Below are 82,490 nucleotides of genomic sequence, written 5' to 3'. Positions count from 1 at the left end.
GCGATCGCCTCGACCTGCCGCTGCTCGCCCGTGCGCGGTGTCCCGCCGGCGGCCACGACGGGGTCCGGGCCGAAGTCGGTCAGGCAGGTCCCGTCGGGCCCGTAGACCGGCAGCACGACGGCGGCGACCGGGTCGCCGTCCGGGTGTTCCTGCAGGTCAGATGCCATGGAACGACACTACCGACGCCCACCGACGCGAACCCCGGCGACCGCCCTCGCCCTGGGGACGGAGCACGATCACGGCACCTGTGGACGACTCGGCGCCCCGACGAACGGCTCGCCGGGACCGAGGGTCAGTAGCCCTCGTCGACCGGCTCGTCGATGACCGTCGCGCCGAGCGCCTGGGCGAGGAGCGGGATGCCGGACAGGCTGCTGGAGCCGATGTCGGGATCGTCCATGGACGGCTCGTCGTCGGCCCAGGCCACCCGGGGCGCGGTCGCGACGGCACCGCCGCCGGCAGCGGCGGCCCGGGCAGCGGCGCGGACCCGGTCCGCGCCGCTCGGGGACGGCGACGACGGCGCGGCGGACGCGGCCGTGCGCGCGGAGGACCCCGCCGCGTACGGGTCCGGGCCCGGGTCGGGGGGCAGCGGGACGTCGCGCGCCCAGTCGTCGTCCGGCGGCTCCGGAGCGCCGGGGTCGTCGGGGTGCGGGTCCCACGGCGGCGGCGCGCCCGGGTCCGTGGCCGCGGGGCGGGCGGCGGGGCGGCCGCTCCCCTCGCCGCGCGGGGTGGGGCGCTCCTCCGGGGCCGCACCCGCGCTCGTGGCGGCCCGGCCGTCGACGCCCGCACGCGCAGACGCACCGGGACGGGCCGCGGCACCGGCCTCGTCCGCCGCGTCAGCACGGTCCTCGACCCCGTCGCCGTCGCGTCCCCCCGCGTCGGGCGCGGTGCCCCGGGCGGCGCCACGGCCTGCGGTCGAGCCACCGTCCCGACCCGGTCGCTCGTCGCCGGCGGCCCGCGGTCCGGCGATGCTCTCGCGACCGCCGTCGTCCCCGGGTCGCGCGCCCTCGCCCTCGCCCCCGGGTCGCGCGTCCTCGCGGGCGGTCGTGGTGCCGGACGCGGCGCGGGCGCCGCCGAGCGGTGCCACCACGGGCCAGCCGTCGTCGGACACCGCGGCGGCCGGCGCCTGCGCGCGCGCCACCCCGGCGGGGGCGGCGGCCGCCGGGCGCCCGGGCGCCACGGGCGCGTCGAGGTCCGGTGCCTGCGGCTCCCGCTGGTCGCGGGGGAGGTCCGCCTGCGCCGCGCCGACGCCGGGACGGTCGGCCTGCCTCGGACCGGCGCCGGGCACGCCGACCTGCTCCGCGCCGACGCCGGGGCCGACGCCGGAGCCGGCACCGGACACCTCGTCGTCCGAGCCCTCCGACCGAGGGGCGGCCGCGGGCGTCACGGTGGCGGAGGACCAGGGATCCGCCGCGTCGGGGTCGTCGTCCGCGGGCGCGTCGACGCCGGACGGCCCCGGCGCAGCGGCGTCGTGCGGCGCGCGCGCCGCCTCCACCGGGCTCGGGACGGGTGCGGGTACGGGAGCCGGTCGAGCGGCGGGCGCGTCCCAGGACGCCGCGGCCTCGGCGGCCGACGGCGTGCCCCCTCCCCGGCCCGCGGGCGAGGGGGTCGCGGGACCGGGCCGTGCCGCAGCCGGGCCGCCGTCGCCGGACAGCACCGGCTCGACCTTGACCGTGAACCCGAGCGTCTCGCGCACCGCCTGCTGGACGAGGTCGGCGTGCGGGCCGGAGCGGAACGCCGACGCGAGCCCGGGCGCCCCGAAGCCGAGCTTGAGCGTCGTGGCGTCGAGCTCGACGACCTGCGCGTTCTGGCTGATCAGCACCCAGGTGGTCTTCTTGAGCCGGGCCAGGGTGTCGAGGACCTCGGGCCAGCGGCGGCGGAGCATCTCGGTGTCGCCGCCCCCCGCGGCGCCGGCCGGGCGCTCCGGGGGGGCCACCGGCTCGGCCGTCGGGACGTCGTGCGCGACCGGCGCGTGCTCGGCGGCGGGCGCGACGGCCACCGGGGCTGCCTCGGCGGGCCGGTCCGACCCGTCGGCCGACGCGGGACCGGCAGCCGGACGTCGCTCGTCGGTCGGTGCGGGACCCTCCTCCGGACCCCGCTCGCCCGCCGGCACGGGACCGACCGGTCGCCGCTCGTCCGCCGGGGTGGCACCGTCCGCGGTCGGGTCGTCGCCCCCTCCGGCGGCGGGGGCTGCCGGGGTCGGGTCCGCCGCGTCGTCGACCGTGCCGGCTCCGCGCACGGCCACCTCGGTCGCCGAGGCGCCGGCCTCGTCCACGTCGGCCGCGGCGCCCCGCGGCGCGTCCGCGGCGGCGGACGCCTCGGGCAGCGGCGCCGGCGGCGGCGTCACGACGGCCACCCGCTCGACGGGCGCGGCGGGGGCGAACGCGGGGGCGGCAGCCGCGGACGGCGCGGCGGCGGCGGTCGACGCGCCGGCCGGACCGGACGCGACGCGGACGCCCTCGCGCTCCAGCCGGTCGACCCGGGCGCCGAGCCCCGAGGCGGAGTCGTCGAGCGCGGGCAGCAGCAGCCGCGCCATGAGCAGCTCGAGGTGCAGCCGGGGCGACGTGGCGCCGGTCATCTCGGACAGCGCGGCGTTCACGAGGTCGGCGGACCGGGACAGCTCGGCCGCACCCAGGTGCGCGGCCTGCTGCTGCATGCGCGCCATCTGGTCGCCGGGCACGTCGCGCAGCACGGCGGCGGCGGCGTCGCCGGAGGCGGCCAGCACGATGAGGTCGCGCAGCCGCTCGAGCAGGTCCTCCACGAACCGCCGCGGCTCGTGGCCCGTCGAGATCACGCGCTCGACGACGCGGAACGCGCTCGCGCCGTCCCGCGCGGCGACCGCCGCCACCAGGTCGTCCAGCAGCGACGCGTGGGTGTAGCCGAGCAGGGCGACGGCGTCCTCGTAGACCAGCCCCTCCGGGCCGGAGCCGGCGATGAGCTGGTCGAGCACGGAGAGCGAGTCGCGGACCGAGCCGCCGCCGGCGCGCACCACGAGCGGCAGCACGCCGGAGCCGACCGTCACGCCCTCGGTGGTGCACAGCTGGTCCAGGTAGCCGACCATGACGTCCGGCGGCACGAGCCGGAACGGGTAGTGGTGCGTGCGCGACCGGATGGTGCCGATGACCTTGTCAGGCTCCGTCGTCGCGAAGATGAACTTCACGTGCTCCGGCGGCTCCTCGACGATCTTGAGCAGCGCGTTGAAGCCCTGCGGCGACACCATGTGCGCCTCGTCGAGGATGAACACCTTGTACCGGTCGCGGGCGGGCGCGAACGTGGCGCGCTCGCGCAGGTCGCGGGCGTCGTCGACGCCGCCGTGGCTGGCCGCGTCGATCTCCACCACGTCGAGGCTGCCGGGACCGCCGCGCGCGAGCTCGACGCACGACTCGCACACGCCGCACGGGGTGTCGGTCGGGCCCTGCGCGCAGTTGAGGCAGCGGGCGAGGATGCGGGCGGACGTCGTCTTGCCGCAGCCGCGCGGGCCGGAGAACAGGTACGCGTGGTTGGTCTGCCCCGAGCGCAGCGCCTGCCGGAGCGGCGCGGTGACGTGGTCCTGGCCGACGACCTCCGCGAAGGTCTCGGGCCGGTAGCGGCGGTACAGGGCTGTCGTCACCCCAGAACTCTAGAGGGGACTCCCGACATCCCGGGACCCCGCCGGTGCCACCTGGGGACGGACCACGGCGGGGCGTCGGGGTCGGCCGGTTCCCGGGCGGACCGCGGTGGCCGCGGGCGCCTGACGCGTCACCCACGCGATACCGCATCCCACATATCGGACGCCGTGTTCCATCCCGCGAGACGCCGGGCTAGGTTCGCCGCCATCGCGGACCGCTCCCGGTCCGCGCCCGACGCCCGAGGAGGAGGCAGCCCGATGCGCCAGCACGCCACGACCACCTGCCGCCTCTCGATGTGCGCCGGCGCGCAGGCCGTCGCCTGTCGCTGTACCGCCACGGCCTGACCGCGGGCGGCACCGGCGGCCGACGACGCGCCACCCGGGTCCGTCCCGGCCGCGCCGCGCGTCCCGCCGGTCCCGCGCCCCGCGCCCCGCGCCCCGCAGCCGACCGGCGGAACCCCGCCCCGGCGGCGGCCCGCCGCGCGCACCCCGCACCACCCCCGACCCCCGCAGCACCCCCGACCCGGCACGTCCCCCGCCGGGCCCACCCGAGAGGCACATCCCCATGAAGCGCAGACTGACCGCCTGGATCGCCGCGATCGCCGCCACCGCGTCGCTCGCCGCCTGCGCGTCCGGCGGCGGCGAGAGCTCGGCCGGGGCCACCGCGACCGCCGACGCGGACAACCGCGTCACGGTCCGCGTCGGCGTCACCGACAAGGCCCAGGAGTACTGGACGACGTTCACCGACCTGGCGGCGGACGAGGGCATCGACGTCGAGCTGGTGAACTTCACCGACTACACGCAGCCGAACCCGATCCTCAGCTCGGGCGACCTGGAGCTCAACCAGTTCCAGCACCTGCTGTACCTGGCGAACTACAACGTGAACTCCGACGACGACCTGCAGCCGATCGGCTCGACGGCGATCTACCAGCTCGGCCTCTACACGACCAAGGGCTACGCCTCGCCGGAGGACGTCCCGGAGGGTGCCGAGATCGCGATCCCGAACGACGTGGTGAACCAGGCCCGCGCGCTGCTGGTCCTCCAGTCGGCCGGCCTGATCTCGCTGGTCGACGGCGGCAACGCGTTCTCGACGCCGGCCGAGGTCGACGAGGCCGCGTCGAAGGTCAAGGTCGTCCCGGTCGACGCCAACCAGACCGCGGTGCAGCTGCAGAGCCTGGACGGCGCGATCATCAACAACAACTTCGCGACGGACGCGGGCATCGACCCGACCACCGCGATCTACTCCGACCTCGAGGACACCGACACCGCGCGGCCGTACCTCAACCTCTGGGTCGCCCGGGCCGAGGACGCCGACAACCCGGTGTTCCAGCAGCTCATCGAGATCTACCACTCCCCCGAGGTCACCGACCAGCTGGTGGAGGAGAACGGCGGCACCGCCGTGGTCGAGGACGTGCCGGCCGAGGAGCTGCAGTCCGACCTGGCCGACCTCGAGGACCTGGTCCGCGAGAACGCCTGAGCACCGCGCCCCACGGACGGCGCCGGCCCCGCGACGGGGTCGGCGCCGTCCGCGCGCGGGGAGCGGCGGACCTCGGGGACCCGTTCGGTGGCGGGACCGCGGCGCCGGTGGCACCGTGATCGCGCGGCACCCGGGTGCCGTGAGACCCGCGGACGCGGCGCTCCCGGCGGGTGCTAGGGTCGCCCGCGTCCGCCCCCACCCAGGGACAGGAGTCGAGCACGTGAGCACCCACGCCGCTTCCGAGCGCCGCGCGCAGCCGATGCGCGTCCAGGCCGGGGCGTCCTGCGGGCTCATGTGCTGTCGTCAGCGAATGTGCTGACGCTGCACCCTCGCAGCACGGCCCTCCCGCGGCGGACGTCCCGCCCGGCCCGACGCTCCTGAGCGAGCCGACCGGCCCGACCGGACACCTCCGCACGGCCCCAGGCCCGGCAGCACCGCCGCCGGCACCCCGGGGCCCCGCCGGTCGGCCCGCCACCGGCGCCGCGGCCTCCCCGCACGCCACGGCCCCGCGGGCCCGGCGACCGGCCCGCACGGGGCTCGCCCCGAGCCGAGCCCCACGCTCAGATCCACCGGAAGGCAGCACCACCATGAAGCGCAGACTGACCGCCGTCCTCGCCGCCCTCGCCGTGGGCGCGCTCGCCGCCTGCTCCGGCGGCGAGCCCGCGGCCGCCCCGACGACCGCGGACCCGGACAACCCGGTGACCGTGCGCGTCGGCGTCACGGACAAGTCGAAGGCGTACTGGACCACCTTCACGGACCTCGCGGCCGAGGAGGGCATCGACGTCGAGCTGGTGAACTTCACCGACTACCAGCAGCCGAACACGGTGCTCAGCGAGGGCCAGCTGGAGCTCAACCAGTTCCAGCACCTGCTGTTCCTCGCCAACTACAACGTCAGCGCGGACGACGACCTCGCGCCCATCGGGGCGACGGTCATCTACCAGCTCGGCCTGTACACGACCAAGGGCTACGCGTCGCCGGACGAGATCCCGGACGGCGGCGAGGTCGCCATCCCGAACGACCCGACCAACCAGGCGCGCGCGCTGCTCGTGCTGCAGTCGGCCGGCCTCATCTCGCTCCAGGACGGCGGCAACGCGCTGTCGACCCCCGCCGAGATCGACCAGGCGGCGTCCCGCGTGAAGGTCGTCCCCGTCGACGCGAACCAGACCGCGATCCAGCTGCAGGACCTGGACGCCGCGGTGGTCAACAACAACTTCGCCGCCGACGCGGGCATCGACCCGACGACGGCGATCTACTCCGACCTGGAGGACACGGACACGGCCCGCCCGTACGTGAACATCTGGGTCGCCCGGGCCGAGGACGTCGACAACCCGGTGTACGCGGACCTGATCGAGATCTACCACCGCGACGAGGTCATCGGCCAGCTCCTGGAGGAGAACCAGGGCACGGCGGTCGAGCAGGACCTGAGCCCCGAGGAGCTGCAGGCCAGCCTCACGGAGCTCGAGGACCAGGTCCGCGCGGCCGGCTGACGCACACGGTGCGCCGGGCGGCCCGCGGGTCGTCCGGCGCACGACCGCCCGCCGGCGCGACGCCGGCACCCGCCACCCGCACCCGCGGGCGACCCCCACCCAGGACGGTGACCCCGATGACCGCGATGGTCTCCCTGCGTGACGTGACGAAGGTGTTCGACGGGTCCTCAGGACCCGTGCGCGCCGTCGACGGCGTCACGCTCGACATCGAGCGCGGCGACGTGTTCGGCGTGATCGGCTACTCCGGCGCCGGCAAGAGCACGCTGGTCCGGCTGATCAACGCGCTCGAGGCCCCGACCTCCGGGCAGGTGGTGGTCGACGGCACCGAGCTCACCGGGCTCTCCGAGCGCGGCCTGCGCCCCGCCCGCGCCGGGATCGGCTTCATCTTCCAGCAGTTCAACCTGCTGAAGTCCCGCACGGTCGCCGCGAACGTGGCGTACCCGCTGCGGGTCGCGAAGTGGCCGAAGGCCAAGCGCGAGGCCCGCGTGGCCGAGCTGCTCGAGTTCGTCGGGCTGTCCGACAAGGCCAAGCAGTACCCCGACCAGCTGTCCGGCGGGCAGAAGCAGCGCGTCGGCATCGCCCGGGCGCTCGCGACGTCGCCGGCCCTGCTGCTGGCCGACGAGGCCACCAGCGCCCTCGACCCCGAGACAACCAAGGACGTGCTCGACCTGCTCCGCCGGGTGAACCGCGAGCTCGGCGTCACGATCGTGGTCATCACGCACGAGATGTCGGTCGTCTCCTACCTGTGCAACAAGGTCGCGGTCATGGAGCACGGCAAGGTGGTCGAGGAGGGCGACGTCTACCGCGTGTTCGCGGAGCCGACCCAGCCGATCACGCGCCGGTTCATCGGCGCCGCGCTGCACGACCGCCCCCGGCCCGACGTCGTCGCCCGGCTGCGCGAGCGGCACGCGGGCCGGATCGTCACGATCGCCATCCGGGAGAGCGAGGCGACCGCCGGCATCATCGTCACCGAGCGCCTGCGCGCCCACGGGATCGACGGCCACGTGGTGTTCGGCGGCATCACCGAGGTGAACTCCCGCCCGCTCGGCTCGCTCACCTTCGCGCTGGAGGGCCCCGACGCCGCGATCGACGCGTTCCTCGCGGACCTCCGCGCGCACACCGAGGTGATCGAGCACGCCCCCGACGGCGACCACGCCGGCCCCGCGAGCAAGGAGGTGGGCGCGTGAACTCCAACGGCGTCTCCCTGTGGCCCGAGCTCTGGCAGGCGCTCGGCGAGACCCTGCAGATGGCGATCGCCGCCCTGGCGATCGGCGGGCTCGCCGGCCTCGTGCTCGGCATCGCGCTCTACGTGACCCGCGCGGGGAACATCCTGGCCAACCGGCCGGTGTTCGTCGTGCTCAACGTGCTGGTCAACATCGTCCGGCCGATCCCGTTCATCATCTTCATCACCGCGGTCCGGCCGCTGACCCAGGCGCTCACCGGGGCGTCCTACGGCGTGGAGGCCGCGATCCCGGCGCTGGCGATCATGGCGACGTTCGCGACCTCGCGGATCGTCGAGCAGAACCTGGTGGCGCTCGACCCGGGCGTCGTCGAGGCGGCGCGCGCGATGGGCGCGGGCCCGCTGCGGATCATCGCGACCGTGATCGTCCCCGAGACGCTCGGCCCGCTCATCCTGGGCTTCACGTTCCTGTTCGTCGGCATCGTCGACATGACGGCGGTCGCGGGCGCGATCGGCGCCGGCGGCCTCGGCGACTTCGCGATCGTCTACGGGTACCAGCGGTTCAACGACGTGGTCACGTGGACCGCCGTCGCGGTGATCGTGGTGATGGTCCAGCTCGCCCAGTTCCTGGGCAACTTCCTGGCCCGCAAGGTCCTGCGCCGCTGACGCGCCTCGCCCGCCGCCGGCGCGCCCGCCGCCTCGCGCCGAGATAGGACCTGCCCGGCGAGATAGGACCGTCCACGGCCCTATCTCGACCGGGCGGTCCTATCTCGGCGACTGTATGGCGGCCGGCGCTAGAGCTTCTTGCCCGGGTTGAGGATGTTCCGGGGGTCCAGGACCGCCTTGATGCCGCGCTGGATCGCCAGCACGCGCTCGCCGAGCTCCCCCGCGAGCGCCCCGCGCTTCTCGGTGCCGATGCCGTGCTCGCCCGTGACGGTCCCGCCGAGCTCGACCGCGAGCCCGAGGATCCGCGCGTGCGCCTCCGCCGCCGCGGCGACCTGCCCCGGGTCAGCGGGGTCGAACGCGATCACCGGGTGCAGGTTGCCGTCGCCGACGTGCCCGCCCGTGCCGATCGGCAGCCCGACCTGCCCGGAGATGTCGCCCAGCCGCTCCAGGAGCTCGGGCAGCCGGGTGCGCGGCACCGCGACGTCCTCGTTGATGCTGCCGCCGCGGACGGCCCGCATCGCCGGGTTGAACGCCCGTCGGGCGCGCAGCAGCGCGTGCAGCCGCTGCTCGTCGTGCGCGACGTCGACCGTCAGGGCGCCGTGCTCCCGCGCGATCGCCTCGTAGGCCGCGACGTCCTCGACGCCGCCGACCGCCTCGTCGGTGATCGCCAGCAGCATCGCCTCGGCGCCCGCCGGCAGCCCGGCGTCCGGGTCGTACGCCACCAGCGAGGCCAGCACGACGCCGTCGAGCAGCTCGAGCGTCGACGGGCGGTGCGGGCTCGCGATGATCGCGTTCGCCGCCTCCAGCGCATCGCCCACCGTCGCGAACGTCGCGCACACGCCGCGGTCGGGGCCCGGGGCGGGCAGCAGACCGAGCGTCGCCTCGGTGACGACGGCGAGCGTGCCCTCCGAGCCGACGACCAGCCCCGTGAGGTCGAGCCCCGCCACCGCCTTCACGGTCTCCGGTGACGTCCGGACGACCTCCCCGTCGGCCAGCACGACCTCGAGCGAGCGCACGAAGTCCCGGGTGACCCCGTACTTCACGCAGCGCATGCCGCCCGCGTTGGTCGCGATGTTCCCGCCGATCGTGCTCTGCGCGTACGACGCCGGGTCCGGCGGGTAGAACAGCCCGCGGGCGGCGACGGCGTCGACCAGGTCCTTGGTGACGACGCCCGGCTGGACGACGGCGACCTGGTCGACCGGGTCGATCCGGCGGATCTCCGTCATCCGGGCCGTCGACAGCAGGATCGCGCCCGGGACGGCGTTGGCGCCGCCGGCGAGCCCGCTGAGCGCGCCCTGCGGGACGACCGGGACGCCGTGCGCGTGCGCGGCGCGGAGCACGGCGGAGACCTCGGCGGTGGTCGACGGCTGCACCAGCACGACCGGGTCGCCGGTGGGCGGGGTCGCGGAGCCGTCCTGGGACCGGCCGCGCAGCGCGTCGGCGTCCGTCACCAGCGCCTCGGCGGGCAGCGCGGCGCGCAGGTCGGCGAGGACGGCCGCGAGCGCGGCGGCGTCCGGCGCCGCGGCGGCCGCGGCCGGGCCCGGGTCGGCGGGGCCGGGGTCGACGGGCGTGCGGGTCCCGGTCACGGCAGCCTCACGTGCTCGGGGGTGAGCTCGGCCAGGGACCGCACGCCGAGCAGGCGGAGGGTCCGGGCGATCTCGGTGGTCAGGATGGTGCCGACACGGTCGACGCCGCGCTCACCACCGGCCATCAGGCCGTACAGGTACGCCCGCCCGAGCATGACGGCGCGCGCGCCGAGGGCGACCGCCGCCACGACGTCGGCGCCGTTCGAGAAGCCGGTGTCGACGTACACCTCGGCGCGGTCGCCGACCGCCTGCACCGTGTCGGGGACGAGCGTCAGGGGCACCGGCGCCCGGTCGAGCTGCCGCCCGCCGTGGTTCGACAGCACCACCGCGTCCGCGCCCGCACCGACCACGCGCTCGGCGTCGGCGACGGTCTGCACGCCCTTGACCACCAGCGGTCCGTCCCAGTGCTCGCGCACCCACGCCAGGTCGGCGAGCTCGACCGTCGGGTCGAACATGTGCGCCGCGAGCTCCTCGATCGTGCCCTGCCAGGAGTCGAGCGTCGCGAACCGCAGCGGCTCCGTGGTGAGGAAGTTCAGCCACCACGACGGGTGCAGCGCGCCGTCGACGACGGTCCTGACCGACAGGGCCGGCGGGATGCTGAACCCGTTCCGGTTGTCCCGCAGCCGGGCACCGCCCACCGGCGTGTCCACGGTGATGACCAGCGCCTCGTAGCCGGCGGCCTTCGCGCGCGCCATCAGCTCGGTCGACGCGCCGCGGTCCTTCCACACGTACAGGCCGAACCAGTTCCGCCCGTCGGGCGCGGCGGCGGCCAGGTCCTCGATCGACGTCGTGCCCATCGTCGACAGCGTGTAGGGGACGCCGGTGCGCGCCGCGGACCGGGCGACGGCCCGCTCGCCCTCGTGCTGCATCATCCGCGTGAAGCCGGTCGGGGCGTACAGGAACGGCGCCGCGGCGGGCCGGCCCAGGACCGTCGTCGACAGGTCGACCTCGCCGACGTCCCGCAGCACCGACGGGCGGAACTCGACGTCCCGGAGCGTCCGGCGGGCCCGGCGCAGCGACACCTCCGCCTCGGCGGCGCCGTCCACGTAGTCGAACACCGACCGCGGGGTGCGCGACCGGGCGATCGTCCGCAGGTCCCGCACCGTGTACGCCCGGGACAGCCGGCGGGCCACCGGGTCCAGCTCGAGCGGACGCATCCGCAGCAGGGGCCTGAGCTCGGACCAGGTCTGCAGCCGTCGCCGCACGTGTCGCCTCCTCGCCGGTGGGCCCGGCGGCTCCGGGCCCCGCCCGGGCACGGTAGCCCCGCGGACGCGCCCGACGGGGGCGCGACTCACCCCGCGACGGGTGGTGACCCGCGACGCCGGGGTCGGAGCGGGCACCCGCGGCAGCGCGTTCAGTCCTCGCGGTCGGCCTTCGTGCGCTCCGCGCGCTCGGCCGCGTTCTGGTGCGCCCGCTCGTTCGCGTTCGCGGCGGGGCCGGGCCCGCCCTCGGTCGCGTCGGCTCCGTCGTCGGCCCCCGGGTCGGCGCCGGTCCCGGGGCCCGCCGGGCCGGGCTTCCCCGCGTCGGCCTTGCCGTCGCCGGGTCCCGCCGCGCCCGCGCCGGTCTCCACCCGGTCGACGACGGCGACCGCCGTCCCGGCGCCGTCGCCGGCCGCCCGGCCGCCCGCGCCGCCGTCGCCGGTGGCCGACGAGCCGCCCGCGCCCGTCGCGACGGTCACGGTGCCCGGCTCCGCCGCGGTCGCGTCCGGGAGGCCGGCGTCGGTCTCCGGCTCCGCGACGGCCGGTGTCGTGGCGTCGTCCGGCTCGGCCGACGCCTCCTGCGACACCACGGCCGGCTCCTGCGTCGTGGCGGCCGGGTCCGCGGCGGGTGCGTGCGGCGCCAGCGCGCTCGCCGCGACCACCAGGGCGGCCGTCACGCCGAGCAGCGCCGTGCCCACCACGACGCCGCGTCGCCGCCGCCCGGGGTCCGTGGCCGCCGCCGCGCCCGCGTCGGTCGCCGGGCCGGCACTGATCACCGGGTCGGCGCCGGTCGCCGCGGGGGCGTCCGCGCGGAGCGCGCCCGGCTCGGCGCGCAGCCCGAGCAGCCGGGGGTCGACGCCCAGCGTGGGGGCGTCGAGGTCGTCGTCGAGGTCAGCCACGAGGTCCGAGGCGAGGGGGCCGTCGGGCAGCGGCCCGCTCGGGTGCTCCTCGAGCGCCCCGGGGTCCACCGGACCCACCGGGACCGCCACCGCGGGCAGCGCCACCGTCCCCAGGGGGACCGCCGCGGCACCGATGTCCCCCGCCACCGGGCCCACGCCGAGCGCGCCGGGGCGGAGCAGCGCCCGGAGCTCCTCGGCGGCGGCCGCCGCCGTGAGCCGGTCCAGCGGGTCCAGCGCGGTCATCGAGCCGATGAGCTCCGCCCACCGCGGCCCGAAGCGCTCGGGCAGCGGGACCGGCCGGTGCAGCCGCGCCACCGCGGAGGTCAGCGCGTCACCGGGGAACGCCCGCTCGGCGGTGAGGCACTCGACCAGCACGAGCCCGAGCGCGTAGACGTCGGACGCCGCCGTGAGGCGTCCGCCGGTCGCCTGCTCCGGGCTGAGGTAGGACGGGGTGCCGAGGAGCTCCTGCGTCGCGGTCGCGGTCTCGTCGGCCCGGACGCGGGCGATGCCGAAGTCCGTCAGCTTGGTCCACGAGCCGCCCGCGCCGCCCCGGCCTGCCGGGGGCAGCAGGATGTTGCCGGGCTTCACGTCGCGGTGCACGACGCCCTCGTCGTGGATGTACGCCAGCGCCTCGGCCACGTGCACGCCGACCAGGGCCGCGTCCTCCGCGGACAGCGGGCCCTCCGCGAGCCGGGCGGCCAGCGACGGGCCGCGCACCAGCTCCATGACCAGGAAGTCCTGCATCTCGCCGCCGGGCAGCTCGGTGGTGCCCGCGTCGAGCATCATCACGAGGCCGGGGTGGCCGAGCCGGGCGAGCAGCCGCATCTCGGCGCCGTGCCGCTCCTCGTCGTCGTGCCCGGTCGCCGACGGGTGGAACACCTTCACGGCCACGTCCCGGGCCAGGACCCGGTCGTGCGCGAGGTAGACCTCCGCCATGCCGCCGCGACCCAGGCGCTCCCCGAGCGTGTAGCGACCGCCGAGCACCGTCCCCGCGGACAGCGCGTGCTCCCGGGGGCGCAGCCCGGCTCCGGGCGCGACGTCGGGGGCAGGCGCGGTCGCCTGCTCGAGATGGTCACCCATCGACGAACCTCCTCGACGTGGAGTACCAGGATCACCGGGGACCCTCGCACGCGCGCGTCGAGACGGGCGGTGTCACCTGCACGGGGGACGGGGCCCGGTGGCCCGCGTCCCGCCCGCCGGCCGGCTCAGTCGGGCCTGACCTGCGGTTCCGCCAGGACGGAGCGCAGCAGCGGCCGGCTCGTCTCGGTCGCCCCGAGCACCAGCAGGCACCCGGCCGTGAGGCACGTCACGAGCAGCAGCAGCCCGCTGGGGTCCGTCACGCCGGCCACCCCGAACACCGGCGACATCATCAGCACCGCGGTCGCCGCCGACCCCACCGCGACCAGCAGCATCGGCACGAGCACCTCGCGGCGCCGCACGGAGTCGAGCAGCGCCACCGGGGTGCCCGCGAGCACCTGGAGCGCGTACTCCCGGCGCCGGTCCAGCACCGTCGCCGCCTGGGTGATCCCCGCCGAGGCGGCCGCGACCAGGAACGTGATCGCCAGCGTGAGCAGCGCGCCCCGCATGAGGTCGCCGGTGAAGGTCCGCATCTCCGCGACCTCGGCGACGGACGCGCCGTCGCCGGCCGACCCCGACGCCAGCAGCGGCACCACGGCCAGCGCCCCCGCGACGAACCCGGCCAGGCCGAGCCCGCCGACCACCCGCCACGTCGCGCGCGGGTCGTCGACCAGGCGGCGCGCCGCGAGCAGCTGCGCGGGCGTCCGCGCCCGGCGCACCCGCAGCCGGCCGACCAGCCCCAGCGCCCACGGGCCGACGAGGTTCAGCGCCGCGAACCCGAGCGCCAGCGACCCGATGGCGAACGCGATCGCGAACGCCCCGAGCTGCCCGAGCACCAGGGTGACGACCATGAACAGGCCCATCGCGGCCAGCGCCAGCACCGCCCGCACGGCCCGCATCCTCGGGGGCGTCTGCCGCCGGGCGACCCCGAGCGGCGACACCACGACCCGGCGGAGCGAGACGACGCCGCTCACCACCGCCAGCAGGGGCACCACCACGCACGCGGCGGCGAGGACCGGCCACCCGACCCAGAGCTCCCCCGCGGAGAACGTCGACCCCTGGAACGGCACCCGCGTCCACACCGGCAGCAGCGCGACGTACCCCAGCGCGCCCGCCACCGCCCCCGCCAGCCCCTGCCACGCGGTCTCGACGACGGTGAGCGCGACCACCTCGCGGGGCGTGACGCCGAGCAGCCGCAGCGTCGCCAGCCGGGCGTCCCGCCGTGCGACCCCGAGCCGGGCCGCCGACCCGCCGAGCGTGAGCAGCGGCACCACCAGCAGCACGACGGCCGTCCACGCGAACACCACGTAGGTGTCGCCGTTCGCGCGCTGGTAGGCGTCCGCGGGGTCCGCGGCGCGGCCGGCGAAGCCCAGGAGCCCGCCGATCACGGACAGCGTCAATGCCGTCATCACCGCGAACGCCGCCACCGCGAGCGCGGTCGTCAGCCGGCTGTCCCGGCCGCCGGCGCGGCGCAGCCGCGGCGCCAGGGCGAGCACGGCGCTCACCGCAGACCGCCCTGCGGGACGCGGCGCTCGTCCGCCACCACGCGGCCGTCGCGCACCTCGACGCGCCGCCCGCACCACGCCGCCACGCCGGCGTCGTGCGTCACCACGACCAGCGACGCGCCCGCGAGCCGGGTGGTCTCCGTGAGTACCCGCATCACCTCGTGGCCGGTGGCCTGGTCGAGCGCGCCGGTCGGCTCGTCGGCGAACACCACCTCGGGTCCCGTGATCAGGGCGCGGGCGACCGCCACCCGCTGCGCCTGGCCGCCGGACAGCTCCCCGGGGCGCCGACCCTCCATCCCCGCGAGGCCCAGCGACGCGAGCCACCGGCCCGCGAGCTCCGTGGCCTCCCTGCGGGACGTGCCGAGCAGCATCGGCGCCAGCGCCACGTTCTCGATCGCCGGCAGCTCCGCGAGCAGCTGGCCGAACTGGAACACGAAGCCGTACTGCCGCCGGCGCACGAGCGAGCGCTCGCGCTCGTCGAGGTCGTGCAGCCCGCGCCCCGACAGCGCCACCGTGCCGGCGTCGGGGACGAGGATGCCGGCGAGGCAGTGCAGCAGGGTGGACTTGCCCGACCCGGAGGGCCCCATCACGGCGACCGACTCGCCGGGGGCCACGTCCAGGTCGACTCCGGCGAGCGCGGTCGTCGCGCCGAACTGCTTCACGAGGCCGCGGGCGGACAGCCGGGGGCCGGGGGTCGTCGTGCTCATGCCGCCAGCGTCCCGCCGCGCGCGGGGCCGGCGCGTCGTGCCGCGGTCGCGTCCTCGGGGGGCGCCGGCTGCGACCGGGGGCGGAGGCCGGGCGCCGGGTCCGACCGGGGACGGACGACCTCCGGGCGACCCGCGGGGCCTGCGCGGGGCCTGCGCGGGGCCTGCGCGGGTCCTGCACGGGTCCTGCGCGGTCGGGCCCGGGCATGCGAGGACCCCCCGCACACCCGCCAGAGCTCACCTGCCCTTGCTGCCTTCCGGCCCTGGGGGGGTTCAGCGAGATGACGCCGCACGAGGGGTCTGCCCCCAGCCTAACGCAGCCGGGACGTCCGTTTCGCCGCGTCACGGCCCCGCCGACTCCCGGTCGACGCCCGATCGGGGCACCGGATCACCCGCGCCCGGGGTGCAGCACCGCCGCTGACCTGTCGATACGGCACAGTGCGGCCAGACGTCCCACGACTCGCGTCGCGCCCCCTCGACCCCCCGGCGGCCCCGACCGCCCCTGCGAAAGGCACCCGCGTGGCCACCGTCGACCAGACCCTCACCGCCGCCATGTCCATCGAGGGTGCGACCGCCGTCGCGCTCGTCGACTTCGACTCCGGAATGCTCCTCGGCTCCGCCGGCGGCGGCATCGACCTGGACCTCGCCGCGGCCGGCAACACCGACGTGGTGCGCGCCAAGTTCCGCACCCTCGCGTCCCTCGGTCTGTCCGACGGCATCGAGGACATCCTCATCACCCTGACCAGCCAGCTGCACCTGATCCGCCTGCTGCAGAGCGCGCACGGCCAGGGCCTGTTCCTCTACCTGGTCCTGGACCGCAGCCGCGCGAACCTCGCGATGGCCCGCCGGCAGCTGCTCAACCTCGAGCGCGACCTGGACCTCTGAGCACCACCGACCGACCGCACGAGGAGGACGCCGCGGCATGATCATCCGCCAGAACGGCCTGCAGGTCGCCGCCACGCTGCGGCACGCCGTCGACGGGATCCGTCGCGTCCTCCTCGTCCAGCGGGACGGGACGCCGTTCAGCGACGACGGGCCGGAGGAGGACCGCGACCGGCTCGCCGCCCTCGTCGTCGCCTGCGTCGAGATGGCCCACCACACCGCCGCGGGCGCCTCGCTCACCGGCCTGGCGACGTGCACCGTCCGGACCGACGACGGGGCCGTGGTCGCGACGCCCGTGGGCGACCGGTTCGCGCTGGCCGTCGTCACCGAGCCGACGGTCAATCTCGTGCTGCTGCAGCGGGTGCTGGCGCCGCAGGTGGAGCACCTGCTGGCGCTCGACGGGGGTGCCTGACCCCCGCCGAGCGCGGTCGTCCGCGCCGAGCGCGGCGGCAGGGGGTACCGCGCTCGGCGGGAGCCACCGCGCTCGGCGTCGGGCGGGCCGGCGACGGGCCGTCTGTCAGTCGTCCAGGCGGCGCAGGTAGCGCTCCGGAGCCGCCAGGAACCCGCCCCAGGTCCCAGCCGTCCCGCAGCACCTGCGCCACCGCGGGGACCCGGGTGAACCACGCGCCCGCGTCGACGGGCTCGCGGTCGTCGGCGCGCACGCGGCGCACGGGCGGGGCGGGACCGGTCAGGGCACGCGGGGCAGCCCACCACACGGGTCCGCCAGCCGCGTCGGGGGACGCCTCGGCCGGGCGCGGTCGGCCCGGTTACCGAGCACGGCTCCGGCTCGGGTACCCTCTTACGGCCGGGAGGATTCGCCTAGTGGCCTATGGCGCACGCTTGGAAAGCGTGTTGGGTTCACGCCCTCGGGGGTTCGAATCCCCCATCCTCCGCAGGTCGACGGGCCCGCCACCGCGTTCGCGCAGGTGGCGGGCCCTTCGTCATGTCCGGTGCGGGCGTCACTCCGTCCCGTCGGTGTCCGTCGTCCCCTCGTAGAGCCCGATCTCGTTGCCCTCGGTGTCGACGAAGACCGCCCACCAGCTCGTCTCGCTGATCTCCGCCTTCGGCCGGACGACGCGCCCGCCGAGCTCGGTGACCCGGCGCAGCGTGTCGTCGATGGAGTCGACCTCGACGTAGGACCGCGGCCGGTCGAAGTTCTCGTCCCGGGGGGCCAGCCCGCCGCCGCTGATCTTGTTCGGGGCCTGCCACATCGGGTAGCCCTCGTAGCCCGGGTACTCCTGGATCTGCCAGCCGAACAGCGTGCCGTAGAAGCCCTTCGCCCGGTCGACGTCGTCGACCGGGATGTCGATGTGCGTGATGTCGCCGTGTGCCATGCCCACACCCCCGTGACCGGCGACCCCGCGCCGCTGCGGGATCGGCTGCGCCCAGGGTACGACCGGCCCCCGACACGCGGTCCGGGGCCGGGCGGGTGGGGCGTCAGCCCTTCTTGCGCGGCGCCGCCCCGATGGAGCGCAGCCGGCGCGCCGCCACCGCGAGCTGCACGTCGCGGTACTGCGCCGCGCGGTGCATCTGGCCGCGCAGGTCGGTGCCCGAGGCGCGGTGCCGCAGGTCGCACGGGACCTCGACGGCGACGAACCCCTTGCGCAGCAGGTCGATCGTCATGCCGGTCTCGACGCCCCAGCCGCGGGCGAGCGGCGTCGCGGCCTCGAAGGCCTCACGGGTGAGGCAGCGCATGCCGGACAGCGGCTGCGTCGGGGTCCACCCGGTCAGCGACTGGATGGCGCGCCGGGCGGCGCCCACGACGATGCCACGCCCGCCGGCACCGGGCTGGGGCGGCAGCAGCGCGATCGACACGTCGGCGGTGCCCTCGAGCACCGGCGGGACGAGCGGGGCGGTGTTGACGGCGGTGTCGCCGAGGTCGCCGTCGATGAACAGGAGCAGCCGCGGCGGGCGGTCCGGCGCGTCCCGCATGGCGACGACGGCGGCGCCGGTCTCCATCGCGGCGGCCTTGCCCCGGTTGTGCGAGTGCCGCACGACGACGGCGCCGGCCTCGCGGGCGACGTGCTGGGTGTTGTCCTCCGAGCCGTCGTCGACGACGAGGACCAGGTCGACGTGCGGGATCGCCCGCGCGGACCGGACGGTGGCGGCGATCCGGCGGGACTCGTCCTTGGCGGGGATGACGACGGCGACGCGCTGCCGGGACCGGCCGGTGCGGGCGGTGGTCGTGGGCGCCTCGAGCGGCGCGGGCTGCTGGGGCGGGGACCGTCGGGGCTTGCGCGGGGCCGGCTCCTCCGCCCGGGCAGGGCGGTCGTCGACCGATCGATCCTCGGTCCTGTCCTCCGCCTCGCCCGTCACGCGGGTCAGCCTATCGAGCCGGCCGGGCCGCGCGCGCCGTCCAGGGCCGGACACGCGGACGCTGCACACGACGGTCACACGGGCGGCGCGGCGCCGTCACCAGCGGCTCCGCGCGGGCGTCCCGGGCCGGGACGCCGCAGGCCGCCCCGGCGTGCACCGGGGCGGTGCGGCGGGGCGGCCTGCGGAGGGGCTCAGCGGAGCGTGACCTGCCGGGCGACGATGCCGGCGCGGGCGCGGCGGGCGTTCGCGTCGAGGGGCTCGGTGTCGGCGAGCGCGGCCGCGAAGCGCGGCGCGAACTCCGTCACGGCCTGCTCGATGTCCTCGGCCTCGCTGCCGCGCGCCAGCTCCCACACCGGGACGACCAGGCCGTTGGACCGGAAGTAGCCGATGAACTTGGCGCCCTCGAAGCCGGACTCGCGGCGGCCGTGCAGCCGGGCGAGGCCGTCGATGACCTGCTGCTCGTCGTGCGGCTGCGCCCAGCGCAGGTACTCGCGGGCGCCCATGCGGACCCAGTAGGCCGCGTCGACGGCCGCGAGCTTCTTGGTGTCGACGACGCCCGCGTCGGCCTCCTCGATGGCGGCCTTGAGGTCCGGGGTCATCTCGGTGTCGGCGGCGACCCAGTAGGCGAAGCTCTCCTCCACCGTCACCTCGAACGGCACGGTGGTGTCGAGCACGTCCTGCAGCCGCGGGCCGGGGCCCGCCAGGCCGGAGCCCTGCACGGCGGTGCCGGGCTCGGAGTCGAGCGCCTCGAGCAGCGCCGCGGCGAGGTCGCGGCTCGCGTCGCCGGAGCCGCCGACGACCTGCAGCGCGAGCAGCACGACGCCGTCGGCGCGGTGCAGCGCGGCCCAGCCGTCGGGGAGCACGGTGGTGATCGTGACGTCGCGCGCGCCGTGCTCGGCGTTCGTGCGGGCGGTCGCGGTGGCGGCGGGCACGAGCTCGCGCAGGGCGACCCAGTCGGGCTCGCCGGGGAGGCCCTCGAAGGGGCGCAGCACGAAGTCGACGGAGGAAGAGGCCATGCACCCAGGCTACCGGGCCGCGACGCGCCCCCGCCGTGGTCCGCAGGTCGCCCGCTCGACCAGCCGCGCGACCGTCTTCGGTGGCAGGATCGGGCCATGGACCCGCGCGCCGGAACCCCTGCCCAGCCCTCCGACCTCGTGGACGTCGAGGCGATGCTCGCCGCGTACCACGACCGCCGCCCCGACCTGGAGGATCCCGCGCAGCGCGTGGTGTTCGGCACCAGCGGCCACCGCGGCTCGAGCCTCGACGGCGCCTTCAACGAGGCGCACATCGTCGCGATCACCGCCGCGATCGTCGAGTACCGCCGCAGCCAGGGCACCGACGGCCCCCTGTTCATCGGCCGGGACACCCACGGCCTGTCGGAGCCGGCGTGGCGGACCGCGCTGGAGGTGCTGGCGGCCGCCGGCGTCGAGGTGCGCGTCGACGCCCGCGACTCCTGGACCCCGACGCCCGCCGTGTCGCACGCGATCCTGCTGCACAACGGCGCCGCGACCTCCGAGGGGGTGCGCGCGACCGGCCCCGGCCTGGCGGACGGCATCGTCGTCACCCCGTCGCACAACCCGCCCCGGGACGGCGGCTTCAAGTACAACCCGCCGCACGGCGGGCCGGCGGGCTCCGAGGCCACGACATGGATCGCGGACCGGGCCAACGAGCTGCTCGCGAGCGGCGTGGACCGGGTGCCGCGCGTCAGCGTGGACGCCGCGCTCGCCGCGGACACCACCCGCAAGCACGACTTCCTCGGGGCGTACGTCGACGACCTGACGCACGTGCTCGACCTGGACGCGATCCGGTCGGCCGGCGTGCGGATCGGCGCGGACCCGCTCGGCGGCGCGTCCGTCGAGTACTGGGGCGCGATCGCCGAGCGGTACGGGCTGGACCTCACGGTCGTGAACCCGCGGGTCGACCCGCAGTGGTCGTTCATGACCCTGGACTGGGACGGCAAGATCCGGATGGACTGCTCGTCGCCGTCGGCCATGGCGTCGCTCGTCACGGCGATGCAGGGCGACTCGCCGTTCGACATCGCGACCGGCAACGACGCGGACTCCGACCGGCACGGCATCGTCACGCCGGACGCCGGGCTGATGAACCCGAACCACTACCTCGCGGTGGCGATCCGGTACCTGTACTCCGGCGCGCGCCCGGGCTGGCCGGCGGACGCCGCGATCGGCAAGACCCTGGTGTCGTCGTCGCTGATCGACCGGGTCGCGGCCGACCTCGGCCGCCGGCTGCTGGAGGTCCCGGTCGGCTTCAAGTGGTTCGTCCCCGGCCTGCTCGACGGGTCGGTCGGCTTCGGCGGCGAGGAGTCGGCCGGGGCGTCGTTCCTGCGCAAGGACGGCTCGGTGTGGACCACCGACAAGGACGGCATCATCCTGGCGCTCCTGGCCTCGGAGATCCTGGCGACGACCGGGAAGTCCCCGTCGCAGCACCACGCGGAGCTCGTCGGCCGGTTCGGCGAGTCCTGGTACGCCCGCGTGGACGCGCCGGCGACCCTCGAGCAGAAGGCCACGCTCGGGAAGCTGTCGCCGGAGCAGGTGACGGCCACGACGCTCGCCGGCGAGGACATCACCGCGAAGCTCACGTCGGCGCCGGGCAACGACGCGGCGATCGGCGGCCTCAAGGTGACGACCGAGAACGCCTGGTTCGCCGCGCGGCCGTCCGGCACGGAGAACGTCTACAAGATCTACGCCGAGTCGTTCGTGGGCCCCGAGCACCTGACGCAGGTGCAGGAGGCCGCGAAGGACGTCGTCTCGGACGCGCTCGGCGGCTGAGGGCGACGCGCCGGCCCGGCTCCCACGAGCCGGGCCGGCGCGGGTCTCACGCCTCGGCGACCGGCAGGCAGACCCGGGTCACCCAGGCCGCCGGGTCGGGCTCGGTGACCGGTCCCACCACGTACACGTTGCGCATGGGCCCGGCGACCCGCAGGCCGTGGGTGGCGATCCACTCGCCGAGGTCGGCCATCACCCCGGAGACCCCGTCGTACGGGCCCCGGAGCTCGGCGACCACGGCGTCGACGGGCGGCTCCTCGACGTGGCGCACGCCGTCCCGGCCGGTGAACTCCCCGGTCACGTCGAGCTGGACCTCGACGTCCGGGTCGTGGTCGACGAAGCCCTCGTCGTGGAACACGGCGACCGCGGACGCGTCCGGCGCCGGGACCGCCCCGGACGCCTCGAGCGCGGCCCCGAGGCGCTGCCACAGCAGCCCCTCGTCGCCGTACGCCGGGATCACGGCCCGCAGGGACGCGACGCGTCGGGCGGGCAGGGTGGTGCGGACAGGGTGGGTGGACATGACGGGTCCTTCCAGATCGGTGAGGAATCGGTCGATGTCCGACAGCCGGCCCTCGGCGAGGGCGATCTCCTCCTCCGCCGCGCGACGCCGCTCGAGCAGCACCGCCCGCAACCGCGCCACGTCGTCGAACGGGGCGCAGGCCGCCAGGTCGGCGATCCCCACCCCGGCGTCGCGCAGCGCCCGGATGCGTCCGGCCGTGCGCAGCAGCGCGGGGTGGTAGCTCCGGTACCCGCTGAACGGGTCGACCCGGGTGGGCGGCAGGACGCCGTGCTCGTCGTAGTGGCGCAGCATGCGGACGCTGAGCATCAACAGGCGGGAGTACTCGCCGATCGTGAGGAGCCGGGTGTCGGACATGTCCACGACTGCACACCCTGCCACCGTGTGAGGGTCCAGCCCCGGCCCGCCCGCGTTCGACGCGCGGGCCGGCCGCGACGCGCCTAGCGTGGGCGGCTCACCCGCAGCGAAGGAGCAGTGATGAGCGAGGACGTCACGCCGTTCCCCGAGGACTCCCCCGACGCCCTGACCGAGCCGGACGTGGACGAGATCCGCGACGAGGAGGTCTCGGACGAGGAGGTCGCCCGGTCGATGCCGGACGCCAGCCCGTCCGACCAGGACCCGGGCTCGTACCTCAACCCCTGAGACCGCCCGCCGCGCCGGGCCTCAGCGACGACCCGGCGCGGCGGCGCGACACCCGCAGCGCGAGCACCAGCGCCAGGGGCGCCAGCGACTCCGCGCCCGCCACGGCGCGCTCGGCCAGGCCCTCGAGGGCCCCGCCCCGGGCCTGCTCGGCGACGAACCAGCCCAGCAGCCCGAGCAGCACGGCCGTCGCGGGGACGGCGACCACGGGCCGCAGCGGCCCCGCACCGGACCGGCGCGCCGAGGCCGCGGGCCACAGCGCCAGCGCCCCGAACGCCACGGCCGCGGCGACCCCGTGCGCGTGCGGGTCCCGGTCGAGCGGCAGCAGCCCGACGGCGGCCGTCGCGGCACCGCCGAGCGCGAGAACCAGACGGCCCGTCAGCGGCACGCCGCGCAGCCCTGCGGCGGTCACCATGTGCGCGAGCCCGGTGACCAGGAGGCCGGCCGTCATCACGCCCGGGTGCGGCACGTCGGCGGTGGCGAGCTCGCTGATCGTGCGGACCACCGGGTCGAACCCGGGCGCCAGGGCCTCGGCGAGCAGCCAGCCGCCGATCATCGCGACCGGCGCGGCGACGGCCGGGACGAGGACCCACGGACGCGGGCCGGGGACGGTCGGGGACGGGCGGCTCGGGCGGGGCACCGCCGCACGCTAGCCCGCGCCGCGGGCGCCCGCGCGCCAGGGATCCCGGGTCGCGGCCGGGCGCTCCCGGTCGCGGGCCGGGCGGGCAGCGGCTAGACCGGTGGGCATGACCGGCACCGACGCACCGACCGCCGTCCTGCTCGACATCGACGGGACGCTAGTCGACTCCAACTTCCTGCACGTGCACGCCTGGGTCCGCGCGTTCGGGGAGGTCGGGCACCCCGTCGACGCCTGGCGCGTGCACCGCCGAATCGGCATGGGCTCCGGCCGGCTGATCGGCGAGCTGCTGGGGGACGACGCCGACCGGCTCGGCGACGAGGCCAAGGAGCGGCACACCGCGCGGTACGCCGAGCTCGGGGACCTGCTGCGGCCGTTCGACGGCGCGCGGGACCTGATCCGGTCGCTGGCCGACCGCGGGGTGCGCGTGGTGCTGTCGACGTCCGCCGCGCCGGAGGAGCTCGAGAGGCTCCGGGCGACGCTCGACGTCGACGACCTGGTGCAGGTCACCGGCGCGGAGGACGTGGACGAGGCGAAGCCCGAGCCCGACCTGGTGCACGCCGCGCTCGACCTGGCCGGGGTGCCGGCCGGGCGCGCGGTGTTCGTCGGCGACTCCGTGTGGGACGTCGAGGCCGCGGTGCGGGCGGGCGTGCCGTGCGTCGGCGTGCTGTCCGGCGGCACCTCGGAGGCCGAGCTCCGGGACGCCGGGGCGGCCGACGTGGTCGAGGACGTCGCGGCGCTGCTGCGGGACCTCGACGCGACGCCGGTGGGGGCGCTGCTGCGGGGCTGACCCCGCGGGGCCCGGGGCGGGCTCAGCCGACCGGGTCGACCACCAGGTCGCGGTACTCGGGGTGCTCCTCGACGTAGGCCCGCACGAACGGGCAGCGCGGCTCGATCCGGTCGCCCGCGGCGCGCACGGCGTCCAGCGCCTCGCGGACCAGCGTCGACCCGATGCCGTGGCCCTCCTGGCGCGGGTCGACCTCGGTGTGCGTGAACACGACGACGCCGGGGCGCCGCTGGTACTCCGCGACGCCGAGGACGGTGCCCTCGGCGTCGGTGATCTCGAACCGCTGCTGGTCGGTCACGTCCGTCACGCGCGTCGTCATGCCCCGAGTATCCGCACGGGGCGCCGGAATGCGCGAGCGGCGTGTCGGCGCGGGGTGCGACACTGACCGCGTGCTGGGGCCCTACCGCGACGTGCTCTCCCGTCCGGGGGCGCTGGCGTTCTCCTCCGCCGGCGTGATCGCCCGGCTCCCGATGTCCATGGTCGGCATCGGCATCGTGCTGATGATCGAGGCGCTCTACGACTCGTACGGCCTCGCCGGCAGCGTGTCCGCGGCCTACGTGCTGGCGCAGGCGATCTGCTCGCCGCAGCTCGCGCGCCTCGTCGACCTGCACGGGCAGGCGCGGGTCATGCGGCCCGCGGTCGCGGTGTCCGCGACCGCGCTCGTCGGTCTGGTGGCGTGCGCGCTCGCCGACGCCCCGGTGTGGTCGCTGTACGCGACCGCCGTGGTCGTCGGGGCGACCGTCGGGTCGTTCGGCGCGCTGGTCCGCGCCCGCTGGTCGCACGTCGTCCACGACCCCCGGGCCCTGCACACCGCCTACTCGCTCGAGTCCGCGCTCGACGAGCTGGTGTTCGTCGTCGGGCCGATCCTCGCCACGACGCTCGCCACCGCCGTCACGCCGTCGGCCGGGCTGGTCGTGCCGGTCGTCGGGATGGTGCTGGGCGGGTTCTGGTTCCTCGGGCAGCGCGCGACCCAGCCGCCGCCGCACCCGCGCGAGGTCGTCACCGCCCCCGACGGCACCCCGGTGCGCCGCCGCTCCGTCATGCGGTCCGGCGGGATGGTCGTGCTGGCGGTGGTGTTCGTCGCGATGGGCGCGATCTTCGGCGGCACCGACGTCAGCACCGTGGCGTTCGCCGAGGAGTCCGGCCGGCCCGGGCTCGCCGGCGTGATCCTCGCGGTGTTCGCCTGCGGGTCGATGATCTCCGGCCTGCTCTACGGCGCCCGGCACTGGACGACGCCCCTGTGGCGCCGGTTCGCGATCGGGATGGTCGCGCTCGCGATCGGGGCGTCGCTGTTCGTGCTGGTCGACTCGATGGCGATGCTCGCGGTCGTCATGTTCGTCGCCGGGTTCGCGATCGCGCCGACGCTGATCAACGGCAACGGGCTCGTGCAGGACCTGGTGCCGCGGGAGCGGCTCACCGAGGGGCTGACCTGGGTCGGCACGTCGCTCGGCGTCGGGGTGTCGGTCGGGTCCTGGATCGCGGGGCTGCTGATCGACCGGCAGGGGTCGCACGGCGGGTACCTGGTGGTCGTGGGCGCGGCCGTGCTGGCGGTCGTGGCCGTGCTCGGGTCGCTGCGGGTGCTGCGCGCGGGGGCGGCGGGCGGCGACGGGCGCGGCGCTGGGGGCGGGGGCGGTGTCGAGGCGGGTGTCGAGGCGGGAGCCGCGCCCGACGGCGCCGGGCCCGAGGCGGGCGCGGCGACGACCCGCCTCGGCGACGCGGACGCCGGTGCTGACGTGACGGCGGCGCCGGGCGCCCGCGCGGACGAGCCGTCGGCGCTGGACGCCGACCCCGCGGCGCGCGGCGACGCCCGGCGCTGAGGGGCGCGCCGCCCTCGGCGGCCACCGCGCCACCGCGCCCCGGCACTCCCCGCACCACCGCGCCCCAGCGCGCCCGCGCCACCGGCCGAGTGCGTGATGCCTCACCGCGAGAGTGCATGAAACACGTCGAGTGCCTATCCGGCGGATAGGCACTCGACGTGTTCGTTACCCCCTCGCCGCCGCGCAGGCGCCACCGCGCCCCGGTCAGCGCAGCACGCCGCCCGCGGTCGCCCGTCCCTCCGCCACCGCCGTCCGGCGGCGCTCCGCGAACACGCCGAGCACCAGCAGCAGCCCGCCCGCCGCGAGCAGGGTGAGCAGCCACGGCCCGGCGGAGATCGTCCGCCCGAGCTGCGCCGCGAACACGCTCAGCACCGCGACCGGGAGCGCACCGGCCCCGAGCACGAGCGGCGCGCGGAGCATCTCCCGCGCCCCCTCCAGCATGAACCCGAGCGCGAGGACGACCACGAGGATCGCGCGCCAGGTCATCGGGTCGGTCCAGATCGCGAGCACGGACGGCCCGAGCGTCGCCAGGATCCCGGGGGCCAGCGTCGCGACCGAGGTCGCCCGGCCGACGGGCCACGCGGGACGGGGTCCGGGGACGGCGGCGGGGACCCACCCGGCGGGCGCCCCCGGCGCACCGAGCGGCCCGCGCCCCGCCGGGTCCTGGGCGGCGAGCGCCGCGCGCAGCGCGACCCAGCCCATCGCCGTCAGCGCCAGGCCGAGCGGCAGGGCGAACACCTCGACGCGCAGCTCGCGCGGGCTCCACGCGCCGATCGCCCAGGCCAGCGCCGCCAGCCAGAGCACCCAGCCGGGCGGGACGTCGGTGGCGAGCGGGCCGCGGTCCCGCGACGCCTCGGACCGCACCGCCGCCACGGCGAGCGCGAGCAGGCCGAGCTCGACGACCCAGCCGGTCCAGGTCAGCGCCCAGGACGGCCGCACGGCCGCGAGCGCGCCCACCGTGAACGCGGCCAGCGCGGGGGCGAGCGCCCACCGGCGCAGCGCCGCGGCCCGGGTGGCGGCCAGGAGGACCGGCCGCGCGGACGGGGTCCCGGGACGGAGCCCCGCGCCGGGTGCGCCGGACACCGCCGCCGGGCCGGGCCGTGCGGCCGCAGGCCCCGGACCGGGACCGGCGACCGCCGGCACCGCGGCGAGGCGCTCGACGAGCAGCCGCCCCAGCGCGCCGAGCAGCACCGCCCCGACGAGCGACCAGAGCAGGGCCGCGCCGAACAGCCGCGCGTTCGCGACGCCGCCGCCCACCGGCGTGCTCCACGCGAGGTGCGCCGCCCGGACCGCTCCCGCGAGCGCCGCCGCCGCGCCGCCGACGAGCAGCGGCTCCGTGAGCGCCGCCCAGGCCCGCGGGCCCGCGGCGCCCGCCCGCCTGCCGAGCACGCCCACCACCACCGCGAGCGCCGCGACACCGAGCAGCACCGCCGCGCGCACCCCGACGTCCCGCCCGGCGACGGCGAGCAGCAGCGTCGGCGCGACGAGCAGCGCGACGCCGGCGGCGACGAGCGGGCGCCAGCGATCGCCCCGGCGGGCGAGCAGCGTGCCGACCACGATCGCGGCGAGCGCCGGCGGCGCGGTGTACGCCTCGACGAGCCCGACGCCCCACCAGACCAGCGCGGACCAGACGACGCCGCACCACAGCACGGCGGCCGCCCACCAGGCGGGCCGGCGCTCCGGGCGCAGCGCGACGGCCGTCGCGCCGGCCCCGAGCAGCGCGCACAGCACGAGCACGGTGTCCGCGCCGGTGGGGGTGCGCACGATGCCGAGCAGCAGCGCGACGGTGCCGGTGCCGGCGGCGGCGAGCTCGACCGCGAGCCGCGCGTGGTCGCCCGGGGTCCCGGGCGCGCGCCGGCGCAGGCGGTCCCCGATCGCGGGGGCGGCCACCGCGGCCGCCGAGGCCAGCACCGCGACGACGGGCAGCAGGACGGGCGACCCGGAGCCGGGCAGCAGCACGGCGCCGGCGCAGATGACCACCACCGAGACCGTCGGCAGCGCGAGGGCGGCGGCGGTGACGCGTGCCCACGCCGGGACGGGTCGCGCGCGGGTGTCGAGCAGCAGCAGCTCGACGAGCAGCAGCGCGGCCGCGGCGCCGGCGCCCCACCAGGTGCGGTCGACGGCGACGCCCGCGACCGCGAGCACGGCGGGGACCAGCGCGACGACCAGCACCCCGAGCCAGGTGTCGTCGGCCACCCGCGGCAGGACCGTGAGCACCGCGGCCACGACCAGCAGCGCGACGGCGACCGCGCCGAACACGCCGGGCCCCTCCCAGCCCGACCACGCGAGCACGGCCGCGAGCACGGCGCCGGCGTAGGCCGCCGCGATCCCCACGAGCACCGCACGCACGTCCCGCGGCAGCAGCGCACGGGCCCGCAGCAGCAGGACGACCACGGCGACCGCACCGAGCGCCGTCGTCGGGCGGGACACCCAGGTCAGCAGGGCGAGGAACGCGATCTGGACGACGGCGGCGGTGGCGAGGGTGCCGCGCCACGGCGGCCGCGGGGCGGGGCGCACGAACGCCGCGCCCGCCGCGTCCGGGGCGGTCCCCGGGAGGGCACCCGGGGCGACGGAACCCGGGACCGCACCCGGCGCGGCACCCGGGGCGACGGCACCCGGCAGCCGATCCACCCGCGCCGTCGCGGGCGCCCGCCGCGCCACCTCGACGAGCGCCGCCGCGAGCGCCAGCTCGCCGAGCAGCAGCGGGACCGACCAGGCGCGCAGCAGCGCGACCGCGACCCAGGCCGCGAGCACGACGCCGGCGGGCAGGCACGCCCGGCCGACGACGACCGCGGCGTGCTGCCGCAGCACGGTGACGCGGGTCGGGGCGGCGGGGTGCTGCGGGTGGACGGGCGGCAGAGGTCGGGTCGCCGGCGCGGCCACGCCGGAGGCCGGCACGGGCCCGGGCGCGACCACGCCAGGCGCCGGCGCGACCGCTCCCGGCGCCGACCCGGGCCCGCGCAGCACCGCGACCGGGACCGACTCGGCGACGGGCGCGAGCGGCACCCGCCCGACGGCCGCCAGCGCCCCCGCGAGCACGACCGCGGCGAGCACCGGACCGGCCCCCACCCCGAACGACGTCGTGGCGAACGCGCCGGGGTCCAGCGCCCAGGCCGCGCCCCCGGGGCGCCGCGTGGACCCGTCGGACCCCACCGCGCCGAGCAGCCCCAGCACCTCGAGCGCGCCCACCGCGGTGCCGGGGCCGGTGGCCAGCACGAGCGCCGTCCAGCCGCCCGCCACCTGCGCGCGGTACGACCGGTCGGCGGCGCGGTCGCCCGGCAGCAGCCGCGGGACCAGCACGAGCGCCGCCCACGCCGCCGCGGCGGCCAGCGGGACCGTGCCCAGCGGCGCGGGCAGCACGGACGCGACGGCGACGCCGGCGGAGAGCACGGCCAGGCCCCCGGCGACCCACTCCCACGCGGCGGCCGCGCCCCACGCGGGCCGCTCCGCGACCGCCTGCAGGCGGGTCACGACGGCGGAGAGCAGCAGCGCCAGCGCCAAGCCGCCCGTCTCCCAGCCGGGCGCCGGCTCCGGCAGCGCGACCGCGGCCAGCAGCGCCGCGCCGACGAGCAGCAGCGCCCCGAGCGCGAGCAGCGCGTCGACCACGGCGCCGTCCGTGCCGAACCGCGCGGCGACGGCCCGGCGGTACCCCGACCGCACCAGCGTCACGAGGGCGGCGGCGAGCAGCGCGAGGTGCCAGCCCCAGGCGCTCCCCACCGCCGCGCCGACGCACAGCGGCACGGCGGGGAGCACGAGCACGGCGACGGTCCACGCGCGGACCCGCACGGCGAGCCCCGCCGCGGGCTGCCCGAGGCCGACGGCGAGCAGCAGCGACGCGAGCGCGAGCCACCGGACCGGCCCGTCGACCAGGAGCGCGACCATCCAGGCGTCGACGACCGCGAGCGCCGCGACCAGCCCGCCGACCGCCTCCGCGGACGCCCCGAGGCCGCTCCGGCGCAGGGCGAGCGTGCCCGCGACGGCGGCCGCCGTGGCGACCAGCATCACCGCGACCCGCGGGCCCGGGGCGTCGGCGAGGAAGAAGAACGCGAACACGAGCGCCGCCGCGGCGACGAGGCCGGCGCCCGCGAGCACGAACAGCCGGGCGACGTCGAAGGTCCGCTCGGCCGGCACCGGGGCCCCGGGCGCGGGCGGGAACGGCGCACCCGCACCGGGCGGCACCGCACCGCCGGGCCGACCCGGGCCGACCGCCGGGGCCGACCCCGGCCGGGGCGACCCGGGCGTGCGCGGCCCGGGCGTGCGCGGCCCGCTCGGCGCGACGGGGCCGCCCTGGGCGACCCCCCACGTCGGCGGTGCCACCGGACCGGGGGCGACCGGACGGTCGTGCGCGGGTCGCCAGGTCGTCGGCCGGGCGAACCCGGGGTCGACCGGAGCGGCCGCCGGCACGCCCGCCGCCGCCGGCGGCGCCCCGGCCCCCGCGCCCTGCCGCGCCCGCGCCGCGTCGATGACGTCGCGCCGCGCGTCGAGCGCCCGGGCCGCCGCGCGCGACGCGTCCGCGATCCGCACGCCGTCGTCGCCGGCCATCTCCAGCCCGCACCGCGCGCAGCGGGTCGCCGCGAGCGGTGCGCCGCAGGCGGCGCACCGCGTGAAGTCGAGCAGCTGGCGCCGCAGCGCGTCCACGGGGGTCGGTTCCACGAGCCAGAGCGTGCCAGGTCACCGGGTCGCCGCGCGGCTCGTCCACAGTTCCTACCCAGGGTTTCACCACGTCGAACGCCCGCGGCGCGCCGGGGGACCGGGTCCCCTCGACGTGCCGACGTGCCGACGCGCCCCGTCCGCGACAGGGTGGAGGCGTCCCCCGTGACCGACGAGACACCCGCCCCGGGTGGCGGGCGCGCAAGTCATGGGATGAATATGGCTCCACACGACAACGACGCAAGGAGCGAGCCCGTGGCACGCAGCAGCACGGTGGCCGACCAGCTCGTCGCCCAGGTGGTGGCGGCCGGGGCCAAGCACATCTACGGCATCGTCGGCGACAGCCTGAACCCGGTGGTGGACGCGGTCCGCCGCGCGCGGGCCGCGGGCGAGGACATCCAGTGGGTGCACGTCCGGCACGAGGAGGCCGCCGCGTTCGCCGCGGCCGCCGAGGCGGAGATCACCGGCGACCTCGCGGTGTGCGCCGGCTCCTGCGGCCCGGGCAACCTGCACCTGATCAACGGCCTGTACGACGCGAACCGCAGCCGCGTCCCCGTCCTCGCGATCGCCTCGCACATCCCGAGCGCGCAGATCGGCACCCAGTACTTCCAGGAGACCCACCCGGACCGGCTGTTCGTCGAGTGCTCGGTGTTCTCCGAGATGATCTCGTCCGCCGCGCAGGCGCCGCGGGTCATCCGCAGCGCGATCCACCACGCCTACGGCGCCCCGGGGGTCGCGGTGCTGACGCTCCCCGGCGACGTCGCCGACCTGGAGGCACCGCCCGCCGGGACCGACACCCTGGCCCGGCCGCGCAGGCCGCGCGTGGTCCCCGCCGAGGCCGACGTCGCCGCCCTGGCCGCCGCGATCGACGGCGCCAAGAAGGTCACGATCCTGGCCGGCGCGGGCGTCCGCGGCGCGCACGACGACGTCCTCGCCCTGGCCGACAAGATCGCCGCGCCCGTCGGGCACAGCCTGCGCGGCAAGGAGCACATCCAGTACGACAACCCGTTCGACGTCGGGATGACCGGCCTGCTCGGCTACGGCGCGCTCCAGGCGTCGATGGACGAGGCCGACCTGCTGATCCTGCTCGGCACCGACTTCCCGTACGACCAGTTCCTGCCGTCCGACGTGCGCACCGCGCAGGTCGACATCGAGCCCACCCGCCTCGGCCGCCGCACCCGGAACGACCTCGCGGTGGTCGGCGACGTGGGCGAGACCGTCCGCGCGCTGCTGCCGCTGGTGGAGCGGAAGAAGTCCCGCCGGTTCCTGGACCAGATGGTGAAGAAGCACGAGAAGGCGATGGGCGGCGTCGTCGGCGCGTACACCAAGGACGTCGAGCACCACCGCCCGATCCACCCCGAGTACGCCGCCGTCGTCCTCGACGAGGAGGCCGCCGACGACGCCGTGTTCACGGTGGACACCGGCATGGGCAACGTCTGGGCGGCGCGGTACCTCACGCCGAACGGCCGCCGCCGGGTCATCGGGTCGTTCCTGCACGGGTCGATGGCCAACGCGGTGCCGCACGCGATCGGCGCGGCGCTGGCCGCCCGGGACTCCGGCGCCGAGCAGAAGCACGTCGTGGCGATCGCGGGCGACGGCGGCCTGTCGATGCTGCTGGGCGAGCTCATCACGCTCGTGCACTACGACCTGCCGGTGAAGGTGATCCTGTTCGACAACGCGACGCTGGGCATGGTCCGGCTGGAGATGCTGGTCGACGGCCTGCCGAGCTACGGCACGGACTCCCCCGCGATCGACTACGCCGCGCTCGGGACCGCGCTCGGCATCCCGTCGGTGCGCGTCGAGGACCCGACCCAGATCCGGTCGGCGCTGCGCCAGGCGTTCGCGCACGACGGCCCGGCGCTCGTCGACCTGGTCACCGACCCGCGCGCGCTGTCCCTCCCGCCGAAGATCACGCGCCAGCAGGTCAGCGGGTTCACGGCGGCGATGAGCAAGGAGATCCTCGGCGGCGGCATGGGCGAGGTCATGGCGATGGCCCGCTCGAACCTCCGCAACGTCCCGCGCCCCTGACCCCCGCGCCGCCCTCAGTGCAGGTCGCCGAGGGCGGCGCGGATCTCGCTCGTGATCACCGTCATCGCGCGCTCCGCGGCCTCGGGGTCGCGGCGGCGCACCGCCTCGGCGACCGCGTCGTGCGCGTCGAGCGCCTCCGCCCGCGGGCGGGACGGCATGAGGCCGTGCCGGGTGCGGCCCGCGAGCACCTCGGCCACCACGCCGGTGAGCGCGGCGAACATCTCGTTGCGGCCCGCGCGGAGCAGCAGCGCGTGGAACTGCTGGTCGACCTCGAGGAACTCGTCCAGCCGGCCGGCCTCCCCGAGCTCGCGGAGCCGCGCCATGAGGGCGAGCAGCTCGTCCACCTCGTCCGGCGAGGCGTGCCGCGCGGCGGCCGCGGCGGCGACCGGCTCGACCGCGGCGCGCAGCTCGGTGAGCGAGCGCAGCTGACCCAGCCGCCCGGGGCCGGCGAGCCGCCACCGGATCACGCGCGGGTCGAACACCATCCAGTCGGACGCCGGCCGGACCACGAGCCCGACGCGCCGGCGGGACGTCAGCAGGCCGAGCTGCTCGAGGGAGCGCATGGTCTCGCGGGCCACGGTGCGGGACACCCCGAACCGCTGCTGCAGCTGCTCCAGCGTCAGCACCGTGCCGGCGGGCAGCAGCCCCCCGGTGATCTCCGCACCGATGGCTTCCAGCACCGTGCTGTGCAGCACCTCGACCGCCAACGTGCTCTCCTCCTGCCACCCGCGGCGGCGTCCCGTCGACGCGCGACCCCCGGACGGCCGTGCCAGGGTCGCACACGGGTGGGAGCGGCCGCGCCGCTCGCCCCCAGGTCCGCACTGGTGTGATCTTTGGGTTTCAAAGGTCGCATCTTTGTGGCACAGTGTCTCCACCCTCGGGGCGGCCCCGGGGGATGCCGGACGCAGCACCGCCGCCCGGACGACGACGTCAAGGAGGACAGGTATGCCGGAGGTCCAGCACCTCGTGGTCATGGGGGTCTCGGGGTCGGGCAAGACCACGACGGCCCAGATCCTCGCGGAGCGGCTCGCCTGGCCGTACGCCGAGGCCGACGAGTTCCACCCCCAGGCCAACATCGACAAGATGTCCGCGGGCACCCCGCTGACCGACGAGGACCGCTGGCCGTGGCTGCGCGCCATGCGCGACTGGCTCACCGAGCAGTCCCGCGCGGGCCGGTCGACCATCGTCACCTGCTCCGCGCTGCGCGTCGCCTACCGCGACGTGCTCCGCGAGGCCGAGGGCCGCGTCCGGTTCGTGCACCTGCAGGGCACCATCGAGGCGATCGGCGAGCGGATGTCCGGCCGTGCCGGGCACTTCATGCCGACCTCCCTGCTGCCGTCGCAGTTCCAGACCCTCGAGCCGCTCACCGACGCCGAGGACGGCGTCCACGTGCCGGTCGAGATCTCCCCCCAGTCCGTCGCCGACGCCGCCCTGCGCGAGCTCGGCATCGACCCCGCCACCGCGCGCGCCGACGCGGCGCCGGCGACCTCCCCCCAGGAGTCCTGATGCTCTCCCTCCCGACCGCAGCACCGCTGCTGCTGGCCGCCGCGGCCGAGGACGCGGCACCCGCCGTCTCCGACACCCGGCTGATCGTCGCCGCCGTCGTCGGCATCGCGGTGATCGTCGCGCTGATCGTCTGGGTGAAGCTGCACCCGTTCCTCGCGCTCATGCTCGGCGCCGGCGTGCTCGCCGTCGCCGCCGGCCTGCCCTACGTCGACGCGTTCACCTCGTTCACGGCGGGCCTCGGCACCACCGTCGCCGGCGTCGGCATCCTCATCGCCCTCGGCGCGATCATCGGCAAGATGCTGATCGACTCCGGCGGCGCGGACCAGATCGTCGACTCGATCCTGGCGAGGACGCCGGTCCAGCGGCTCCCGTGGGCCATGGCGTTCGCCGCGTTCATCATCGGCATCCCGCTGTTCTTCGAGGTCGGCGTCGTCCTGCTGATCCCGGTCGTCATGCTCGTCGCGCGCCGGTCCAAGGTGTCGATGATCGTCGTCGGCATCCCGGCCCTCGCCGGCCTGTCCGCGCTGCACGGCCTGGTGCCCCCGCACCCCGGCCCGCTGATCGCGATCGACGCCCTCGGCGCCGACCTCGGCCTGACGCTCGGCCTCGGCCTGCTGGTCTCCATCCCGACGGTCGCGATCGCCGGCCCGCTGCTCGCGAAGCCGATGGCCCGGTGGGTCCCGCTCGACCCGCCGACCGAGATCCTCGGCGCCTCGGACCGTGCCGACGACGCGCGCCGCCCGTCGTTCGCCACCGCGCTGACCGTCGTGCTGCTGCCGGTCGTCCTCATGCTGGCCCGCACCCTCGCCGAGACCGTCGGGTTCGAGGACTCCGCGGTCGGCCAGGTGCTCGACTTCGTGGGCACCCCGCTGGTCGCGCTGCTCATCACCGCGCTGGTGTCGCTCGTCCTGCTCGGGACCCGCCAGGGCCGCGACCGCAGCATGGTCAGCAAGCTCGTCGACTCCTCGTTCGCCCCGATCGCGAGCATCCTGCTCATCGTCGGCGCGGGCGGCGGCTTCAAGCAGACCCTGGTCGACTCCGGCGTCGGCGACGTCATCGCCAAGGGCCTCGCGAACGCGCCGATCTCCCCGCTGCTCGCCGCGTGGCTGGTCGCCGTGCTGATCCGCGTGGCCACCGGCTCCGCGACCGTCGCCACGGTGACCGCGGCCGGCATCGTCGCGCCGCTGGCCGAGGGCCTGTCCCCGACGCACGTCGCGCTCATGGTGCTGGCGATCGGCGCCGGCTCGGTGTTCCTCAGCCACGTGAACGACGCCGGGTTCTGGCTGGTCAAGGAGTACTTCAAGATGACCGTCGGCCAGACGTTCAAGACGTGGTCCCTCATGGAGTGCGTCCTGTCCGTCACGGCGCTGGTGGTGGTCCTGCTCCTGAGCCTGGTCATCTAGCGACCGCGCACCGGCACGCACCCGACGGCCCCGCCCGGCAGCACGCCGCGGCGGGGCCGTCGTGCGTCAGCCCAGCGGCTCGAGCGGCGTGGTCGCCGGGCCCTCCAGGGGGGTGCCGTCCGGGGCGAACCGGCTGCCGTGCAGCGGGCAGTCCCACGACCGCTCGACCTCGTTCCACGTCACCACGCCGCCGAGGTGCGTGCACACCCCGGACACCCGCCGGGTGACTCCGCCCACCGTGCACACCGCCTCGGGCCGCACGCCCGCGCGCTCGACGCCGCCCTGCCCCTCCGGCGGGGCGGCCCGCTCCCCGGCGGTCGGGCGCGGGGCGGTCCAGCCGCCCGCGAGCCACCGCGCCACCGAGGCGTTCAGCCGCGCGGCGTCGCCGAGGCCGGCGAGCTCGTGCCGGCCCCAGGGGCGCCAGGACTCCGCCCAGCGCGGGGCGCGGTCGTTCAGGATGTCCGCCGCGAGCACGAGGGCGGCGGCCACGGCGGTGGTCATGCCCCACTTCGCGTAGCCCGTGGCGACGTACAGCCGGGGGTCGAGCGGCAGCAGCCGGCCGACCAGCGGGAGCCCGTCGGTCGTCGCGTAGTCCTGCGCCGACCACACGTGGGTCAGCTCGGCGCCGGGGACGTGCGCCCGCGTCCAGTCGACCAGCGCGCGCACCGACTCCCCGGTCCGCGGCCGCCGGCCCACGGCGTGCCCCGCGCCGCCGACGAGCAGGAGGTCCGGCACCGCCGCGCCCACGGGGGTCGCGGGCTCGCCCGGGACGACCGGACCCCGCACCAGCCCCGTGCCCGCCAGGGCCGGCACGGACCGCACCGACCGGGTATGGACGTCGACGGAGAGGGCCATGCTCGCCGGCGGCGGCTCGGGGACCCGGAAGGCGCACAGGTACGACCGCAGCGCGTGCAGCCGCGCGAACGCCCCGCCGCGGTCGAGGACCGGGGTGCCCGTCGCGAGCACCACCGCGTCGGCGGCGACGTCGCCCGCCGTCGTCCGCAGCACCGTGCGCCGGCTCAGGCCGCCCAGCTCGGCGCCGTGGTGCATCCCCAGCACCCGCACGCCCTCGGCGATCCGCGCGCCACGCCCGACGACGTCGGCGGCGAGGGCGCCCAGCACGTCCAGGGGGTCGACCTGGGCCTGGTCCGCCAGGCCGATCGCGCCGGTCACGGGCAGCGGCAGGTCGGTGCGCCGCCGCCAGCCGACCGGGACCCCGGCGCGGCGGGCGGCGTCGAGCTCCGCCTCGACCCGGGCGCGCCCCTCGGCGGTGGTCGCGAACGTGAGCGCCTCGCGCCGCTGGTACGGCACCCCGTGGTCGTCGAGGTAGCGCAGCAGCCAGTCCATGCCCTCGGCGCTGCCCTCCGCGTACGCGGCGACCACGCGGTCGTCGTGCCGCTCCGCGAGCGAGGCGAGCCGGTCGCCCTGAAGCAGGCTGATCTTCGCCGTGCTGCGCCCGGTGGTGCCCGCGCCGACCGCACGGGCCTCGAGGACGAGGACCCGGCAGCCGGCGCGGGTCAGCAGCAGCGCCGTGGTCAGCCCCGTGAGCCCGGCGCCGACCACGACCACGTCGGCGGGCTCGTCGCCGGGGTGCGGGACCTCCCCCGGCGCGCGGTGGTGCGGGTGGGACGCCGGCTCGCGCCGGTCCCACCACAGCGACGTCCGGGCGACCACGACGCCCTCCCGCCCGGGGCCCGCTCAGGCCGCGCTCAGGCCCCGGGCGGGGTGACCGGCGTGGTCGGGGTCGTGCCGGCGGGCGGGGTGGTCCGCGTCGCGCCGGTGGCGTCGGTCGCGCCCGTCGCGCCGGTCGCGTCGTCGTCCGGCGTGCGCGACACGGCGCTCGTCACCGCGTCGACCGCCTTGTCCTTGAGCGCGGCGCCCTGGTCCTTCGCGAACCCGGCGGCCTTCGACTCCAGGTCGTCGACCGTCGACTGGACCCGCGGGTCGTGCCAGGCGTCGGACGCCCAGCCCTTGATCTTCTCGAACTGCGCGCGACCCGCACGGGTCCCGAGCACGTAGCCCACGCCCGCGCCGAGGACGAATGCCAGCTTGCCCTTCATGCCTGACCTCCTGAGATGTCCTGGTGGTCCGATCGAGCGTAGGCGCGGGGGTCGTCGCGCGCCCGGCGAGCCGCTCGCCGCGCGCGAGCGCCCGGGCGGGAGCACAGTGTGCCGCGGAGGGGGTGGTGCGGCATGGCGGAGTCCACGCAGGTGAGCCGGGACCACGAGCCCGCGCTCAAGCGGTCGATCGGCCGGACCGTGCTGCTGCTGTTCGTCGTCGGGGACATCCTCGGCGCCGGGATCTACGCGTTGACCGGCACGGTCGCGGCCGAGGTCGGCGGGGCCATCTGGCTGCCGTTCCTGCTCGCGTTCGTGCTGGCCGCGCTCACCGCGACCGCGTACGCGGAGCTGGTGGCGCGGTACCCCCGGGCCGCCGGCGCGGCGCTGTACGCGAACCGGGCCTTCCGCCGGCCGTTCCTCACGTTCCTGGTGGCGTTCGCCGTGATGATGTCCGGCATCACCAGCGCGTCCGCCGCGGCCCGCGCGTTCGGCGGCGACTACCTCGCCGAGCTGCTGCCGTTCGGGGTCCCGACCGTCGTCGCCGCGTGGGTGTTCCTCGGGCTGATCACGCTGGTGAACGTCCTGGGCGTCTCGGAGTCGGTCCGGGTCAACGTCGTGCTCACGCTGATCGAGGCGACCGGGCTGCTGGTCATCATCGGCATCGGCGTCGTCGCGCTGGTCCGCGGCGAGGGCGACCCCGGCCGCGCGCTGGAGCTGAACACGGAGGGCGCCGCGTGGATGGGCGTCCTGGGCGGCGCGGCGCTGGCGTTCTACGCGCTGCTCGGGTTCGAGGACTCCGTGAACCTCGCCGAGGAGGCGAAGCACCCGCGGCGCGACTACCCGCGGGCGCTGTTCGGCGGGCTCGCGATCGCCGGCGCCATCTACCTGGCCGTGGCGTTCACCGCGTCGATGCTGGTCGAGACGGACGTGCTCGTCGGGTCGACGGGGCCGCTGCTCGAGGTGGTGAAGGTCGCCGGGCTGGTCTTCCCCGCCTGGCTGTTCGCGCTCATCGCGCTGCTCGCCGTGATGAACACGGCCCTGATCAACATGATGATGGCGTCCCGCCTGGTCTACGGGATGGCGCGGGAGCGGATCATCCCGGCGCTGTTCGGGCGGGTGCAGGCGCGGCGCCGGACCCCGGTGGTGGCGATCGCGTTCACCGTGGTGCTGGCGCTCACGCTGACCGCGACCGGCGACCTCGGGGACCTCGCGGACACCACGGTGCTGCTCCTGCTGCTGGTGTTCGCGGTGGTGAACGTGGCGGTGCTCGTGCTGCGCCGGCGGCCCGCCTCCGGGCCGGGCGGGGACGACGACGAGCCCGAGCGGGTCGAGGGCGACGCCGAGCGGTCGTTCCGCGCGCCGACCTGGGCGCCGGTGGTCGGCGCGGTGGTCTCGCTGGTGCTGGCGTCGCCGCTCACCGGGCGCGAGGGGTCGGTGTACCTGCGGGCGGCGGTCCTGCTGGCGATCGGCGTCGTGCTGTACGTGGTGAACCGGCTGGTGGTGGGGAGGGTCGACGCGGACGACGCCGCGCTGGCAGGCTGACGAGGCATGTCCGACGAGTCCTTCCTGGCCCGCGTCGCCGGCACCCTCGCCGGGCTCCCCGGGGTCGAGGCGGTGTCCCTCGGCGGCTCGCGCGCGCACGGCACCCACCGGCCGGACAGCGACTGGGACCTCGCGCTCTACTACCGCGGCGCGTTCGACCCGCAGCGCCTGCGCGACGTCGGGTGGGCGGGCCACGTCTTCGAGGTCGGCGGCTGGGGCGGGGGCGTGTTCAACGGCGGCGCGTGGCTCACCGTCGAGGGCCGGCGGGTGGACGTGCACTACCGGGACCTCGACGTGGTGGAGCGCGAGGTCGGGCGGGCCGAGCGCGGCGAGTTCGACATCGAGCCGCTGCTGTTCCACCTCGCCGGGTTCCCGACGTACGTCGTGGTCGCCGAGCTCGCCGGCCACCGGGTGCTGCACGGCGCGCTCCCCCGCCCGGGCTTCCCTGCCGCGCTGCGCCGGACCGCCCCGCAGGTGTGGGGCGCGCGGGCCGACTTCACGCTCGACGGCGCCGAGCAGCACGCGCGCGCCGGCCGGGTCGCGCAGTGCGCGGGGCTGGTCGCGGTCGCCGTGACCCAGCGGGCGCACGCGGTGCTCGCCGGGCGCAGCGAGTGGGCGACCAACGAGAAGCGGCTGCTGGACCGGGCCGGGCTGCGCGGGGTCGACGACCTGGTGCTGGGGCTCGCCCCGGAGCCCGAGGCGCTGCTCGCCGCGGTGGCGGCGGCGCGAGGGCTGGGCGGGGGCTGACCCGGCGCGGGTATCCCCGGTACGATCGGCAGTATGAGTCTGAGTGAGCGGGTCACGGTGACGGTACCGGTGCCGGACCTCGACTTCCTGAAGGAGTACGAGCGCGCCCACGGCCTCCGGTCCCGTTCGGCCGCCTTCCACGCGGCCATCGCCGCGCTCCGAGAGAAGGAGCTCGAGAGCCAGTACCTCGAGGCGGACGAGCAGTGGTACGGGTCCGAGGACGCGGCCGCCTGGGACCTGACCTCCGGTGACGGGCTCGGGCGCGACGCATGAGGCGGGGCGAGATCTGGACGATCGACTTCAACCCGGTGGTCGGCGCGGAGGCGGACAAGCGCACCAGGCCGGCGGTGATCGTCTCGGGAGACGGCCGCAACAAGGCGTCCGAGCGCACCGGGCGCGGCGTGGTCACCGTCGTGCCGCTGACGTCGAACACCGCCCGGGTCCTGGCGTTCCAGGTGCTCGTCCCGGCCGAGCGGCGCAACGGCCTCGCCACCGACTCCAAGGCGCAGGCCGAGCAGATCCGCGCGGTCGACGTGTCGCGGTTCGGCGACCGGCTCGGGACCCTGTCCCCGGAGCAGGTCGCCGCCCTCGACGAGGCCCTGCTGATCCACCTCGCCCTGTAGGCCCCTCCCGCTCGGCCTGGTCAGAGGCGTACCGTCCGGGGATGACGACGCCGAAGGTGCCCAAGGACGTGTACGAGGCCGAGCTGTTCCGCCTGCAGTCCGAGCTCGTCACCCTCCAGGAGTGGGTGCGCTCGACCGGGACCCGGGTCGCCGTGGTCTTCGAGGGCCGGGACGCGGCCGGCAAGGGCGGCACGATCAAGCGGATCTCCGAGTACCTCAGCCCGCGCGTCGCGCGCATCGCCGCGCTGCCGGCGCCCACGGAGCGCGAGCGCACCGAGTGGTACTTCCAGCGGTACGCCGCGCACCTGCCCGCGGGCGGGGAGATCGTGCTGTTCGACCGGTCCTGGTACAACCGCGCGGGCGTCGAGAAGGTGATGGGCTTCTGCACCCCCGAGGAGCACGCCCGGTTCCTCCAGCAGGCGCCGGTCTTCGAGCGGATGCTCATCGACGACGGCATCCTGCTGCGCAAGTACTGGTTCTCCGTCTCGGACAAGGAGCAGCTCCGGCGGTTCCGCTCGCGGCTGGACGACCCGGTGCGGCGGTGGAAGCTGAGCCCCATGGACCTCGAGTCGATCGCCCGCTGGGAGGACTACTCGCGGGCGAAGGACGAGATGTTCGCGCACACCGACACCCCGGACAGCCCCTGGTACGTGGTCGAGTCCGACATCAAGCGGAACGCGCGGCTGAACATGATCGCCCACCTGCTGTCGACCATCCCGTACCGCGAGGTGAAGCACGAGAAGGTGAAGCTGCCGAAGCGGCCGCCCGCCGACGACTACCAGCGCCCCCCGCGCGAGCTGTTCACCTCGGTGCCGGACCACGCCGCGCGGCTGACCGGCGACCCGGAGGCGGACGCCTGAGGCGCGTCGCCCTGCGCCGGGGGTACCGTCCCGCCCGATGACCACGACCCCGGCGACCCCGCCCGCCATCGCCCCCGACGACCCGCGCGCGCCCGACGTGCACGCCCTGCTGACCCGGCACCTGGAGCTCATGCACGCGCAGAGCGACCCGGAGGACGTGCACGCCCTCGACGTGGCCGCGCTCACGGCGCCGCACATCACGTTCCTGAGCGCGCGCGACGCGGACGACGGCACCCTGCTGGGCGTCGGGGCGCTCGCCGAGATCGCCGAGGGGCACGGCGAGATCAAGTCGATGCACACCGCGGAGGCGGCCCGGCGCCGCGGCGTCGCGGGCGCGCTGCTCGCGCACCTGGTCGGCCTCGCGGTCGACCGCGGTTACGCGCGGATCAGCCTGGAGACCGGGAGCGACGACCACTTCGCCGCGGCCCGCGCCCTGTACTCCCGGGCGGGCTTCACGGAGTGCGAGCCGTTCGCCGACTACGCCCCGAGCGCCGCCTCGACGTTCCTCACCCTGGACCTGGCGCGCGCCGGGCGCTGAGCGCGCCCGCCGAGGTCGTCGGTTCCGCGCACGGGCGCGGCGTGACGTGCCGCGTGTCGCGGCGCAACCGGCGACCTCGGCCGGGCGGTGCGCTCAGGCCAGGTCGCGCGGGGGGCGGTAGCGGAAGTCCCGGTCCGCGTCGGTGATCTCCCGGAGCACCCGCGCCGGGACGCCCGCGACCACGGTGCGCGGCGGCACGTTCCCCGTGACGACGGCGCCCGCCGCGACGACCGACCCCTCGCCGACCGTCACGCCCGGGAGGATCGTCGCCCCCGCGCCGATCCACACGTCGTCCTCGATCCGCACCGGTGCCGAGAACTGCGTGCCGTCCCGGCGCAGGTCCGGGTGCACCGGGTGGCCCGTCGTGATGACCGTGACGTTCGGGGCGACCATGACCCGGCTGCCGACGTGCACCTCGACGTCGTCCACCAGCGTCAGGCCGACGTTCACGTAGACGTCGTCGCCCAGGTGCACCCGGCTGCCGTACATGACGCGCAGCGGCGGCTCGACCCAGACGCGCTCGCCCACCGAGCCGAACAGCTCCCGCAGCGTCTTGTCCCGGCCCTCCGCGTCCCGGGGGTGCGAGGCGTTGAACTCGTGCACCAGCTCCTTGCCGCGGGTGCGCTCCTCCTCCAGCACCTCGAGGCCGGGCCCGTAGTCGGTGTACGGCTCGTGCGCGGCCATGCGGCGGCGCACCTCGCGCTCGCGGTCGTCCATCGCCACCCCTTCGTCGGCGTCGCCGCCCGCGTGCCGGGCGGCCCGCACCATCCTGCCGTGCGCGCGGCGGGGGTCGGCGCGCTCCGGTGGCGGCACCGGGAAGGGCCACCTAACGTCGGGTCCGATCCCGGCCCGCACCCACCATGGAGGACACCGTGGCGCACTCTGCAGACGACGCGGCCGCGCGGCCCCAGGAGGACGCCGGCATCGTGACGTCGCGTCCCCCCGAGAGGTTCCGCCCCGTGCGGTCGTGGAGCCTGGACTCGGTGACCGACCTGGCGCGGGTGCGCCGCGAGCTGCTCGAGGAGATCACCGCCCCGCACGCGGCCCCGCAGGTCGTGCTCGGCCGGGTGCCGGAGAACATGGTGCTCGTCGCCTCCGAGCTCGCCACCAACGCGCTCCAGCACGGCCGCCCGCCGACGGTGCTCTCGCTGCTGGCGGACGATCTCGACTACCTCCTGGACGTCTGCGACGCGGACCTGGAGACCACGCCGGTCATCGCCGGCGAGCGGCCGTCCGGCGCCGGCGGCTTCGGCCTGCTGATCGCGCACCGGCTGTCGCAGGAGGTCGGCTGGTACACCACCGACGCGACCAAGCACGTCTGGGCGACCTTCCCCGCGCAGCGCTGACCCTGCGCCCCGGAGCGGCCCGACGGTGGCCGCCTCGGGGCGCTTTCGCGGTTCTCGACTGTGCGCGCTCACAGTTCTCGGGCCGCGCGTGACGCAGTCGGTGCCCCACTTGCCGCACAGTGCTGGTCTTCCGCGACTGTGATCGTTTACAGTCGCCGCACCCCGCGAACGACGACGATCACGGAGAGGGACCGCCCGTGCACGCACTCCCCCGAGGCACCGGACGGCTGGCGGCACTCGCCGCCGTGGCCGCGCTGCTGACCACCGCCCCACCCGCCGCCGCGGCCGCGCCCGACGGGGGACCGGTGGACGCCGGCGTCGTCGTGGCGAAGGTCGACGGCCTGGCCGAGGACTTCATCACCGGCGTCGACGTGTCGTCCGTGCTGTCCCAGGAGGCCAGCGGCGTCGTGTACCGCGACGCCGACGGCGTGCCGACCGACCTGTTCGAGGTGCTCGCCGACTCCGGCGTGAACTACGTGCGGGTCCGGGTCTGGAACGACCCGTACGACGCGCAGGGCCGGGGCTACGGCGGCGGCACCGTCGACGTGGCGCGCGCCGTCGAGATCGGTGAGCGCGCCACCGCGCACGGCCTGCGGGTGCTCGTCGACTTCCACTACTCCGACTTCTGGGCCGACCCCGCCAAGCAGCACGTGCCGAAGGCCTGGGAGGGGCTGTCCGTCGCCGACAAGGCAGTGGCCCTGCACGACTGGACCGCGGACGCGCTCACCGAGTTCCGGGACGCGGGCGTGGACGTCGGCATGGTGCAGGTCGGCAACGAGACCAACAACGCGGTCGCCGGCGTGAGCGGGTGGGACAGCATGGCGCAGCTGTTCTCCGCGGGCAGCTCCGCGGTCCGCACCGTGCTGCCGGACGCGCTGGTCGCGGTGCACCTGACCAACCCCGAGACGGCCGGCCGGTACGCGACCGCCGCCGCGGCGCTCGACGCCCGGGGCGTCGACTACGACGTGTTCGCAAGCTCGTACTACCCGTACTGGCACGGCACCCTGGGCAACCTCACGTCGGTGCTGAAGCAGGTCGCCGACGACTACGACAAGCAGGTCATGGTCGCCGAGACCTCGTGGGCCCGGACGCTGGACGACGGCGACGGGCACCCGAACGTCATCACCGCCGACACGACCACCCACCAGTACCCGATCTCGGTGCAGGGCCAGGCCACGGCGGTGCGGGACGTCGTCGCGGCGGTCGCGGCCGTCGGCGACGCGGGCATCGGCGTCTTCTACTGGGAGCCGGCGTGGACGCCGGTCGGCCCGCCGTCCGCGCTCGACGCCAACAAGGCCCTGTGGGAGGCGCACGGCTCGGGCTGGGCGTCGTCGTACGCCGGCGGGTACGACTCCGACGACGCCGGGCAGTACTACGGCGGCTCGGCCTGGGACAACCAGGCGCTGTTCGCCGACGACGGCACCGCGCTCGAGTCGCTGCGGGTGTTCTCCTACGTCCGGACCGGCGCCACGGCACCCCGGGCGGTGGCCTCCGTCGAGCAGGTGCGGGTCACGGTGGCCGACGGCTCCCCGGTGGTCCTGCCGCCGACCGTGCAGGTCACGTACAACGACGGGTCGGTCGAGGCCCAGGCGGTCACCTGGGACGCCGCGGCGCTGGCGGCGGTCGACGGACCGGGGACGTACCCGGTGCCGGGCGTCACCGCGGCGGGCGTCGCCGCGGCCGCGACGGTCGTCGTCGAGGCCGTGAACCACGTGCGGAACCCGGGCTTCGAGGACGCCGACACGTCCATGTGGACGCTCACCGGGTCGGGCGCGCAGATCACGGCGACCGGGGACGCCGCCGCCGGCGCGCGGGCGCTGTCGTTCTGGGACGCCGCCGCCTACGGCTTCACGCTGTCGCAGCAGGTCACCGGGCTCGAGCCCGGTGCGTACACGCTCACGGCGACCGGGCAGGGCGGCGGAACGTCGGCCGGCGACCAGCTGCTGCTCGGCGCCGCGACCCCCGCGGGCTCGGCCTCCGCGCCGTTCGCCCTCACCGGCTGGAAGGCCTGGTCGACGCCCTCGGTGCCGGTCACGGTCGGGGCGGACGGGGTGGCGACGGTGTCGGTCGCCGCGACGCTGTCGGGCGGCGCGTGGGGCACGGTCGACGAGGTGCGGCTGGTGCGGGACGCGCAGCAGCCGACGGACCCGGGGACGGACCCGGGGACCGGCCCGGGCACCCCGGGCACCGACCCCGGCGACCCGGGGACCGGCCCGGGTACCCCCGGCACGGGGCCGGGCACCACGCCCTCGCCGGACGCGGGCACGACGACCCCCGGCACCACCCCGGGCGCCACGACGGGCCCGACCGTCACCGTCAGCGACCGGACCCTCCGCCCGGGTGACCCGGTCACGGTGACCGCGAGCGGTCTGACGGTCGGCGAGGTCGAGATCGGGGTCGCCAGCACCTACCGCGCGCTGGCCCGCGCCGCCGTCACGGACGGCTCCGTCACCGCGACGGTCACCCTGCCGACCGACCTGACCCCGGGCGTGCACCACGTCCAGGTCCGGTCGCTCGACGGCGCGGTGCTCGCGCAGGTGCGGATCGTCGTCCTGGGCGACGGCTCCCTCGCGACCACGGGCGCCGACCCCGCCGGGGCGGTGCTGCTGTCGGCCTTGCTGCTCGCGACCGGCGGGGCCCTGGTGCTGGCGCGCCGGCACCGCGCCCGCGCGACCCGGGCGGCCTGACGGGATCCCCACCCGATTCTCGCGCCGTACCCCGCTCGATCAGGCAACGGCGCGAGCATCGGGTGGGGACCGTGGCCGGAGCCTGTACCAGCCCGGACGGACGAACGCGTCCCCGACGCACCGCTGCAGGATCGACAGCGACCGGGCACGCCGCCGCGCACGCTCAGGGGCCGCACAGCGGGGACCGGAGCGGGGCACGGGATCGGGCGCGAGGGTCGTGCCCATGACCGAGAACCCGGACACCACCCGCCCGCCGGCCGAGGGGCCGCGGCCCGCCGCGCCCCCGGCCCCCGCCGGGGCGACGACCCCGACCGCGCCCACCCCGGCCCCGACCCCGGCCCCGGCCGCCACCGTGCCGGACGGGTACCCCGCCGCGCCGCCCGATCCGGACGCGCCGCCTGCGCCTCCCGGGCGGCCCCGGCGCCGCCTCGGCCGCCGCGCGGTCGCGTCGCTCGTGCTCGCGGGCGTGCTGCTCGTCGGCGGCGGGGGCGGCTTCGCGATCGGCCGGGCCACGGCGCCCGACCCGACGTTCCCCACCTTCGAGGGCGGCGGCCCCGGCGGCCAGGTGCCCGGCGGCGGCAGCGGCGAGATGCCGCAGCCGCCCTCGGACCGCCAGGGCGACGGCTCCGGCAGCGGGTCCGACGAGGGCTCGGGCGGCACCGACTCCGGCACGACCGACGACGGCGCGTCGGCGACCGACTCGTCCGCGACGACCTGACGCCGACCCCCGCGCCGCCCCGGACCGGCGGCGTTCAGTCCGCGGTGACCTCCGTGACGCGGCCGTCCTCGACGTGCCACCGCCGGGTCAGCCGCACGCTGTCGAGCATCCGGCGGTCGTGGGTCACCAGCAGCACGGTGCCGTCGAACGACTCCAGCGCCTGCTCCAGCTGCTCGATCGCGGGCAGGTCGAGGTGGTTGGTCGGCTCGTCGAGGACCAGCAGGTTGACCCCGCGGGCCTGGAGGAGCGCGAGGGCGGCGCGGGTCCGCTCGCCCGGCGACAGCGACGACGCGGGCCGGTGGACGTGGTGGCCGCCGAGGCCGAACTTGGCCAGCAGCGTCCGCACGTCGGCGGTCGTCCAGTCGGGGACCTCGCGGGAGAACGCGTCGGCGAGGGGGGCGTCGCCCTCGAACGCGGCGCGCGCCTGGTCGACCTCCCCCACCAGCACACCGGAGCCGCGGTCGACCCGGCCCTCGTCGGGCGCGAGCCGGCCCAGCAGCAGCGCGAGCAGCGTGGTCTTCCCCGCGCCGTTCGGGCCGGTGACGGCCACGCGGTCCTGCCAGTCGAGCTGCACGTCGACCGGGCCGAGCGTGAACCCGCCCCGGTGGACGACCGCGGCCCGCGCGGCCGCGACCACGGCGCCCGACCGGGGCGCGGCGGCGATGCTCATCTGGAGCTGCCACTCCTTCCGCGGCTCCGCGACCACCTCCAGCCGCTCCATCAGGCGCTCGGTCTGCCGGGCCTTGGCCGCCTGCTTCTCGGAGGCGTCCGCCCGGAACTTGCGGCCGATCTTGTCGTTGTCGGACGCCTTGCGCCGGGCGTTCTTCACGCCCTTGTCCATCCACGCGCGCTGCATCCGGGCCCGGGCGGAGAGCGCGTCGCGGCGGGCGGCGTAGTCCTCGTAGGCCTCGCGGGCCTGGCGCCGGGCGGTCGAGCGCTCCTCCAGGTAGGCGTCGTACGAGCCGCCGTAGACGGCCACCCGCTGCAGGCTGCGGTCGATCTCGACGACCGACGTGACCGTGCGGCTGAGGAACTCCCGGTCGTGGCTGACGACGACCACCGGCGCGGTCGACCGGTCGACGAAGTCCTCCAGCAGCGCCAGCCCCTCCAGGTCGAGGTCGTTGGTCGGCTCGTCCAGCAGGTACAGGTCGTACCGGGACAGCAGCAGGGCCGCCAGGCCGACGCGCGCCGCCTGGCCGCCGGACAGCGCGGTCATGGGCAGCTCGGGGTCGACGTCGAGGCCGAGGTCCGCGAGCACCGAGCCCGTGCGGGCCTCCAGGTCCGCGCCGCCGAGGCCCATCCACCGCTCCAGCGCCTCGGCGAACTCGTCGTCCGCACCGGGCTCGCCCGCGCCCAGCCGCTCGGCCGCCGCGTCCATGGCCGTCTGCGCGGGGCCGACGCCGGTGCGCCGCTCCAGGTGGGCGCGCACCGACTCGTCCGCCCGGCGCTCGATCTCCTGGGCGAGGTAGCCGAGCTGCGCGGTCGGCGGGGACACCGACACCGCCCCGTCGTCCGGGCTGCGGGTCCCCGAGAGGATCCGCAGCAGCGTCGACTTCCCCGCGCCGTTCGGGCCGACGAGGCCGACGACGTCGCCGGGGGCGACCACCAGGTCGACGCCGGAGAACAGCTCGCGGTCGCCGAACGCGGCCCCCACGCCCTTGGCCTGCACGGTCGCGCTCATGGGTCCATTGTCGGGCCTCGGCCGGACGGGCTCACGCGCTCTGCGCCCGGGCGCAGGTCAGCGGTCGGCCGGCTCGGTCTCCGCCGCCGGCCGGGCCCCGCGGTCCGCGGGCGCCTCCAGCCGGCCCGTCCGGTGCAGCCACCGCTCCGCGAGCAGGGTGAACATCGGCGGCACGGACGCCGCGAGCGCCAGCAGCGTCGGCCACCAGCCCCAGCGCAGCCGGATCCCGGCGACGACCGTCAGCGCCGCGTACGCGAGGAACACCAGGCCGTGCGCCTGCCCGAACACCTGCACGCCGACCTCGGTGGTCTTCGTGACGTACTTGAGGAACATGCCGACGAGCAGCCCGGCCCAGGTCGCGGCCTCGAGGAACGCGGCGATCCGGAACGCCTGGGCGTCCGGGTGGGTGACTCGCTTCATGCGGCGGTGCTCCTGCGGCGGATCGTCGACGGGACCGCACGACGGTAACCCGGCGCGCGCCCGGGGACCGCCCCGCGGCTCAGGCCTCGGGCGCCAGCGGGAGCCGGCGCACGCTCGCGAACCGCCGGTCCGCCCCGTCGACGGGGTCGGCGAACCGGATCTCGGCCGCGAGCAGCTGGAGCGGCGTGCCGAAGTCGTCGACCGGGACGTCCCGGACCACCGGGTACAGCGGGTCCCCGACGATCGGGATGCCCAGCCCCAGCAGGTGCAGCCGGAGCTGGTGCGTCTGCCCGGTGCGGGGGCTGAGCCGGTAGACGCCGAGGCCGTCCGGCCCGGTCGACTCCAGCTCCACCCGCGTCTCGGCGTTCACCGGCGCGCCCGGCACCACCTCGGCCTGCCACACCCCGCGCTCCTTGCGGATGTGGTTCCGCACGTCGACCGGCAGGTCCAGGTCCGCCCGCACCGGCGCCAGCGCCCGGTAGGTCTTGCGCACCTCCCGGCGCTCGAACACCGTCTGGTACGCGCCGCGCCAGCGCTGCTCGGTCGCGAGCATCAGCAGCCCCGAGGTCACCCGGTCCAGCCGGTGCAGCGGCGACAGCTCCGGCAGCCCGAGCTCGGCGCGCAGCCGCACGACCACGCTCTGCAGCACGTGCCGGCCCCGCGGGATCGACGACAGGAACGGCGGCTTGTCGACCACGACCAGCCGCTCGTCCCGGTGCACGACGTGGATCGGGCCGGGCACCTCGGGCTCGTCGCGCAGGTCGCGGTGGAACCAGACGAACCGGTGCGGCCCGTACGGGTCGTCGGCGCGCACGGGGCGGCCGTCCTCGTCGACGAACCGGCCGTCGGCGAGCATCGCCGCCACGTCGACCTGCTCCGGCAGCCGGTCGCGGAGCCAGGCGCCCATGGTCGTCCAGTGCACGGGCCGCGCGCGGTCCCGGTCCGGGGTGCGCAGCCACGCGGCGGCGAGGCCGTGGCGCGGCGGCAGCGGGGAGCGAGGGGGCACCGGGCGATGGTACGAGCGCGGCCCCCGGCGACCTCAGTCCAGGCCGTCGAGGAACGTCAGCACCCGCTCCGTCGCGAGCTCCGCGCAGGCCGGGTCGTGGTCCGGGTGCCCGACCTCCGCGAAGAGGTGCCCCGCGCACGGGTAGACGAACAGCTCGCCGCCGAACCCGACCAGCTCGTCCTCCGCCTCGGGCTCGCGCCACGGGTCGCCCTCGGCGACGTGCGCCTGCGCCGGGACCGCGTCGGGCCAGGTCGCGTCCCACCACGAGGGGGCGACGGCGCCGTAGAGGAAGAACGCGCCGCGCGCGCCGGGCCGGGCGAGCGCCTGCTCCCCCGCGCGGGCGGCGCCGAACGACATCCCGCCGTAGACGACCTCGGCGGGCAGCGCGGCGACGGCCTCGGCGGCCCGGCGGGCGAACACGTCCTCGCCGACGGACTCCACGAAGGCGACGCCCTCGGCCACGTCGGAGTACGTCCGCCCCTCGAACAGGTCGGGAGTGTGCACCGTGTGCCCGCGCTCGCGCAGGAGGTCCGCGAACGCGCTGACCCCGGCCGTCAGGCCGCCGGAGTGGTGGAAGAGGACGACGTCGGCCATGCGGCGAGGCTACGCGGGCACCGGTGCCCGACGACAGGGCCCGCGGCGCGTCACGGCGCGACGCGCCGGGCGCGCCAGCCCCCGGCGCCCCGGTCGGCCACCAGGCGGTCGTGCGGGTCGGCCGACAGGTCGAGCCGGTCGACCCGGTCCACGACCACCTCGACCCAGGCGAACCGGCCGAACCACGCCGCCTCGTCGTCGTCCCGCCCCACGGGGCCGTCGACCGCCGCGCCGGGGGCCGTCGTCGTCGCGTACCCGCGCCGCGTGCCCGGGCCGAGGCCCGCCCACCGGCGCCGCCGCGCCGCGGGATCGGCCACGACGGCCGCCCGGCCGGCGAGGCGCACCTGCACCTGGGACTCGTCGTCCCACAGCACGAGCGCGACCCGTGGGTCGGCCCGGAGCTCGCGCACCTTGGCGGACCGCTCGTCGGTCGCGAACCCGAGCACGCCGCGCGCCCCGTCCCAGGAGCGCAGGATCACCGAGCGGACCTGCGGGGCGCCGTCCCCGGACGCGGTCGCCAGGCCGGCGAGCGTGAACGCCGTCCGGCGGCTCGTCGCCGCGGCGAGGGCGTCCCACACCGGGCGCAGCGCGGGCGGCAGGTCGGCGGCGGTGTCCACGGCGCTCCTCCGGGTCGGGGGGTGCCAGCATCGCGCGTCGCGGGCGCGCGCGCAGGTCGCGGCGGTCGCGCCGGTTGCGGCGGTCGCGCCGGTTGCGGCACGCGCGCACCCCCGGTGGGATGGAGGCGGACGACGCCGCCGACCGCCGCCGACCCCGAGAGGCCGTGATGAGCACCGACGCCACCCTGACCGCCGAGGACCTCGACCTGCTGCGCCGGCCGCTGCACGGGTTCCTCACCGTCGCCGCCGGACCCACGCCGCCGCAGCCGCGGCCCGTGTGGTTCGAGGTCACCGACGAGGGCACCGTCCAGCTGTTCAGCGAGGCGGACGCGCTCAAGGTCCGGCGTCTGCGCCGCGACCCGCGCGCCTCCCTCGTCGTCGCCGCGCCGGTCGCCGAGCGCGAGCACTGGGTCGCGATCGCCGGCCGGGTCACGATCGAGCCCGACGGCGCGCACGAGCTCGCCGAGCGGCTGGCGCACCGGTACTGGGACCTGGACGACCCGGCCCGCCGGGAGGACCTGGCGGCCGTGCTGGCCGACGACCAGGTCCGGCTCGTGCTGCACCCGGAGGACGTGCGGCGGCTCGTGTACTGACGGCCGGGGGCGCGGGTCGCGCGCCCGCCCGGCCGCGCGCGCCGTCAGGCGTCGCGGACCAGCGCGTCGTACGCCCCGGCGAACCGCGCCCGCCGGTCGGCGTAGTAGCCGGCGTGCTCGGCCCGCGGCTCCGACGTCGCCCCCGTGGCCCGCGGCGCGCGCGGCACGTCCGGCGCCAGCACGTCGAGCGCGAGCAGCGCCGTCCCGCGCTGCGTCGCCCGCTTCCGCGTCACGTGCGTGACCGGTCGGCCGAGCACGTCCGCGAGGACCTGCAGCCACCCCGGCTGCTCGCCGCTGACCCGCCCGGATGCAGCGACTTCGACCACGTCGGGCGCCGCGGGGTGCAGCTCGTCGGCGACCCGCGCGTACGTGAGCGCGACGCCCTCGACGATCCCGCGGTACAGGACGTCGGGGGTCGTGGCCGCGGAGACGCCCGTGAACGTGGCGCGGGCCCCGCCGGCCCAGCCCGGCGCGCGCTCGCCGGTGAGGTACGGCAGCACGAGCGGCGTCCCGTCCGCGGGCGCGGCGGCGAGCACCGGCGCGAGGTCCTCGCTCAGCCGCAGGGTCGCCTGCGCCCAGCTCACGGCCCGTCCGACGTCGTTGATCGCCCCGCCGAGCAGCGTCCGCCCCGCCTCGACGCGGTAGTTCCACAGCCCGAAGGGCAGCGGGTCGGCAGGCCCGTCGACCAGGACGCGGAGCGCGCCGGAGGTCGCCGTCGACGCGGTCACCACCGTCGCGTCCGTCGCGCCGGAGCCGACGTTGCTGGCGTAGCCGTCGGTGATCACGGGGAACCAGGCGGCGCGGGCGAGCGCGGGCCAGCGGCGCGGGGCGGTGGGCGTCGCGGGGTCGGCCGTGTCCCGGGGCGCGGAGAACCGCCCGGGGTCCGTGTCGACCGCGGCCAGCAGCTCGGCGTCCAGCGCCCCGGTGCGCCGGTCGAGCAGCCCGGTCCACGCCACGGTCGACGTCCCCGCCAGCGGCTCACCCACGAGCCGCGCGTGCACGTACTCGCCGAGCGACCACCACGCGGCCGCCGCGGCGACGACCCGCGGCTCGGCGGCCGCGAGCCAGCGCAGCCGGGGCGCGTGGTAGCTCGTGTGGACCCGGGTCCCGGTGCGCTGCTGCACCGCGCGCTCGTCCAGCTCCGCGCGCAGCTCCGCGACCGCGGCGGCGCTGCGGGAGTCGGCGTAGGTCAGGCACGGCGTCAGCGGCCGTCCCGCGGCGTCCACGCCGACGAGCGTCGCGGCGAACGTGTCGAGCGCGACGCCGGCGATCCGGGTGCCGAGCCGGCGGTCCCCCGTCACCGCGTCGAGGACCTGCTCGACCTCGGCGGTGACCTGGTCGGGGTCGATGACCGAGGTGCCGTCCGGCGCGACGGTGAACGCGTGCGGCACCTTGTGCTGCAGGCCGTGCACCGGGCGGCCGGTCGCGTCGTGCACGCCGCCACGGGTCGCGGTGGAGCCGATGTCCATCGCGACCACGAGCGGGTCGAGCGCGTCCTCGAGGGCGACGTCGTCAGTGGTCCGGGCCATCGGGGTGTCCTCGTCGTCGGCGGCGCGGGTCCCCTCGACCCTAGCCGCGGGCCGGGCGCGGCTCCTGCCGAGTGCGGCCGACCCGCAGCGGCACCGCACGCCACCAGGTCGCGCACCGCAGCACCCACTCGACCGGGCCGTACGCGCACCGCTGCAGCCACGCCCGGCTCAGCAGGGACTGCGCCACGATCAGCGGCACGCACAGCAGCACGACCGGCGTCACCGTCGCCATCGACCCGAAGTCCACCACCCGGGCCGCGGCCGCCAGGACGACCGCCGCCCCGACGTACCCGCTGAGCGCCATCCGGCCCAGCGGCTCGAAGAACCAGGCGATCGCGCGCCGCGCCGGGGTGCGCCAGAGCAGGGCGAGGCCGGTCGTCCAGAGCACCGCCACCACGAGCCCGGCGACGCCGCCGGCGGTGGTGAACCGCGGGTCGCCGGGCTGCGTCAGCTGCCACGCCAGCGCGGGCACCGTGAGGACCGCCGCGGCGGCGCACACGAGCGCGACGCCGCGGGTGCGGGTCTCGAGCGCCCGCGGCAGCCCGTAGGCCGCGGCCCCGGCCCCGGCGAGCACCAGGCCGGGCGTGGCGACGAGACCGCCGCCCGCGAGCGCGTAGGCCGCGCCCGTCAGCGCGACGCCGAGGCCGAGGACCACCGCGCGCGGGACGAGCGCCACGGCCGGCAGGACGAGCAGGCCGACCACCCCGTACTCGACGAGGATGTTGCCGGGGTAGACGACCATGAGCGCCGCGCCGATCAGCGCCACCGCCGCCATCCGCCGCGCGGGCACCACCCAGGCCCGTGCCGCGCGCCGCCGGGCCCCCGCCAGCACGAACCACAAGCTCATGCCGAACAGCAGCTCGAAGATCGGCACGAACCGGGTCTGCACCGCGAGGTGCAGCGCGTCGCGGACCGGGTCGGCGACGGCGGCGCCTGCGCGGTGCGTCGTCGCCTCGGTGAGGTCGACCGCGTTGACCAGCAGGATGCCGAACAGCGCGAACCCGCGCAGCGAGTCGAGGAACCGCCAGCGGGGCGGCCGCGAGTCGGGGGCGGGCGCGGCGGGCGCGGCGGGCGCGGCGGGCGCGAGGACGACGCGCGACGGGGACGGGTGCGGCATGCCCCCAGGTCACCACCACGGGTGGCCGGCGCGGATCAGCCCGCGGGACCGACCCGGACGGGCGAGGTCCCACCGCGGCACGACCGGGCGTCGGTCCGCGGTCCTACGCTGCGGGGCATGACGATCTCGTCGGCGCAGGCGCTGGCGTGGCGCCTCGGCCGGCAGCACCTCGGCTCCGGCGCGGCGGACGCCCTCGAGACGGAGGCCGCCCGGCTGGGCGACCTGCTCGGGCACCCCGGCGAGCTGCGGCTGACCACGGGCTGAGGCACCGCCCGGGGTCCGCCGCCCGCGGTCCGGCCGCGGGACCGCGCCGGTCAGGCCACCGGCCCGCGCGCCCGCCGCCGGCTCACCCGGAGCCGCACCCGCCCGGCCAGCGGCGACCCGAGGACCCCCGCCGCCTCGCGCAGCACCCGGTCGACCAGCGCCGCCACCTCCGGCAGGTCCACCCGGGCGTCCACCTTCACCTCCCCGGCCAGCACCAGGCCCGCACGCTCCCGGCGCACGGAGAGCCGCGCGCCGCGGACCCGCGGGTCCGCCTCCAACCGGTCCTCCGCCCCCCGGGCGACCGCGCCGGGGTCCACGCGCAGCCGCTCGCCGGTGCGCGACCCGGGCAGCGCCTGGTCGGGCAGGCCGCCCGGCGGCAGGTGCCGGAGCAGCCAGAGCACGCCGAGGACGATCAGCCCGACCGCGGCGACTGCGCACGCACCGGCCCACCACGACCGGCTCGTCGCCGTGACGGCGCCGCCGACGTCCACCGTCGCCGGGTCCAGGCCGACGGACCCCACCCGCACACCGGAGGTCCACCCCGCACCGGCGGCGAGCGCGAGCCCACCCACGACGAGCAGCAGCAGGCCGAGCACGGTGAGCACCGTGCGGTCGACGCCGGTGCCGCGGCGCGCGCTCATCGCCCGGTCCCGCTGTCCCGCGCGGCGACGCGGACGCGCGGCACCGGGTCGAGCCCGGCCAGCCGGTCCTCGACCGCGGAGCGCACCTCCTCGGCCAGGCCCGGCGCCCCGGTCCCGAGGACCCGGACCTGCACGGACCGCGCCGTCGCCGTCGACGACACCCGCAGCACCCCGTCGACGTCCTCCGCCGTCGCGGACGACAGCCGCGCGACGTCCTTCGGGCTCAGCCGAGCGGCCGGCGCCTCGCGCAGCCCCACGTCGGCCGGGCCGCGCCGCCACGCGGCGACCAGGAGCAGCAGGCCCAGCACCGCGAGCGCGACGCCGGCCACCGCGACGCCTGTGTCGACCGGGCGTCCGTCGACCGCCCGGAGCACGCCGGGCAGCCACGCCTGGGACGGCCGCAGGCCCAGCAACGAGGCGGAGGCGAGCGCCTCCCGCGCCAGCACCAGGCCCGCGAGGACCAGCAGCACCGCCAGCACCACCCCGATCGCCCGGGCCGCGCCCGCGCGCCGGGCCGGGCGGGCCGCGGGGGCCGGCGGGGCCACGTGGGCCGCCGCGCTCACGACACCCTCCGGCGCGCCTCGGCCGCGGCCACGACGGCCTCGACGGTGACCAGCACGTCGTCCACCCGGACGCCGACGAGGCCCTCCAGCTCGGCCCGGACGGCGCCCGCGACCCGCGAGGCGACGTCGGCGGCCGGCTCGGGCCAGGTCCCGGCGACCCGCGCCGCCACCCGCACCCGCCGGCCGGCCACCTCGACGTCCACGTGCGGCAGGTCCGTGCCCACGGGCCCCCGGCGGACCGGCGTCGAGGCGCGCTCGGCCGCCCGCCGGGCCACCCGGGCCACGACGCGGTCGGCGATCGTGACCCGGCCGCCGACCGCGGGCGCGTCCGGCGGGGCCGCCGACGGCGCCGGGGTCAGGACGTCAGCCACGGCGCCGCCCCCCGAGCACCGCCCCGAGGTCGATCCGCCCGTCGGCGTGAGCACCGACCACCAGGCCGAGGCCGCCCAGCACCAGGGCCAGCAGGAAGCCCACCAGGCCGCCGGTGGTGATCGCCACCGCCAGCAGCAGGCCGGCCAGCAGGCCGGTCGTCGTCATCGAGCTCATCCCTCGTCCTTCCCGGTCCCGCGGGGCGGGACCTGCGACCCGCGGGGCTCCTGCCCCACGGGATCCACGTCCTCGACGTGCACGTGCACCGGCAGCCCGGTCCCGGCGGTCGCCGCGACCGCGGTGCGGACCGCGGCGGCGGTCCCCGGGATCGGCAGGCCGGCGGCCACGACGACGTGCACGTGCACGCCGTCGGACGCCAGGCGCACCCCCGGGACCCGCTCGCCGGCCAGGTACGTCCCGACCTCGCCGAGCGGCCCGGCGCTCAGCCGGACCACCCCCGGCACGGCGAGCGCCGCGGCGCGCACGGCGTGCGCCCGGGCGGCCACGGGGTCCGCCGCCGGCACCGCCGGCCCGGTCACTGGACCCGCGACGGGGCGGGCTCGCCGTCCTGGTCGTCGTCCTGCGGCAGCCAGACGTCGTTGACGCTGACGTTCACCTCGATGACCCGGAGCCCCGTCATCCGCTCGATGCCGGTGACGACCGAGCGGCGCACCGCCTCGGCGACGTCGGCGATCGCGACCCCGTACTCCGCCACGATGTCGACGTCCACGGCCGCCTCGGACTGCCCGACCTCGACGCTGACGCCCTGCGAGTAGTTGGTCGACCCGCCGGGGATGCGCTCCCGGAGGGCGCCGAAGGCGCGCTGGGCGCCGCCCCCGACGTCGTGCACGCCGGCGACGTCGCGCGCCGCGATCCCGGCGATCTTGCTGACCACCGTGTCGGCGATCGTGGTGGTGCCGCGCTCCGTCGTCAGCGCGCTCGCCACGGCGCGGGTGCGGTCCTTGGGCGTCAGCTCCTGGGCGTCATTGGTCCCGGCCTGGGCGGGCGTCGTGCCGGTCATGTCGACCTCCTCGTCCGGCGCGGCGGCCCGGCCCGCCGGTCGCGGGCCCGGATGGCGGCTCGTCCGCACCGTCCTGACAGGAGTGGGTGCCCGCGCGTGGCCGGTACTCACGGTCCGGTCGCTGTGATCTGGGTCACAGGCTAGGTTGGCGCTCGTGAGGCCCGGTGAGGAGGACGCCGAGCTGGTCCGGCGCGCGCGGCTCGGCGACCGGGACGCGTTCGCGGCCCTGGTCGATCGGCACGGCGCGGCCATGTACCGGTACGCCCGGCGGATGCTGCACGACGACGGCGCGGCCGAGGACTGCGTCCAGGAGGCGCTCGTCACCGCGTGGCTGGCCGCCGACCGGTTCCGCGGCGAGGCGGCCGTCCGCACCTGGCTGTTCGGCATCCTCACCAACACCGTGCGGCGCCGCGTCCGGACAGACGCGCGGCACCCGGCGGCACCGCTGCCCGAGGAGGCGGCGCTGCCCGCGGCCCCGGGCGACCCGATCGCGCTGGTCGAGGCCGCCGACCTGCGGCACGCCCTCGAGATCGCCCTGCGGGAGCTGCCCCCGATGCAGCGGGCGTGCTGGATGCTGGTGGAGGTGGAGCGCATGTCCTACGCCGACGTCGCCCGGGTGCAGGCGACGACGGTCGACGCGGTGCGCGGTGCGGTGCACCGGGCGCGGACCACGCTGGGGAGGAGGCTGGCGACATGGCGGTAGACCGCGACCCCTCCGACCGGCCGGAGGACCACGACCACCCCGACGAGGTCGTCGCGCGCGCGGCGGGCACGCTGCGGGAGATCACCGACGCGGGCTGGGTGCGCGCGCGGGAGGCCGTGCTCGAGCGGGTCCGGCGCACGCTCCGCCCCGCGCCGCACGTGGCGGGTCGGCACGCCGACGGCCGGTTCACCGTCGCGACGCCCGTGCTCGTCGACCGGCTCCGCGGCGCGGTCGACGGCGTGACGCCGGCGCGGGTGCTCGACGTCCAGGTCGACGTCGGCCCCGACGCCGAGCTCGACGGCGTCGCGCTGCGGCTCAGCGTGGCCTACGGGTCCCCGGTGGGGCCGGACGCCGACGCCGCGCGCGCGGCGGTGCTGACCGAGGTCGAGCGGACGCTCGGCGTCCCGCTGGAGCCGGCGCGGGTGACCGTGGACGTGCACATCGCCGACGTGCACCGGCCGGCCGAGGACGACGCGACGTCGGCGCGCCCGGCGGGACGGCCGTAGCCGGGGGTCAGGCCGCCCGGCGCCGCTCCACCGCCCGGACGGCGCCGTTGGCCCGCGTGTCCGTCGCGAGCGCCCGGTAGGTGTCCGCGACCGGCGTCCGCCGCCGGTCCAGCCCGCCGGCGCCGTCCTCGACCAGGTCCCACAGCCCCATCGTCAGCAGGTACTCCTCGCGCTCGGCCGTGCCGTGCCGGTACGTCCACTCGTACATGTCGAACACCGGCCACCAGGTGTAGCCGACGACCCGGTGCCCCACCGACCGCAGCGTGCGGATCGCGGCGACGGACTCGTGCAGCCAGGCCACCCGGTCCGCGACGGGGGCGGTGACGGCGGTCTCGGTCAGCATCACGGGCGCCCCGTGCCGGCGCTCGGCCTCGAGGAGCACCTCGACCAGCCCGGCCACCCCGGCGTCCTGGGCGGGGCGCGGGTCGGCGAACCCGCCGCCGTGGTGCACGCCCTCCTCGAACACCTCGGTGGAGATGCGCGGGTAGTAGTTGACCCCCATCACGTCCGGCCGCACGGCGTGGTCGGCGAACCACGCGAGCGCGTCGTCGGACGTCCCGTGCGCGCGCAGCACGCCCACGAGGGGGTGCGCGTCGTCGACGCGGCCGGTCACCAGGTCCTCGACGAGGTGCGCCTGGTGGGTCAGCCGCTCGGCCTGCGCGCGGTGCTCGCCGTGGACGTCGCCGGCGTACCGCATGGACGCGTCCACGTGCATGAAGGCCGCCCGGTCGCCCAGGACGTCCGCGATCCCGCGCTGGGTGCGGACGAAGCCCTCGCCCAGCGCGCGGACCATCGTCGTCAGGCCGGCGTCCCCCGTGAGGTACGGCGGCCAGTAGCCGTAGACCCCGCAGAACAGCGCGTGGATCATCGGCTCGTTCACCGGCGTGTAGTCGGTGACCCGGTCGCCGTACCGCTCCGCGAACGCGACGCCGTACTCGGCCACCACCTGCGGGTAGTCGGGGTGCGCGAACTGCCCGTCGAGCCACAGCGGCGTGCCGTAGTGCAGCAGGTCGATCACCGGCCGCAGCCCGAGCTCGCCGAACCGGTCGACGACCCGGTCCACCCAGGACCAGTCCCAGACGCCGCGCCCGGGGTTGACCCGGTGCCACGGCACGCCCCAGCGCAGGAACGTCGCGCCGGCGTCCGACGCGAGGCCGAGGTCCTCGGCGTACCGCGCGTAGTGGTCGGTGAGCGCGTACTCGTCGATCGGGCGCTCGCCCGGGCCGCCCTGCGGCACGAACGTGTCCTCGATGCCGAGCCCGAAGTGCAGCGCGCCGTCCTCGAACCAGCGGCCGCCGGCCGCCGCCGGGCCCGTCACTTGAGCCCCGTGGTGGCGATGGACTCGATGAACTTGCGCTGCACGAGCATGAAGGCGAGGACCAGCGGGACGACCGCGACGAGCGCGCCCGCCATCATGACGCCGTACGGCACGATGCCGCCGGGGCCGGTGAGCTGGGTGAGTCCGGATGTGATGGTGCCCATCTCCTGTTGCGTCGTGAAGACCAGCGGCCAGAGCAGGTCGTTCCAGTTGTTGACGAAGATGTAGATCGCCAGGGTGAGGATCGCGGGCCGGGCGTTCGGCAGGACGATCTGCCAGAACACGCGCAGCTCGGACGCGCCGTCGATGCGGGCGGCGTTGTCGAGGTCCCGGGGAAGGCCGATGAAGAACTGCCGCAGGAAGAAGATGCCGAACGCGTCGGCGGCGCGCGGGACGATGAGCCCCGCGAACGTGTTGACCCAGCCCAGGTCGGTGACGATCTGGTAGACGGGGATCAGCGTCGCCTGGAACGGGATCATCAGCGTCGCGATGATCGCGACGAGCAGCACCTGCCGCCCCCGGAAGTCGATCCGGGCGAGCGCGTACGCGGCCAGCGCGTCGAAGGTGACCGCGAACAGCGTGACCCCGCCGGCGAACAGGAAGCTGTTGCCGATCAGCCGGGCGAACGGCAGGTCGGAGAAGATCCGCTCGAAGTTCGCCGTCGTCCAGGCGTCGGGCAGCAGCGTCGGCGGGTAGGCGTTGACCTCCGCCGTGGGCTTGAACGCCGTGAACAGGACGATGAACAGCGGCAGCAGGACGATCAGCGTGGTGACCGTGACGCCCGCCGTCATGAGGACGGTGGAGACGCGGACCCGGCGGCGGCCGGCCCGCGCGAGGCGGGGGCGCTCCGGGGCGGCGGTCGGCGCGAGGGTGGCGGCGGACATCAGGACTCCTTCTCGCGGCGCCCGAAGAACACGAACTGGACGACGCTCAGCACGAGCGTCGCGAGCAGCAGGACGTAGGACAGGGCGGAGGCGAACCCGAGCTCGAGCTTGCGGAACCCGGACTCGTAGATCTCCATGACGACGGTCTGGGTGTTCCCGTAGGGGCCGCCGCCGGTCATCACGTAGATCTGGTCGAACGCCTGGAGCGCGGCGATCATCGCGAAGATCAGGACGAACGCCAGGGTGTTCGACAGCATCGGGAGCGTGATGTGCCGGAACCGGGACCAGGCGCCGGCACCGTCCATCTTGGCGGCCTCGTACAGCGAGCCCGGGATCTCCTGCAGCCCCGCCATGAAGATCACCATGTAGAAGCCGAAGTTCTTCCACACCGCGACCAGCGCGACCGCGGGCATCGCCAGCGTCGGGTCCTGCAGGACGTTCCCGAGGTCGATCCCGATCCCCCGCAGCCAGTGGTGCAGCAGCCCGACCTGCGGGTCGATCAGGTACGACCACGCCAGGGCGGCCACGGCCAGCGAGATGATGAACGGCAGGAACAGCGAGGTGCGGAACAGCCCGCGCAGCGGCAGCCGGTCGTTCGTCAGCAGCAGGGCCAGCGCCAGCGCGACGACGACCGCCGTCGGCGTGAACAGCACCGCGTAGACGACGGTGTTGCGGACCGCGTCGCGGATGTCGGGGTCGGTGAAGATACGGGCGTAGTTGTCCAGCCCCACCCACTGCGCCTCGCCGAAGCCGCTGGCGTCGGTGAACGAGAGCTGCAGCGCCGAGACCATCGGCCAGGCGACGAAGACCGCCATGATGATCAGGGCCGGGGCGAGGAAGGCGAGGGCGGCGCGGTTCCGGCGCCCGCCGGTCCGCGTGCGCCGCAGGTGCCCGTCCGGGCGGCCGCCGAGCGGCGCGGGGGCACGGTAGGCCCGCCTGCGGGATCCCGTCACGTGCGCGGTGGTCATGGGGTGGTGCCTCTCGGGAGGGAGGGCGTCCCCGGGGTCACTGCCCCGGGGACGGCCGGTCCGGGTGGGTCGGTCAGTCGTCCAGCGCGGCCTGGATCGCGGTCTGCGCCTGGGCGAGCAGGTCGTCGACCGGCTCGCCGGCCATCGCGCGCTGGGTCAGGTCGTCGACGGCCGTGAGCACGTCGGTGCTGTTCACCACGCCGGGCAGCAGCGGGCGGCCGAGCTCGGCCTGCTCGGTGAGCGCGGCGACCACCGGGTTCTCGTCCACCTCGTCGGCGGCGATGTCCGTGCGCAGCGGCGGCCAGCCCGAGCCGAGCGCCCAGGCGACGGACTCCTCGCGGGACAGGAAGAAGGAGAAGAACTCCTGCGCGGCCTGCTGCTGGGCCTGGTCGGCCTGCCGGGTCAGCGCCATCGAGACGCCGATCGCGGACGCCGCCTGCGCCTCGGGCCCGGCGGGGATCGGCGCGAGGCCGTAGTCGATCCCGTTCTCCTCGGAGACGGTCGCCATCCAGGGGCCGCCGATGTACATCGCGACGCGGCCGCTGCTGAACAGGCTGTCGCCGCTCACACCGTCGACGCCCGTCGGGCTGATCTTCCCGGTGGCGATCGCGTCGTGCCAGAACTCGAGGGTCTCGGCGTTCTCCGGCGAGTCGACGACGGCCTCGCCGTCCTCGACGACCGCGCCGCCGTTGCCGTAGAACAGCGACGGCCAGACGCCGTTGCCGACGGTGGCGTGGTCGGCGAGCGCGAGGCCGTACTGCTCCGGCGTGCCGTCGCCGTCCTCGTCGACCGTGAGCGCCTCGGCGGCCGTGACCCACTCGTCCCAGGTCGTCGGCACCGCGACGCCCGCGGCGTCGAACAGGGCCTGGTTGTAGAACATCGTGAGCGGCACGAACCCGGTCGGGACGCCGTACGCGGTGCCGTCGACCGTCACCATGTCGAGCGCGCCGGCGTTGAGGTCCGGCGTGGCCTCGTCGGCGGCGTAGAAGTCGTCCAGGTCGACGAACGCGCCGCGGTCGGCGTAGACCGGCAGCCGCTCGGCCGGCATCGCGACGATCTCGGGGCCGTTGTCCGCCGAGAGGGCCGGCAGGAACGTGTCGTCGATGACGTCCCAGGGGTTCACCTGGGTGGTGATCGTGATCTCGCCGTCGTGGGCGGCGTTGAAGTCGTCGACGATCTGCTGGAGCACGTCCCCGTCGGCCTCGGTGTACCCGTGCCAGAAGGTCAGCTCGACGGGGCCGGCGGAGTCGGAGGAACCGCCGCCGCCGGAGCAGGCGGCGAGGGCGAGCGCCAGGCAGACCGGCGCGACGACGAGGGCGGGGGTGCGCTTCATTGCGTGTGTCCTTTCGGGGAGGGCCCGCATACAACGTTGTAAGACAACGTTGTAAGTGGGATGGTGGGCCACGCGGCGGGGGCGTGTCAACCCGGCCGCGGGCGACCTGCGGGGCGTCGGGCGCCGGTCGGGCCGACGAGGCGCGCGCTCGCCGGCGGAACGGCCGGTCAGCCGCTCGTGGACTCCCGGACGACCAGCCGGAAGCCCGGTGCGATCACCCGCGGCTCGAGCTCGCCGCGGCTGCGGTCGTCGATCCGCTCCCGCAGCAGCCGCACGGCCTCCCGGGCGATGTCGTGCCGCCCGGGCTCGACGGTGGTGAGGCTCGGGTAGGTGTACCGGCCGTCCGCGACGTCGTCGAACCCGACCAGCGCCACGTCCGCCGGCACCGCCACCCCGCGCTCCTGGAGCGAGCGCAGCGCCCCGAGGGCGAGGTCGTCGTTCATCGCGAACACCGCGTCCATCCGCACGCCCGCGTCCAGCACCCGCGCCATCGCCTCGGCCCCGCTGCTGCGGTCCCAGGTCTCGATCGGCACCACCAGCGCGTCGTCCACGCCGAGCCCGGCGGCCTCGACCGCGGCCCGGTACCCGGCGTACCGCAGCGCGGCCACGCCCGTCTCCTCGGCGGCGTGCGCGCCGAGGAGCATCACCCGCCGGCGCCCGAGCCCGAGCAGGTGCTCCGTCGCGGCGCGGGCGGCCGCCTCGTGCTGCATCGTCACGTGGTCGACCGGGCCGGGGAACAGCGGCTCGCCCAGCACCACCAGCGGCCGGCCCGCCGGGTCCGGCGTGATGTCGGCGTGGGTCAGCCCGAGCGGGGCGAGCAGCAGGCCGTCGGTCAGCGACAGCCGCGGGTTGCGCAGCGCCTCGAGCTCGCGCTCGCGCAGCCCGCCGGTCTGCTCGACCAGCACGACCAGGTCCTGCTCCGCCGCGACCCGGATCACCTCGTCCGCGAGCTGGGCGAAGAACGCCTGGCTCAGCTCCGGCACCGCGAGGCCGATGACGCCGCTCCGCCCGAGCCGCAGGTTCCGCGCGGCGAGGTTCGGCCGGTAGCCCACCTGCTCGACGGCCGCGAGCACCCGGGCGCGCGTCGCCTCCCGCACCTGCGGGTGGTCGTTGAGCACGTTGGACACGGTCTTGAACGACACGCCCGCGAGCTGCGCGACGTCGCGCAGCGTCGGGGCGGCCCTGCCCTCGGGTTCGATCGCCACGGGCCGAGGTTACAACGTTGCAACGCCGCGCGGGGCCCGACCCCCCCGCTCACGCAGGCCGGTCGAGCGCCCCCCGCACGATGCTGTCCCCGGAGTGCGCCGGGTCGCCGTCGAACGGCTCGGCCGACACGTCGACCACGGTGAACTCGTCCAGGTCCAGGCCGGGCGGGACGGCGAACCTGCCCTCGTCGCCGTCGAGCGCCCCGAGGCTGACCAGCCGCGTCGCGTCCTGGTCCAGCAGCCACACCGCGCGGAAGCCGTCCTCCTCGGTCCGGGACACCCGCACCACCAGCGTGCGCGTCCCGTCCGCGCCCTCCTCGAGCCACGCGTCCCCGGACGCCGCCCAGCCGGGCAGCGGGTCGAGCCGCGCCTCCGCGACCACCGTCTCCGTCGGCCGCTGGCCGGCCGCGACCACGGCGCCGCCACCGACCGCGCCGACCACCAGGCCCGCGGCCACCGCGAGCAGCCACCGGCCGCGGGAGCGGCCGGCCGAGGCGCCGCCGCCCGGACGCGCCGGCCGGGTCCCGTCCTGCGGCCCGGCCGAGGCGGCGCCGGCCGGGCCGGGCCGCACGTCCGGGGCCAGGCCGAGCTCGGCGCTGATCCGCTCCCACACGGCGTCGGGCGCGGGCACGAGCGTCTCGCCGACCCCGGCGCGCGCGGAGGCCGCCGTCGAGCGCAGGACCGCCAGCTCGCGGGCGCACCGGTCGCACTCCGCGAGGTGCCGCCGCTCCGCCGGGGTCGCGGGCTCGCCGACCGCGTGCAGGGCGAGGGCGTCAGACCCGAGGTGCGGCACCGTCCCTCACCTCCTCCAGCCGGTCGCGCAGCCGCAGCAGGCTACGTCGGATGTGGCTCTTCACGGTGCCGAGCGGCAGGTCGAGCCGCCGGGCGATCTCGTCGTGCGTGAGGTCCCCGTAGAAGGCGAGGGCCAGGATCGTGCGCTGGGGCTCGCCCAGCTGCTCGAGCTCGTCGACGACCGTCACCCGCTCGGCGACCGACGCGACGTCCGGGACCTCCGCCCGCTCCGCGTGCTGCGCGAGCGCGTGCAGGTCGCGGACGTCGCGGCTGCGCCGGGAGAGCGCGTCCGTGACCGCGTGGCGGGTGATGCCGGTGAGCCAGCCGCGCAGCGCGCCCCGGTCCGCGCGGTAGCCGGAGCGCCCGCGCCACGCCGAGACGAAGACCTGCTGGGTGACGTCCTCGGCGTCGGCCGCGGATCCCAGCGTGCGCAGGGCCAGCGTGTGCACGTAGGCCGCCCACCGGCGGTACGCCTCCGCGAGGGCGTGCTCGTCGCCGGCCTCAAAGGCACGCGCGAGCGCCTCGTCGTCCCACTCGGGCGGTGGGCGCAGGTGCGCCACGGTCCTGGGCAGGGCGGTCCTCCTCGTCGGGCCGGGCGGCAGCCGTGGCGGCTGCGCCGCGATCTGCGGCGCGGTCATCCCGCGTCCGCGGGGGTGGCGGTGACCAGCACGTTGTCGCGGTAGTGCCGGGTGGCGCGGTCGAAGGTGCCGCCGCAGGTCACGAGCGCCAGCCGGGGCGGGCCGTCGCGGGTGAACACGTCGGGCCAGCGCGCCTCGCTCTTGGGGAACCGGGTCACCGCGTCCACGACGTACGCGCGCGTGCTGCCGTCGGCCAGCACGACCTGGACCTCGTCGCCCGGGACGACGTCGACGAGCCGGACGAACGGCCCGGTCCCGGCCGAGGCGACGGAGTCCACGTGGGCCGCGACCACGGTGGTGCCGGCGGCGTCGCCCGGGTCGGCCCCGAACCGGTACCACCCGCCGCGCTCCGCCAGCGGGGGGATCTCCATCTGCCCGTCCTCGGCCACCCCCACCGGATCCACCGGCACGTCGATCGACCGGGCGGGCACGACGACCCGCACCGGCGCGGTGCGGGTCTCCACCGGCGGCGGCGGGGTCGCCGGCACCACGGGGACCGCGGGCGGGGCCGGCGCGGCCGGGCCCGTGGTCGCCGGGGCCGAGGTCGGGGCGCCGTCCGGGGACGGCACGCCGGTCGGGGCCGGCGTGCAGGCCGCGAGGACGGCGACCAGGACGGCGAGCGGCCCGGCCACGCCGAGGGGGGCGCGACGTGGCCGGGGGTCGTGGTGCGTCACGGGGGGCTCCAGTGGTCCGGGGCGCGGCCGGCCTCTGCTCGACCGGCCGCGCCCCCGGGTCCAGGGGTCAGCGCCGCTGGGCGGCCGTCCGACGGGTGGTCAGAGCGACGGCACCGAGTGCGCCGACGAGCGCCGCCGCCGCGATCCACGGTGCCGGCGAGCCGCCGTCGTCCGCCAGGCCGAGCTCGCCGGAGGGCACGCCGCCCGGCGCCGAGTGCAGCCCGTCGATCGTCTGCACCGCCAGCTGCAGGTTGCCGGCCTCGAGGGAGCCCCAGGCGTAGACGATCGTGTCCGCGCCCTCCGCGATCGTGAGGTCGGTCGGGCCGATCACCGGGTCGGTCGTCCCGGTCGCGGCGACGGCCGCCGAGACGGTGCCGGCCGGGACGGTCAGCGTCTGCTCGTCCGGGTTCGACAGGTTCGTCACCACGGCGCTGCCGTTGGCCAGCACGTCGACCGCCGGAGCAGCCGCGGTGTGCCGCACCGTCAGCCGGCCCTGCCCCGCCGGGACCTCCGACAGGTCGTTGGTGAAGAGGGTCGCCGTCGGGCTGCCGGCCGCGTCCAGGTGGGCGACGGCCGTGTAGCTCGCCCCGGCGTCCAGAGTGAGGTCGACCGGGCCGATGGCCGGCTGGCTCGCGTCGGCGGCGTCGGCCGCGGTGATCGCGACCGTGTGCGCGCCGGCGCGCAGGTCCAGCGGGCCCGCGAGGGTGCCGGGCGCGAAGTCGTCCAACGTGCGCTGGCCGTCGACCCACACGTCGACGGTCAGGTCGGGCACACCGTGCAGCACGGACAGGGACGCGGTCCCGGACGTGGCGGCGGTGGCGGGCATCGCGGTCGCGAGGGCGACCAGGGCCGCGGCGGCGACGCCGGCCGACCCGATGACGAACGGACGGTGCTGCATGCGAACTCCTCTGTCCGGTCCCCCCGGAGGGGGCAGGTGCACTGACACCCCCTCTACGACGCGGACCCCCCGGCCGGATGCACCGGCGCGCGAGAAGTTCTCCGGCGTCCCCGCGCGGGCGGCGCGCGGGCGGCGCGCGACCGACGACCGCGGCATCGCCCGGCCCGGACGTCAGGAGCGGCGGCGGAACCGGAAGTGCGCGTGGTGCAGCGTGTCGCCGCGCAGGACGCCGTACGCCCAGAACCCCAGGTCGTCGCGGTACACGACCCGGTCCCTGCGGACCCAGAAGGACCCCTGGAACGCGTGCCGCCGCCCGCCGCGGGTCTCGTCGTACCGGCCGGCGGGACCGAGCTCCTGGACGACGTCGGCCCGTTCGTCGTACCAGGTGCCGACGAGCGGGCCCTCGACCGACCGCGGCGCCCGCGCCGCCGGGCCGCCGTGCGTCCTCCCCCGCCCACCTGCGCGGGGGGCGGGCACGCCGTCGACCCACAGCGTCGCCTCGTCGGCGTACCAGACGACCTCCTCGAGCGGACGGGGTCGCGCGGCCCGCGCCGGCAGCACGCCGAACGTCGCCGGGCTGCCGGGCGTCAGCGAGCCGACCCGGGGCGAGGCGGGTGCGGCGGCGGGGACCAGGGTCGCCCCGGCGCAGTCGACGACGCGGGTGCCGGGGCCGGCGGCGGCCACGAGGTCGCGCCCGACCCCGGTCACGACGCCGCCCTCGACCAGCACGTCGCCGACGGCCAGGTCGCCGACGCCCTCGTCGAGCGTCCGGACCAGCGCTCCGGTCAGCACGACGGCGGACGCGCGCGTGCTCCGCGCGTCCGCGGTGTCCTCCGCCGCGCCGCCGAGGTCGTCCTGCCGTGCCATCGCGTCTCCTCTCCTCCGGGCCGGGGACAGCCGCTCCCCCGGGGGCCACCGTCGCGCCCGGGCGCGCCGCCAACCAGGCCGTGACGCACCCAGGCACGTCGGTGGCCGGCTCGGTTTCCTGGTGAGGCGGGCGCAGCACGCCCCGCAGCAGCCGCACGAACTGGAGGTCTCGAGCCATGGACCGCACGGGCAGCCCGCTCCCCCGGCGGACGGTCGTGGTCACCGGCGCCGGCAGCGGCATCGGCCGGGCCTGCGCCCGGCTGCTCGTCGAGCGCGGGGACGCGGTCGGCCTGCTCGACCGCGACCGCCGCGCCCTGCGCCGGGTGGCCGACGAGCTCGCGCACGCCGGCGACCGGGTCGCGACCGCCGAGGTGGACGTCGCGGACGCCTTCGCCCTCGGCGAGGCCCGGGACGACCTGGCCGCGCGGCTTCCCGCACCCGTGGACGCGGTCGTGGCGGCCGCGGGGAGCATGGCGGGCGGCGCGTTCGCCGGGGGCGTGCCCGGCGAGTGGGCGGAGATGATCGACTCGAACCTCACCGGGATGCTCCAGACGGCGCAGACGTTCGTCCGCGAGCTCGAGCTCGCCGCCGCCGCCGGGCGCAGCGATCTCGTCGTGGTCGGCGCGATCGCGGGCACCGTGGGCTTCCCCCGGTTCGCGGTGTACTCGGCGGTCGAGGCCGCGGTCGGCCAGCTGGCCCGGACGCTCCGCGGGGAGCTCGGCGTGCAGGGCATCCGCGTGCACCACGTGCAGCCCGGGGTCACGGGCACCCCGCTCGGGTCCGCGATGAGCGACGACGCGGCCCGCCGGGAGTGGCGCGACCTGCATCGGGACGTGCCGCCGGTGGACCCCGCTTCGGTGGCCCGGGCGGTCCTGTTCGGGATGGACCAGCCGCCGCACGTCACGGTCACCGACATGGTGGTCCTCCCCACCCGGCAGGACGCGGCGCTGCCCACGGTGCAGGGCGCGCCCCGGCCCGCGCGCCGGCGCTGGAGCCTGCGGTGACCGGCCCGGGGCGCGCCCGCGCCGCCGCGGTCCCCGCCCGGCTCCGCACCTCCCCCGCCGCGGCCGCGGCGATCCTGCTCGCCGCGACCGCCGCGGCGCTCGTCTGGGCGAACCTGCCCGGCTCGACCTACGAGGCCTTCTGGCACACCCCGGCCGCCGTGACCGTCGGCGGCGCGGGTGTCTCGCTCGACCTGCGGCACTGGGTCAACGACGCGCTGATGGCGCTGTTCTTCTTCCTGGTCAGCCTCGAGGCCCGGCGGGAGCTCGCCGTGGGCGACCTGCGCGACCGGCGGCGCGCCCGGGTCCCCGTCGTCGCGGCCGTCGCCGGGCTGCTGCTGCCCGCGGGGCTGTACGTCGCCCTGCTCACCTGGGCCGACGCGCCCCGCGAGGCCGTCACCGCGTGGGGCGTGGTCATCTCGACGGACACCGCGTTCGCGCTGGGGCTCCTGGCCGTCGCCGGCCGCCGCGCCCCCGCGGCCCTGCGTCTGTTCCTGCTGACCCTGGCCGTCGTCGACGACGTCGGCGCGCTCGCGGTGGTCGCCCTGGCGTACACCGACGAGCTGCGGCTCGGCCCGCTCGCCGTCGCCGCCGCGGCCACCCTCGCCATCGCCGGGCTGCGGCACCTGCGGGTGTGGCGCGGGCTGGCGTACCTCGTACTGGCCGCCGTCACCTGGGTCGCCGTGCTGCGGTCCGGCGTGCACGCGACCCTCGCCGGCGTCGCGATCGGCCTGGCGATGCCCGTCTACCCGCCCCACCGCGAGAAGGTCGAGGCGGCGATGGACGCCGCCGTGCGGTTCTCCCGGTCGCCGACCCCCCGGCGGGGACGCGACGCCGCCCTGCGGATGGCGCGCGCGGTGTCGGTGAACGAGCGGCTGCACACGCTGTACGCGCCCGCCGTGAACCTCGTCGTGGTGCCCGTGTTCGCCCTGGCCAACGCCGGCGTCGCGCTCGACGGCCCCGCCCTGCGCTCCGCGGCCGCCTCGCCCGTGACCTGGGCCGTCGTCGTGGGCCTCGTGGGCGGCAAGCTGCTCGGCATCACCCTCGGCGCGCGCGCGTCCGTCGCGCTGCGGCTCGGCCGGCTCGCCCCCGGCCTGCACACGCGCCACCTGGTGGCGGGCGGGCTCGTCTCGGGGATGGGCTTCACGATCTCGCTGTTCATCGTCGACGTGGCCCTGACGGACCCGACGCTGCGGGCCGACGCGCGGATCGGGGTGCTCGCCGCCTCGCTGCTCGCCGCGCTGCTCGCGACCGCCGCGTTCGCGCTGGCCGCGCGGACGGACCGGCACCGGCGCACCGCCCCGGACCCCCTGATCCGGCCGGTGGACCCGGCGCGGGACCACGTGCGGGGGGACCTGAGCGCGCCGCACCGGCTCACCGTCTACGCCTCATTCGTGTTCCCGGACGCGGGCCGCGCGGTGGAGACCGTCGACGAGCTGCGGGCCGAGCTCGGCGACCGCCTGCTGTTCACGTTCCGGCACCTGCCCACCGACGACCCGACCGCGGTCGAGGCCGCGCAGGCCGCGCAGGAGGCGGCGGCGCAGGCCCGGTTCTGGCCGATGCACGACGCGCTCGCCGCCCGCGCGGGGCGGCTGTCCTCGCGCGAGGTGCGGCGGTGCGCCGCCGAGGCCGGCCTGAACCTGGACCGCCTGGACGACGCCCTGCGGCACGGCACCCACCTCGCGCGGGTCACGGAGGACGTCACCGACGCCGCGACGATGCGCCTGCCCGGGCCGCCCGCGTTCTTCGTGGACGACCGGCGCTACGACGGCCCGGTGGACGTGGACGAGCTGCGGGCGGCGTTGCTCGCCGGCGGCACCACGCCCAGCACCGGCCGCGCCGCCGAGCCGCACCCCGACCCCACCGCCGATCTCACCCGGACCTGAGGAGGACCACCATGTCGCTGGTCGAGCACGCCCGCCTGGAGGACAACCCCTTCCCGCTGCGCGGCCGGACCGCCGTCGTGACCGGCGCCGCCGGCGGCATCGGCCAGGCCGTCGCCCGGTCGCTGCTGCGCGCGGGCGCGCGCGTGGCGTCGATCGACGTCCGCGAGTCCGTGCTGCGGGCGGACCGCACGGCGACCACCGCGCCCGGTGCCGCGTCCCTGGGCATCGTCGCGGACGTCACGGACGTCGAGGCGCTCCACCGGGCGCGCGACACGGTGCACCGCGCGTGGGGACGCGTCGACCTCGTCGTCGCCAACGCGGGCGTGATGTTCGGCGCCCCGTTCGAGCGGGCCTCCGAGGCGCAGTGGGCGGAGATGGTGGACGTGAACCTCGTGGGCTCGGTCACCACCGCCCGCGTGTTCGTCGACGACCTGCTCCGGGCCGCCGACGAGGAGCTGCCGACGGACCTGGTGCTCATCGGCTCGGTGGCCTCGCACCTGCTGCTCCCGGAGTTCAGCGTGTACGCCGCCACGGCCGCGGCGCGCGCCCAGCTGGCCCGCACGCTGCGGGCCGAGCTCTCCGGCCGCGGCGTCCGTGTGCGGCACGTCGAGCCCGGCACGACGCTCACGGCCCTCGGGTCCGAGATCGACGACGAGGCGGCCCAGGAGCGGCTGCGCCGGATGCGCGCCGTGGAGCGGCCGCTCACCCCGGAGGACGTGGCCCACTCCGTGCTGTTCGCCGCCTCGATGCCCGCGCACGTGAACGTCGCGGAGATCGTGGTCATGCCGACGCACCAGGTGTGAGCGGCGGCGTCGCCGCAGGTCACGGCGCGTGACGCGGGCCTCAGACCTTGCCGCCCGCGGGACCCGCGACTACGTTCACCGCATGGCCAAGGGGAACGAGCTGGGCAGCTTCCTGCGGGCACGGCGGGCCGCCACGTCCGTGGCGGACGTCGGCCTGCGGTCCTACGGCGCGCGGCGGGTCCCCGGTCTGCGCCGCGACGAGGTCGCGCAGCTGGCCGGCGTCAGCGTGGACTACTACACCCGGCTCGAGCAGGGCCGGGAGACCCGGCCGTCCGCCCAGGTGGTCGACGCGCTCGCGCACGTGCTGGGCATGGACGCCGCGGACCACCGGCACGCGTACGCGCTGGCCCAGCTGATGTGGGTGCCGCCCCTCCCGGACACCCCGCCGCCCGTGGACCCCGCGCTGGTGCGGCTGATGGAGTCGTGGCCGTCGGCGGCGTGCTTCGTCCTCGACCCGATCCTCGACGTCCTCGCGATCAACCCGCTGGCGCAGCGGCTGTTCACCCCGTTCGCGGCGACGGACAACCTCGTCGAGATGGTGTTCCTCGACCCGGCCGGCCGCACCTTCTACACGGACTGGGACCGCGCCGCCACCAGCTGCGTGGCGAACCTGCGGGCCACCTCGGACATCCACGTCGGCGCGCGCCGCCGCGAGCAGCTCGTCCAGCGCCTGCAGGACGGCAGCCCGGAGTTCGCCCGGCTGTGGACGGCGCACGAGGTCACGCCGAAGACCCACGACTCCAAGGAGCTGCACCACCCGGAGGTCGGCACCCTCACCGTGGACTTCGACGCCCTCGAGGTCTCCGGGATGCCCGGGCACCAGCTGGTCGTCTACCGCGCCGAGCCCGCGACCGTGGACGGGCAGCGGCTCCGCGCGCTCGAGCGCGCCGCGCTCGGGGACGCGCCCGCCGACCCGGTCCCCGCCGCGCTGGAGGGCGCCGGGGAGCAGTGACGCGGCCAGGTTGGTGACCACCGCGTCGCCCTAGCGTCGAGGGGTGCACCTCCACGACCCCGGGCCCGGCGACGTCGCCGCGGTCCTCAGCGACGCGCTCGACGTCGTGCACGCCACCCGCGGGTGGCGGACCCTGCACGCGCCGCTCGGCGTGGTGACCAACCTGGCCCGCGCGGTGTTCACCCACCCCGCGGCGGCGTGGTTCTACCTGGACCCGGCGCAGGTCCAGGTCGCGGTCGTCGCCCAGCTCCGCCGCCCGCCCGGCCGGGGCCCGCTGGCGACCGGGCCGGCGCCCGAGGACCCGACCGGGCTGGGCTCGGAGAGCGAGCGGTTCCGGGCGCTCTGGGCCGGCCCGGTCGTGACCCACCGTCCGCGCGCGCCCTACGAGGTGCGCCACCCCGCGCTGGGCGTGCTGGCGCTCGACCGGGCCACGGCCCGTCGGCCCGACGGCACGTGGTCGGAGCGCCTTGTGCCGCGCGCGGGCGACCGCAAGGCCCGGGACGCGGACCTGCTGGCCCTGCTCGACCTGCTGGACGAGCTGCCGTCCCGCAACTCGTGAGCCTGGCCGTGCTGCGACCTGGTTCCCGCTCCTCCGGCCGGGAAGTCTCGTCACCGGGCCGCGACGCACCTCGGCCCCCGGACGCGGCACCCGCCCGTCCCGACCCCCCGCGGAGAGGAACACGCAGATGACCACCACCGTCCTGAACGACCACGTCCTCGCCGGCCGCACCGCCGTCGTCACCGGCGCCTCGAGCGGCATCGGCGAGGCCACCGCCGAGCGCCTGGCCGCGCTCGGCGCCCGGGTCGCCGTCCTCGCCCGCCGCAAGGACCGCCTCGACGCCCTGGCCGAGCGGATCACCGCCGCCGGCGGCACCGTGCTCGTCCTGCCGACCGACGTGACGTCCCGCGAGGAGGTGACCGCCGCCGCCGAGGCCGTCCACCGCGAGTGGGGCGGCGTCGACCTGGTCTTCGCCAACGCGGGCGTGCAGCTGATCTCCGAGATCGACGCGCTCGAGGTGGCGGACTGGGACGCCCAGATCGACCTGAACATCAAGGGCGTCATGTACACGATCGAGGCGTTCGTCCGCTCGCTGGAGGCCGCCGCGGCCGACGGCCGCCCGGCCGACCTCATCACCACCTCGTCGATCGCCGCCACCCGCGTGCTCGAGAAGTTCTCGGTGTACTCCGGCACCAAGGCGTACGTGAGCCACGTGACGCGGCTGCTGCGCACGGAGCTCGGCCGCAAGGGCGTCCGCGTCGCCACCGTCGAGCCCGGCATGGTGGACACCGAGCTGCCCGACCACGTCACCGACCCGGACGCGAGCCGCCTGATGGCGGACCTGCTGCGGGAGATCGACTGCCTGCAGTCCGCCGACGTCGCGGAGACCGTGGCGTTCGTCGCGGCCGTGCCGCGACACGTGAACCTCACCGAGATCACGATCCTGCCGACCGCCCAGGCGGTCTGAGGTCCCGTCCTCGGCCGCAGCACGACGACGCCCCCACCGGACCCACGGCGGGGGCGTCGTGACGTGCGCGGGTGCAGGGGCCGGGCGCGACCGGCGCAGGGCCTCGCGACGGGCACCTGACACCGTCCCGGGACGCCGCACCCGGATCGGATGGCCGCATCCCTGCGCCGGAGGGCCTCGGTGCGCGAGGGTGGTGCGGTGACGAGAAGCGGGGTCGTGATCCTCCTCGGCACGGGGTTCGGCGTCCTCGCGTCCGGCGGCTGCGTCCTGAGCGCCGGCGCCGACGGTGACGTACGAGAACCACGTCGCCGAGGACGTGCTGATCGCGCTGGAGGGGGCAGGGGGTCGCACGTTCGAGCGGGAGGTGGCAGGCCGGTCCACGGGCGGCACGCCGACGGCTCCCTCACGTACTCCGAGGACGGTCGCGACGACCCGTCGCCGTGAGGCCTGCGGCGGTCCGGCTGCTCGGCAGACGTACGACTGAGACAACCTTCCTGCGGTGACGGGTCGTGCGAGACGGCCGAATCGTTGCTGCTTGAGACGTCCGTCTCAGCAGTGGTCAGTCGTCACACCAGTCACAGCCGCGACCCCTCGGCACCGAACGCGGCGAACCGGGCGAGCCTCCGATCGCGCGGATCAAGACACCACGCGTATCGCCGATACGCGCCAACGCGGCGCGGAACCGGCCCTGCACGCGGTGCTCACGGTGCACGCGCCCTACGATCTGCACGTGACCGAGGCCCTGTCCCCTGACGCCTGGCTCCGACCACCCGACAACCCGGTGCTCGGCCGCCCCCACGCTCCGGACTCCGGCATCTGGCACTACACGTCGCCCGAGGGCCTCAGCGGGATCCTCAACTCAGGCGCCTTGTGGGCGACGTCCAGCCGTTCGCTGAACGACACCTCCGAGGTCACCTACGGGATCGATGCGGTCCAGCGGACGTGGGCCGAGTCGCTGCCGGATCTGGTTCCCGAGGCACCCCGTGACTTGTTTGAGCAGTGGCTGACTCCGGCTGCTGAGCGCACCCGGAATAGGCACGCGTACTTCGTATCCGCGAGCGCGCGGCCGGACAGCCTCCCGCACTGGAACTACTACGGACAGCAGGGCGTCGCGATCCGGTTCGACCCGGCGGTCGAGTTCCGCCTGCGGTGCGTGGACGACTGCGAGCTCTACACACCGGATTTCATCCCCGCGACGCTGTGGCGACCGGTGACGTACGCGCCGATCGAGCAGGTCTGGCGCGACCGGCACGACCCGGTCATCACGTTCATCGAGGGTGCGCTGGACGCGTTCGCCGCTCTGCGCGCGGGGAAGGTCCACGACGAGACGCTGTTTTTCAACGCACTCGAGCACCAGTTCCTCAGCCTGGTCTGCCTGCACAAGTCGGTGGCGTTCGAGCACGAGGAGGAGTACCGCCTGCTCGTCCTGGAGCCCTCCGAACCGTCCTTCGCCCAGTTCCGGGATGCGACGTTCGGACCCACTCCGTACGTGGTGATCGAGCCGGCGTCCGACCCCGATCACCGCGACCGGTACTGCAGCCGCCGCGGAGCCAAACTGCCGATCCAGCACGTTCGGGTCGGTCCCGGCGTCGACGCCACCGCCACCGAGCAGCAGGTGCGCGATCTGCTGACCGCTACCGGGTATGCAGAAGTGGGGACCAGCATCTCCGCGATCCCGTTCAGGTAGAGCCCGGCACGTTCGATCAGCGGCGTCCCGCGCCGCTCACTTGACGTCCGCAGCACTAGGGCCCGGCGCCGTCCCGATGGTTCGCGTCGACCGACAACCTTGAGCGCTCCGAGACCTCCGGTGACCACCTGACTGCGGTGCCGACGTGAGTTAGAACGACACGAGTAACGGTTCACGATCGGCCCTTACGAGCTATCGATCAGAGGGAGTGACGTGGTCCGACCGGAGTTCGGGAGCTGGAAGCTCCAGCAGGCGGTCCGCAACCCCTGGGGTCGGGTGCCTCTCACTGACGGTGGCAGAGCGCTGAGCGGGCTAGCCAAGGAGTACATGGAGCGCCTCGTAGGCAAGCAGGATGCGCCGGACACCTCCACGCGGCGGCATCACTACGTGCCGAGGTCTTACTTGCGGCAGTGGTCGTCGGACGGCAAGCGGATCTGGTCCTGGGACACCGTTACGGGCAGGGTGCGCAAGCTGGGCATCGCGGATCTCTGCGTCGAGGAGAACTTCTACCGGGTTGTCGGTCCGGGTGGCGTCGAGCACAACCGGGTCGAGCTGCTGTTCGGCGTCGTCGACCAGGAGTTGCGTCGAGTTCAGATGCTGCTCGCCGGCCTGGACGATCCCAACAGGCTCGAGTACGACGACCTGCTCGGGCTCGGTGTGTCGATGTCGATGCAGCGGAATCGCACCGCGCAGCAGCGACGCCTCCACCAACAGTTCAACAGGTGGGACGTCGCGCAGGAGTTCGAGGGCTTCACCTCGTTCGAGGACCCGGCTAACCCGTACCGGCTCGCCGGGATCCAGACCGAGCTGTTGTTCACAGGCATGTGGGCTGCGGCAGACGTCCTGACGACGCGGCAGATCGAGGTGTGGCATGACGACCAGGGCCGCTTCCGCACGTGCGATGCGCCGGTACTCGTCCCGTTCGACCGCAGCCGACGGCACGACCTGGACTCGGCGCCGTACATCTGGTGGCCCGTGAGTCCGCACAGGGTCGTGGCGCTCAGCCGGGACCATACGGGCGAGCGCGCCGTCATCCGGCCGGCGAGCGCCAAGATGATCGGGATCGTCAACCGTGCAGTCGAGCAGGGCCGGGAGCGGATGGTCTTCAGCTCGGACGAGCAGGCGCGGCGCCTGCCGGAAGGCAAGACGCTCTCGCGACGCACTCAGGCGCGGTTCCGTTGCTCGGACCACACACCCGATGGTGAACCCGTCGCACCGCCGGGCTGCTGCGTCGAGCGGAGTGAGGCGTACGGGACGCGACCGGACGTGGCGCTGTGCGACCAAGGTCTGCACAAGCCGGTGCCCGACATGTCGTCGACTAGTTGACGCCGGTCCCTCTCGCAGTTCAGCTTGAGCTGGCGCGTCCCGCCGTCAGTCGAGTCGAGAACGGGCGTCGTTCCAGGATGCGAGGCTCAGCACCCGCGCCGTTCCAACGAACCGGCTCTTGTTCCAGCGGATCGCAGATGCCGGCAGGCGCGGCTCAGGCCCCCTCGGCCCGCCCCGCCCGCCAGTACCCCATGAACGCCACGGCCTTGCGGTCCACCCCGCACGTCCCGACGAGGTGCCGCCGCAGCGTCTTGATCGCCCCGGCCTCCCCCGCGAGCCACGCGTAGAGCGCGGCGGACTGGCGCAGGGGCTCGCCGGTCGCGTGGTCGACGGGGACCTCCCACAGGATGCCGTCGTCGATGTCGACGTCCTCGAGCTCCATGCCCTCGGGCAGCGGCGCGTCGCGCGGCATGAGCCGCTTGCACGCGGCCTGCACCGCGGGGACGAGGAGCGAGCCGTGCGCGGCGCCGTCGCGCGGCAGCCAGCGCACGGTCACGCCGGCCGGGGCGTCGACGGGGATCGCGTCGCCGGTGACCGGGACCTCGATCAGCGCCTCGCCGCGGGCGTCGCGGGGCAGCCGCTCGAGGATGCCGGCGATGGCGGGCGCCGCGGTCTCGTCGCCCGCGAGGAGCAGGCGGTCGGCGTGCGCCGGCGGGACGAAGTCGACGCCGCCCGACGGGCCCGCGTGCTCGCGGTTCGGGCCGAGGACGACCAGCGGGTCGCCGACCTGCGCGCAGCCGGCCCACGCTGACGCCGGGCCGGCGTCGCCGTGCAGGACCATGTCGACGTCGAGCTCGCGGACGTCGTTGCGGGCCGTCCGCGCCGTGTAGGTGCGGATCGGGTGCCGGAGCTCGTCCGGCAGGTCGCGCCACTGCAGGTACCAGGACTCGCCGGTCGGGACGGTGTCGTAGCCGCAGGGCAGCGGCAGCAGCAGCTTGATGCGCTGGTCGAAGCCGTTGTCGGCGAACTGGTCCAGGTCCTCACCGGTGAAGGTGAACCGGCGGAAGGAGGGGCTGAGGTCCACGATCCGCGACACCCGGACGTCGAAGAACCGGAACGGCGTGGTGACGGCCGGCGCGGCGGTGGACGCTGTCATGCCGCCACCGTAACCCGAAGGGAAGGCTTACCTCACCCCCTGTGTGACACATCCCACAGGGTGGACGCGTCAGGCCGCCGACGTGCCGAACGCGAGGCCCAGCAGGTACGTCGCCGCGGCCGCCCCGAAGCCGATCGCCAGCTGGCGCAGCGCGCGCTTGGCGGGCGACGACCCCGACAGCACGCCGACGGTCGCACCGGTCCCGAGCAGCGCGACGCCGACCAGGCCGGAGGCCAGCGCCACGGCGCTCCAGCCCTCCATGCCGAGCAGGTACGGCAGCACGGGCACGACCGCCCCGGCCGCGAAGAAGCAGAAGCTCGCGAGCGCGGCGCCGACGGCGCTGCCGACGGTCTCGTGCTCGTCCACCTGCTCGCCGGCGACCTCGCCCTCGTGCGGGGGCAGCGCCGCCGACGCCCCGCCGACGGCGGACAGGTCGGCGAGCACCGTGGCCGCGCGCGCCTGCGCCTCGTCGGCGCCCATCCCCCGGGCGCGGTAGACGAGGGCGAGCTCGTTCGCGTCGATGTCGAGGTGCGGCAGCGCGTCCCGAGCCTGCGCGCTGGGCCGCGACGCCTCGAGGAGCTCGCGCTGGGAGCGCACGGACACGTACTCGCCCGCGCCCATCGACAGCGCGCCGGCGAGCAGGCCCGCCAGACCGGTCAGCAGGACCGTCGACGTGGCGACACCGCTCGCGCCGATGCCGAGCACCAGCGCCAGGTTGCTGACCAGCCCGTCGTTGGCGCCGAACACCGCGGCGCGGAACGTGCCGGACATCCGGCTGCGCCCGCGCATCGCCAGGCTGCGGACGACCTCCTCGTGGATCCGCTCGTCGGCGGCCATCGTGGGCGTCGCGTCGACGTCGTCACCGTAGGCGGACCGCGCCTCGGCGCGCTGGGCGAGCGCCAGGACGAACACGCCGCCGAACCGCCGGGCGAGCGCGCCGAGCACGCGGGAGCGCACGTCGCCGGGCAGCGGCCGCCCCACCCGGTCGCCGAGCAGGTCGAGCCAGTGCTGCTCGTGGCGCTTCTCGGCGTCGGCGAGCGCGAGCAGGATGGCGCGCTCCTCGCCCGTGCGCCGGGACGCGAGGTCGCGGTAGGCGGCGGCCTCGGCTCGCTCGTCGGCGAGGTAGCGCCGCCAGCGGCGGATCTGGCGGGCGGTGGGCGCGACGGCGGGGGCCCCGGGGGCCCGGTCGGTGGGTGGCACGGTGCTCCATGGTGGGCGCCCCACGGGCCCGAGTCACGCGATCCGCGCCGATTCGGGCGCCCGAATCGGGGCGTCCGCAGGGCCGTCGCGCGGCCGTGCGGGCGCCCCGTCCGCCGCTCAGTCCTCCCAGGGCGGGGTGTCGTCGAGCTTCGCGTAGTACTTCGCCAGGTGGCTCTTGACCCGGTCGACGTCCTTCGCGGGCAGGTCGACGCCGCCGCGGGAGCCCTGCATCACGGCCGCGGCGGCGAACACGCCGCGCGGCACGGCGACGAGCTCCCCCCCGACCACGTCGGCGATCAGGAGCTTGTAGGCGGTGAAGTTCTGCTTCGCGTCGGCGTCGTACCAGACGTGCGCATCGCGGTACTTCTCGTTCGGCTCGTCCTGCGCGCCGGCCCACGCGCGGACGCGCTTCTCGGCGGCGGCACCGTCCCACTCGCGGTCGCGGTCGGCCAGCGGCAGGTCCTGGAACGCGGTGACGGCCATCGGCCGCACCCCCTTCTCAACGGCTCGGGTGAGAAACCTGACGGTTGCGCAAGCGGATGGTTCAGGACGACGGCGCCGCGTCCCGCAGCTTCGCCAGCAGGGGCTCGGCGACCTCGTCGAGGAACCGCTGCTGGGCCTGGTCGCCGACCTGGACCAGGGCGATGTCCGTGAACCCGGCCTCCCAGTACGGCTGGATCTTCGCGACGATCGCGTCCAGGTCCGGCCCGCACGGGATGGTCTCGGCGACGTCGTCCGGCCGGACGAACTGGCTCGCGCCGGCGAACGCCTCGGTCGTCGGGAGGTCGGCGTTCACGCTCCAGCCGCCGGCGAACCAGCGGAACTGCTCGTGCGCGCGCTCCTTCGCCGTGGCCGCATCAGGGTCCCACGAGATCGGGATCTGGCCGATCTTGCGGGACGGCGGCGGGGTCTCGCCGCCGATCGCGTGCGCGGCCTGCGCGCGGGCCTCGTCCCAGGAGGACAGCAGGTCCGCCTCCGGGTCGGTGGCGACCAGGTGGTCGGCCAGCGGCGCGAACCGGGACACCGACTGCGCGCCGGACACCGCGACGCCGATCTCCACCGGGGCGTCCGGCAGGTCCCAGAGCTGCGCGGAGTCGGTGCGGAAGTGCACGCCGTCGAAGGTCAGGCGGTCGCCGTCGAGCAGCGAGCGGATGATCTCGATGGCCTCCTCGAGCATGTCGTGCCGCTCGCCGACCGCGGGCCAGCGCTCGCCGACCACGTGCTCGTTCAGGTTCTCGCCCGCGCCGAGGCCCAGGGTGAACCGGCCGTCGGAGAGGACGCCGAGGGTGGCGGCCTTCTGCGCGACGACGGCCGGGTGGTACCGGACGGTCGGGCAGGTCACGTAGGTCATCAGGTCGACGCGGGACGTCACCTGCGAGACCGCGCCGAGCAGCGACCACGCGTACGGCGCGTGCCCCTGCTCGTCGACCCACGGGAAGTAGTGGTCGGAGGAGACGACGAAGTCGAAGCCGGTCCGCTCGGCATCGGCGGCGTACCCCACGAGCTGCTTGGGGCCCGACTGCTCGGTCATGAGGGTGTACCCGAATCGCGTCATGCGACCGAGCCTCACACCGACCGGCCGCCCCGGCATCCGGAGCGGCCGGTCGTGGGCGCCGACGGGTCAGGCCGCGGCGAGCGCCGCGCGCAGGGCGTCGACCAGCGGGGTGGTCGGGCGGCCGATCAGGCGGGACAGGTCGCCCGGGGCCTCCGCCAGCAGGCCGTCGCGGGTGTTCCCCTCCAGGGCGACCACGAAGCCGACGGTGCCCTCGTCCAGGCCCGCCGCGGCGAGGTCGGCGGCGCGCTGCTCGGGCGACACCGCGCGGTAGGCGACCGGGCGGCCCAGCACCTCGGACGCGGCCGCGGCGAGCTCGTCGAAGCTCCACGCCTCGTCGCCGGACAGCTCGTACACGGCGTCGTCGTGGCCCTCGGTGCGCAGCACGACCGCGGCCGCCGCGGCGAAGTCGTCGCGCGGCGCGGAGGCCACCCGGCCGTCGCCGAACGAGCCGACGATCTCGCCGGTCTCGCCCGCCCGCTGCACGTCGCCCACGTAGTTCTCGGTGTACCAGCCGTTCCGCAGGATCGTGAAGGTCAGGCCGGACGCCCGGAGGATCTCCTCGGTGGCCTTGTGCTCGGGCGCGAGCACCAGCGGCGAGGTGTCGGCCTTCGGCGCGGAGGTGTAGACCAGGCGACGCACGCCGGCGGCCTTCGCGGCGTCGATGACGGCGCGGTGCTGCTCGACGCGCCGGCCGACCTCGCTGCCCGACACCAGCAGCACGGTCTCGGCGCCCTCGAGCGCGGCGGCGATGGTCTCCGGCCGGCCGTAGTCCAGGGTCGCGACGCGCACGCCGCGCTCGGCGAGGTCCGCGAGGGTCTCGGTGCGGCGGCCCGCGGCGACGATCCGGTCGGCCGGGACGCCGTCGGCGAGCAGGTGGGTGACGACGAGGCGGCCGAGGTGGCCGGTGGCGCCGGTGACGACGATCGACATGGTGGAGCTCCTCCGAGGTGGGCGTGGCCGGCCGCCTGACGCGTCCGGCACCTGCCCCAACGGGCGGCCGGCTCCCACCCTTCCCGGTCGCCGGTACCCACTTTCGCGTAAGGTACTGGCATGGCGGTAAGCATCGAGGACACGGCCCCGACGGTCTCCGGATCCGTGCTGGGCGACCTGCTCATGGACGGCGTCCTCGCCTCGGCGTGCCCGAGCCGGGTGGTGCTCGACCACGTGACCAGCAAGTGGGGCGTGCTGGTCCTGGTCGCGCTGTCCGAGCGCACGCTCCGCTGGGGCGAGCTGCGCCGGCTGGTCGAGGGCATCAGCGAGAAGATGCTCGCCTCCACGCTCCGCACCCTCGAGGCCGACGGCCTGGTGCTCCGCGAGGCCACCCCGTCGATCCCGCCGCGCGTCGACTACTCGCTCACCCCGCTCGGCCGGGAGCTCGCCGACCACCTGCTGCCGCTGATGGGCTGGATCGTGCGGCACGCCGACGCGATGGTCGCCCGCCCCTGACGCCCGCCCCCGGCACGCCCCGCCCGGGGGGTGTCACAGCGCGGGCGCCTACGATGGCCCACCGCAACCCCCGCACCCGACCGAAGGACGAGCACGTGCGCCGTACGGCCGCCACCCTCCTCGCCGCGTCCCTGCTGCTGCTCGCCGCGTGCAGCGACGGGGGCTCCGACGACTCCGCCTCCCCCAGCGCCTCCGCGTCCGCCACGGCCGCGGCGACCGCCTCCGCCGAGGACGTCGCCGCCCTCGAGGCCGTGACCCTCACCGGCGACGCCGGCCAGGAGCCCGCGTTCGACTTCGAGCAGCCGTTCTCGGTCTCGGCCCCGGTCGCGCGGGTCGTCACCCCCGGCGCCGGCGACACCGTGGCCGAGGGCGACCTGGTCACCGTCAACATCGCCGCGGTC

81 protein-coding genes, 1 tRNA gene and 1 other RNA gene (1 of these 83 cut by a window edge) are annotated in these 82,490 nt (G+C 76.4%); 37 read left to right on the top strand and 46 right to left on the bottom strand.

Features of this window, described 5'->3' with window-relative positions; all coding sequences use genetic code 11:
• Window positions 1–292: 292 nt before the first annotated feature.
• A complete protein-coding gene (locus tag AC3WUG_RS01880; protein ID WP_492326081.1) occupies window positions 293–3,607 on the bottom strand; it encodes a DNA polymerase III subunit gamma and tau in 3,315 nt (1,104 codons plus the stop codon).
• 562 nt (window positions 3,608–4,169) lie between these two features.
• Between AC3WUG_RS01880 and AC3WUG_RS01875 the strand changes: the two genes are divergently transcribed.
• The 4 genes from AC3WUG_RS01875 (at window position 4,170) to AC3WUG_RS01860 (ending at window position 8,414) form a co-directional block, all read left to right on the top strand.
• Window positions 4,170–5,081: a MetQ/NlpA family ABC transporter substrate-binding protein gene (locus AC3WUG_RS01875; protein WP_492326080.1), complete on the top strand. Its 912-nt coding sequence runs from the start codon at window positions 4,170–4,172 to the stop codon at window positions 5,079–5,081.
• A 587-nt stretch (window positions 5,082–5,668) separates the two neighbouring features.
• Window positions 5,669–6,568, top strand: a complete 900-nt coding sequence (locus tag AC3WUG_RS01870; protein ID WP_492326079.1) for a MetQ/NlpA family ABC transporter substrate-binding protein — start codon at window positions 5,669–5,671, stop codon at window positions 6,566–6,568.
• Window positions 6,569–6,684: 116 nt separating this feature from the next.
• Window positions 6,685–7,755 (top strand): methionine ABC transporter ATP-binding protein, encoded by a 1,071-nt coding sequence (locus AC3WUG_RS01865; RefSeq protein ID WP_492326078.1) that lies wholly within the window; start codon window positions 6,685–6,687, stop codon window positions 7,753–7,755.
• A gap of 59 nt (window positions 7,756–7,814) precedes the next feature.
• Complete coding sequence (locus AC3WUG_RS01860; protein ID WP_210417435.1) at window positions 7,815–8,414, top strand: methionine ABC transporter permease; 600 nt, start codon at window positions 7,815–7,817, stop codon at window positions 8,412–8,414.
• Window positions 8,415–8,542: 128 nt separating this feature from the next.
• On the opposite strand, the gene AC3WUG_RS01855 is transcribed toward AC3WUG_RS01860, so the two are convergent.
• The 6 genes from AC3WUG_RS01855 to ffs form a co-directional block, all read right to left on the bottom strand.
• A complete protein-coding gene (locus AC3WUG_RS01855) occupies window positions 8,543–10,000 on the bottom strand; it encodes an FAD-binding oxidoreductase (RefSeq protein WP_492326077.1) in 1,458 nt (485 codons plus the stop codon).
• Entirely contained in the window at window positions 9,997–11,205 is a 1,209-nt protein-coding gene (locus AC3WUG_RS01850) for an alpha-hydroxy acid oxidase (RefSeq protein WP_492326076.1), read from the bottom strand. Before AC3WUG_RS01850 ends, AC3WUG_RS01855 begins: the two co-directional genes overlap by 4 nt.
• Window positions 11,206–11,354: 149 nt before the next feature.
• Window positions 11,355–13,178: a serine/threonine-protein kinase gene (locus tag AC3WUG_RS01845; protein WP_492326075.1), complete on the bottom strand. Its 1,824-nt coding sequence runs from the start codon at window positions 13,176–13,178 to the stop codon at window positions 11,355–11,357.
• 125 nt (window positions 13,179–13,303) lie between these two features.
• The gene (locus AC3WUG_RS01840; RefSeq protein ID WP_492326074.1) at window positions 13,304–14,680 is read right to left on the bottom strand and encodes an FtsX-like permease family protein; all 1,377 of its coding nucleotides are present in this window, start codon (window positions 14,678–14,680) and stop codon (window positions 13,304–13,306) included.
• Window positions 14,677–15,387 (bottom strand): ABC transporter ATP-binding protein, encoded by a 711-nt coding sequence (locus tag AC3WUG_RS01835; protein ID WP_492326073.1) that lies wholly within the window; start codon window positions 15,385–15,387, stop codon window positions 14,677–14,679. The genes AC3WUG_RS01840 and AC3WUG_RS01835 overlap by 4 nt, the downstream gene beginning before the upstream one ends.
• A gap of 204 nt (window positions 15,388–15,591) precedes the next feature.
• An RNA gene (gene ffs / locus AC3WUG_RS01830) (signal recognition particle sRNA small type) lies at window positions 15,592–15,688 on the bottom strand.
• A gap of 215 nt (window positions 15,689–15,903) precedes the next feature.
• Between ffs and AC3WUG_RS01825 the strand changes: the two genes are divergently transcribed.
• From AC3WUG_RS01825 to AC3WUG_RS01815, 3 genes are all read left to right on the top strand, one after another.
• Window positions 15,904–16,269, top strand: coding sequence for a hypothetical protein (locus AC3WUG_RS01825; RefSeq protein WP_218705396.1), 366 nt, complete (start codon window positions 15,904–15,906; stop codon window positions 16,267–16,269).
• Between the two features lie 37 nt (window positions 16,270–16,306).
• Window positions 16,307–16,678 (top strand): roadblock/LC7 domain-containing protein, encoded by a 372-nt coding sequence (locus AC3WUG_RS01820; protein WP_492326072.1) that lies wholly within the window; start codon window positions 16,307–16,309, stop codon window positions 16,676–16,678.
• A 396-nt stretch (window positions 16,679–17,074) separates the two neighbouring features.
• Window positions 17,075–17,159, top strand: a tRNA-Ser gene (locus tag AC3WUG_RS01815).
• Window positions 17,160–17,225: 66 nt separating this feature from the next.
• On the opposite strand, the gene AC3WUG_RS01810 is transcribed toward AC3WUG_RS01815, so the two are convergent.
• The 3 genes from AC3WUG_RS01810 to AC3WUG_RS01800 form a co-directional block, all read right to left on the bottom strand.
• Entirely contained in the window at window positions 17,226–17,600 is a 375-nt protein-coding gene (locus AC3WUG_RS01810) for a VOC family protein (RefSeq protein WP_492326071.1), read from the bottom strand.
• A 103-nt stretch (window positions 17,601–17,703) separates the two neighbouring features.
• A complete protein-coding gene (locus AC3WUG_RS01805; protein WP_492326070.1) occupies window positions 17,704–18,582 on the bottom strand; it encodes a glycosyltransferase family 2 protein in 879 nt (292 codons plus the stop codon).
• Window positions 18,583–18,773: 191 nt separating this feature from the next.
• A complete protein-coding gene (locus tag AC3WUG_RS01800) occupies window positions 18,774–19,598 on the bottom strand; it encodes a DUF5926 family protein (protein WP_492326069.1) in 825 nt (274 codons plus the stop codon).
• Between the two features lie 96 nt (window positions 19,599–19,694).
• Between AC3WUG_RS01800 and pgm the strand changes: the two genes are divergently transcribed.
• Window positions 19,695–21,368, top strand: coding sequence for a phosphoglucomutase (alpha-D-glucose-1,6-bisphosphate-dependent) (gene pgm / locus AC3WUG_RS01795; RefSeq protein WP_492326068.1), 1,674 nt, complete (start codon window positions 19,695–19,697; stop codon window positions 21,366–21,368).
• Between the two features lie 46 nt (window positions 21,369–21,414).
• Here the strand turns inward: pgm and AC3WUG_RS01790 are convergent, their stop codons facing one another.
• Entirely contained in the window at window positions 21,415–22,239 is an 825-nt protein-coding gene (locus AC3WUG_RS01790; RefSeq protein WP_492326067.1) for a MerR family transcriptional regulator, read from the bottom strand.
• A gap of 120 nt (window positions 22,240–22,359) precedes the next feature.
• On the opposite strand from AC3WUG_RS01790, the gene AC3WUG_RS01785 reads away from it, so the two are divergent.
• Window positions 22,360–22,524, top strand: coding sequence for a hypothetical protein (locus tag AC3WUG_RS01785; protein WP_168216929.1), 165 nt, complete (start codon window positions 22,360–22,362; stop codon window positions 22,522–22,524).
• Here the strand turns inward: AC3WUG_RS01785 and AC3WUG_RS01780 are convergent.
• Window positions 22,514–23,161: a DUF998 domain-containing protein gene (locus AC3WUG_RS01780; RefSeq protein WP_492326066.1), complete on the bottom strand. Its 648-nt coding sequence runs from the start codon at window positions 23,159–23,161 to the stop codon at window positions 22,514–22,516. The two genes, AC3WUG_RS01785 and AC3WUG_RS01780, sit on opposite strands and share 11 nt — an antisense overlap.
• A 106-nt stretch (window positions 23,162–23,267) precedes the next feature.
• Between AC3WUG_RS01780 and AC3WUG_RS01775 the strand changes: the two genes are divergently transcribed.
• A complete protein-coding gene (locus AC3WUG_RS01775) occupies window positions 23,268–23,948 on the top strand; it encodes an HAD family hydrolase (protein ID WP_492326065.1) in 681 nt (226 codons plus the stop codon).
• A gap of 22 nt (window positions 23,949–23,970) precedes the next feature.
• On the opposite strand, the gene AC3WUG_RS01770 is transcribed toward AC3WUG_RS01775, so the two are convergent.
• Window positions 23,971–24,264, bottom strand: coding sequence for a GNAT family N-acetyltransferase (locus tag AC3WUG_RS01770; protein ID WP_147794932.1), 294 nt, complete (start codon window positions 24,262–24,264; stop codon window positions 23,971–23,973).
• A gap of 70 nt (window positions 24,265–24,334) precedes the next feature.
• Here AC3WUG_RS01770 and AC3WUG_RS01765 point away from each other — a divergent pair, with 70 nt between their 5' ends.
• On the top strand, window positions 24,335–25,762 hold the full coding sequence (locus tag AC3WUG_RS01765; RefSeq protein WP_492326064.1) for an MFS transporter: 1,428 nt from the start codon (window positions 24,335–24,337) through the stop codon (window positions 25,760–25,762).
• Window positions 25,763–25,966: 204 nt separating this feature from the next.
• Here AC3WUG_RS01765 and AC3WUG_RS01760 read toward each other — a convergent pair whose 3' ends face one another.
• On the bottom strand, window positions 25,967–30,415 hold the full coding sequence (locus AC3WUG_RS01760) for an SCO7613 C-terminal domain-containing membrane protein (protein ID WP_492326063.1): 4,449 nt from the start codon (window positions 30,413–30,415) through the stop codon (window positions 25,967–25,969).
• Between the two features lie 252 nt (window positions 30,416–30,667).
• On the opposite strand from AC3WUG_RS01760, the gene AC3WUG_RS01755 reads away from it, so the two are divergent.
• Window positions 30,668–32,440, top strand: a complete 1,773-nt coding sequence (locus tag AC3WUG_RS01755; RefSeq protein WP_492326062.1) for a pyruvate dehydrogenase — start codon at window positions 30,668–30,670, stop codon at window positions 32,438–32,440.
• Between the two features lie 14 nt (window positions 32,441–32,454).
• Here AC3WUG_RS01755 and AC3WUG_RS01750 read toward each other — a convergent pair whose 3' ends face one another.
• The gene (locus tag AC3WUG_RS01750) at window positions 32,455–33,147 is read right to left on the bottom strand and encodes a FadR/GntR family transcriptional regulator (protein WP_492326061.1); all 693 of its coding nucleotides are present in this window, start codon (window positions 33,145–33,147) and stop codon (window positions 32,455–32,457) included.
• A gap of 238 nt (window positions 33,148–33,385) precedes the next feature.
• Between AC3WUG_RS01750 and AC3WUG_RS01745 the strand changes: the two genes are divergently transcribed.
• Together AC3WUG_RS01745 and AC3WUG_RS01740 are read left to right on the top strand one after the other, a co-directional pair.
• Window positions 33,386–33,946, top strand: coding sequence for a gluconokinase (locus tag AC3WUG_RS01745; protein ID WP_492326060.1), 561 nt, complete (start codon window positions 33,386–33,388; stop codon window positions 33,944–33,946).
• A complete protein-coding gene (locus AC3WUG_RS01740; RefSeq protein ID WP_492326059.1) occupies window positions 33,946–35,349 on the top strand; it encodes a GntP family permease in 1,404 nt (467 codons plus the stop codon). Before AC3WUG_RS01745 ends, AC3WUG_RS01740 begins: the two co-directional genes overlap by 1 nt.
• A gap of 66 nt (window positions 35,350–35,415) precedes the next feature.
• Here the strand turns inward: AC3WUG_RS01740 and AC3WUG_RS01735 are convergent, their stop codons facing one another.
• Together AC3WUG_RS01735 and AC3WUG_RS01730 are read right to left on the bottom strand one after the other, a co-directional pair.
• Window positions 35,416–37,023, bottom strand: a complete 1,608-nt coding sequence (locus AC3WUG_RS01735) for an FAD-dependent oxidoreductase (protein WP_492326058.1) — start codon at window positions 37,021–37,023, stop codon at window positions 35,416–35,418.
• A 35-nt stretch (window positions 37,024–37,058) separates the two neighbouring features.
• On the bottom strand, window positions 37,059–37,409 hold the full coding sequence (locus AC3WUG_RS01730) for a YtxH domain-containing protein (RefSeq protein WP_492326057.1): 351 nt from the start codon (window positions 37,407–37,409) through the stop codon (window positions 37,059–37,061).
• A 132-nt stretch (window positions 37,410–37,541) separates the two neighbouring features.
• On the opposite strand from AC3WUG_RS01730, the gene AC3WUG_RS01725 reads away from it, so the two are divergent.
• From AC3WUG_RS01725 to AC3WUG_RS01700, 6 genes are read left to right on the top strand one after another with little or no spacing between them, the layout of a single operon-like run.
• Window positions 37,542–38,951, top strand: coding sequence for an APC family permease (locus AC3WUG_RS01725; RefSeq protein WP_492326056.1), 1,410 nt, complete (start codon window positions 37,542–37,544; stop codon window positions 38,949–38,951).
• 6 nt (window positions 38,952–38,957) lie between these two features.
• Window positions 38,958–39,698: a nucleotidyltransferase domain-containing protein gene (locus tag AC3WUG_RS01720; protein WP_492326055.1), complete on the top strand. Its 741-nt coding sequence runs from the start codon at window positions 38,958–38,960 to the stop codon at window positions 39,696–39,698.
• A 33-nt stretch (window positions 39,699–39,731) separates the two neighbouring features.
• Window positions 39,732–39,971 (top strand): antitoxin, encoded by a 240-nt coding sequence (locus AC3WUG_RS01715; protein WP_492326054.1) that lies wholly within the window; start codon window positions 39,732–39,734, stop codon window positions 39,969–39,971.
• Window positions 39,968–40,321 (top strand): type II toxin-antitoxin system PemK/MazF family toxin, encoded by a 354-nt coding sequence (locus tag AC3WUG_RS01710; protein WP_492326053.1) that lies wholly within the window; start codon window positions 39,968–39,970, stop codon window positions 40,319–40,321. The genes AC3WUG_RS01715 and AC3WUG_RS01710 overlap by 4 nt, the downstream gene beginning before the upstream one ends.
• Window positions 40,322–40,362: 41 nt before the next feature.
• On the top strand, window positions 40,363–41,181 hold the full coding sequence (gene ppk2 / locus AC3WUG_RS01705) for a polyphosphate kinase 2 (protein WP_492326052.1): 819 nt from the start codon (window positions 40,363–40,365) through the stop codon (window positions 41,179–41,181).
• Window positions 41,182–41,218: 37 nt separating this feature from the next.
• Window positions 41,219–41,719 (top strand): GNAT family N-acetyltransferase, encoded by a 501-nt coding sequence (locus tag AC3WUG_RS01700; protein WP_492326051.1) that lies wholly within the window; start codon window positions 41,219–41,221, stop codon window positions 41,717–41,719.
• Window positions 41,720–41,812: 93 nt separating this feature from the next.
• Here the strand turns inward: AC3WUG_RS01700 and AC3WUG_RS01695 are convergent, their stop codons facing one another.
• Window positions 41,813–42,436 (bottom strand): sugar O-acetyltransferase, encoded by a 624-nt coding sequence (locus AC3WUG_RS01695; protein WP_492326050.1) that lies wholly within the window; start codon window positions 42,434–42,436, stop codon window positions 41,813–41,815.
• 155 nt (window positions 42,437–42,591) lie between these two features.
• Here AC3WUG_RS01695 and AC3WUG_RS01690 point away from each other — a divergent pair, with 155 nt between their 5' ends.
• The 3 genes from AC3WUG_RS01690 (at window position 42,592) to AC3WUG_RS01680 (ending at window position 46,470) form a co-directional block, all read left to right on the top strand.
• The gene (locus tag AC3WUG_RS01690; RefSeq protein ID WP_492326049.1) at window positions 42,592–43,065 is read left to right on the top strand and encodes an ATP-binding protein; all 474 of its coding nucleotides are present in this window, start codon (window positions 42,592–42,594) and stop codon (window positions 43,063–43,065) included.
• 197 nt (window positions 43,066–43,262) lie between these two features.
• Window positions 43,263–45,752: a glycosyl hydrolase 53 family protein gene (locus AC3WUG_RS01685; protein ID WP_492326048.1), complete on the top strand. Its 2,490-nt coding sequence runs from the start codon at window positions 43,263–43,265 to the stop codon at window positions 45,750–45,752.
• Window positions 45,753–45,975: 223 nt separating this feature from the next.
• Window positions 45,976–46,470: a hypothetical protein gene (locus AC3WUG_RS01680; RefSeq protein ID WP_492326047.1), complete on the top strand. Its 495-nt coding sequence runs from the start codon at window positions 45,976–45,978 to the stop codon at window positions 46,468–46,470.
• Window positions 46,471–46,504: 34 nt separating this feature from the next.
• Here the strand turns inward: AC3WUG_RS01680 and AC3WUG_RS01675 are convergent, their stop codons facing one another.
• The 5 genes from AC3WUG_RS01675 to AC3WUG_RS01655 all read right to left on the bottom strand — a co-directional run bounded on the left by AC3WUG_RS01675 (window position 46,505) and on the right by AC3WUG_RS01655 (window position 50,788).
• A complete protein-coding gene (locus AC3WUG_RS01675) occupies window positions 46,505–48,151 on the bottom strand; it encodes an ABC-F family ATP-binding cassette domain-containing protein (RefSeq protein WP_492326046.1) in 1,647 nt (548 codons plus the stop codon).
• A 57-nt stretch (window positions 48,152–48,208) separates the two neighbouring features.
• A complete protein-coding gene (locus AC3WUG_RS01670) occupies window positions 48,209–48,571 on the bottom strand; it encodes a DUF3817 domain-containing protein (protein ID WP_492326045.1) in 363 nt (120 codons plus the stop codon).
• Window positions 48,572–48,650: 79 nt separating this feature from the next.
• Window positions 48,651–49,577 carry a pseudouridine synthase gene (locus AC3WUG_RS01665; RefSeq protein ID WP_492326044.1) on the bottom strand — a complete coding sequence of 309 codons (927 nt, stop codon included), beginning with the start codon at window positions 49,575–49,577 and terminating at the stop codon, window positions 48,651–48,653.
• Between the two features lie 33 nt (window positions 49,578–49,610).
• Complete coding sequence (locus tag AC3WUG_RS01660) at window positions 49,611–50,171, bottom strand: dienelactone hydrolase family protein (RefSeq protein WP_492326043.1); 561 nt, start codon at window positions 50,169–50,171, stop codon at window positions 49,611–49,613.
• A gap of 50 nt (window positions 50,172–50,221) precedes the next feature.
• Window positions 50,222–50,788, bottom strand: coding sequence for a pyridoxamine 5'-phosphate oxidase family protein (locus AC3WUG_RS01655; protein WP_492326042.1), 567 nt, complete (start codon window positions 50,786–50,788; stop codon window positions 50,222–50,224).
• Window positions 50,789–50,955: 167 nt separating this feature from the next.
• On the opposite strand from AC3WUG_RS01655, the gene AC3WUG_RS01650 reads away from it, so the two are divergent.
• The gene (locus AC3WUG_RS01650; RefSeq protein WP_492326041.1) at window positions 50,956–51,381 is read left to right on the top strand and encodes a pyridoxamine 5'-phosphate oxidase family protein; all 426 of its coding nucleotides are present in this window, start codon (window positions 50,956–50,958) and stop codon (window positions 51,379–51,381) included.
• A gap of 44 nt (window positions 51,382–51,425) precedes the next feature.
• Here the strand turns inward: AC3WUG_RS01650 and AC3WUG_RS01645 are convergent, their stop codons facing one another.
• Entirely contained in the window at window positions 51,426–52,910 is a 1,485-nt protein-coding gene (locus AC3WUG_RS01645) for a gluconokinase (protein WP_492326040.1), read from the bottom strand.
• A gap of 40 nt (window positions 52,911–52,950) precedes the next feature.
• Window positions 52,951–54,027, bottom strand: coding sequence for a DUF418 domain-containing protein (locus AC3WUG_RS01640; RefSeq protein ID WP_492326039.1), 1,077 nt, complete (start codon window positions 54,025–54,027; stop codon window positions 52,951–52,953).
• Between the two features lie 117 nt (window positions 54,028–54,144).
• Between AC3WUG_RS01640 and AC3WUG_RS01635 the strand changes: the two genes are divergently transcribed.
• Window positions 54,145–54,291: a hypothetical protein gene (locus AC3WUG_RS01635; RefSeq protein ID WP_492326038.1), complete on the top strand. Its 147-nt coding sequence runs from the start codon at window positions 54,145–54,147 to the stop codon at window positions 54,289–54,291.
• Between the two features lie 50 nt (window positions 54,292–54,341).
• On the opposite strand, the gene AC3WUG_RS01630 is transcribed toward AC3WUG_RS01635, so the two are convergent.
• The 6 genes from AC3WUG_RS01630 to AC3WUG_RS01605 are packed head-to-tail and all read right to left on the bottom strand — an operon-like array spanning window position 54,342 to window position 56,885.
• The gene (locus AC3WUG_RS01630) at window positions 54,342–54,932 is read right to left on the bottom strand and encodes a hypothetical protein (protein WP_492326037.1); all 591 of its coding nucleotides are present in this window, start codon (window positions 54,930–54,932) and stop codon (window positions 54,342–54,344) included.
• Window positions 54,929–55,495 carry a DUF6286 domain-containing protein gene (locus AC3WUG_RS01625; protein ID WP_492326036.1) on the bottom strand — a complete coding sequence of 189 codons (567 nt, stop codon included), beginning with the start codon at window positions 55,493–55,495 and terminating at the stop codon, window positions 54,929–54,931. Before AC3WUG_RS01625 ends, AC3WUG_RS01630 begins: the two co-directional genes overlap by 4 nt.
• On the bottom strand, window positions 55,492–55,866 hold the full coding sequence (locus AC3WUG_RS01620) for a hypothetical protein (protein ID WP_492326035.1): 375 nt from the start codon (window positions 55,864–55,866) through the stop codon (window positions 55,492–55,494). Before AC3WUG_RS01620 ends, AC3WUG_RS01625 begins: the two co-directional genes overlap by 4 nt.
• Window positions 55,859–56,041 carry a DUF2273 domain-containing protein gene (locus AC3WUG_RS01615; protein WP_217614830.1) on the bottom strand — a complete coding sequence of 61 codons (183 nt, stop codon included), beginning with the start codon at window positions 56,039–56,041 and terminating at the stop codon, window positions 55,859–55,861. The genes AC3WUG_RS01620 and AC3WUG_RS01615 overlap by 8 nt, the downstream gene beginning before the upstream one ends.
• Window positions 56,038–56,370 (bottom strand): hypothetical protein, encoded by a 333-nt coding sequence (locus AC3WUG_RS01610; RefSeq protein WP_492326034.1) that lies wholly within the window; start codon window positions 56,368–56,370, stop codon window positions 56,038–56,040. The genes AC3WUG_RS01615 and AC3WUG_RS01610 overlap by 4 nt, the downstream gene beginning before the upstream one ends.
• A gap of 29 nt (window positions 56,371–56,399) precedes the next feature.
• Entirely contained in the window at window positions 56,400–56,885 is a 486-nt protein-coding gene (locus tag AC3WUG_RS01605) for an Asp23/Gls24 family envelope stress response protein (RefSeq protein ID WP_492326033.1), read from the bottom strand.
• 154 nt (window positions 56,886–57,039) lie between these two features.
• Here AC3WUG_RS01605 and AC3WUG_RS01600 point away from each other — a divergent pair, with 154 nt between their 5' ends.
• Window positions 57,040–57,588 (top strand): RNA polymerase sigma factor, encoded by a 549-nt coding sequence (locus AC3WUG_RS01600; RefSeq protein WP_492326032.1) that lies wholly within the window; start codon window positions 57,040–57,042, stop codon window positions 57,586–57,588.
• On the top strand, window positions 57,579–58,094 hold the full coding sequence (locus AC3WUG_RS01595) for an Asp23/Gls24 family envelope stress response protein (RefSeq protein ID WP_492326031.1): 516 nt from the start codon (window positions 57,579–57,581) through the stop codon (window positions 58,092–58,094). The genes AC3WUG_RS01600 and AC3WUG_RS01595 overlap by 10 nt, the downstream gene beginning before the upstream one ends.
• Window positions 58,095–58,101: 7 nt before the next feature.
• Here the strand turns inward: AC3WUG_RS01595 and AC3WUG_RS01590 are convergent, their stop codons facing one another.
• The 10 genes from AC3WUG_RS01590 to AC3WUG_RS01545 all read right to left on the bottom strand — a co-directional run bounded on the left by AC3WUG_RS01590 (window position 58,102) and on the right by AC3WUG_RS01545 (window position 67,671).
• Complete coding sequence (locus tag AC3WUG_RS01590; protein WP_492326030.1) at window positions 58,102–59,412, bottom strand: family 1 glycosylhydrolase; 1,311 nt, start codon at window positions 59,410–59,412, stop codon at window positions 58,102–58,104.
• Window positions 59,409–60,296, bottom strand: a complete 888-nt coding sequence (locus AC3WUG_RS01585) for a carbohydrate ABC transporter permease (RefSeq protein WP_492326029.1) — start codon at window positions 60,294–60,296, stop codon at window positions 59,409–59,411. The genes AC3WUG_RS01590 and AC3WUG_RS01585 overlap by 4 nt, the downstream gene beginning before the upstream one ends.
• On the bottom strand, window positions 60,296–61,264 hold the full coding sequence (locus tag AC3WUG_RS01580) for a carbohydrate ABC transporter permease (protein WP_492326028.1): 969 nt from the start codon (window positions 61,262–61,264) through the stop codon (window positions 60,296–60,298). Before AC3WUG_RS01580 ends, AC3WUG_RS01585 begins: the two co-directional genes overlap by 1 nt.
• Before the next feature lie 73 nt (window positions 61,265–61,337).
• Entirely contained in the window at window positions 61,338–62,597 is a 1,260-nt protein-coding gene (locus AC3WUG_RS01575) for an ABC transporter substrate-binding protein (protein ID WP_492326027.1), read from the bottom strand.
• 167 nt (window positions 62,598–62,764) lie between these two features.
• Complete coding sequence (locus AC3WUG_RS01570; RefSeq protein WP_492326026.1) at window positions 62,765–63,802, bottom strand: LacI family DNA-binding transcriptional regulator; 1,038 nt, start codon at window positions 63,800–63,802, stop codon at window positions 62,765–62,767.
• 49 nt (window positions 63,803–63,851) lie between these two features.
• Complete coding sequence (locus tag AC3WUG_RS01565) at window positions 63,852–64,595, bottom strand: anti-sigma factor (RefSeq protein WP_492326025.1); 744 nt, start codon at window positions 64,593–64,595, stop codon at window positions 63,852–63,854.
• On the bottom strand, window positions 64,576–65,232 hold the full coding sequence (locus AC3WUG_RS01560) for a sigma-70 family RNA polymerase sigma factor (protein WP_492326024.1): 657 nt from the start codon (window positions 65,230–65,232) through the stop codon (window positions 64,576–64,578). The genes AC3WUG_RS01565 and AC3WUG_RS01560 overlap by 20 nt, the downstream gene beginning before the upstream one ends.
• Entirely contained in the window at window positions 65,229–65,906 is a 678-nt protein-coding gene (locus tag AC3WUG_RS01555) for a class F sortase (protein ID WP_239192119.1), read from the bottom strand. The genes AC3WUG_RS01560 and AC3WUG_RS01555 overlap by 4 nt, the downstream gene beginning before the upstream one ends.
• A 67-nt stretch (window positions 65,907–65,973) precedes the next feature.
• On the bottom strand, window positions 65,974–66,804 hold the full coding sequence (locus AC3WUG_RS01550; RefSeq protein WP_492326023.1) for a DUF4397 domain-containing protein: 831 nt from the start codon (window positions 66,802–66,804) through the stop codon (window positions 65,974–65,976).
• A 171-nt stretch (window positions 66,805–66,975) separates the two neighbouring features.
• The gene (locus AC3WUG_RS01545; protein ID WP_492326022.1) at window positions 66,976–67,671 is read right to left on the bottom strand and encodes an Atu4866 domain-containing protein; all 696 of its coding nucleotides are present in this window, start codon (window positions 67,669–67,671) and stop codon (window positions 66,976–66,978) included.
• A 176-nt stretch (window positions 67,672–67,847) separates the two neighbouring features.
• On the opposite strand from AC3WUG_RS01545, the gene AC3WUG_RS01540 reads away from it, so the two are divergent.
• From AC3WUG_RS01540 to AC3WUG_RS01505, 8 genes are all read left to right on the top strand, one after another.
• Complete coding sequence (locus AC3WUG_RS01540) at window positions 67,848–68,675, top strand: SDR family oxidoreductase (protein WP_492326021.1); 828 nt, start codon at window positions 67,848–67,850, stop codon at window positions 68,673–68,675.
• Window positions 68,672–70,558: a Na+/H+ antiporter NhaA gene (gene nhaA, locus AC3WUG_RS01535; protein ID WP_492326020.1), complete on the top strand. Its 1,887-nt coding sequence runs from the start codon at window positions 68,672–68,674 to the stop codon at window positions 70,556–70,558. Before AC3WUG_RS01540 ends, nhaA begins: the two co-directional genes overlap by 4 nt.
• An 11-nt stretch (window positions 70,559–70,569) precedes the next feature.
• Complete coding sequence (locus AC3WUG_RS01530; protein WP_492326019.1) at window positions 70,570–71,361, top strand: SDR family oxidoreductase; 792 nt, start codon at window positions 70,570–70,572, stop codon at window positions 71,359–71,361.
• Window positions 71,362–71,443: 82 nt separating this feature from the next.
• Window positions 71,444–72,313, top strand: coding sequence for a helix-turn-helix transcriptional regulator (locus AC3WUG_RS01525; RefSeq protein WP_492326018.1), 870 nt, complete (start codon window positions 71,444–71,446; stop codon window positions 72,311–72,313).
• Between the two features lie 43 nt (window positions 72,314–72,356).
• Window positions 72,357–72,872 carry an MmyB family transcriptional regulator gene (locus AC3WUG_RS01520; RefSeq protein WP_492326017.1) on the top strand — a complete coding sequence of 172 codons (516 nt, stop codon included), beginning with the start codon at window positions 72,357–72,359 and terminating at the stop codon, window positions 72,870–72,872.
• Between the two features lie 127 nt (window positions 72,873–72,999).
• Window positions 73,000–73,779 carry an SDR family oxidoreductase gene (locus tag AC3WUG_RS01515; RefSeq protein ID WP_492326016.1) on the top strand — a complete coding sequence of 260 codons (780 nt, stop codon included), beginning with the start codon at window positions 73,000–73,002 and terminating at the stop codon, window positions 73,777–73,779.
• A gap of 730 nt (window positions 73,780–74,509) precedes the next feature.
• Window positions 74,510–75,466: a DUF2971 domain-containing protein gene (locus AC3WUG_RS01510; protein WP_492326015.1), complete on the top strand. Its 957-nt coding sequence runs from the start codon at window positions 74,510–74,512 to the stop codon at window positions 75,464–75,466.
• Window positions 75,467–75,793: 327 nt separating this feature from the next.
• Window positions 75,794–76,792, top strand: coding sequence for a DUF4238 domain-containing protein (locus AC3WUG_RS01505; protein WP_492326014.1), 999 nt, complete (start codon window positions 75,794–75,796; stop codon window positions 76,790–76,792).
• Between the two features lie 154 nt (window positions 76,793–76,946).
• On the opposite strand, the gene AC3WUG_RS01500 is transcribed toward AC3WUG_RS01505, so the two are convergent.
• The 5 genes from AC3WUG_RS01500 to AC3WUG_RS01480 form a co-directional block, all read right to left on the bottom strand.
• Complete coding sequence (locus AC3WUG_RS01500) at window positions 76,947–77,888, bottom strand: siderophore-interacting protein (protein WP_492326013.1); 942 nt, start codon at window positions 77,886–77,888, stop codon at window positions 76,947–76,949.
• A 69-nt stretch (window positions 77,889–77,957) separates the two neighbouring features.
• Complete coding sequence (locus tag AC3WUG_RS01495; protein WP_492326012.1) at window positions 77,958–79,088, bottom strand: VIT1/CCC1 transporter family protein; 1,131 nt, start codon at window positions 79,086–79,088, stop codon at window positions 77,958–77,960.
• Window positions 79,089–79,205: 117 nt separating this feature from the next.
• The gene (locus AC3WUG_RS01490) at window positions 79,206–79,571 is read right to left on the bottom strand and encodes a hypothetical protein (RefSeq protein WP_492326011.1); all 366 of its coding nucleotides are present in this window, start codon (window positions 79,569–79,571) and stop codon (window positions 79,206–79,208) included.
• Window positions 79,572–79,632: 61 nt separating this feature from the next.
• Complete coding sequence (locus tag AC3WUG_RS01485) at window positions 79,633–80,643, bottom strand: TIGR03557 family F420-dependent LLM class oxidoreductase (protein WP_492326010.1); 1,011 nt, start codon at window positions 80,641–80,643, stop codon at window positions 79,633–79,635.
• A 66-nt stretch (window positions 80,644–80,709) separates the two neighbouring features.
• A complete protein-coding gene (locus AC3WUG_RS01480; protein WP_492326009.1) occupies window positions 80,710–81,573 on the bottom strand; it encodes an SDR family oxidoreductase in 864 nt (287 codons plus the stop codon).
• 183 nt (window positions 81,574–81,756) lie between these two features.
• On the opposite strand from AC3WUG_RS01480, the gene AC3WUG_RS01475 reads away from it, so the two are divergent.
• Together AC3WUG_RS01475 and AC3WUG_RS01470 are read left to right on the top strand one after the other, a co-directional pair.
• Window positions 81,757–82,089 carry a winged helix-turn-helix transcriptional regulator gene (locus AC3WUG_RS01475; RefSeq protein WP_492326086.1) on the top strand — a complete coding sequence of 111 codons (333 nt, stop codon included), beginning with the start codon at window positions 81,757–81,759 and terminating at the stop codon, window positions 82,087–82,089.
• Between the two features lie 95 nt (window positions 82,090–82,184).
• Window positions 82,185–82,490 carry the start of an FKBP-type peptidyl-prolyl cis-trans isomerase gene (locus tag AC3WUG_RS01470; RefSeq protein WP_492326008.1) on the top strand. Its footprint extends 624 nt past the window's final position, so only the first 306 of its 930 coding nucleotides appear in the window; the start codon lies at window positions 82,185–82,187; the stop codon falls past the right edge of the window.

The sequence above is a fragment of the Cellulomonas sp. EB106-03-03-XG116 genome (genome assembly GCF_058792015.1).
Note: the sequence above shows the minus strand (reverse complement) of the source record. Positions and strands in the feature narration are given on the sequence as shown.

Excerpts from the sequence above, each read along its gene's own strand:
- AC3WUG_RS01630 (WP_492326037.1), bottom strand. The coding sequence starts at position 54,932 with ATGAGCGCGCGCCGCGGCACCGGCGTCGACCGCACGGTGCTCACCGTG.
- AC3WUG_RS01540 (WP_492326021.1), top strand. The coding sequence starts at position 67,848 with ATGGACCGCACGGGCAGCCCGCTCCCCCGGCGGACGGTCGTGGTCACC.
- AC3WUG_RS01515 (WP_492326016.1), top strand. The coding sequence starts at position 73,000 with ATGACCACCACCGTCCTGAACGACCACGTCCTCGCCGGCCGCACCGCC.
- AC3WUG_RS01580 (WP_492326028.1), bottom strand. The coding sequence starts at position 61,264 with ATGACCACCGCGCACGTGACGGGATCCCGCAGGCGGGCCTACCGTGCC.
- AC3WUG_RS01635 (WP_492326038.1), top strand. The coding sequence starts at position 54,145 with ATGACGATCTCGTCGGCGCAGGCGCTGGCGTGGCGCCTCGGCCGGCAG.
- AC3WUG_RS01650 (WP_492326041.1), top strand. The coding sequence starts at position 50,956 with ATGAGCACCGACGCCACCCTGACCGCCGAGGACCTCGACCTGCTGCGC.
- AC3WUG_RS01810 (WP_492326071.1), bottom strand. The coding sequence starts at position 17,600 with ATGGCACACGGCGACATCACGCACATCGACATCCCGGTCGACGACGTC.
- pgm (WP_492326068.1), top strand. The coding sequence starts at position 19,695 with ATGGACCCGCGCGCCGGAACCCCTGCCCAGCCCTCCGACCTCGTGGAC.
- AC3WUG_RS01525 (WP_492326018.1), top strand. The coding sequence starts at position 71,444 with ATGGCCAAGGGGAACGAGCTGGGCAGCTTCCTGCGGGCACGGCGGGCC.
- AC3WUG_RS01775 (WP_492326065.1), top strand. The coding sequence starts at position 23,268 with ATGACCGGCACCGACGCACCGACCGCCGTCCTGCTCGACATCGACGGG.
- AC3WUG_RS01865 (WP_492326078.1), top strand. The coding sequence starts at position 6,685 with ATGACCGCGATGGTCTCCCTGCGTGACGTGACGAAGGTGTTCGACGGG.
- AC3WUG_RS01715 (WP_492326054.1), top strand. The coding sequence starts at position 39,732 with ATGAGTCTGAGTGAGCGGGTCACGGTGACGGTACCGGTGCCGGACCTC.
- AC3WUG_RS01500 (WP_492326013.1), bottom strand. The coding sequence starts at position 77,888 with ATGACAGCGTCCACCGCCGCGCCGGCCGTCACCACGCCGTTCCGGTTC.
- AC3WUG_RS01710 (WP_492326053.1), top strand. The coding sequence starts at position 39,968 with ATGAGGCGGGGCGAGATCTGGACGATCGACTTCAACCCGGTGGTCGGC.
- AC3WUG_RS01725 (WP_492326056.1), top strand. The coding sequence starts at position 37,542 with ATGGCGGAGTCCACGCAGGTGAGCCGGGACCACGAGCCCGCGCTCAAG.
- AC3WUG_RS01585 (WP_492326029.1), bottom strand. The coding sequence starts at position 60,296 with ATGTCCGCCGCCACCCTCGCGCCGACCGCCGCCCCGGAGCGCCCCCGC.
- AC3WUG_RS01530 (WP_492326019.1), top strand. The coding sequence starts at position 70,570 with ATGTCGCTGGTCGAGCACGCCCGCCTGGAGGACAACCCCTTCCCGCTG.
- AC3WUG_RS01605 (WP_492326033.1), bottom strand. The coding sequence starts at position 56,885 with ATGACCGGCACGACGCCCGCCCAGGCCGGGACCAATGACGCCCAGGAG.
- AC3WUG_RS01790 (WP_492326067.1), bottom strand. The coding sequence starts at position 22,239 with ATGTCCGACACCCGGCTCCTCACGATCGGCGAGTACTCCCGCCTGTTG.
- AC3WUG_RS01545 (WP_492326022.1), bottom strand. The coding sequence starts at position 67,671 with ATGGCACGGCAGGACGACCTCGGCGGCGCGGCGGAGGACACCGCGGAC.
- AC3WUG_RS01485 (WP_492326010.1), bottom strand. The coding sequence starts at position 80,643 with ATGACGCGATTCGGGTACACCCTCATGACCGAGCAGTCGGGCCCCAAG.
- AC3WUG_RS01505 (WP_492326014.1), top strand. The coding sequence starts at position 75,794 with ATGGAGCGCCTCGTAGGCAAGCAGGATGCGCCGGACACCTCCACGCGG.
- AC3WUG_RS01475 (WP_492326086.1), top strand. The coding sequence starts at position 81,757 with ATGGACGGCGTCCTCGCCTCGGCGTGCCCGAGCCGGGTGGTGCTCGAC.
- AC3WUG_RS01860 (WP_210417435.1), top strand. The coding sequence starts at position 7,815 with ATGGCGATCGCCGCCCTGGCGATCGGCGGGCTCGCCGGCCTCGTGCTC.
- AC3WUG_RS01835 (WP_492326073.1), bottom strand. The coding sequence starts at position 15,387 with ATGAGCACGACGACCCCCGGCCCCCGGCTGTCCGCCCGCGGCCTCGTG.
- AC3WUG_RS01615 (WP_217614830.1), bottom strand. The coding sequence starts at position 56,041 with ATGAGCTCGATGACGACGACCGGCCTGCTGGCCGGCCTGCTGCTGGCG.
- AC3WUG_RS01800 (WP_492326069.1), bottom strand. The coding sequence starts at position 19,598 with ATGGCCTCTTCCTCCGTCGACTTCGTGCTGCGCCCCTTCGAGGGCCTC.
- AC3WUG_RS01640 (WP_492326039.1), bottom strand. The coding sequence starts at position 54,027 with ATGCCGCACCCGTCCCCGTCGCGCGTCGTCCTCGCGCCCGCCGCGCCC.
- AC3WUG_RS01675 (WP_492326046.1), bottom strand. The coding sequence starts at position 48,151 with ATGAGCGCGACCGTGCAGGCCAAGGGCGTGGGGGCCGCGTTCGGCGAC.
- AC3WUG_RS01700 (WP_492326051.1), top strand. The coding sequence starts at position 41,219 with ATGACCACGACCCCGGCGACCCCGCCCGCCATCGCCCCCGACGACCCG.
- AC3WUG_RS01490 (WP_492326011.1), bottom strand. The coding sequence starts at position 79,571 with ATGGCCGTCACCGCGTTCCAGGACCTGCCGCTGGCCGACCGCGACCGC.
- AC3WUG_RS01740 (WP_492326059.1), top strand. The coding sequence starts at position 33,946 with ATGCTCTCCCTCCCGACCGCAGCACCGCTGCTGCTGGCCGCCGCGGCC.
- AC3WUG_RS01695 (WP_492326050.1), bottom strand. The coding sequence starts at position 42,436 with ATGGACGACCGCGAGCGCGAGGTGCGCCGCCGCATGGCCGCGCACGAG.
- AC3WUG_RS01730 (WP_492326057.1), bottom strand. The coding sequence starts at position 37,409 with ATGAAGGGCAAGCTGGCATTCGTCCTCGGCGCGGGCGTGGGCTACGTG.
- AC3WUG_RS01575 (WP_492326027.1), bottom strand. The coding sequence starts at position 62,597 with ATGAAGCGCACCCCCGCCCTCGTCGTCGCGCCGGTCTGCCTGGCGCTC.
- AC3WUG_RS01845 (WP_492326075.1), bottom strand. The coding sequence starts at position 13,178 with ATGGGTGACCATCTCGAGCAGGCGACCGCGCCTGCCCCCGACGTCGCG.
- AC3WUG_RS01550 (WP_492326023.1), bottom strand. The coding sequence starts at position 66,804 with ATGCAGCACCGTCCGTTCGTCATCGGGTCGGCCGGCGTCGCCGCCGCG.
- ppk2 (WP_492326052.1), top strand. The coding sequence starts at position 40,363 with ATGACGACGCCGAAGGTGCCCAAGGACGTGTACGAGGCCGAGCTGTTC.
- AC3WUG_RS01785 (WP_168216929.1), top strand. The coding sequence starts at position 22,360 with ATGAGCGAGGACGTCACGCCGTTCCCCGAGGACTCCCCCGACGCCCTG.
- AC3WUG_RS01770 (WP_147794932.1), bottom strand. The coding sequence starts at position 24,264 with ATGACGACGCGCGTGACGGACGTGACCGACCAGCAGCGGTTCGAGATC.
- AC3WUG_RS01670 (WP_492326045.1), bottom strand. The coding sequence starts at position 48,571 with ATGAAGCGAGTCACCCACCCGGACGCCCAGGCGTTCCGGATCGCCGCG.
- AC3WUG_RS01560 (WP_492326024.1), bottom strand. The coding sequence starts at position 65,232 with ATGACCGCGCCGCAGATCGCGGCGCAGCCGCCACGGCTGCCGCCCGGC.
- AC3WUG_RS01745 (WP_492326060.1), top strand. The coding sequence starts at position 33,386 with ATGCCGGAGGTCCAGCACCTCGTGGTCATGGGGGTCTCGGGGTCGGGC.
- AC3WUG_RS01870 (WP_492326079.1), top strand. The coding sequence starts at position 5,669 with ATGAAGCGCAGACTGACCGCCGTCCTCGCCGCCCTCGCCGTGGGCGCG.
- AC3WUG_RS01720 (WP_492326055.1), top strand. The coding sequence starts at position 38,958 with ATGTCCGACGAGTCCTTCCTGGCCCGCGTCGCCGGCACCCTCGCCGGG.
- AC3WUG_RS01645 (WP_492326040.1), bottom strand. The coding sequence starts at position 52,910 with ATGGCCCGGACCACTGACGACGTCGCCCTCGAGGACGCGCTCGACCCG.
- AC3WUG_RS01595 (WP_492326031.1), top strand. The coding sequence starts at position 57,579 with ATGGCGGTAGACCGCGACCCCTCCGACCGGCCGGAGGACCACGACCAC.
- AC3WUG_RS01680 (WP_492326047.1), top strand. The coding sequence starts at position 45,976 with ATGACCGAGAACCCGGACACCACCCGCCCGCCGGCCGAGGGGCCGCGG.
- AC3WUG_RS01875 (WP_492326080.1), top strand. The coding sequence starts at position 4,170 with ATGAAGCGCAGACTGACCGCCTGGATCGCCGCGATCGCCGCCACCGCG.
- AC3WUG_RS01660 (WP_492326043.1), bottom strand. The coding sequence starts at position 50,171 with ATGGCCGACGTCGTCCTCTTCCACCACTCCGGCGGCCTGACGGCCGGG.
- AC3WUG_RS01820 (WP_492326072.1), top strand. The coding sequence starts at position 16,307 with ATGATCATCCGCCAGAACGGCCTGCAGGTCGCCGCCACGCTGCGGCAC.
- AC3WUG_RS01480 (WP_492326009.1), bottom strand. The coding sequence starts at position 81,573 with ATGTCGATCGTCGTCACCGGCGCCACCGGCCACCTCGGCCGCCTCGTC.